Here is a 115,343-nt window from a genome sequence, read left to right on the forward strand (position 1 = left end):
AGCCCCAGCTCGCTTGCCAGTTTTGCAGCACGCTTCGCTTCTTGCGGGCCATGAATACGTCCCAGCCGTTTCAGCTTTTCTTCGCTAAAGCTCTGTACACCAATGGAAATGCGGTTCACGCCAGCACGCTGGTAATCAACAAAGCGATCGGCTTCTACCGTACCGGGGTTCGCTTCCATGGTAATTTCTGCATCCGCTGCCAGCGGCAAACGCGCACGCACGCCGTCCAGCAGCGTTTGCATCGCCGGGCCGGAAAGCAGGCTCGGCGTACCACCGCCAATAAAGATTGTCTTTACTTCACGGTTCTGTGCGTAAGCGACATCGTTGTCCAGATCGTTAAGCAGATGCTGAACATAATCGTCGTGCGGCACTTGCCCTTTCAACGCGTGAGAGTTGAAATCGCAGTACGGGCATTTCTGCACGCACCACGGGATGTGAATGTAGAGACTCAGCGGCGGTAATTTAACCATTACGTAAAGCGTCCAGCAGCAGTTTCAACGCCTGACCACGATGGGAAATGGCGCTTTTCTCTTCGCGAGTCAGTTCGGCAGCGGTTTTGCCTTCGGAAGGCACGAAGAAAATCGGATCATAACCAAAGCCACCAGTACCGGAAGGTTCACGGGTAATCACACCCGGCCAGCTGCCGTGGCACACCAGCGGAGTGGGATCTTCCGCGTGACGCAGATACACCAGCACACAGTGGAAGCGAGCCTGACGTTGGTCGTCCGGTACGTCTTTCAGTGTTTCCAGCAGTTTTTGCAGATTCTTTTGATCGGTCGCGTCTTCACCGGAATAACGCGCGGAGTAAATCCCTGGCGCGCCACCCAGCGCATCTACCGCCAGACCGGAGTCGTCGGCAATCGCCGGTAAACCGGTCGCTTTTGCCGCGTGGCGCGCTTTCAGAATCGCGTTTTCGATAAAGGTCAGGCCGGTTTCTTCGGCGGAATCAACGCCAAGCTCCGTTTGAGCCACGATATCAAGACCGAAGTCGCTAAGCAGCGACGCCAGCTCACGCACTTTACCGGCATTGCCGGTTGCGAGGACAACTTTTTGCATAGGATACCTAATTAATTAACGCCGCGATTTCTGGCGGGATTTGTTGCGGATTAATGATTTTAATTTGTTTGTGGCGGCCAAGTTCGCCTTTTTCAATCACCACCTGGCTTTTGGCTACCCGGAATTGCTTACCGAGAAATTTCACCAGATGGCTGTTGGCCTGGCCGTCAACCGGCGGCGCGGTAATGGCGACTTTTACCTCGTCGCCATGTAAACCGACAATAGAATCACGGCTGGCTTTTGGCTGAATATAAAGCCGCAAAACCAGACCGTCATCGTTAACTGTTACGGCACTCATAACGCCATCCACAGCCCCGGCAGCAGCATGTTTCCTGTCGCCTGTAATACTTCTGCGACACCCATATTGATGACATACAGCAGCAGAACGAGGATCATCGGCGAGAAATCAATCCCACCCATTGCCGGCAGCAGGCGGCGAATTGGACGCAGCAGCGGATCGGCAAGCTGAATCAGCACGTATTCAATCGGGCTACGACCCTGGCTTACCCAGCTCATAATCGCCATCACCAGCAGGACCCAGAAAATCAGCAGGCCGATGGTTTTCAGCAGAATCAGTAAACCAGCAATCCAGATGATTGGCAGGAAGGTCACCACTTTAAACAGCACAATGGCTTTGATGAAACTGAGAATATAGGCAACCAGCAGCGAGGCGCTGTCAATGGGTCCCATTGCCGGAATAACGCGGCGCAGTGGCCCGATAATTGGCTGTGTCACTTTCACCACAAACTGTGAGAAAGGGTTATAAAAATCACAATGAGCCCACTGCATCCAGATGCGTAATAACAGCACCATGGTATACAGCTCAATGACCGTTGAAAGCAGGAAAGTCAACGTATTCATGGCGTTCCTTTAATTCCTTATTTTTTAGAGTAATCACGCGCACCAAAGATGGCTGTGCCGATGCGAACCATTGTGCTACCTGCCGCAATGGCGGCTTCCATATCGTCCGACATCCCCAGAGAGAGCGTATCGACATGCGGGTAGCGCGTTTTCAGTCCGGCAAATGCTACAGCCATTTGGCGTGCAACTTCAAACTGCCTTACATATTCTGACTCAGGCGCAGGGATTGCCATCAGCCCGCGCAGGCGTAGACGCGGTAGTTCAGCGACCGCAGCCGCCAGTTCGTCCAGTTCTGCCAGTTGAATCCCGGACTTACTGTTTTCATCACTAATATTAATTTGAATCAGTACGTTAAGAGGGGGGAGTTCTGCCGGTCGCTGGTCGTTCAGGCGGGTAGCGATACGCAAACGGTCGATGGTATGACACCAGTCGAAATGCTCTGCCACCAGGCGGCTTTTGTTGGACTGTAGCGGACCAATAAAATGCCATTCTAATCCTGTTACGCCCAGTTCCTGAAAGTGGCGAATTTTATCTACCCCTTCCTGAACGTAGTTTTCACCAAATTGACGCTGCCCGGCGTCGATGGCTTCTGCGATGGCGCTCGCAGGTTTTGTTTTACTGACTGCAAGCAGCGTAATTTCTTCTGGAGAACGGCCGCAACGCGTTGCAGCCGCTGAGATTTTGTCCCGGACCTGTGCCAGGTTATGCGCAATATCGTTCATTTTCCGAGGATCTTAGTATGAATATGGAAGAAATTGTGGCCCTTAGTGTAAAGCATAACGTCTCGGATCTACACCTGTGCAGCGCCTGGCCCGCACGATGGCGCATTCGCGGCAGAATGGAAGCTGCACCGTTTGACGCGCCGGACGTGGAAGATCTACTGCGGGAGTGGCTGGATGACGAGCAGAGGGCGATATTGCTTGAAAATGGTCAGCTTGATTTTGCCGTATCGCTGGCGGAAAACCAGCGGTTGCGCGGCAGTGCGTTCGCGCAACGGCAAGGTATTTCTCTGGCATTACGGTTGTTACCTTCGCACTGCCCGCAGCTCGAACAGCTTGGTGCGCCACCGGTATTGCCGGAATTACTCAAGAGCGAGAATGGCCTGATTCTGGTGACGGGAGCGACGGGGAGTGGCAAATCTACCACGCTGGCGGCGATGGTTGGCTATCTCAATCAACATGTCGATGCGCATATTCTGACGCTGGAAGATCCTGTTGAATATCTCTATGCCAGCCAGCGATGTTTGATCCAGCAGCGAGAAATCGGTTTGCACTGTATGACGTTCGCATCGGGATTGCGTGCCGCATTGCGGGAAGATCCCGATGTGATATTGCTCGGAGAGCTGCGTGACAGCGAGACAATACGTCTGGCGCTGACGGCGGCAGAAACCGGGCATCTGGTGCTGGCGACTTTACATACGCGCGGTGCGGCGCAGGCCGTTGAGCGGCTGGTGGATTCATTTCCGGCGCAGGAAAAAGATCCCGTGCGTAATCAACTGGCGGGGAGTTTACGGGCGGTGTTGTCACAAAAGCTGGAAGTGGATAAGCAGGAGGGGCGCGTGGCGCTGTTTGAATTATTGATTAACACGCCAGCGGTGGGGAATTTGATTCGCGAAGGGAAAACCCACCAGTTACCACACGTTATTCAAACCGGGCAACAAGTGGGGATGTTAACTTTTCAGCAGAGTTATCAGCAGCGGGTGGGGGAAGGGCGTTTGTGAGGCGAAATTGGTTGATTAGCTTCGTAAATATGCCTGATTCGCTACGCTTATCAGGCATACAAACGCAGCATCCGGCAATGAACGTCTGATGCGACGCTAACGCGTCTTATCAGACCTACAGCCGTTGCCACATGTAGGCTGGATAAGGCGTTTACGCCGCATCCGGCAAGATGACGGTAATGACAATTCGCCAGGCTTATAAATCGCCTTAATAACCCTGCTCGAAATAACTTTCGAGAATGATAACCGCAGAGGCAGAGTCGACTTTACCTTTGTTGAGTGCCCGGTAACCACCTTGTTCAAAAAGCCCGGAACGCGCTTCTACGGTGCTAAGACGCTCGTCATGTAGCTTTACTTCAATACCGAAACGACCATGAATACGGTTGGCGAATTTACGCGCCCTGGCGGTTAATGGCTGTTCGGTGCCGTCCATATTCAGCGGCAAACCGACGATGATTTCGTCCGGCTGCCATTCTTTCAGTAAACGTTCGATGATGTTCCAGTCCGGCGTACCGTCCTGAGCTTTAATTGCAGGCAAAGGGCGAGCGGTGCCGGTAATACGTTGACCTACCGCCACACCAATGCTTTTAGTGCCGAAATCAAAGGCGAGTAAGGTTCCGCTCATCAGGCGTGCCCCGCCACACCAGGCATAGTGAGAATATCAACACCAATCAGTCTTGCCGCATCGCGCCAGCGGTCGGCAATCGGCGTTTTGAACAGAATATTCAGATCTGCCGGGGCGGTTAGCCAGGCGTTGTCGAGAATCTCTTGTTCCAGCTGGCCTTTATCCCAGGAGGCGTAACCCAACGCCACCAATACGTCAGACGGTTGTTTATCGGTGCCGAGCGTTTCAAGTACATCGCGGGAGGTGGTCATCACCGTGTTGTCTGAAATGCGAATACTGGAAGCAAAATTTGATGGTGGAGTATGCAAAATAAACCCGCGATCTTCAGCTAGCGGGCCACCGAGCATAACCGGTTTGTCCAGACGGATTGATTCATCACGCGGCTCCGGCGTGATCTTCAGCTTTTCCAGAATCCCTTCAATTTTGAGATTTTCCAGTGGCTTATTAATGATAATCCCCATTGCGCCATTGGTATTATGTTCGCAAATGTAGACCACGGAACGACGGAAAATCGGATCCTGGAGAGCAGGCATGGCAATAAGAAAGTGATGCTGTAAATTCATTGTCAGAGGTTCTGTTTCCTGGTTCAAAAAAGCAACAGCGCCCAGTATGCGTGGAAAGAAGGGCGCTGTCACTCAGAGTCTCAACGAGATCCCTCTCGTTAAACTGGGTTATTGCTGCTGTAAACGTGCTTCTATGGCATCCATTAACATTCCGGTGATCGAGACCGGAAACTCTGCTTCAATCTCACGAATACAGGTTGGACTGGTGACGTTAATTTCAGTCAGACGGTCGCCGATAATATCCAGGCCAACAAAAATCAGCCCTTTTTCTTTCAGCGTCGGCCCAACCTGGCGGGCGATTTTCCAGTCACTTTCAGTTAGCGGACGAGGTTCGCCACGACCACCGGCAGCCAGATTGCCACGGGTTTCGCCACCCTGCGGAATACGTGCCAGACAGTACGGCACCGGCTCGCCATCGACGACCAGCACGCGCTTGTCGCCATCTTTAATGGCAGGCAGATAATTCTGCGCCATGCAGTAGCGCGTGCCGTGTTCAGTCAGGGTTTCGGCTATTACGCCGAGGTTCGGATCGCCTTCTTTCACCCGGAAAATAGACGCACCGCCCATACCGTCCAGCGGCTTAAGGATGATGTCGGTGTGTTTTTCCCAGAACGCTTTTAACTGTGCTTTATTGCGCGTGACCAGCGTTTCTGGTGTTAAGTCAGAGAACCAGGCGGTAAACAGTTTTTCGTTACAGTCGCGCAGGCTCTGCGGCTTGTTAACGATCAGCGTACCTTTCTCTTCGGCACGTTCCAGAATGTAAGTGGCGTAGATAAACTCGGTATCAAACGGCGGATCTTTACGCATCAGGATCACGTCGAGATCGGCCAGTGGCAGATCTTGCTCCCCCGTAAACTCGTACCATTTATCGTAGTTTTGTTCAACGCTCAGAGTACGCGTATGAGCACGGGCTTCACCGTTAATCAAATAGAGATCGGCCATCTCCATATAGTGAAGTTCGTAACCACGACGTTGTGCTTCCAGCAACATAGCGAAGCTGGAATCTTTCTTGATGTTGATGTTTGCGATGGGGTCCATCACGATGCCGAGCTTGATCATTATTCTTCTCCGTTAGCCCAAATCGCCAAATCGTACTTGTAGCGCGGTAATGGCGGTGAGCGCAGTTGTCTCTGTACGCAAAACGCGAGGTCCCAACAGGATATCAGTAAATTGATAGCGGGCAGTCATGGCAATTTCATCTGCCGATAAACCGCCTTCCGGGCCAATCAGCAGGCGGACGCGTTCAACCGGTAACGGCAACGTATTGATGCTGTTACTGGCGCGCGGGTGAAGATTCAGTTTCAGCCCTTCATCCTGCTCTGCACACCAGGCTTCCAGATCCATCGCTGGACGGATTTCCGGCACCCGGTTACGACCACACTGCTCACAGGCAGCAATTGCAATCTTCTGCCACTGCTGGAGCTTCTTGTTCAGACGTTCGCTATCCAGTTTAACGCCGCAGCGTTCAGAAAAAAGTGGCGTAATGAGGCTTACTCCAAGTTCGATCGATTTCTGGATAGTAAATTCCATTTTTTCACCGCGCGACATCACCTGACCGAGATGAATATGCAACGGGGATTCACGATCGTCGAGCTGACCTTCCAGCACTTTTACTTCGACACTTTTTTTGCTGGCGCTGGTAATTTCTGCGTCAAAGACCTGGTTGCTGCCGTCAAACAACTGCAACGCCTGTCCAGGTCCCATACGCAGTACACGTCCGATATGGTTGGCGGCATCTTCGCAAAGCGCGATGTGAGAGTTGCTGATAAGTGGTTCTGGATGATAAATGCGGGGGATACGCATGGTTAAAAATCCGCGTCGTCTCCCCACGCGGTTGTCCGCGTGGGGTAGGGGTTAACAAAAAGAATCCCGCTAGTGTAGGTTAGCTCTTTCGCGCCTGGCAAGCGCGTTGCACATACGGGTTATGATTGCCTTGCATCTTCGCAATACGTTCGTCGCGCTCGCACTCCCAGTCGGTCACCGGATACATCTTGTTCCAGGCGTTAAAAAGCTGCGTTTGTTGGCGTGAGAGTGTCAGGTTGTACTGGTCACGCATGTAGAAATAAGTTCGTGCAATGATGCCTCGCGTATGAGCGGGTGGTTCAGCCACTTTTTCTTTGAAATCCACCTTCATGGCACACTGCCCGTACTGCCCTTCGCCGCCGTTCCACTGACTATACATAAAATTGCCGCGATCGCCGTTCACTTCGCCTATTGCGGGCTGAAGGTTATGCATATCGCTTTCCATTTTGCGATAAACCGGATCTTTGGCGCAGTTTTTACGTCCACCGTCTTGCCAGCACTGACGCTGGTGACCGAACTGCCAGGCAGGAACCACATGTTCCCACTCTACGCGGCTGGCGCGGTTTTCATTTTTGCGCACCTGGTATCCGCACGACTCCAGATCCACGATGCCTTTTTTACCCTGCCAGTTGATTTTACATCCGCAGTAAAATGTTCCCGGCACATCAGCGTAGACTTTTACCGCTGCTGTTTTCGCCTGGGAAAAACTATTGATGCTTTCGGCCAATGCAGGGCCGGAAAATGCTGCGCTCAGTACCACCGCAGCCACAGACAAATTACGGTACATCACTTACTCCGTGTTAAAACGAGCGAGCAACGTAGCGAAAGTTGTTTTGGTATGCAATCAGCCAGATCAGTAAAATTCCTGATAGTTCTACTGGTTATTGGGCAACCAGTTGTTCACCGCAGTGAACGCAGCGATAGACGGCCTCTCCACGCACCACGCGGTTATGGCGGCGCACGGTAAGCTGATGCTCCTGGCATTTACAGCGGTAAGGGAAGGTGTTGCGGCGCACGGATTGTAGCTCAAACTGATGCGTGCGGCGGGCGGGAACGCCCAGCACGCTTTCCATCATCCACTTCCATTCTTTGCCGTGCGGCGCCACGCGACCGAAGTGTTTCCAGACCAACAGATGCGCCAGTTCGTGCGGCACCACTTCTTCTATAAAAGCCTCGCTGTTTTCCATCAGCAGCACCGGATTGAGGCGAATTTCATAGCTGTCCAGCCATGCTGTTCCGGCGGATGTACCACGCTGGGTGTACGAAATTTTTGGCTCCGGGTAATTACGCCCCAGCTTCAGGTTGGCCTGGGCGAGTTTTTCCCGCAGGCGACGCATAACGGCCTGTTGGATGGCGATAGGGAGACGGGAAGTTTTCATAGCGGCTGAGGATAAAGCGAAGAAAAGATGACTGCAAGAGGCGGCTTCCTCCGCGACGGGAGGAAGCCTGAGGAGATTAATCGTGAGCGCCGATTTCGCGCAGTTTACGACCTTTCATCAGATTACGTTCAATATGTTCCAGCGAAACGTGTTTGGTTTCCGGCACCAGCCACAGCGTCAGCAGGATAAACAGCACGTTCAGAGCCGCATACACCCAGAAGGTGTTGGCGTTGCCCAGCGTGTTGAGCATGGTCAGGAACGTTGCGCCGACGATCATGTTGGCAATCCAGTTGGTGGCGGTGGAGCAGGTGATGCCAAAATCGCGGCCTTTCAGCGGCTGAATTTCGGAGCACAGTACCCAAATCAGCGGACCGGCGCTCATCGCAAAACCGACAATAAACATCAGCAACATGGCGATAGCGAAATACTGCGCCGACGGTGAGTGAATACCGATATGCATCATTGTACCCAGCACGCCCATGCCCGCAGCCATGACGAGGAAACCCAGCGTCAGCGTTGGTTTACGTCCCCAGCGGTCAACAAGGCCGATAGCGATAAAGGTGGCGAGTACGTTGGTCAGGCCGACAATCACTGTCCCCCACATTTGCTCTGTGGTGTTGGTATAACCCGCCAGTTCGAAGATTTTCGGCGCGTAATACATGATGACGTTCATCCCGGTGAATTGCTGCATTACCTGCAACAGTACGCCAAGGAACACCGCGCGGCGGAAGTTGCTGTTCTCTTTAAACAGCGCCCAGCCACTCTGTTTAACCTGCAAACTTTCACGGATTTCATCCAGTTCGCGTTTCGCTTCCGCGCTGGTGTCACGCAGGCGTAGCAGCACGCGTTCGGCATCAACAAAACGGCGTTTGGCGGCAAACCAACGTGGGCTGTCTGGCAGGAAGAAGACACCAATCAGCAGCAAAATTGCCGGGATGATAATCACACCCAGCATCCAGCGCCATGCGCCGGTGTAGCTGAAGGCGGTATCAGAAAGATAAGCACCGAGGATGCCGATGGTAATCATCAGCTGATACATCGAAATCATACTGCCGCGAATTTTTTCCGGTGCAATTTCAGAGAGGTAAAGCGGCGCGGTATAAGAGGCAACACCCACCGCCAGCCCCAGCAGAACGCGGGAAAGAATCAGCACTTCAACGTTCGGCGCAGCCGCAGAAAACAGCGAACCGGCAACAAACAGGATTGCGCCGATCATCAGGCTCTTTTTGCGCCCGAGTTTAAAAGAGAGCCAGCCACTGCCTACCGCACCGACTGCCGCACCAAACATCATGGAGCTTACGACCCATTCTTGCGTGTGCGAGGTTATCTGGAATTCATCTGCAATAAACGGCAATGCGCCAGCAATTACACCGATATCCAGGCCAAAGAGTAATCCCGCCAGAGCGGCAAGGAAGCAGACAAAAAACGTCATTGCCTTGTTTGACCGCCCCTGTTTTTTAGCGTCAGGCATGATGCCCTCCAATATGTTATTTTTTATTGTGAATTAAGATAGGTGAGAACGACGTAAAAAGATGTGAGGCAAATCACATCAGTGTAATCGCTTACACTAACATTTATAGTAATTATAATTTAAGTGCATGAAAATAATTGAGTTATATCATCATAGATTAAACGCAGTTATCTGCAATTAAGACTTTACTGAAAAGAAATGTAACAGCTGTGAAAACTGAATAATATAGTGAAAATAGTATAAATATTTTGTTGGTGTGGTGGGTGTAATCGGTTTCAGTAGTGGTGATAATTTGCGGGTAAACGTGTTCAGCAACGGAATGTTGCTATCGTGTAGGCGGCTTTTTGCCGGATGCGGCGTGAACGGCTTATCCAGTCTACATGTAGCGATGGTTGCAGGCCTGATAAGCGTAGCGCATCAGGCATTTCTCTAGAAAAGAAAAGGCCAGCGCGAGGCTGGCCTTTGAAAACTGGTGTTGAAATATTATTTCAGACCGGCAGCATCGCGCAGCAGTTGCGCTTTGTCGGTTTTTTCCCATGGGAAATGTTCGCGACCAAAGTGACCGTATGCCGCAGTCTCTTTGTAGATCGGGTGCAGCAGATCCAGCATCTGAATCAGACCGTATGGACGCAGGTCGAAGAACTCGCGTACCAGCAGGGTCAGCTGTTCAGAAGGTACTTTCTCAGTACCGAAAGTTTCGACCATGATGGAGGTCGGTTCTGCCACGCCGATCGCGTAGGAAACCTGAATTTCACAACGGTCGGCCAGACCTGCAGCAACGATGTTTTTCGCTACATAACGTGCCGCGTAGGCTGCGGAGCGGTCCACTTTTGATGGATCTTTACCAGAGAACGCACCGCCACCGTGGCGAGCCATGCCGCCGTAGGTATCAACGATGATTTTACGACCAGTCAGACCGCAGTCACCCATCGGGCCGCCGATAACAAAACGTCCGGTCGGGTTGATGAAGAATTTGGTTGCGGAAGTCAGCCATTCAGCGGGCAGAATCGGCTTGATGATCTCTTCCATCACCGCTTCTTGCAGGGATTTCTGGTCGATCTCTTCAGAATGCTGGGTGGAAAGCACTACAGCATCGATGCCGACGATTTTGCCGTCGTCATACTGGAAAGTCACCTGGCTTTTCGCGTCCGGGCGCAGCCACGGCAGAGTGCCGTTTTTACGCACTTCAGCCTGACGCTGTACCAAACGGTGTGCATAGGTGATTGGTGCTGGCATCAGCACGTCGGTTTCATTGGTTGCGTAACCAAACATCAGACCCTGGTCACCCGCGCCCTGTTCCAGCGGATCGGCACGGTCAACGCCCTGGTTGATGTCAGGAGATTGTTTGCCGATGGCGCTCAGAACCGCACAGGAGTTAGCGTCAAAGCCCATGTCGGAATGCACATAGCCAATTTCACGAACGGTGTTACGGGTGATCTCTTCGATGTCTACCCAGGCGCTGGTGGTGATTTCACCGCCAACTAAGACCATGCCGGTTTTTACGTAGGTTTCGCAAGCAACGCGTGCTTTCGGATCCTGTTCGAGGATCGCATCTAAAACAGCATCAGAGATTTGGTCAGCAATTTTGTCAGGATGCCCTTCAGAGACGGACTCGGACGTAAAAAGGTGTTTTGCCATATTTAATATCACCAAAAGAGAATTTAGTTAGCTCAAACTGTTGTGTGGCTTTTCTGTGGTAGCGGATCCTACCACGACTCTGCAGATTAAAAACACTGGCAGTCTGAGTGTTAATCAGTATGGATGGATTAACATCTGGACGGCTATTTTAGGTCACTTCTTCACCCAATTTCCACTTTTTTTTGAATCGTGTCTCATTCTGCTAAAAACGTAGCTGGAAATTTTTCCTGACAATGCTGGCATTCTGCGCATTTATCTTTTGCAATTTTCTGCCATTGTGGGGTATAAAACGCGGCGCGCGGCTTAAATAAAAAGCACACGACGTTTCTTTCGTGTTGCCACTTCCAGCCGGGTTGAAATCAGTGTTTTAGCTTGTTGGTTCGTCTTCGCAGGCGGCCGTGGAGGTGATACGAAATAATGAATCGTTGTCTGCTGCTTAATCTGTCGCACCGTTCTGGTGTAGATTCGTTCCCCGCATTCTGCATCTCTGCATTGCATACCTGCCGATGTTATACCCATCTCGGCGCTTCTCAGGATTCAAGAGCTGGCAACAGTTACTGAAGACTGAACAAGGGCGCTCTTGTAAAAAAACAAGAGTTTTCTCGTGGTTTCGCCGAACTGTCACACTTACGTTCGGTTATGTGTTTAATAATGTTATGAAAAAGAAACCGGTTGCGCAGTCGGAGCGTCAGCATACGCTGCTGGAAAATCCGTGTGCTTATGGGTTGTTATCGCAGTTTCAGGCTGCGATAGTGGTTAACTGTTTTACACTTAATAAAATAATTTGAGGTTCGCTATGTCTGACGACATGTCTATGAGTTTGCCTTCGTCAGCGGGCGAACACGGTGTACTACGCTCCATGCAGGAGGTTGCAATGAGCTCCCAGGAAGCCAGCAAGATGCTGCGTACTTACAATATTGCCTGGTGGGGCAATAACTACTATGACGTTAACGAGCTGGGTCACATCAGCGTGTGCCCGGACCCGGACGTCCCGGAAGCTCGCGTCGATCTCGCGCAGTTGGTGAAAACCCGCGAAGCGCAAGGGCAGCGCCTGCCAGCACTGTTCTGCTTCCCGCAGATCCTCCAGCACCGTTTGCGTTCCATTAACGCCGCGTTTAAACGTGCGCGGGAATCCTACGGTTATAACGGTGACTACTTCCTCGTTTATCCGATTAAAGTTAACCAGCATCGTCGCGTGATTGAATCCCTGATTCATTCAGGTGAGCCGTTGGGACTGGAAGCAGGTTCAAAAGCCGAGTTGATGGCGGTGCTGGCTCATGCAGGCATGACCCGTAGCGTTATCGTCTGTAACGGTTATAAAGACCGCGAATATATCCGCCTGGCGCTGATTGGCGAGAAAATGGGCCATAAGGTCTATCTGGTTATTGAGAAAATGTCAGAAATCGCCATTGTGCTGGATGAAGCTGAACGCCTGAACGTTGTTCCGCGTCTGGGTGTGCGCGCGCGTCTGGCCTCACAAGGTTCTGGCAAATGGCAGTCTTCCGGCGGGGAAAAATCGAAGTTCGGTCTGGCGGCAACCCAGGTACTGCAACTGGTTGAAACGCTGCGTGAAGCCGGACGTCTCGACAGCCTGCAACTGCTGCACTTCCACCTCGGTTCGCAGATGGCGAATATTCGCGATATCGCGACAGGCGTTCGTGAATCCGCGCGTTTCTATGTGGAACTGCACAAGCTGGGCGTCAATATTCAGTGCTTCGACGTCGGCGGCGGCCTGGGCGTGGATTATGAAGGCACCCGTTCGCAGTCCGATTGTTCGGTGAACTATGGCCTCAATGAATACGCCAACAATATCATTTGGGCGATTGGCGATGCTTGTGAAGAAAACGGCCTGCCGCATCCGACGGTGATCACCGAATCGGGTCGTGCGGTGACTGCGCATCACACCGTGCTGGTGTCTAATATCATCGGCGTGGAACGTAATGAATACACGGTGCCGACCGCGCCCGCAGAAGATGCGCCGCGCGCACTGCAAAGCATGTGGGAAACCTGGCAGGAAATGCACGAACCGGGGACTCGCCGTTCTCTGCGTGAGTGGCTGCATGACAGCCAGATGGATCTACACGATATTCATATCGGCTACTCTTCCGGCACCTTTAGCCTGCAAGAACGCGCATGGGCTGAGCAGCTTTATTTGAGCATGTGCCATGAAGTGCAGAAGCAACTGGATCCGCAAAACCGTGCTCATCGTCCGATTATCGATGAATTGCAGGAACGTATGGCGGACAAAATGTACGTCAACTTCTCGCTGTTCCAGTCAATGCCGGACGCATGGGGGATCGACCAGTTGTTCCCGGTTCTGCCGCTGGAAGGGCTGGATCAAGTGCCGGAACGTCGCGCTGTGCTGCTGGATATCACCTGTGACTCTGACGGTGCTATCGACCACTATATTGATGGTGACGGTATTGCCACGACAATGCCAATGCCGGAGTACGATCCAGAGAATCCGCCGATGCTCGGTTTCTTTATGGTCGGTGCCTATCAGGAGATCCTCGGCAACATGCACAACCTGTTCGGTGATACCGAAGCGGTTGATGTGTTCGTCTTCCCTGACGGCAGCGTAGAAGTGGAGCTGTCTGATGAAGGCGATACCGTTGCGGACATGTTGCAATATGTACAGCTCGATCCGAAAACGCTGTTAACCCAGTTCCGTGATCAAGTGAAGAAAACCGATCTGGATGCTGAGCTGCAACAACAGTTCCTGGAAGAGTTCGAGGCAGGGTTGTACGGATATACCTATCTTGAAGATGAATAATTAAGATTATTCCGCTGGCGGGTCGATTTATTTACGTAAATCGGCCCGCTTTCTTTTTATATATTCTTAAAAATAATTTGGCTGCTTTTATTATTAAATAATCCCCCTACAATCGCTGTATTAATTAAATAGAGGGAACGGTAATGAAAAAATGGAAAGTACGTAGCGCGTTGGTGGCATTAGTCGTGTTGTTGGCTGGTTGCTCAAGTAATGCGCAGTATAATAGCAGTGCATCGGGCAATGTCGGCACCGCCTGGGGTGGAGATGTGCACTCAACGGTTCAGGGCGTATCTGCTGAACGCGCCTGGCGCGATCCGGCAGAGATGATCGTTATTAATTATTCGACAAATATTCCTTCCGGCTACGACCGTGTTTATAGTTTTCGTATTAACGAACTGGAATATGCTATTCGTGATGCTAATTTTAATTCTCTACCTATTACGCGAGTTTATGATTCATCAAATAATGAACCGCGATATATTGTTCATGCCAGAGTGGGGATGAATTATCAATTATATGTCCGTAACTACAGCCGGAACACCAATTACGAGATCGTTGCTACGGTTGATGGCCTGGATGTTCTGAATGGTAAACAAGGTTCGTTGAATAACAATGGCTATATTGTGAACGCTGGTGATTCGTTAGCGATTAAAGGATTCCGCAAAGATAAACATACCGAAGCGGCTTTTCAGTTCGCCAATGTTGCAGATTCCTACGCCGCCAATTCGGCGCAAGGCGATGTGCGTAATACCGGGGTGATCGGCTTTGCCGCCTTTGAATTGCAAGGCCCGGCGAAAAACGCGCTGCCGCCGTGCTCTGGACAAGCCTTTCCGGCAGACAACAATGGCTATGCGCCGCCACCGTGTCGTAAATAGCAACCTCGCTTGATGCCTCGCCCATTTAAGGCGATAATTAGCGCAAACTTGTGTTTCGCAAATCCAACCCTTCCTCGTCGGGCCTAACGACGCGGAAGGGTTTTTTTATATCGACTTTGTAATAGGAGTCCATCCATGAGCACCTTAGGGCATCAATACGATAACTCACTGGTTTCCAACGCCTTTGGTTTTTTACGCCTGCCGATGAACTTCCAGCCGTATGACAGCGATGCTGACTGGGTGATTACCGGCGTACCGTTCGATATGGCCACTTCTGGTCGTGCGGGTGGTCGTCACGGTCCGGCGGCTATCCGTCAGGTATCAACTAACCTGGCCTGGGAACACAACCGTTTCCCGTGGAATTTCGACATGCGCGAGCGCCTGAACGTCGTGGACTGCGGCGATCTGGTATATGCCTTCGGCGATGCTCGTGAGATGAGCGAGAAATTGCAGGCGCACGCCGAGAAACTGCTGGCTGCCGGTAAGCGTATGCTCTCCTTCGGTGGTGACCACTTTGTTACGCTGCCGCTGCTGCGCGCCCATGCAAAGCATTTCGGCAAAATGGCGCTGGTGCACTTTGACGCCCACACCGATACCTATGCGAACGGTTGTGAATTTGACCACGGCACGATGTTCTATACCGCGCCAAAAGAAGGTCTGATTGACCCGAATCATTCCGTGCAGATTGGTATTCGTACCGAGTTTGATAAAGACAACGGCTTTACCGTGCTGGACGCCTGCCAGGTGAACGATCGCAGCGTGGATGATGTTATCGCCCAGGTGAAACAGATTGTGGGTGATATGCCGGTTTATCTGACTTTTGATATCGACTGTCTTGATCCGGCATTCGCGCCAGGAACCGGTACGCCAGTGATTGGCGGCCTGACCTCCGATCGCGCCATTAAACTGGTACGCGGCCTGAAAGATCTCAACATTGTTGGGATGGACGTTGTGGAAGTGGCTCCGGCATACGATCAGTCGGAAATCACCGCTCTGGCAGCAGCGACGCTGGCGCTGGAGATGCTGTATATTCAGGCGGCGAAAAAGGGCGAGTAAGCGCCGGATAAGATGCGCACGGTGTAACAAATGTGCCATTAATGTCGGATGCGGCGTAAACGCCTTATCCGACCTACGTTCGGCACCCGTAGGCCGGATAAGATGCGTCAGCATCGCATCCGGCAATGCGCGCGGGGTGACAAATGTGCCATTCGTGTCAGATGCGGCGTGAACGCCTTATCTGACCTACGTTCGGTACTACCGGACCTTACTTAATCCCATCCGCGCTCATACGATCGCGAATATGCTGGGCGCGTTCGGCGGATGCCGGATGGTCGTCAAACATTGAGCTTTGGCGACCTTCTTCCAGTTTCGCCAGTTTTTCAAAGCTGGTGGCGAGACCTGCCGGGCTGATGCCGCGTTGGCGCAACAAATCGTAGGAATAATCATCCGCTTCCGCTTCCTGGCGTTGAGAGAATTGCGAATTGACTAGCTTTTCGCCCAGGTCACCAAGTTGTGATTGCGATAAACTGCCGACAATCCCGCCCGCAGAGGCCGCAGCTACTCGCACGGCGTTTGTACCAAGTGCCACCTGCATCCCTTTCTTCACATGGCCTAACGCCACGTGCCCCATTTCGTGACCGATCACCGCTTCAACTTCGTTATCCGTCATCATATCCATTAACCCGCTATAGACGCGGATACAGCCGTTGGCCATTGCAAAGGCGTTTACATCTTTCGCCATATACACTTTGTAATTCACCGGCTGACCGTTGATATTGTTGCCTAGCGCGTTGGCTATGGTGGTCAGACGCTTAGCATATTCACTATTGGCTGGCGCAATCGTCGCCTTGCTGTCCATCTCCTGACATGCCTGATCGCTCAGGGCTTTCACCTGGGCGTCACTCAAACTGTAAGCCTGAAAAGCTTCCGCTCCTGATGAGAGCAGTCCACTGGAGTCCATATTCTGGCAACCGGTCAGTACCGTTGCCACGCTCATTGCTACCAATAAGGCGCGAATTTTCATGTTTTCTCTTCCGCACAAGGTCAGGATTATTCTAAAAATGCGCCGTTTGCAGGTGAATCGACGCTCAGTCTCAGTATAAGGAAAAGCGCAGCGGACGGGCGAGCAGATTGCGCAACATGCGAGCATGATCCAGAGATTTCTGAAGCGGCAAAAGGATGTTCCATGTACATGACGCGCGGCTTGCGGTAAATTGTTGGCAAATTTTCCGGCGTAGCCCAAAACGCGCTGTCGTCAAGTCGTTAAGGGCGTGCCCTTCATCATCCGATCTGGAGTCAAAATGTCCTCACGTAAAGAGCTTGCCAATGCTATTCGTGCGCTGAGCATGGACGCAGTACAGAAAGCCAAATCCGGTCACCCGGGCGCCCCGATGGGTATGGCTGACATTGCCGAAGTCCTGTGGCGTGATTTCCTGAAACACAACCCGCAGAATCCGTCCTGGGCTGACCGTGACCGCTTTGTGCTGTCCAACGGCCACGGCTCCATGCTGATTTACAGCCTGCTGCACCTCACTGGTTACGATCTGCCGATGGAAGAACTGAAAAACTTCCGTCAGCTGCACTCCAAAACTCCGGGCCACCCGGAAGTGGGCTACACCGCAGGTGTAGAAACCACCACTGGTCCGCTGGGGCAGGGTATTGCGAACGCAGTCGGTATGGCGATTGCAGAAAAAACGCTGGCGGCGCAGTTTAACCGTCCGGGTCACGACATTGTCGACCACTACACCTACGCCTTCATGGGCGATGGCTGCATGATGGAAGGCATTTCCCACGAAGTTTGCTCTCTGGCGGGCACGCTGAAGCTGGGCAAACTGATTGCGTTCTACGATGACAACGGGATTTCTATCGATGGTCACGTTGAAGGTTGGTTCACCGACGATACCGCAATGCGTTTCGAAGCCTACGGCTGGCACGTTATTCGTGATATCGACGGTCATGACGCGGCATCTATCAAACGCGCAGTAGAAGAAGCGCGTGCAGTGACTGACAAACCGTCCCTGCTGATGTGCAAAACTATCATCGGTTTCGGTTCGCCGAACAAAGCCGGTACGCACGACTCCCACGGTGCGCCGCTGGGTGACGCTGAAATTGCCCTGACCCGCGAGCAACTGGGCTGGAAATATGCACCGTTCGAAATCCCGTCTGAAATCTATGCTCAGTGGGATGCGAAAGAAGCAGGCCAGGCGAAAGAATCCGCATGGAACGAGAAATTCGCTGCTTATGCGAAAGCTTATCCGCAGGAAGCCGCTGAATTTACCCGTCGTATGAAAGGCGAAATGCCGTCTGACTTCGACGCGAAAGCGAAAGAGTTTATCGCGAAGTTGCAGGCTAATCCGGCGAAAATCGCCAGCCGTAAAGCGTCTCAGAATGCCATCGAAGCGTTCGGTCCGCTGTTGCCGGAATTCCTCGGCGGCTCCGCTGACCTGGCTCCGTCTAACCTGACCCTGTGGTCTGGTTCTAAAGCAATCAACGAAGATGCTGCCGGTAACTACATCCACTACGGTGTTCGCGAGTTCGGTATGACCGCGATTGCTAACGGTATCTCCCTGCATGGCGGCTTCCTGCCGTACACCTCCACCTTCCTGATGTTCGTAGAATACGCACGTAATGCGGTACGTATGGCTGCGCTGATGAAACAGCGTCAGGTGATGGTTTACACCCACGACTCCATCGGTCTGGGCGAAGATGGCCCAACTCACCAGCCGGTTGAGCAGGTTGCTTCTCTGCGCGTGACCCCGAACATGTCTACATGGCGTCCGTGTGACCAGGTTGAATCCGCTGTAGCGTGGAAATACGGCGTTGAGCGTCAGGACGGCCCGACCGCCCTGATCCTCTCCCGTCAGAACCTGGCGCAGCAGGAACGTACTGAAGAGCAGCTGGCAAACATCGCGCGCGGTGGTTATGTGCTGAAAGACTGTGCCGGTCAGCCGGAACTGATCTTTATTGCTACTGGTTCTGAAGTTGAGCTGGCTGTTGCCGCTTACGAAAAACTGACTGCCGAAGGCGTGAAAGCGCGCGTGGTTTCCATGCCGTCTACCGACGCATTCGACAAGCAGGACGCTGCTTACCGTGAGTCTGTACTGCCGAAAGCGGTTACTGCACGCGTTGCAGTAGAAGCGGGTATTGCTGACTACTGGTACAAGTATGTTGGTCTGAACGGTGCTATCGTCGGCATGACCACCTTCGGTGAATCTGCACCGGCAGAGCAACTGTTTGAAGAGTTCGGCTTCACCGTTGAAAACGTGGTAGCGAAAGCAAAAGAACTGCTGTAATCGGTAAGATGCTTTGTGAGAAGGGTCGCGAAAGCAGCCCTTCATATTGTTGGCAAAGTGCGTGTTGTTCATACCGGATGCGGCGTGAACGCCTTATTCGGCCTACAAAATCATGCAAATTCAATAAATTGCAGGGACTGTGTAGGCCTGATAAGCGTAGCGCATCAGGCAGTTTAGCCTTTGCCATCAGTCTCAAGAGCCGCAAACGCGGCTCTTTTTACTTGGTCGAGATAAACGGAACGGTACTGCCGGGGTTCATGGTATCGGGTAATTTGCCATCCCAACGCTCAGCAGTGGTAAGGGCACAAGACCGGGATTGTCCCGCAGAGCTTCACCCCGCAGGCGAATAGTTTCGGCTTCAGCCGCACTTCTTACGCAATAGTCTCCGCTTTCATTCGATCTTCAATCGACTTCTCATAAGCGTCAGAAATTGAGCAAAGCAAGGAATATGCCCCCCTGATGTGAGAATAACAGTCAACCTCGAACAATTAAGAATCTATAAAGAAGGGGCTGTAAGATTTAATTTTATCTGTTTTCGGACTTTCAAGCTATAAATGGTGAACATGATCACAAACACAACAATCATAAATTTGTCTTATTTGCAATCCAACTCACAAACAGAAAGTTGACTTTATAATTGTTAATCGCAACTTATTGTTATTTATGGTTTGTTTACTTTTCCTCTTCTGGTGGTTCGCCTTTTTAGCCCAATTGCTTTCAATTTTTTGCGCGCGTATTTTATTTTCACCGACAGTCGGTACTCTAAAAATAGGGATAATTTATGCGGCTTATTGATTATTTTCCAGAATCATCAATCTCAGTGATACATGCAGCTAAAGACTGGCAGGAGGCTATTGATTTTTCGATGGCATCATTATTAACAAAAAATTATATCAACGAGAATTACATTCAGGCTATTAAAGATTCCACCATTAACAACGGATCTTATTATATTCTCGCAGCAGGCGTAGCAATGCCTCATGCGCGACCAGAATGTGGGGCGCTCAAAACCGGAATGTCTTTGACGTTACTTAAACAAGGTGTTTATTTCCCTGGGAATGACGAACCGATTAAATTACTCATCGGGCTTTCTGCTGCCGATGCCGATTCGCACATTGGCGCTATTCAGGCGTTAAGTGAATTACTGTGCGAAGAAGAAATACTTGAACAACTCTTAACAGCATCATCAGAAAAACAATTAGCGGACATTATCAGCCGCGAATAATAACTCTCTCCTCTACAGGATAATATTATGGAAAACAAGTCTGCTCGTGCAAAGGTTCAGGCTTTTGGGGGCTTTTTGACCGCTATGGTCATTCCCAATATCGGTGCTTTTATTGCCTGGGGTTTTATTACTGCATTATTTATTCCTACCGGCTGGCTGCCTAACGAACATTTCGCCAAAATTGTCGGCCCAATGATTACCTATTTATTACCGGTGATGATTGGTTCTACCGGTGGTCACCTGGTCGGCGGTAAACGCGGTGCGGTGATGGGGGGAATAGGGACGATTGGCGTAATTGTGGGTGCTGAAATCCCCATGTTCCTGGGTTCGATGATTATGGGACCGCTTGGCGGCCTGATGATTAAATATATCGATAAGGCACTGGAAAAACGCATCCCCGCTGGTTTTGAGATGGTTATCAATAACTTCTCATTAGGTATCGCCGGGATGGCTCTCTGCCTGCTAGGTTTTGAAGTTATCGGTCCAGCGGTGTTAATTGCCAATACTTTCGTCAAAGAGTGTATTGAGGCGCTGGTTCATGCGGGATATCTGCCTCTGCTGTCTGTTATCAATGAACCCGCGAAAGTGCTTTTCCTCAATAACGCGATAGATCAGGGCGTCTATTACCCGTTGGGGATGCAACAGGCTTCGGTTAACGGCAAATCCATCTTCTTTATGGTGGCGTCGAATCCGGGGCCAGGGTTGGGGTTGCTGCTGGCGTTTACCTTGTTTGGTAAAGGGATGAGTAAACGTTCTGCGCCCGGGGCGATGATTATTCACTTTCTTGGCGGCATCCACGAACTGTATTTCCCGTATGTGTTGATGAAGCCGCTGACCATTATCGCCATGATTGCGGGCGGTATGTCTGGCACCTGGATGTTTAATTTGCTGGACGGTGGTCTGGTGGCAGGCCCAAGTCCGGGGTCTATCTTTGCCTACCTGGCACTGACGCCGAAAGGTTCGTTCCTGGCGACAATCGCCGGTGTTACACTCGGTACTCTGGTGTCCTTTGCCATCACTTCCCTGATACTGAAGATGGAAAAAACGGTGGAAACGGAGAGCGAAGATGAGTTTGCTCAGTCAGCCAATGCGGTTAAAGCGATGAAACAAGAAGGTGCATTCTCGTTAAGCCGGGTTAAGCGTATTGCCTTTGTTTGCGATGCGGGGATGGGCTCCAGCGCGATGGGCGCAACCACCTTCCGTAAGCGCCTGGAAAAAGCGGGGCTGGCAATAGAAGTAAAACATTACGCGATAGAAAACGTGCCTGCGGATGCCGATATTGTGGTCACACACGCCAGTCTGGAAGGGCGCGTGAAACGTGTGACGGACAAACCACTGATATTGATTAATAACTACATTGGTGATCCAAAACTCGACACCTTATTTAATCAATTAACCGCCGAACATAAACACTGATTACAGAGATAAAAAATGAAAACCAAAGTTGCTGCTATTTATGGCAAGCGGGATGTCCGTCTGCGCGAATTTGAACTGCCAGAAATTACCGATAATGAACTGTTAGTGAGTGTAATTTCTGACAGCGTCTGTTTATCGACCTGGAAAGCGGCGTTACTCGGTAGTGAACATAAACGCGTACCCGACGATTTAGAAAATCATCCGGTCATTACCGGGCATGAATGTGCCGGGGTTATTGTCGAAGTGGGTAAAAATCTCACTGGCAAATATAAAAAAGGCCAGCGTTTTGTATTGCAACCGGCAATGGGATTACCCAGTGGATATTCAGCCGGATACAGCTACGAATATTTCGGCGGTAATGCCACCTATATGATTATTCCCGAAATCGCCATTAACCTGGGCTGTGTATTACCTTATCACGGTTCTTATTTTGCAGCGGCGTCGCTCGCGGAGCCGATGTGTTGCATAATTGGCGCTTATCATGCCAATTATCACACCACGCAATATGTTTATGAGCACCGCATGGGCGTCAAACCTGGCGGCAATATTGCGCTGCTGGCCTGTGCTGGCCCGATGGGAATTGGCGCTATCGATTACGCCATTAACGGCGGCATACAACCGTCGCGGGTAGTGGTGGTCGATATCGACGAAAAACGCCTGGCACAGGTGCAGAAGTTGCTGCCGGTAGAACTGGCGGCCAGTAAAGGCATTGAGCTGGTGTATGTGAATACCAAAGGGATGAGCGATCCAGTCCAGACGCTGCGGACGCTGACAGGAGATGCCGGGTTCGATGACGTGTTTGTCTATGCGGCGGTGTCTTCGGTCGTTGAGATGGCTGATGAGTTGCTGGCAGAAGACGGCTGCCTGAACTTCTTTGCCGGCCCGACGGATAAAAACTTCAAAGTGCCGTTTAACTTCTACAACGTCCATTACAACAGCACGCACGTCGTCGGTACATCCGGCGGTTCAACGGACGACATGAAAGAGGCGATAGCCCTTAGCGCCACAGGACAGTTACAGCCGTCGTTTATGGTGACCCATATTGGTGGCCTGGATGCGGTGCCAGAAACCGTGCTCAATCTGCCGGATATCCCTGGCGGTAAAAAACTCATTTATAACGGCGTGACCATGCCGCTCACTGCCATTGCCGATTTTGCCGAAAAAGGCAAAACCGATCCGCTGTTTAAAGAGCTGGCGCGGTTGGTTGAGGAAACGCACGGCATCTGGAATGAACAGGCCGAGAAATATCTGCTGGCACAATTTGGCGTTGATATTGGGGAGACCACGCAATGATGTCCCTGGCGTGGCCATTATTTCGCGTTACGGAACAGGCAGCGTTGGCTGCCTGGCCGCAAACCGGATGTGGCGATAAAAACAAAATCGACGGCCTGGCGGTCACCGCGATGCGCCAGGCGTTGAACGACGTCGCTTTTCGTGGGCGAGTGGTTATCGGCGAGGGAGAAATTGACCATGCGCCGATGCTGTGGATTGGCGAAGAGGTGGGCAAAGGCGATGGGCCAGAAGTCGATATCGCGGTTGACCCGATTGAAGGCACGCGGATGGTGGCGATGGGGCAGAGCAATGCGCTGGCGGTCATGGCCTTCGCCCCACGAGACAGCTTGCTTCACGCGCCCGATATGTATATGAAAAAACTGGTCGTTAATCGACTGGCTACCGGGGCAATCGATCTGTCTTTGCCCCTTACTGAAAACTTGCGCAACGTGGCGAAAGCGTTAGGTAAACCACTGGATCGGTTACGTATGGTTACGCTGGATAAACCGCGTCTGAGTGCCGCGATTGAGGAAGCGACGCAGCTTGGCGTGAAGGTTTTTGCCCTGCCGGATGGCGATGTCGCCGCCAGTGTACTGACCTGCTGGCAGGATAATCCTTACGACGTGATGTACACCATCGGCGGCGCGCCGGAAGGCGTTATCTCTGCCTGTGCTGTTAAAGCATTAGGCGGGGATATGCAGGCGGAATTAATCGATTTTTGCCAGGCCAAAGGTGACTACACCGAAAATCGGCAAATTGCAGAGCAGGAGCGCAAGCGGTGTAAGGAAATGGGAGTTGACGTTAACCGTGTGTACTCACTCGACGAACTGGTGAGGGGAAAAGACATCCTCTTTAGTGCCACGGGCGTCACGGGTGGAGAGCTGGTGAACGGTATACAACAGACGGCGAATGGAGTGCGGACGCAGACATTACTGATCGGCGGCGCGGACCAAACGTGTAATATAATTGATTCCCTGCATTGATGGTGATCTATCGGAAGACGAATGGCGACGCTGACAGAAGATGATGTGCTTGAGCAACTGGACGCACAGGACAATTTATATTCATTTATGAAAACTGCGCATTCTATTTTGCTCCAGGGGATACGCCAGTTTCTGCCGTCGCTATTTGTCGATAACGATGAAGAGATCGTCGAATATGCAGTGAAACCGTTACTCGCCCAAAGCGGCCCGCTTGACGATATTGATGTTGCGCTGCGTTTGATTTATGCGCTGGGGAAAATGGATAAATGGCTGTACGCCGATATCACGCATTTTTCCCAGTTCTGGCATTACCTGAACGAACAGGATGCCCCCCCAGGATTTGCCGATGACATAACCTGGGATTTTATCAGCAACGTCAATAGTATAACCCGCAATGCGACGCTCTATGATGCGTTAAAGGCGATGAAGTTCGCCGATTTCGCCGTCTGGTCAGAGGTGCGTTTTAGCGGGATGGTCAAAACGGCGCTGACGCTGGCAGTAACGACCACCTTAAAGGAATTAACGCCGTGAAAATTGAATTAACGGTGAATGGGCTGAAGGTACAGGCGCAGTACCATGATGATGAGATAAAAAATGTACATAAACCGTTGCTGCGCATGTTGGCGGCCTTACAGACGGTAAATCCACAGCGGCGTGCGGTGGTATTTCTTTGCGCTCCGCCGGGGACGGGTAAATCTACCCTAACCACCTTCTGGGAATATCTCGCGCAACAAGACCCGGAACTACCCGCTATTCAGACGCTCCCGATGGATGGTTTTCACCATTACAACATCTGGCTGGATGAGCATCAGCTTCGCTCTTATAAAGGCGCACCGCAGACGTTCGACGTGGCGAAACTGGCGGAAAATCTGCGCCGGGCAGTGGAAGGGGATTGTACGTGGCCGCAGTACGATCGACAAAAGCATGATCCCATAGAAGATGCATTACACGTTACTGCACCGATCATTATCGTAGAAGGAAATTGGCTGTTATTGGATGACGAGAAATGGCGCATGCTTGCGCAATTTTGTGATTTCTCGATCTTTATCAACGCGCCCGCAGCTGCGTTACGGGAACGGCTGGTGGGGCGCAAGCTGGCGGGAGGGTTATCGCTGGCAGACGCTGAAGCCTTTTATGAACGTACCGACGGCCCAAATGTTCGCCGGGTGCTTGAACAGAGTCTGCCCGCAAATTTGACCTTAATGATGACGGCTAGCGGCGAATATCGTCTGGCAGATTGACCTCTTTCACAGTGCCGTCTTCCAGACGGATAACACGGGAAAAATGACGCCGGGTAAATGCGGCGTCATGACTGATTGCCACGACACTCGCGCCTTGTTGGCGGCATTTTTCCAGCCAGCACTCAAACACGCCCAGCCAGTTTTCGTCAAAATCCCGACTGGGTTCATCCAGCAACAACAGTGACGGGGCGAGAGCTTCCAGACTGGCGACGGCGACCATCCGTCGCTGTGCGCTATGCAGGTCTAACGGATGCGCGCTGGCAACGTCTGCTAACTGACAACATTGCAGGGCGTATTCGGTGCGTTTTGCGATGTCTGCGGGTGAGAATTTTTGTAATTTCAGACCAAAGGCGACCTCTTCGGCGACGGTGCTATGAAACAACTGGTTTTCCGCTTCCTGAAACAGTACGCCAATTTTTGCCGCGCGCTGGCGGTTCTTAAGCGTATGTAATGCCTGTTGTTGCAATATTACTGTACCGGAAGATGGGGGAAGAAGACCCGCCATGATGCGTAACAGTGTCGATTTTCCCGCGCCGTTGTCGCCGGTCAGCGCCAGCCATTCACCTTGTTTAAGTTGCAGCGAAATGTCGCAAAGACAATCTGTTGCCGCGCCAGGCCAGCGATAAGTCACCTGATTTAACGTTAACATAATGGCTGGAGTACTCCGTCATGTAACCGCCAGGAATGCTGGCAATAGTTCAGAAAAGGTGTGGGATGACGTTCAAACAGAATAACCAGCGAACCGCATTCCATCGCCCAGTGCTGCAAACGCTGCAACAGAATTTCGCTGGCTTGTGATGTCAGGCGGCTAAAGGCTTCATCAAGAATTAATAGTTTTGGTTGCATAGCGATGGCACAGGCGATAACCACGCGTTGGGTTTCTCCACCGGAGAGTGTTGCCGGATGGCGATGACGCAACGGCTGGCACTCGGTCAGGGTCAGGGCAGCGTCAATGCGCGCCATAACCTTTGCTTCATCAAGACACAGATTTTCTGGCCCAAAGGCAACCTCTTCTTCCACGCTAAAGGTACAGCCGGAAAGCTGCAAATAGGGAGATTGCTGGACGAGTTGAATGGTAGCGGCTTGTTCGCTTAGCGAGAGTTGCCCAATGGGCGTATTGAGGAGCATTCCCGTGCCAGCGATGTCACCCGGCAGGAAGTCCGGATACCAACCCGCCATCAGTTGCGCCAGCGTGCTTTTGCCGCTGCCGTTGTCTCCAAAGATGGCGACCATCCCCGGGTTGTCATAGTGAAAGTCATAACAGAATGGAGAGTGCGTTGAGTGCGTCGGGCAATAGCGAAACTGTTCTAACGTAACCATAGCCACACTCCGGGTTCTGCCAGCATCAGCAATATCATGGTGTAACGAGCCACTTTTTGTAATTTACTGTCAGGTGGTGCCCATAGCGTAGTGCGCCGGTTATGTAAGCGAAATGCCCGCATATCCAGCGCCGCACCACGGATCGCCAGATCGTTAAGCGCATTATGGGTTAATGGTATGATTAACGCCGGCATCGCACATAAGCGTTGATACCAGCTTTCATCCAGCGGCACGCCACGCGCACGCTGTGCTTCATGAATAATCGCTAATTGCCGTTTTAACTGCTCAACGACCAGCAGCGGTCCGGCAAACAGATAAGCGACGCCCGGCGGCAGGCGAGAAGCAAACAAAGCGCGGATAAATCGTTGCACGGGGACGTACTGCATCCACAACTGCGAAGTGGAAACAATCGCCAGAATGCGCAGCCAGAGCGTAATAGCAAATGCCCAACGTTCTGGATTGCGCGGTGTTCCGCTTATCCATTCTGTCAGCCAGCCACCGTGCACCAGCCACAGGCCGCCCCCCAGCGAAAACATCAGCCAGGCGACATATTTTGCTCGCCGCCGCGTGGCCTTTAACGCAATAAGGCAGAGAAAGGTCGCCGCGCTATAGACTGGCAAAATGGTCTGCGCGGGCAGGATTAGCGTGGTGCAGGCTGCCAGCGCCCACAGCGTTAATGAGGTAAACGGATGCATTTAGCGCACGGCAGCCATTGCCGGAAAATGACGTGTGGTGCGAATCGGCAGCTGGCGCAGTAAAAGCCAGACAATCACCGCTGTAAGAATTTTATCGACCAGGTTTGCGCCTATCACCGTAATCGCCACCGACTCCACCAGGTTTTGCCCCATAGAGTGCATCCAGGCAACGAACAAATCAGCTCCGCTACCGGTGACACCGCCGAACAGCGCAGTACGTAACGGTACAGCAACGACTGTGACCGCAAGCGTAATAATCACGCCGCTGACAACGACTTTCGGCAGGGTGCGAAACCAACCCGCTCGCGCCAGCCAACCGGCGACCAGGCCGATGACCATCGCGACGGGCGCAAATGCGGCGGCGATCGGGTCGGTCAGCAATCCCCAGAGTAAATTGGTCAGTAAGCCGGTCAGCATCCCGATCACCGGACCAAGCAGTACCGCGCTAATAAGCGTGCCGATGGAGTCGAGAAATATAGGTAATTTGACCATGCTGGCCAGTTGCCCGCCGATCATATTGATAGCGATAGAGATAACGATCAGCACCAGGGCCTGGCTGGAAAAGCTGCGACGCGCCATAAGAAAACCTCTCTGAAAATAGTTATTTAATGGGGGAAATATGCAACTCATCGTAACCAGAAAGCGCGCAAGGCTGGCGGCTAAACGCCAGTTCCTCAAGGCAGCCGATCACCAGTTCAAGCGTGGTGCGCACGGTACAGCCGGGCATCATATGACCGCCAAGCATCGCGCCGTGTGGATCGGAAACGCAGAGATGAAGATGCTCACCACTCTGTTCCAGCGTGCCGTTCAATGCGATGACTTCAAACTTATCGCTTAGAAGGGTGGTGTTTTCTTGCCCGGCATAGCGCAAAGCGACATCAGTCAGACTGCCGGTACAACCTGCAATCCACGCGGCGTGGAGTTGTTGTTGTTGCGCGAAGACGCGCAATTGGGAGAGAACTTCCTGCCCGGGGAGCAGGCGCAGCGCGTAAAAGCGTGCGGAGGAAGAATATGGGTAGGGCAATGTCATCATTGGAGTACTCCGAAACTCGGACGCATTGCGGATAATATCGACGCTGCATCAGTCATATTCTGATATAAGTCAGGGTTTGTGACGGCACAACGAAAAGATTTTGCTACGCTTATTCGTGATTCTGCAAAGTGGAATAAATTCCACAGGGGCGGGGCTGAAAACGTGACGTAAGTCAGATAATTGTCTTCTTTGACTGGACAATCATTCCTTTTATTCCACGTTTCGCTTATCCTAGCTGAAGCGTTTCAGTCGATTAAATGTTCGACAATTAACCAATCAGTCGCAGTTTGCGACAGGTAAGGTTTTCCCGAACGATTTGCTGGATTACTCTGTCAGGCAAATTTGCTCAGGGAAAACCTTGCAGGAGATCTATGACCGTACGCGTAGCGATAAATGGCTTCGGTCGCATCGGGCGTAATGTGGTTCGTGCTTTGTATGAATCCGGACGTCGGGCGGAAATTACCGTGGTGGCAATCAACGAACTGGCGGATGCTGCGGGCATGGCGCATTTGTTGAAATATGACACCAGCCATGGCCGTTTTGCATGGGAAGTACGACAGGAACGCGATCAACTTTTTGTTGGTGATGACGCCATCCGCGTATTGCATGAACGTTCACTGCAATCGCTCCCCTGGCGTGAACTTGGCGTTGATGTAGTCCTCGACTGCACCGGCGTATATGGCTCCCGCGAGCATGGCGAAGCGCACATTGCCGCCGGGGCTAAAAAAGTGCTCTTTTCACATCCTGGCAGTAACGATCTCGACGCGACCGTTGTTTACGGCGTCAATCAGGATCAACTTCGTGCGGAACACCGCATCGTTTCTAACGCTTCCTGTACCACGAATTGCATAATTCCCGTCATCAAATTGTTAGATGATGCGTACGGTATTGAGTCCGGCACTGTGACCACAATTCACTCCGCCATGCACGATCAACAGGTTATTGATGCATACCATCCTGACCTGCGTCGCACCCGGGCAGCCAGCCAGTCGATCATTCCGGTCGATACCAAACTGGCCGCCGGTATCACACGATTTTTTCCGCAATTTAACGATCGCTTTGAAGCGATTGCGGTACGTGTGCCAACCATAAATGTGACGGCAATCGATTTAAGCGTGACGGTGAAGAAACCTGTAAAAGCCAATGAAGTCAACCTGTTGCTGCAAAAAGCAGCACAAGGTGCATTTCATGGTATAGTTGACTATACGGAATTGCCGTTGGTCTCTGTAGATTTTAACCACGATCCGCACAGTGCCATTGTCGATGGTACTCAAACCCGGGTCAGTGGCGCACACCTGATCAAAACGTTGGTCTGGTGCGATAACGAATGGGGCTTTGCTAACCGAATGCTCGACACGACGTTAGCTATGGCTACTGTTGCTTTCAGGTAAGACGCAAGCAGCGTCTGCAAAACTTTTAGAATCAACGAGAGGATTCACCATGTCTGTAATTAAGATGACCGATCTGGATCTTGCTGGGAAACGTGTATTTATCCGTGCGGATCTGAACGTACCAGTAAAAGACGGGAAAGTAACCAGCGACGCACGTATCCGTGCTTCTCTGCCGACCATCGAACTGGCTCTGAAACAAGGCGCTAAAGTGATGGTAACTTCCCACCTGGGTCGTCCTACCGAAGGCGAGTACAACGAAGAATTCTCTCTGCTGCCGGTTGTTAACTACCTGAAAGACAAACTGTCTAACCCGGTTCGTCTGGTTAAAGATTACCTCGACGGCGTTGATGTTGCTGAAGGTGAACTGGTTGTTCTGGAAAACGTTCGCTTCAACAAAGGCGAGAAGAAAGACGACGAAACCCTGTCCAAAAAATACGCTGCACTGTGCGACGTATTCGTAATGGACGCATTCGGTACTGCTCACCGCGCGCAAGCTTCTACTCACGGTATCGGTAAATTCGCTGACGTTGCGTGCGCAGGTCCGCTGCTGGCGGCTGAACTGGACGCGCTGGGTAAAGCACTGAAAGAACCAGCTCGCCCGATGGTGGCTATCGTTGGTGGTTCTAAAGTATCTACCAAACTGACCGTTCTGGACTCCCTGTCTAAAATCGCTGACCAGCTGATTGTTGGTGGTGGTATCGCTAACACCTTTATCGCGGCACAAGGCCACGATGTGGGTAAATCCCTGTACGAAGCTGACCTTGTTGACGAAGCTAAACGTCTGCTGACCACCTGCAACATTCCGGTTCCGTCTGATGTTCGCGTAGCAACCGAGTTCTCTGAAACTGCTCCGGCTACTCTGAAATCTGTTAACGATGTGAAAGCTGACGAGCAGATCCTGGATATCGGTGATGCTTCCGCTCAGGAACTGGCTGAAATCCTGAAGAATGCGAAAACCATTCTGTGGAACGGTCCGGTTGGCGTGTTCGAATTCCCGAACTTCCGCAAAGGCACTGAAATCGTGGCTAACGCTATCGCAGACAGCGAAGCGTTCTCCATTGCTGGTGGCGGCGACACTCTGGCAGCAATCGACCTGTTCGGCATCGCTGACAAAATCTCCTACATCTCCACTGGCGGCGGCGCATTCCTCGAATTCGTGGAAGGTAAAGTACTGCCTGCAGTAGCGATGCTCGAAGAGCGCGCTAAGAAGTAAAAAATCACAGGGCAGGGAAACCTGCCCTTGTTTCAGCGCGCTTTTAGAGCACGCATTTTTTCATACTCTAAATAATTCGAGTTGCAGGAAGGCGACAAGAGAGTGAATCCCCAGGAGCTTACATAAGTAAGTGACTGGGGTGAGCGAACGCAGACGCAGCACATGCAACTTGAAGTATGACGAGTATAAGGCCCGACGATACAGGACAAGAGACATGTCTAAGATTTTTGATTTCGTAAAACCTGGCGTAATCACTGGTGATGACGTACAGAAAGTTTTCCAGGTAGCAAAAGAAAACAACTTCGCACTGCCAGCAGTAAACTGCGTCGGTACTGACTCCATCAACGCCGTACTGGAAACCGCTGCTAAAGTTAAAGCGCCGGTTATCGTTCAGTTCTCCAACGGTGGTGCTTCCTTTATCGCTGGTAAAGGCGTGAAATCTGACGTTCCGCAGGGTGCTGCTATCCTGGGCGCGATCTCTGGTGCGCATCACGTTCACCAGATGGCTGAACATTATGGTGTTCCGGTTATCCTGCACACCGACCACTGCGCGAAGAAACTGCTGCCGTGGATCGACGGTCTGCTGGACGCGGGTGAAAAACACTTCGCAGCTACCGGCAAGCCGCTGTTCTCTTCTCACATGATCGACCTGTCTGAAGAATCTCTGCAAGAGAACATCGAAATCTGCTCTAAATACCTGGAGCGCATGTCCAAAATCGGCATGACTCTGGAAATCGAACTGGGTTGCACCGGTGGTGAAGAAGATGGCGTGGACAACAGCCACATGGACGCTTCTGCACTGTACACCCAGCCAGAAGACGTTGATTACGCATACACCGAGCTGAGCAAAATCAGCCCGCGTTTCACCATCGCAGCGTCCTTCGGTAACGTACACGGCGTTTACAAGCCGGGTAACGTGGTTCTGACTCCGACCATCCTGCGTGATTCTCAGGAATATGTTTCTAAGAAACACAACCTGCCGCACAACAGCCTGAACTTCGTATTCCACGGCGGTTCCGGTTCTACTGCTCAGGAAATCAAAGACTCCGTAAGCTACGGCGTAGTGAAAATGAACATCGATACCGATACCCAATGGGCAACCTGGGAAGGTGTTCTGAACTACTACAAAGAAAACGAAGCTTACCTGCAGGGTCAGCTGGGCAACCCGAAAGGCGAAGATCAGCCGAACAAGAAATACTACGATCCGCGCGTATGGCTGCGTGCCGGTCAGACTTCGATGATCGCTCGTCTGGAAAAAGCATTCAAGGAACTGAACGCGATCGACGTTCTGTAAGATATTCCTTTCTGCTTATCTCAAGACCCGCTCTGCGGGTCTTTTTTTTCGCCAAAAGCAAGGTGATGGACAGGAGAAATCTGTGATCTATTTGGCAAAATTATGCTTTATTGTTTACCCTTGTCAGACTGCCCGTCATAAGGCAGCGGAGTGTATTTCTCCATTTTGAGTCAGTTAAAAAGGAATATTGAATGGAAGATTTGAATGTTGTCGATAGCATACACGGTGCAGGTTCGTGGTTGGTGAACAACCAGGCGCTGTTGCTGAGTTATGCTGTAAACATCGTGGCGGCTCTCGCGATCATCATCATTGGTTTGATTATCGCGCGGATGATCTCCAACGCGGTGAATCGCCTGATGATCTCCCGTAACATAGATGCCACCGTTGCTGATTTTATCTCTGCATTAGCCCGATATGCGATTATTGCTTTTACGCTGATCGCAGCGTTAGGTCGTGTGGGGGTACAAACTGCATCGGTTATCGCCGTGCTGGGTGCCGCAGGTTTAGCTGTAGGTTTGGCGTTGCAGGGTTCTCTGTCTAACCTGGCCGCTGGTGTGTTGCTGGTACTGTTCCGTCCGTTCCGTGCCGGTGAATATGTCGACCTCGGCGGTGTTGCCGGTACAGTGCAGAGCGTGCAGATTTTCTCTACGACTATGCGCACTGCAGACGGTAAAATTATCGTTATTCCGAACGGTAAAATTATTGCCGGTAATATTATTAACTTCTCTCGCGAGCCTGCGCGCCGTAACGAATTTATCATTGGTGTGGCGTATGATTCCGATATCGATCAGGTGAAGCAGATCCTGACCGATATTATCCAGTCTGACGATCGCATTTTAAAAGATCGCGAAATGACCGTGCGTCTGAACGAGCTTGGCGCATCCTCGATTAATTTCGTGGTCCGCGTCTGGAGTAACAGCGGCGATCTGCAAAACGTTTACTGGGATGTGCTGGAGCGTATTAAACGCGAGTTTGATGCCGCTGGTATCAGCTTCCCGTATCCGCAAATGGATGTGAATTTTAAGCGGGTGAAAGAGGACAAAGCTGCATAATCAACGCTGAGGCCAGATAATTTATCTGGCCTCTCTCTTATTAGTTATTCTGATTGCCAATTAATAATATCAATTTCCACTAATAACATTCCCGCGCTATATTCTCTGCATCAGATACTTAATTCGGAATATCCAACGTGTTTTCTTATTACTTTCAAGGTCTTGCACTTGGGGCGGCTATGATCCTGCCGCTCGGTCCACAAAATGCTTTTGTGATGAATCAGGGTATTCGCCGCCAGTACCACATTATGATTGCCTTACTTTGTGCAATCAGCGATTTGGTTCTGATTTGCGCCGGGATTTTTGGCGGTAGCGCGTTACTGATGCAGTCACCGTGGTTGCTGGCGCTGGTCACCTGGGGCGGCGTTGCCTTCTTGCTGTGGTATGGTTTTGGCGCTTTTAAAACGGCGATGAGCAGTAATATTGAGCTGGTTAGTGCTGAAGTCATGAAACAGGGACGCTGGAAAATTATTGCCACCATGCTGGCAGTGACCTGGCTGAATCCCCATGTTTATCTGGATACCTTTGTGGTATTGGGGAGCCTCGGCGGGCAGCTCGATGTTGAACCAAAACGCTGGTTTGCGCTTGGGACGATTAGCGCCTCTTTCTTGTGGTTCTTTGGTCTGGCTCTTCTCGCAGCCTGGTTGGCACCGCGTCTGCGTACCGCCAAAGCGCAGCGTATTATTAATATTATTGTTGGTGGCGTAATGTGGTTTATCGCCCTACAGCTGGCGAGAGATGGTATTGCCCATGCACAAGCCTTGTTCAGTTAGGCGCTATCTGATGGAAAATAAAAACAGAGACGCTAAGCTTGCCTACAGAGGTTTTGAATTTTGGGCAAGTAAATAAACACGGAGAGACTAACGTGAAGTTCAAAGTTATCGCCCTGGCGGCATTGATGGGTTTCAGCGGGATGGCAGTACAGGCCAATGAACTACCGGATGGTCCGCACATTGTCACTTCAGGAACGGCAAGCGTAGATGCGGTGCCAGACATTGCCACTCTTGCTATTGAAGTTAATGTGGCCGCGAAGGATGCTGCTACCGCCAAAAAACAAGCGGATGAGCGCGTGGCGCAATATATCTCTTTCCTTGAACTCAATCAGATCGCGAAAAAAGATATCAGTTCTGCGAATTTACGTACCCAGCCAGATTACGATTACCAGGATGGCAAAAGTATTCTGAAAGGCTACCGGGCAGTGAGAACGGTAGAGGTAACAGTTCGTCAGTTAGACAAGCTGAATTCTTTGCTGGATGGCGCGCTGAAGGCTGGTCTTAATGAAATTCGTTCTGTTTCGCTGGGAGTAGCGCAACCGGATGCCTATAAAGATAAAGCGCGTAAGGCCGCGATTGATAACGCGATTCATCAGGCGCAGGAGCTGGCGAATGGCTTTAATCGCAAACTGGGACCGGTGTATAGCGTGCGCTACCATGTTTCCAACTATCAGCCCAGCCCGATGGTTCGGATGATGAAAGCTGATGCCGCGCCGGTTTCTACTCAGGAAACTTACGAGCAGGCCGCTATTCAGTTTGATGACCAGGTGGATGTGGTCTTCCAGTTAGAACCCGTTGATCAGCAACCGGCAAAAACACCTACCGCACAATAATACATTTAGCCCGACTCATTTGTCGGGCTAATGTCTTCACCTTATATCGTCTCCTTTTTCTGTAATTTTCTGTAAAACCATGATGCAATTACCTATCTTTGCTCGCGATATCATCAAAGATTGAATAACTGAAACGGTTAAGCGGACAGTGATGTTTGGGGAGAGGGTATGGATATTTTTATTTCAAAAAAGATGCGCAATTTTATTTTATTAGCGCAAACCAATAATATTGCCAGGGCAGCAGAAAAAATACATATGACGGCTTCACCGTTTGGCAAAAGTATTGCCGCGCTGGAGGAACAAATTGGTTATACGCTGTTTACCCGTAAAGATAACAACATTAGTCTCAATAAAGCCGGACAGGAACTTTATCAAAAACTATTTCCGGTTTACCAACGACTTTCTGCTATTGATAATGAAATTCATAATTCCGGGCGTCATTCTCATGAAATTGTCATTGGCATCGATAATACTTATCCGACGATTATTTTTGATCAGCTAATCAGTCTTGGTGATAAATATGAAGGGGTGACTGCCCAGCCGGTTGAGTTTAGCGAAAATGGGGTTATCGATAATCTCTTCTACCGCCAGTTTGATTTTATTATCTCTCCGCAGCATGTATCCGCCCGTGTTAAGGGGCTGGAAAATCTAACTATCAGCGAACTGTCGCCGCTGCGACTGGGGTTTCTTGTTTCCCGCCGTTTTGAAGAACGTCAGGAGCAGGAGTTATTACAGGAGTTACCGTGGTTACAGATGCGCTTTCAGAACCGCGCTAACTATGAAGCGATGATTGATGCGAACATGCGCCCTTGTGGGATCAATCCAACAATCATTTATCGCCCCTACAGTTTTATGGCCAAAATCAGCGCCGTTGAGCGCGGACATTTTCTGACAGTCATTCCACATTTTGCCTGGCGACTGGTGAATCCGGCAACGCTGAAATATTTCGATGCGCCGCATACGCCAATGTATATGCAGGAATACCTCTATTCACTGAAAAATCATCGCTATACCGCCACGATACTACAGCAAATTGCTGAAGATCGTGATGGTACGAGCAATTAACCCAGCATTGAACCCGTTTCGATCAAGTTACGATGCAGATCGAAAACGTGGCTAAGATCGTGGTGAATATGCCCTCCTGGGGCATTTTCCAGATAGCGATGCAAATAGTCACGGTACATGGGATGGGCGCAGTTATCGATGATAGCGCGTGCGCGTTGAAGTGGAGAGAGGCCGCGCAGGTCGGCGATCCCTTGTTCAGTGATGATCACTTTCACGCTGTGCTCGCTGTGATCAACATGACTACACATCGGCACGATGGTTGATATTTTTCCTTCTTTGGCGATCGACGGCGCCATAAAGATTGACAGATAAGCATTGCGTTCAAAATCACCGCTGCCGCCGATACCGTTCATTAAATTAACTCCGGCAACATGCGTTGAGTTGGCGTGCCCGTAAATATCAAACTCCAGGCCGACGTTCAGAGCGATAACACCAAGGCGGCGGATAATTTCCGGGTTATTGGAAATCTCCTGCGGACGTAACACAATCCGACAGGAGAAATAGTCCATATTGTCATAAATCTTGCGCAGTGAATCGGCGGAGATAGTCAGACTGGAGGCGCTGGCTCCGGTGATTTTTCCGGTTTCCAGAAGATGAACTACTGATTCCTGTAGCACTTCCGAATACATCATAAACGGTGGAATATCCGGGTTATCCCCGAGACGCGCCATTACCGCATTATTGATGTTGCCTACCCCACTTTGCAGTGGCAGAAATTCCGGCGGAATGCGCCCCTGTGCCATTTCACGTAATAAGAAGGTAACCACATTGTCGGCGATCTGTTGGCACATGGGATTTTGCTTATCCAGCAGCTTACCTGCATCAGGTAAGTTGGTTTCCACGACCGCAACAATCTTTTTCGGATCAATTTGCACATAACGAGTACCGACGCGATCCATCGCATGGAAGATCGAAACGCTATTGCGTCGCGGTGGTGCGCCAGGAATCACAATATCCGCCAGTTCCGCAACGCGCGGATCATGATAGTGATTGAGTTCAATGATTACTTTCTTGGCCCGCAGTAACCAGGTCGGAGCGTTACCGATCCCACTGGTTAACCAGACACGTCCATCCGGCTCGATGGCTGAGGCTTCAATTACCGCAACATCAATGTCGCCGAAGAAGCCGTAGTTAACCATTTGCGCGACTTCGCTCAAGTGTAGATCAACAAAACTGACTGCCCCCTGATTGATCTTTTGGCGTAACCCAGATGATGTTTGATACGGAGCGCGCCATGAAACGGCGTTAGCTTCAGAGAGCACGTCATCGGCGGCGGCGCTAATTGACGCGCCGGTTAGCAGGCGAATCTGGTACGGTTTTTTCGCCTCATGTTGTTCGTTGGCACGATGAGCAATAGCGACAGGTAGAGCTTTAGGTGAACCCGCAGGGGTAAAGCCGCTGAATGCTACCATATCATTGTGCTGGATAATTTCCGCCGCTTCATCGGCGGTCATCCTTGCCCAGATCATATTCATCTTTTACTCCTTCATTCGCTGAGCATTAATGACCGACGAAATTAGGTTTACGTTTTTCCAGGAAAGCATTCATACCTTCCTGATAATCCTCGCTGTCATAAACCGCTCGGCGCATCCCCTGAATACGTTCAAATTCGTCTGAATTCATCGTGTGCGCCTCGCCCAGTACGCGCAGTTCTTCCTTGATTACCGCGATCGCCAGCGGTGCTTTTTCGGAAATGTGGTGCGCCATTTGCAGGGTGAAATCTTCCAGCTCGCTGATGTCAACAACGTGGTTGAGAATGCCAACAGCCAGCGCGCGTTGGGCGGTGACTGGCGAAGCGGTAAAAATCAGTTCTTTGACGATGTGGAAGCCCGCGTCGCGGGTCAGGTTGTGGATGCCCACCAGGTTATACGGTACGCCAAGGTTAACTGGGGTCATTGAGAAGGTCGACGTGCTGGCAGCGATGATCAGATCGGAACTCATGATCATTTCAAAAGCACCTCCCCAGACGCTACCTTCGACCATCGAAATGATCGGTTTGGGGCATTTTTGGATCATACGGGTAATTTGCCGTAGCGGATCATCGTAAGAGAGAGGATCGCGACCGCCTGATGGCAGTTCATGGATGTCGTGGCCTGCGGAGAAGACTTTGGAACCACTCGGAGCACGCAGAATGATACAACGAATTTCCGGTCGGTTGAGATCGCTTAGTGCCTGGATCAGGTCGTCAATAAAGACTTTACTCAATGCATTGAGTTTGCGGCCATAGTTAAACTCAATGACCGCAACTTTGTTGATGATAATGACATTAACATACTGATAAGACATAAAAATTCCTTTATTCAAAATATTGAGTCTGGATAAATTCACTGAGCTGCCGCAAGCCAGTGCGCGGCGAGAGAGTATTGTTTTTGACTGCTAATAGCGTCTGGCGGTAATAACGATCGAAATCTTCATTCGCGAACAGGTGGTGCAGCACTTCTTCTTCGGTTTGTTTACGCAGCCATTCCACCGATTGTTGTTGCCGCATTTGTTGCAAACGACCGCTGGCGGTAAGTGCGGTTTTGAAATCGATAATTGCGCGCCAAATCTCATCGATACCGCATTTTTCCAGCGCGCTACAGGTGAGAACCTGCGGCTGCCATTCGTCATATTTGCGACGCAGAATATGCAGAGCGCCCTCGTACATGTGGCGGGCAATGGCGACATTCGCGTGGTTATCGCCATCGTCTTTGTTAATGACAATCAGATCTGCCATCTCCATCAGTCCCTTTTTAATGCCCTGGAGATCATCACCACCACCGGCGATTTGTAGTGAGATAAAACAGTCCACCATGCGGGCGACTTCGGTTTCCGACTGCCCGACGCCGACGGTTTCAACGATCACCACGTCATAACCTGCCGCCTCGCATAACAGCATTAACTCCCGCGCCCGCTGGCTGGCGCCGCCCAGATGACCGGATGACGGAACCGGGCGAATAAATGCCGCATCGGCACGCGCCAGTTCGGTCATCCGAGTCTTATCGCCAAGAATGCTGCCACCGGTAACTGGGCTGCTGGGATCGACGGCAATCACCGCGACTTTCAGCCCCTGGCGAATCAGCAACATACCGAAGGCTTCAAGAAAGGTACTTTTCCCCGCGCCAGGTGTACCGGTAACGCCCAGGCGCAGTGCATTACCACAAAACGGCATGATGGCGTCGAGCAACTGAGTGCTTAGTTCCAGATGACGTGGATGACGGCTTTCTACCAGCGTCATCGCCTGGGCGAGCGTGGCACGCTCACCCTGACGTAAGCGCCGAATGTTGTCTGCCAGCGTGGCTTCGTTAATCATGACGCTGGCTAATCCGATTCAGTACATCACGTACGCTGTCGAGCATGGGCGTACCCGGACCATAAATCGCCGCCACGCCGCGTTCTTGCAGGAAGGCATAATCCTGCGGTGGAATAACGCCGCCAGCGACTACGCAGATATCTTCGCGTCCCCATTTTTTGAGGGCTTCTACCAGTTCCGGGATCAGCGTTTTATGCCCGGCAGCGAGTGAGGATGCGCCCACTACGTGAACATCATTTTCTACTGCCAGGCGGGCGATCTCTTCTGGTGTCGAGAACATCGGACTTAAATCAACGTCAAATCCAAGATCGGAATAGGCGCTGGCAATGACTTTGGCCCCGCGATCGTGTCCATCCTGCCCCATTTTGGCGATCAGAATGCGCGGGCGACGGCCGTTATCCGCGAGGAACTGTTCCGTTTGCGCAACAATCGCATCAAATTCGCAAGCTGATTTTTCCGACTGATGATAGCTTTGCGCAATCACGCCGGTAACACACTGGCTCGGCACCAGATAACGGTCAAAAGCGGCTTCCAGCGCATCGGAGATTTCACCCAATGTCGCGCGAACGCGTGCCGCATTAATAGCAGCAGCCAGCAGGTTTCCGTTTTGCAGTGCCGCATTAGTCAGAGCATTCAGTGCGGCGGTTACGGCAGCATCATCGCGGGTGGCGCGAATGCGCTCCAGTGAAGCAATCTGCTCGTTACGTACCATCACGTTGTCTATCTCAAGGACATCGGTTTCGTCTTCGTGATCCAGCTTGTACTTGTTAACGCCAACAATCACGCGTTTGCCCTGATCGATCAGTGACTGCTCACGCGCAGACGCTTCTTCGATCATGCGTTTTGGCAAACCCGCTTCGATCGCTTTCGCCATACCCCCGGCTTCGTCGATCTGAGCGATGATGGATCGAGCCTGTTTGACGATCTGATCGGTCAACGACTCAACGTAATAAGAGCCGGCCAGCGGATCGACGGTGCGGCAGATTTCTGACTCTTCCTGAATGATTATCTGAGTATTACGGGCTATACGTGCCGAGAAGTCGGTTGGCAGTCCAAGTGCCTCATCAAAAGCGTTGGTATGCAGTGATTGTGTCCCGCCAAGTGTGGCGCCCAACGCTTCAATGGTGGTGCGGATAACGTTGTTATAGGGATCTTGCTCGGTGAGACTCCAGCCTGAGGTCTGACAGTGGGTGCGCAGTGCCAGTGATTTCGGATCTTTGGCTCCAAATCCACTTACCGCCTCACTCCAGAGATAACGTGCGGCGCGCAGCATGGCGACGTTCATGAAAAGATCCATACCGATGCCAAAGAAGAACGACAGGCGCGGGGCAAAGTCGTCAATTTTCAGGCCAGCAGAAAGTGCAGCTTTGATGTACTCAATTCCATCAGCGAGAGTAAACGCCACCTGCTGCACGCAGTTGGCTCCCGCTTCGCCCATGTGGTAACCGCTAATACTGATGGTATTAAAGCGCGGCATATTGCCGGAACACCAGGCGATGATGTCAGCGATAATACGCATCGACGGTTTTGGCGGATAAATGTAAGTATTGCGGCAGAGGTACTCTTTCAGAATGTCGTTCTGGATGGTGCCTGTGAGTTTATCGGGTGTAACGCCTTGCTCTTCAGCGGCCACAATATAAAACGCCAGTACTGGCAGGACTGCCCCGTTCATAGTCATCGAAACCGACATTTGATCCAGCGGGATCTGGTCGAATAGCACCTTCATATCTTCAACGGTGTCGATAGCGACGCCTGCTTTACCGACGTCGCCTGAAACGCGCGGATTGTCAGAGTCGTAACCACGGTGGGTGGCGAGGTCAAAAGCAACGGAAAGACCCTTTTGCCCGGCAGCGAGGTTACGGCGATAAAAGGCGTTAGATTCTTTTGCCGTGGAGAAACCGGCATACTGACGAATAGTCCACGGTTGAGCGGTATACATGGTGGCACGTGGACCACGAACGTAGGGCGGCAAGCCTGGAAGGGTGCCGGTTACTTCCAGATTGTCGAGATCGGCTTCGGTATACAGCGGCTTGATGGCTATCCCTTCCGCCGTTTGCCGTACCAGTGAGTCGACGTTTTTCTCCCGACGGCTCAATTCCTTGTTGGCAAGTTGTTGCCATTCCTGCACGTTAGACATTATTTGCTCCATAAAACGCAATCAAATTGGTGGGATGCGCTTACGGTGAGCTTTTTACACGGGGTTGTCGCCAGCAAAAAAAATGCATTGGGACGTCGTTTTTTGCCGCGTGAGATTTGTCTGTTTCGTGACGTTGTTCAAAGAAGATAAAAAGAAAAAAGGAAAATGCCTGATATGTGCTATCAGGCATTAAGTGATTGATTAATCCTGACGAAGTACTTTGTGACCATAGTCTAGTAAAGCATCAGTGACTTTACGCATCATGCGGCTTTCTGGGGCAAAGCGGTGCCAGTAGAGCATTCGCCGTTGAAACAGCCCTGGCGTAAGGTCGATCAGCTCGCCGCTCGCCAGTTCTTTCTCAATTTGCAGGTGTGGGATCATACAGCAGGTTGTTCCCTGGCGAGCGAGTTGAACGAAGGCTTCAGACGAGTTAACGATATGGCACGGTACGCTACCTGGCGGCAGATCGAAGTTTTGCTGCAAAAATGCCTGGTGCATATCGTCAAGATGGTCAAACGCCACCACCGGTGCCTTGAGCAGCGCGGAGCGGCTTACTCCGTTAGGGAAGTATTTCTCAGCAAATGGTCTGGAGCTGACGAACAGATAGTCAAGCGCGCCAAGTTTATCGACAAGACAACTGGGCAGCGCCTGATGTTGAATACTCACCGCGCCAACTACTTCACCGCGACGCAGGCGTTCCTGGGTGCGGGTTTCATCTTCCACCTGCAAGTTCAGACGAATAGGCGAATCAGCCAGCACCGGAGCCAGCGCCGGTAGCAGCCAGGTTGCCAGACTGTCAGCGTTGACCGCCAGTGAAAGCAGCAGCGGGGTTGAACCGGTTTGTTCATCCCCCAGCCACTCTTCTTCCAGCAATTCCACCTGGCGAAGCAGTGCCAGCAGTTTTTGCCCTTGTTCTGTAGGTCGCGGCGGGACAGTACGCACTAATAACGGCTGCCCGAACATATTTTCCAGCTGCTTAATGCGCTGTGAGACGGCTGATTGCGTAATGCACAATTTCTGTGCCGCGCGCTCAAATCCTCGTTCACGTATTACCGCATCCAGTGCCTGTAATGTTCTGTAGTCCGGGCGTTTCATTGCTTTAACCTGCTCCTCAAATTTTCTTATGCCGAACTATGACATAATTTTGCTTTGGGTACAGAGCATTTAACGTATACAAAAGCAGCCATAATGGAAATTTTGACTGACAACACCGTGTTTTTTAGTCTTTGTAGAGCGTAAAGGCAACGTTCTGTGGGCGAGATGCTAACAATAGATGTTATTTTTATTATTAATATTATCAATTGGTTGTATTGAAGTGCTTCACCTTTATCGGCGTAGTTTCAGATATGCTGACTGGGGGATAGAAGGGTAATCCTGATGCCTCCTGATACCCAGATTTGCCGGGGTGAAAGAGGATGCCCGCCATTGCCTGTTATTTCATGGATGAGTTATCCGCACGACTTGCTGACGGGGTCTGAATCGCTTTTTTTGTATATAATGCGTCTGAAATTTCATACCACAGGCGAAACGATCATGACGCAGGATGAATTGAAAAAAGCAGTAGGATGGGCGGCACTTCAGTATGTTCAGCCCGGAACCATTGTTGGTGTTGGTACAGGTTCCACCGCCGCACACTTTATTGATGCACTCGGCACGATGAAAGGTCAGATTGAAGGGGCAGTTTCCAGCTCGGATGCATCCACTGAAAAACTAAAAAGCCTTGGCATTCATGTGTTTGACCTCAATGAAGTTGACAGCCTCGGCATCTACGTTGACGGTGCAGATGAAATCAACGGCCATATGCAGATGATCAAAGGCGGCGGCGCGGCGCTGACGCGTGAAAAAATCATTGCCTCGGTTGCAGAGAAATTTATCTGCATCGCGGACGCCTCCAAGCAGGTCGATATTCTGGGTAAATTCCCGTTGCCGGTGGAAGTGATTCCGATGGCGCGTAGTGCAGTGGCTCGTCAACTGGTGAAACTTGGTGGTCGTCCGGAATATCGTCAGGGCGTGGTGACTGATAACGGCAACGTGATCCTCGACGTCCACGGTATGGAAATCCTTGATCCGGTGGCGATGGAAAATGCGATTAACGCGATTCCGGGTGTGGTTACTGTTGGTCTGTTTGCCAACCGTGGCGCGGACGTCGCGCTGATTGGCACGCCTGACGGCGTTAAAACCATTGTGAAATGATCTGACGGGGGAGTTCGTCCCCCGTTAAAAATTTTTTGCATTGTTAAATTTGGTGACATCTATCACGTTTTTAACTCACTTTTGCCTAACACGCTAAAGAACGTCTCATCTTCAGCATTTTCTTCTGTTAATCAACCTCTCGTGATATTTCCTCAACATCGCGACGCAAACGTTCATATTGCCGCATTATTATTTTTTGATATGTTGAAAGGCGGATGCAAATCCACACACAACATTTCAAAGACAGGATTGGGTAAATGGCAAAGGTATCGCTGGAGAAAGACAAGATTAAGTTTCTGCTGGTAGAAGGCGTGCACCAAAAGGCGCTGGAAAGTCTTCGCGCGGCAGGTTACACCAACATCGAATTTCATAAAGGCGCGCTGGATGATGAACAATTAAAAGAATCCATCCGCGATGCCCACTTCATCGGCCTGCGATCCCGAACCCATCTGACCGAAGAAGTGATCAATGCCGCAGAAAAGCTGGTCGCTATTGGCTGTTTTTGCATAGGCACAAACCAGGTTGATTTAAATGCTGCGGCAAAACGCGGGATTCCGGTATTTAACGCACCGTTTTCGAATACGCGTTCTGTCGCTGAGCTGGTGATTGGTGAACTTCTGCTGCTATTGCGCGGAGTGCCGGAAGCCAACGCCAAAGCGCACCGTGGCGTGTGGAACAAACTGGCGGCGGGGTCTTTTGAAGCGCGCGGCAAAAAGCTGGGTATCATTGGTTATGGTCATATCGGTACGCAGCTTGGCATTCTGGCGGAGTCGCTGGGGATGTATGTTTACTTCTATGATATTGAAAACAAACTGCCGCTGGGTAACGCGACGCAGGTGCAACATCTTTCCGACTTGCTGAATATGAGCGACGTGGTGAGCCTGCATGTGCCTGAAAACCCGTCTACCAAAAACATGATGGGCGCGAAAGAGATCTCACTGATGAAGCCCGGCTCGCTGCTGATTAACGCTTCGCGCGGTACTGTGGTCGATATTCCGGCGCTGTGTGACGCACTGGCGAGCAAACATCTGGCTGGCGCGGCAATCGATGTATTCCCAACAGAACCAGCGACCAACAGCGATCCGTTTACTTCTCCGCTGTGCGAATTCGACAACGTCCTGCTGACGCCGCACATTGGCGGTTCGACTCAGGAAGCGCAGGAGAATATCGGCCTGGAAGTTGCGGGTAAATTGATCAAGTACTCTGACAATGGCTCCACGCTCTCTGCGGTGAACTTCCCGGAAGTCTCGCTGCCGCTGCACGGTGGCCGCCGTCTGATGCACATCCACGAAAACCGTCCGGGCGTGCTGACTGCGCTGAACAAAATTTTTGCCGAGCAGGGCGTTAACATCGCCGCGCAGTATCTGCAAACGTCTGCTCAGATGGGCTACGTAGTTATTGATATTGAAGCAGATGAAGACGTTGCTGAAAAAGCATTACAGGCAATGAAAGCGATTCCGGGCACCATTCGCGCCCGTCTGCTGTACTGATTTCCCTTCTCTGACAAACAACGGGCAGGTCGCTGACTTGCCCGTTTTTTTATCCCTTTTCCCGCGCTTATCACTGCATTTGCAGTGTGCTGCAATCGCCTTTGCGAGTCTGCTCGAAGAAATAAATCAAAGCCAGATCAATGCGTTGCCTTTATTCGAAGAGGATTTACGATGGCGGGACAGCACAGGGCTGTAACGGTAAAGCCCTCACCGAAGCGAGGGCTTGAAGGAGAAGGGTTATGATGCGACTTGTCATCATACTGATTGTACTGTTACTGATAAGTTTCGGAGCTTATTAACAGTCAGTCTCAGGGGAGGAGCAATCCTCCCTTACCCTTACTCACTAAATTAGGTCAAAGAATCAACGATGTCAATCAGGGCGATGCAGGTGTATCGCCCTCACCACTCCCAGACTTTCGACGGTGTAACCACTGCAGGCAATGGGATATCCCACTCTTCAACCGGCAGTTTTTCTACTAACTGGCAATCATGCGCATAACCTACCGGCTGCATTTTGTAGTGCTGCCAGTTTTGCAATGTCCGATCATAAAAACCGCCGCCCATTCCCAGGCGTTGACCGTACTCATCAAAGGCTACCAGCGGCGTGACCAGCACATCTAACCGGGAAAGGGGAAGCACATCGCGCACGTCCAGTTTCGGCTCGTGGATCTTCAATCTGTTCATCACCAATTCGCTTTGCGGATGGTAATTCAGGAACAGTAAGTTACCAGCACTAAAAGGGTGTAAAACTGGAAGATACACGCGCTTACCGGCACGCCAGAGTTGTTCTATGAGCGGTTGGGTGTCGAGCTCGCCATCAAAAGAGAGGAATACAGCGACCGTATGCGCCATCACCACCGGGGGATAAGTCATCATCCGGGTAGCGGCTTGTTGACCCATTTCTTGCTGTTGTTCCGGCGTTAACGCACGACGACGTTGCCGAATCATTTTGCGGATTTCTTGTCGGGATAATGTCAGTGGGAGTTCTGGTAGTTGCGTCATGGCTGGTGCCAGGTAAGAAGGGAATCTCCGAGATGCCGCCGCAGGCTGTAACCCTTGAACCCTTGGTTCAAGGTGAATGTGTCGTCGCAGTTTTAAGGCTTCTCGGACGAACCGAGCATGCTCACCAACCACGGAGCGCCACATTCTTGTGGTATGAAATATCGGCTCAGGGGACTGGCCCGCTTGCGAACATCTCAGAGAAATTTTGTCTTCACGGTTACTCTACCACAGTAAACCGAAAAGTGTCATTCAAAGTTTTGGTTCGTTTTTTCGGTGATGCGACCTTGTTCAAGTAACGCTTGTTCTATGGTCTGTTGCAGCATCCGAATACGCTGTTCCATACTTGCCGCGTAGTCACGAGTCTTCGCTTTTTCTTGCGCTAACTCATAGCTGATATTCAATGCAGCAATGAAGACCAACTGTTCAGTATTTGTGACTCTAGTGCGTTCTTTCAGATCTTGCAACCGCTGATTCAGATCGTCTGCGGCCTGATTCAACGCATCCCTTTGGTCAGGCGGGCAGTTCACACGCAGTGAACGGCCAAAAATTTGGATATCGACGGGTTGTGCAGACATGCCACCTTCCTGCTGATTGACTGCGCTTCCTTCGTCTTCAGACTCATGGTCTGCGAAGGGGCGAACTATAGCTACCCTGATGAGAAGAGACAAGCCCTTTTCTGGTTCACCAGGGTCCAAAGTGGTAGCATATCATGAATCTTCCTCCCTTTGATGACGAATGCTTATGTCTATACAGAACGAAATGCCTGGTTACAACGAAATGAACCAGTATCTGAACCAACAAGGGACGGGTCTGACCCCTGCTGAGATGCACGGTTTAATCAGCGGGATGATTTGCGGTGGCAATGACGACAGTTCATGGTTGCCGCTGCTTCACGACCTGACGAACGAAGGCATGGCTTTCGGTCATGAGCTGGCACAGGCATTGCGCAAAATGCACTCAGCCACCAGCGATGCCCTGCAGGATGACGGCTTCCTTTTTCAGCTTTATCTGCCTGATGGCGATGATGTCAGCGTTTTCGATCGCGCTGATGCGCTGGCAGGCTGGGTAAATCACTTCCTGCTTGGTCTTGGCGTGACTCAGCCGAAGCTGGATAAAGTGACTGGCGAAACCGGTGAAGCCATCGACGATCTGCGTAACATCGCGCAACTGGGATATGACGAAGACGAAGATCAGGAAGAGCTGGAAATGTCGCTTGAAGAGATCATCGAGTACGTCCGTGTTGCCGCGCTGTTATGCCACGACACCTTTACTCATCCGCAACCGACCGCGCCAGAAGTACAAAAACCAACTCTACACTAAAAACAAAAAACGTAAGGAGAGTGTTATGAGTGATATATCCCCGCAAGAATTTCAGCGTCGCCGTCAGGCTCTGGTGGAGCAAATGCAACCCGGCAGCGCCGCGCTGATTTTTGCCGCCCCGGAAGTGACCCGTAGCGCCGACAGCGAATATCCGTATCGTCAAAACAGTGACTTCTGGTACTTCACCGGCTTTAACGAACCGGAAGCGGTGCTGGTGCTGATTAAAAGCGATGACACTCATAACCACAGCGTTCTGTTTAACCGTGTGCGCGATCTGACGGCGGAGATCTGGTTTGGTCGTCGCTTAGGTCAGGATGCCGCGCCAGAGAAACTGGGCGTTGACCGTGCACTGGCGTTCAGCGAAATCAATCAGCAACTTTATCAACTGCTTAATGGCCTGGATGTGATTTATCACGCTCAGGGCGAATATACCTATGCTGATGAAATCGTGAACAGCGCGCTGGAAAAACTGCGTAAAGGCTCACGGCAAAATCTCACCGCTCCGGCAACGATGATCGACTGGCGTCCTGTTGTTCATGAAATGCGCCTGTTCAAATCGCCAGAAGAGATTGCCGTACTTCACCGCGCGGGGGAAATCACCGCACTGGCGCACACCCGGGCGATGGAAAAATGCCGTCCGGGAATGTTCGAGTACCATCTGGAAGGCGAAATTCACCACGAATTTAACCGCCACGGCGCGCGCTATCCTTCCTATAACACCATTGTCGGCAGCGGTGAAAACGGCTGCATTCTGCACTACACCGAAAACGAGTGTGAACTGCGCGACGGCGACCTGGTGTTGATTGACGCGGGCTGTGAATATAAAGGTTACGCTGGCGATATTACCCGTACCTTCCCGGTCAACGGCAAATTCACTCAGGCTCAGCGTGAAATCTACGACATTGTGCTGGAGTCTCTCGAAACCAGCCTGCGTCTGTATCGTCCGGGAACTTCCATTCAGGAAGTCACCGGGGAAGTGGTGCGTATCATGATTAGCGGCCTGGTAAAACTGGGCATCCTGAAAGGTGATGTTGATGAACTGATCGCTCAGAACGCCCATCGTCCTTTCTTTATGCATGGCCTTAGCCACTGGTTAGGACTGGATGTCCATGATGTGGGCATTTATGGCCAGGAGCGCTCGCGCATTCTTGAACCGGGTATGGTACTGACCGTAGAGCCAGGTCTGTATATCGCGCCGGATGCGGATGTGCCAGAACAATATCGCGGTATCGGCATTCGTATTGAAGACGACATTGTGATTACCGAAACTGGCAACGAAAACCTCACCGCCAGCGTGGTGAAAAAGCCGGAAGAAATCGAAGCGTTGATGGCAGCTGCGAGAAAGCAATGAGCGTAATCATCGTCGGTGGCGGCATGGCGGGCGCGACGCTGGCGCTGGCTATTTCCCGGTTAAGTCACGGGGCGCTGCCGGTACATTTGATTGAAGCGACTGCGCCAGAGTCACATGCCCATCCGGGCTTTGATGGCCGGGCTATTGCGCTGGCGGCGGGCACCTGCCAGCAACTGGCACGTATCGGCGTCTGGCAATCTTTGGCTGATTGCGCAACCGCCATCACTACCGTGCATGTCAGCGATCGCGGTCATGCCGGATTCGTCACCCTCGCCGCAGAAGATTATCAACTGGCGGCGCTGGGGCAGGTTGTCGAGTTGCACAATGTCGGACAACGACTGTTTGCGCTGTTGCGCAAAGCGCCTGGCGTAACGCTGCACTGTCCGGATCGCGTGGCTAACGTTGCTCGTACTCAGAGTAACGTTGAGGTGAAACTGGAGAGTGGTGAGACGCTGACGGGGCGCGTGCTGGTAGCCGCTGACGGCACCCATTCAGCGTTAGCCACCGCGTGCGGCGTTGACTGGCAGCAGGAGCCTTACGAGCAACTGGCGGTGATTGCCAACGTTGCGACCTCCGTTGCGCACGAAGGACGCGCTTTTGAACGCTTCACGAAACATGGCCCGTTGGCGATGTTGCCGATGTCTGACGGACGCTGTTCGCTGGTCTGGTGTCATCCACTGGAACGGCGCGAAGAGGTACTGGCGTGGAGTGATGATGAGTTCTGCCGTGAACTCCAGTCTGCGTTTGGCTGGCGACTGGGGCAAATTACCCACGCCGGAAAACGCAGTGCTTATCCGCTGGCGTTAACCCGCGCCGCCAAACCTATTACCCATCGCACCGTGCTGGTGGGCAATGCAGCGCAAACCCTGCACCCGATTGCCGGGCAAGGATTTAACCTCGGTATGCGTGATGTGATGAGCCTTGCTGAAACTCTGACTCAGGCGCAGGAACGCGGAGAGGATATCGGTGATTACGGCATTTTGTGCCGTTACCATCAGCGTCGGCAGAGCGATCGCGAAGCGACTATTGGTGTAACAGACAGCCTTGTTCATATTTTTGCCAACCGCTGGGCGCCGCTGGTTGTTGGGCGCAACATCGGGCTGATGGCAATGGAATTATTCACTCCGGCACGTGATGTGCTGGCGCAGCGCACCCTTGGTTGGGTGGCGCGTTGAAGGCGGTTTTAAGGAATAAACAATGCAAAGTGTTGATGTAGCCATTGTTGGCGGCGGCATGGTGGGGCTGGCGGTTGCCTGCGGCTTACAGGGCAGCGGCTTACGCGTCGCCGTACTGGAGCAGCGCGTACCTGAACCTCTGGCGGCGGATGCACCACCACAATTGCGCGTTTCGGCTATCAATGCCGCTAGCGAAAAATTACTTACCCGTCTTGGCGTCTGGCAGGACATTATGTCCCGTAGAGCCAGTTGCTATCACGGCATGGAAGTGTGGGACAAAGACAGCTTTGGTCACATCTCGTTTGACGATCAGAGCATGGGCTATAGCCATCTTGGGCATATTGTTGAAAACTCAGTTATTCACTATGCGCTGTGGAACAAAGCGCAGCAGTCGTCAGATATCACCCTGCTAGCCCCCGCAGAATTACAGCAGGTCGCCTGGGGAGAGAACGAAACCTTCCTGACACTGAAAGACGGCAGTATGTTAACGGCGCGTCTGGTGATTGGCGCAGACGGGGCAAACTCCTGGTTGCGCAACAAAGCCGATATTCCGCTGACTTTCTGGGATTATCAGCATCACGCGCTGGTGGCGACCATTCGCACTGAAGAACCGCATGACGCAGTAGCGCGGCAGGTTTTCCATGGCGAAGGCATTCTGGCCTTTTTACCGCTTAGCGATCCGCATCTTTGTTCGATTGTCTGGTCACTGTCGCCAGAGGAAGCGCAGCGGATGCAGCAGGCAGGCGAAGACGAATTTAATCGCGCGTTAAATATCGCTTTTGATAATCGCCTGGGCTTATGCAAGGTTGAGAGCGAGCGTCAGGTGTTTCCGCTGACGGGGCGTTATGCGCGCCAGTTTGCCGCGCACCGTCTGGCGCTGGTGGGCGACGCTGCGCATACCATTCATCCGCTGGCGGGGCAGGGCGTTAATCTCGGCTTTATGGATGCTGCAGAGCTGATTGCTGAACTGAAACGGTTGCATCGTCAGGGCAAAGACATCGGACAGTATATTTACCTGCGTCGCTATGAGCGTAGCCGCAAGCACAGTGCGGCGCTGATGCTGGCTGGTATGCAGGGCTTTCGCGATCTGTTTTCCGGGGGCAATCCGGCGAAAAAACTGCTGCGTGATATTGGCCTGAAACTGGCCGATACGCTTCCTGGCGTTAAACCACAACTGATCCGTCAGGCTATGGGATTAAATGATTTGCCTGAATGGCTGCGTTAAAAATTTCTCCTCAACTGTTTATTTGATACCCATCACACTTTCTTCTCCCGGTTTTTTCGCCGGGAGATTTTGCTCATTTGAAATAAACTAATTTCACCATCAATTTCGCATTATATTTTCTAATGTTACGATTTTTTTATTGAGTGATTTTTGGCATATTTTCAGTTCTTAATATTGGTTTATCCAAATCGCATTCCTGAAAGCATCATATTTGTATAAAAATAAAATAAATTTTTGGTTTTTTATTCTGTTGAGATTTTTGTGTTTTTTAACCATAAGCTAATGTGATGATCAATTTTACCTTATGGTTAACCGTCTGTTTCGGTGGTAAGTTCAGGGAAAAGAGAACGATTGCGTTGGGGACCGGGAGTGGCTCCGATGCTGGGTTTCGTGGTGATATTTTCGCCATGAAAAGTTGTCAGCCCCGCTTATTCAATGAGGACAAGATGGCACAACAGACTCCTTTGTACGAACAACACACGCTTTGCGGCGCTCGCATGGTAGATTTCCACGGCTGGATGATGCCGCTGCATTACGGTTCGCAAATCGACGAACATCATGCGGTACGTACCGATGCCGGAATGTTTGATGTGTCACATATGACCATCGTCGATCTTCGCGGCTGCCGCACCCGGGAGTTTCTGCGTTATCTGCTGGCGAACGATGTGGCGAAGCTCACCAAAAGCGGCAAAGCCCTTTACTCGGGGATGTTGAATGCCTCTGGCGGTGTGATAGATGATCTCATCGTCTACTACTTTACTGAAGATTTCTTCCGCCTCGTTGTTAACTCCGCCACCCGCGAAAAAGACCTCTCCTGGATTACCCAACACGCTGAACCTTTCGGCATCGACATTACCGTTCGTGATGACCTTTCCATGATTGCCGTGCAAGGGCCGAATGCGCAGGCAAAAGCTGCCACACTGTTTAATGACGCCCAGCGTCAGGCGGTGGAAGGGATGAAACCGTTCTTTGGCGTGCAGGCGGGCGATCTGTTTATTGCCACCACCGGTTACACCGGTGAAGCGGGTTATGAAATTGCGCTGCCCAATGAAAAAGCGGCCGATTTCTGGCGCGCGCTAGTGGAAGCGGGTGTTAAACCCTGTGGCCTGGGCGCGCGTGACACACTGCGTCTGGAAGCGGGTATGAATCTTTATGGTCAGGAGATGGACGAAACTATTTCTCCTTTAGCCGCCAATATGGGCTGGACTATCGCCTGGGAACCGGCAGATCGTGACTTCATCGGTCGTGAAGCTCTGGAAGTGCAGCGTGAGCATGGCACAGAAAAACTGGTTGGTCTGGTGATGACCGAAAAAGGCGTGCTGCGTAATGAACTGCCGGTACGTTTTACTGACGCGCAGGGCAACCAGCATGAAGGCATTATCACCAGCGGTACTTTCTCCCCGACGCTGGGTTACAGCATTGCGCTGGCGCGCGTGCCGGAAGGTATTGGTGAAACAGCGATTGTGCAAATTCGCAACCGTGAAATGCCGGTTAAAGTGACGAAACCTGTTTTTGTGCGTAACGGCAAAGCCGTCGCGTGATTTACTTTTTTGGAGATTGATTGATGAGCAACGTACCAGCAGAACTGAAATACAGCAAAGAACACGAATGGCTGCGTAAAGAAGCCGACGGCACTTACACCGTTGGCATCACCGAACACGCTCAGGAGCTGTTAGGCGATATGGTGTTTGTTGACCTGCCGGAAGTGGGCGCAACGGTTAGCGCGGGCGATGACTGCGCGGTTGCCGAATCAGTAAAAGCGGCGTCAGACATTTATGCGCCAGTAAGCGGTGAAATCGTGGCGGTAAACGACGCACTGAGCGATTCCCCGGAACTGGTGAACAGCGAACCGTATGCAGGCGGTTGGATCTTTAAAATCAAAGCCAGCGATGAAAGCGAACTGGATTCACTGCTGGATGCGACCGCATACGAAGCATTGTTAGAAGACGAGTAACGGCTTTATTCCTCTTCTACGGGAGAGGATCAGGGTGAGGAAATTTACGCCTCACCCTCACTCTCTTCGCAAGGAGAGAGGTTCACAATTCACTGCACGTTTCAGGAACCATCGCTCATGACACAGACGTTAAGCCAGCTTGAAAACAGCGGCGCTTTTATTGAACGCCATATCGGACCGGACGCCGCGCAACAGCAAGAAATGCTGAATGCCGTTGGTGCACAATCGTTAAACGCGCTGACCGGCCAGATTGTGCCGAAAGATATTCAGCTTGCGACTCCGCCGCAGGTTGGCGCACCGGCGACCGAATACGCCGCACTGGCAGAACTCAAGGCTATTGCCAGTCGCAATAAACGCTTCACGTCTTACATCGGCATGGGTTACACCGCCGTGCAGTTACCGCCGGTTATCCTGCGTAACATGCTGGAAAATCCGGGCTGGTATACCGCGTATACCCCGTATCAACCTGAAGTTTCTCAGGGGCGCCTTGAAGCACTACTCAACTTCCAGCAGGTAACGCTGGATCTGACCGGGCTGGATATGGCTTCGGCGTCTCTGCTGGACGAAGCTACTGCTGCCGCCGAAGCAATGGCGATGGCTAAACGCGTCAGCAAACTGAAAAATGCCAATCGCTTCTTCGTTGCTTCTGACGTTCATCCGCAAACGCTGGATGTGGTTCGCACCCGTGCCGAAACATTTGGTTTTGAAGTCATTGTCGATGACGCGCAAAAAGTGCTCGATCATCAGGAAGTCTTCGGCGTGCTGTTACAGCAGGTCGGTACTACTGGTGAAATTCACGACTACACTGCGCTTATCAGCGAACTGAAATCACGCAAAATTGTGGTCAGCGTTGCCGCCGATATTATGGCGCTGGTGCTGTTAACTGCGCCGGGTAAACAGGGCGCGGATATTGTTTTTGGTTCGGCGCAACGCTTCGGCGTGCCGATGGGCTACGGTGGCCCACACGCAGCATTCTTTGCGGCGAAAGATGAATACAAACGCTCAATGCCGGGGCGCATTATCGGCGTATCGAAAGATGCGGCTGGTAATACTGCGCTACGCATGGCAATGCAGACTCGTGAACAACATATTCGTCGCGAGAAAGCGAACTCGAACATTTGTACTTCCCAGGTTCTGCTGGCAAACATCGCCAGTCTGTATGCCGTTTATCACGGTCCGGTTGGTCTGAAACGTATCGCTAACCGTATTCATCGTCTGACCGATATTCTGGCTGCGGGGCTGCAACAAAAAGGTCTGAAGCTGCGCCATGCGCACTATTTCGACACCCTTTGTGTGGAAGTGGCAGACAAAGCGGGTGTACTGACGCGTGCCGAAGCGGCTGAAATCAACCTGCGTAGCGATATCCTGAACGCGGTTGGGATCACCCTTGATGAAACCACCACGCGTGAAAACGTGATGCAGCTTTTCAGCGTGCTGCTGGGCGATAACCACGGACTGGACATCGACACGCTGGACAAAGACGTGGCTCACGACAGCCGCTCTATTCAGCCTGCGATGCTGCGCGACGACGAAATCCTCACCCATCCGGTGTTTAATCGCTATCACAGCGAAACCGAAATGATGCGCTATATGCACTCGCTGGAGCGTAAAGATCTGGCGCTGAATCAGGCGATGATCCCGCTGGGTTCCTGCACCATGAAACTGAACGCCGCCGCCGAGATGATCCCAATCACCTGGCCGGAATTTGCCGAACTGCACCCGTTCTGCCCGCCAGAACAGGCCGAAGGTTATCAGCAGATGATCGCACAACTGGCTGAGTGGCTGGTGAAACTGACCGGCTACGACGCCGTCTGTATGCAGCCGAACTCCGGTGCTCAGGGCGAATACGCGGGGCTGCTGGCGATTCGTCATTATCACGAAAGCCGCAACGAAGGGTATCGCGATATCTGCCTGATCCCGGCATCTGCGCACGGAACTAACCCCGCTTCTGCACATATGGCAGGAATGCAGGTGGTGGTTGTGGCGTGTGATAAAAACGGCAACATCGATCTGACTGATCTGCGCGCGAAAGCGGAACAGGCGGGCGATAACCTCTCCTGTATCATGGTGACCTATCCTTCCACCCACGGCGTGTACGAAGAAACGATCCGTGAAGTGTGTGAAGTTGTACACCAGTTCGGCGGTCAGGTTTACCTTGATGGCGCGAACATGAACGCCCAGGTTGGCATCACCTCGCCGGGGTTTATTGGCGCGGACGTTTCGCACCTCAACCTGCATAAAACTTTCTGCATTCCGCACGGCGGTGGCGGCCCAGGTATGGGACCGATCGGCGTGAAAGCGCATCTGGCGCCGTTTGTACCGGGTCATAGCGTGGTGCAAATCGAAGGCATGTTAACCCGTCAGGGCGCGGTTTCTGCGGCACCGTTCGGTAGCGCATCCATTCTGCCAATCAGCTGGATGTACATCCGCATGATGGGCGCAGAAGGGCTGAAAAAAGCAAGCCAGGTGGCAATTCTTAACGCCAACTATATTGCCAGCCGCCTGCAGGATGCTTTCCCGGTGCTGTATACCGGTCGCGACGGTCGCGTGGCGCACGAATGTATTCTCGATATTCGTCCGCTGAAAGAAGAAACCGGCATCAGCGAACTGGATATTGCCAAGCGCCTGATCGACTACGGTTTCCACGCGCCGACGATGTCGTTCCCGGTGGCGGGGACGCTGATGGTTGAACCGACCGAATCTGAAAGCAAAGTGGAACTGGATCGCTTTATCGACGCGATGCTGGCTATCCGCGCAGAAATTGACCAGGTGAAAGCCGGTGTCTGGCCGCTGGAAGATAACCCGCTGGTGAACGCGCCGCACATTCAGAGCGAACTGGTTGCCGAGTGGACGCATCCGTACAGCCGCGAAGTTGCGGTATTCCCGGCAGGCGTGGCAGACAAATACTGGCCGACGGTGAAACGTCTGGATGATGTTTACGGAGACCGTAACCTGTTCTGCTCCTGCGTACCGATTAGCGAATACCAGTAATTCACTGATTCGACTATCTTCTAAAGGCGCTTCGGTGCCTTTGAGGCTGATGACAAACTCAACATTGTCTGATGCACTTCGTTTATCAGGCCTACATGGTCTCTGCAATCTATTGAATTTGCACGATCTTGTAGGCTGGATAAGGCGTTCACGCCGCATCCGGCATAAAAACGCACTTTGTCATCAATTTGAAAGGCGCTTCGGCGCCTTTATTTTTGGGGAAAACAAATGGCTATAGCACTTGTGACCGGTGGTAGTCGCGGCATTGGGCGGGCAACTGCGCTGCTGCTGGCAAAAGAAGGGTATACGGTGGCGGTTAATTATCAGCAAAACCTCCACGCGGCGCAGGAAGTGGTGAACTTAATAACGCAAGCCGGTGGCAAGGCATTTGTGCTCCAGGCGGATATCAGCGACGAAAATCAGGTCATCGCAATGTTTACAGCAATCGATCAGCGTGATGAACCGTTAGCCGCGCTGGTCAATAACGCAGGAATTTTGTTTACCCAATGCACAGTGGAAAATCTCACTGCAGAGCGAATCAACCGAGTACTTTCCACCAACGTGACGGGGTATTTTCTCTGCTGCCGCGAAGCAGTAAAGCGCATGGCGCTAAAAAACGGCGGTAATGGCGGCGCTATCGTCAATGTATCTTCAGTGGCCTCACGGCTGGGATCGCCGGGGGAATACGTTGATTATGCGGCATCGAAAGGAGCGATTGATACGTTAACCACCGGATTATCGCTGGAAGTCGCCGCGCAGGGAATTCGCGTTAACGGCGTGCGGCCTGGGTTTATTTATACCGAAATGCACGCCAGCGGTGGCGAACCTGGACGCGTCGATCGCGTTAAGTCGAACATCCCCATGCAGCGCGGCGGACAGGCGGAAGAGGTCGCGCAGGCCATTGTCTGGCTGTTAAGCGATAAAGCCTCTTATGTCACGGGAAGTTTTATCGATTTGGCTGGTGGGAAATAAAGCAGGAGAGTTGTCTGACCGGATGCAACGCAACAAGCATTGCATCCGGTACTTCATCTACTTAAAGTTTCTCGCCGTTGCTGGCAATCACTTCTTTGTACCAGTTAAAGCTCTTCTTACGTGAACGCGACATATCACCAGTACCGTCGTCATGTTTATTCACATAGATAAAACCGTAGCGTTTGCTGTACTGCCCGGTGGTGAACGATACACAGTCGATGCAGCCCCACGGCGTGTAGCCCATCAGATCCACACCATCGTAAGTCACCGCTTTTTTCATCTCGTCAATATGGGCGCGCAGGTAGTCAATGCGGTAGTCGTCGTTGATGCTGCCATCTTCTTCCACTTTGTCGTAAGCGCCAAAACCGTTTTCGACAATAAACAGCGGCTTCTGGTAACGCTCATACAATTCGCAAAGCGCGTAACGCAGACCTACCGGATCAATCTGCCAGCCCCAGTCAGACGCTTTAACATACGGGTTCGGTACGCTGCCTTCGAAACCAGAAATTGCATCGCCGGTGCCGCCTTCGGCCTTCACCGCGTTGGTCATGTAATAGCTGAAGCCAAGATAATCGCAGGTGCCTTCGCGCAGCACATCCAGATCGCCGTCTTCCATTTTGATGTTAAATCCGCGACGTTCCCACTCGTTCAATACATAAGAAGGGTAATAGCCGCGTAGCTGGACATCGGTAAAGACGTAACGTTCGCGCATCGACTCCTGGGCAAACATTACATCGTCCGGGTTACAGGAGTAAGGATAGAGCGGCACCATCGCCAGCATACAGCCGACTTTCATCTCCGGGTTAATGCGACGCGCAGCTTTCACTGCCAGGGCGCTGGCGACAAACTGGTGATGCAGCACCTGATACATCGTCTCTTCCGGGTTTTCATGTTCGGTATACACCACGCCGGAGCAGCAGTAACCGAACAGCGGCGCACGCCAGTTACGCTGGTTGTTAATTTCGTTGAAGGTCATCCAGTATTTGACTTTGTGCTTATAGCGTTCAAATACCACTTCCGCGAAACGGACAAAGAAATCAACCACTTTACGGTTGGTCCAGCTACCGTATTGCTGCACCAGATGCAGCGGCATTTCAAAGTGGGATAGGGTGATCACCGGTTCGATATTGTATTTCAGCAGTTCATCGAACATATCGTCGTAAAACTTCAGCCCTTCTTCGTTTGGCTGAGCTTCATCGCCTTTGGGGAAAATGCGCGTCCAGGCGATGGAAGTACGAAAACATTTGAAGCCCATTTCTGCGAAGAGCTTGATGTCTTCCTTGTAGTGACCGTAAAAATCTACCGCTTCATGGTTCGGATAGTATTTACCCGGCAAGACTTCTTTGGTGATTTCGCGCGGCACGCCGTGTGCGCCACCGGTCAGTACGTCACAAATACTCGGCCCTTTGCCGCCTTTGTTCCAGCCGCCTTCGACCTGATGAGCGGCAACTGCGCCGCCCCATAAGAAATCTTTCGGTAAGGTGAGTTTTTTCACTATCATAGGCTCCAGATGAGTCAATTCTTACAGGAAATAGTACCATGCAGCCAAACGACATCACTTTTTTTCAACGATTCCAGGATGACATTCTGGCTGGGCGTAAAACCATCACAATCCGTGACGAGTCTGAATCGCACTTTAAAGCTGGCGATGTGCTTCGTGTCGGGCGCTTTGAAGATGACGGCTATTTTTGCACCATTGAAGTCACTGCAACCTCAACGGTGACGCTGGATACTCTCACAGAAAAACACGCACAACAGGAAAATATGACCCTGGCTGAATTGAAAAAGGTCATTGCCGACATCTATCCCGATCAGACACAGTTTTATGTGATTGAATTTAAATGTCTTTAAATTGAACTCACGCCTGTTAGTTGAAATTTTTCATTTAATTTCATGATTTTTCGGAGATTAATCTCAAATCAGAATTTATTTTAGCTAACAGGTGTTCACTGGAACTATTCTCAGTTACGCTGGAGAGGTATACACGTGCGTGTACGTTTCTCCGGAGTAAGTTATGGTTCAGAAGCCTCTCATTAAGCAGGGATATTCGCTGGCAGAGGAAATTGCCAACAGCGTCAGTCACGGTATTGGACTGGTGTTTGGTATCGTCGGGTTGGTATTGCTACTGGTTCAGGCGGTGGATCTCAATGCCAGCGCCACGGCGATAACCAGTTACAGCCTCTATGGCGGCAGTATGATCCTGCTGTTCCTCGCTTCGACGCTTTATCATGCCATTCCTCATCAACGGGCAAAAATGTGGCTGAAGAAATTTGACCACTGCGCCATTTATCTGTTGATTGCCGGAACCTACACGCCGTTTTTGCTGGTGGGGCTGGATTCTCCGTTAGCGCGCGGGCTGATGATTGTTATCTGGAGCCTGGCATTGCTGGGGATTCTGTTCAAACTGACCATCGCGCACCGATTTAAAATCTTATCTCTGGTGACCTATCTGGCGATGGGCTGGCTGTCGCTGGTGGTGATTTATGAAATGGCAGTTAAGCTCGCGGCGGGCAGCGTTACCTTACTGGCGGTCGGTGGCGTGGTTTACTCGCTTGGCGTGGTTTTCTACGTCTGCAAACGCATTCCCTACAACCACGCCATCTGGCACGGCTTTGTGCTCGGCGGTAGCGTGTGCCATTTTCTGGCGATCTATTTGTATATTGGGCAGGCGTAATTGGTATGCCTTTGTAGGAATGAAAAGACACACCAGCGTCGCATCAGGCATCAGAGCGCAACTGCCGGATGCGGCGTGAACGCCTTATCCGGCCTACGGGCTACGTCCCTGTTGTGATAAAGGCACCAATTCCCAGGCCTGATAAGGCGCGTCAGCGTCGCATCAGGCAATAGATGCCCGAAGCGATACAGAAATTTACTCTTCCAGCGAATACGGCAGCGGCTCGATATGCAATGTATTCGCATCGTCACGAACGCGGAAAACGCTGTCCGGTTCCATGTCGTTATTCATGACGACCTGCACTACGACCTGCCCATCTTCCAGTTTGACCGCCGCCAGCACGGTTCCGGTACGACGCCAGTTTTCGCCCATTTTCAGCTCTAAGTCTTCACCTGCTTCCGGCAGCCGGCTGGCGCTACCTGCCAGCAACCAGAGCGCGCGTTTGTTGGCACCACGGAATTTTGCTCGCGCTACCATCTCTTGCCCGGTATAGCAGCCTTTCTTAAAGCTGATGCCGCCCAGCGCCTGGAGGTTGGTCGCTTGGGGGATAAACTGCCCGCTGTTAGGCGCATCAATCACCGGGAAACCCGCTTCAATGTTTAATGCCAGCCACTGTTGGCTATTATTCAGTTCCGCTTCGCCGCGAAGCTTGTCGGTCAGCACACTGGCGGTAGTTTCATCGGTCACGATCAGAAAACGTTCTGCTGGGTGTTCAAACCAAAGCAGTGTCGTCACACCTTCTCTGACCGCCTGTTTTTCCTTCGAAGGCAGTTCGCTAAAGAGATTTGCCAGCGCGGCGCGAGCCTGAAAACCGGCAACACCGAGAAGCACACGCTCGTCGTCTGGCGCGATGGTCACTTTAGAAAATACCGCATATTTTTTCAGTTCAGTCAGTTGCGATTCACGCACGCTGCGCCGTTCAATCCACGCAAAGCCATCGCCATCGCGAAACAGACGCAAATTGCTCCACATTTTACCTTTAGCATCGCAATGTGCGGCGAGCAGGTGCTGATCTTCTGTCATCTGGCTGACATCTGCTGTCACCTGACCTTGTATATATTTTTCGCTGTCCGTGCCAGTAATGGTGGCAAGCGCCCAGTCATCAAGCGTCATCAGTGTCAACGGTAAACGGGCAGAAGCCGTAGGCTGACGGGGAGGAAAAGGTGTAAAAGCCATAATGGAGTCCTGTTTTACAAACGGCGTAATTAATGACTAATGGTAAAAGAGCTATGGGGCATTGCAAGTGCTTTCACTACGCGATCTGTGCCTTCAGCCAGGCTTTGCGAGGTGACTTCCAAAAAAATGAAGCCTTTGAATTGTTGTGGATTAATTTCGCGATCGTGATTGTGTTTACCGATATTCCCGCAAAAGAAGTCGAAAAACACGTTACAATAGCCAGGTACTGGATTTTCGTGAGACAGGAAGAAGATGGACATTAACAACAAAGCCCGCATTCATTGGGCATGCCGCCGTGGTATGCGCGAACTTGATATTTCGATCATGCCGTTTTTCGAACATGAGTACGACAGCTTAAGCGATGACGAAAAACACATCTTTATTCGTCTGCTGGAATGTGACGATCCCGATCTGTTCAACTGGCTGATGAATCACGGTAAACCGGCCGATGCAGAACTGGAAATGATGGTCCGACTCATCCAGACACGGAACCGGGAACGTGGTCCTGTGGCAATCTGAACTGCGCGTCTCCTGGCGCGCGCAGTGGCTTTCCTTGCTGATTCATGGGCTGGTTGCCGCTGTTATTTTGCTCATGCCCTGGCCGCTTAGTTACACCCCGTTATGGCTGGTGTTGCTTTCGCTGGTGGTGTTTGATTGCGTCCGCAGCCAGCGACGCATTAATGCTCGCCAGGGGGAAATTCGCCTGTTGATGGACGGGCGTTTGCGTTGGCAAGGGCAGGAGTGGAGCATCGTCAAAGCGCCGTGGATGATTAAGAGCGGCATGATGCTGCGTTTACGTTCTGACAGCGGTAAACGGCAACATTTATGGCTGGCAGCCGACAGCATGGATGAAGCCGAATGGCGGGATTTGCGGCGGATTTTGTTACAGCAGGAGACGCAAAGATAATGGCGACGGCAAAGCGAGTGCGCTATGCCGTCAGTAATCTCAGGCGTAATGCTCTGCCATTTCGTTGAGGATTTGCTCACACCAGCTCTGAATACGCTCGTCGCTAAGGTCATACTGGTTAGTTTCGTCCAGCGCCAGACCCACGAACAGTTGTCCGTCAGCAATCACCGGTTTCGGGCTGGTAAACTCATATCCTTCCGTTGGCCAGTAGCCGACGAACTTCACGCCTTTGGTCGAGAGTTTGTCATGCAGCATACCGAGTGCATCGAGGAACCACTCACCATATCCCAGTTGATCGCCTAATCCATATAGCGCAACAATTTTACCTTTGAGATTCAGGTCGTCGAGCTGATCCCAGACGGCTTCCCAGTCTTCCTGGATTTCGCCAAAATCCCAGGTTGGGATACCCAGAATGAGCACATCGTACTGCTCCATTAATTTCGGAGAGTCGTCCTTGAGGTTATGTAAGGTCACCAGTTCTGGGCCGATAATATCGCGGATTTTTTCTGCCGCCATTTCGGTGTAACAGGTGCTGGAACCGTAAAAAAGACCCATATTCATAACGTAAGCTTCTCGATTCTGCTGTGGCTTTTGCGGCTAGTGTATCAGAATCGCTTTAGTCACGGCACAATAAGGCATAATGGATCAAACGAGTAACGATAAGGGGCGCAAGTGAAACAGGATCTGGCATGCATCGAGCAGTTTCTTGATGCCCTGTGGCTGGAGAAAAATCTGGCAGAAAATACGTTGAACGCATATCGTCGCGATCTGTCAATGATGGTGGAGTGGTTGCATCATCGTGGATTGACGCTGGCAACGGCGCAAAGCGGCGACTTACAGGCATTACTGGCAGAACGGCTGGAAGGCGGGTATAAAGCCACCAGTTCCGCTCGTTTGCTGAGTGCGGTGCGCCGATTGTTCCAGTATCTTTATCGCGAAAAGTTCCGTGAAGACGATCCCAGTGCGCATCTTGCTTCGCCGAAATTACCCCAGCGTCTACCGAAAGATTTAAGTGAAGCGCAAGTCGAAAGGTTATTGCAGGCACCGTTGGTTGATCAGCCTCTGGAGCTACGCGACAAAGCGATGCTCGAAGTGCTGTATGCTACCGGATTGCGTGTCTCTGAACTTGTAGGGTTGACGATGAGCGATATCAGCTTGCGTCAGGGCGTGGTGCGGGTAATCGGTAAAGGCAATAAAGAACGCCTGGTGCCGTTAGGTGAAGAGGCAGTCTACTGGCTGGAAACCTATCTGGAACACGGGCGACCGTGGTTGCTAAACGGTGTGTCGATTGATGTACTGTTTCCCAGCCAGCGTGCGCAGCAGATGACGAGACAAACTTTCTGGCATCGCATTAAACATTATGCCGTGCTGGCGGGTATCGACAGCGAAAAGCTGTCACCGCATGTGTTGCGTCACGCTTTTGCCACTCATTTATTAAATCATGGTGCGGATTTACGCGTGGTACAGATGCTACTGGGCCACAGCGATCTTTCCACCACGCAAATTTATACGCATGTCGCTACTGAGCGTCTGCGGCAACTTCATCAACAGCATCACCCTCGGGCGTGATAGCTGAAAAGAACAGGATGACTTATGAAGAAAGGTTTTATGTTGTTTACTTTGTTGACGGCGTTTTCTGGCTTTGCTCAGGCTGATGACACGGCAATTCAACAAACGCTAGCCAAAATGGGCATTAAAAGCAGCGATATTCAGCCAGCACCCGTGGCAGGCATGAAGACAGTTCTGACTAACAGCGGTGTGTTGTACATCACCGATGATGGTAAACACATCATTCAGGGGCCAATGTATGACGTTAGCGGCGCGGCACCGATCAACGTCACCAACCAGATGCTGTTAAAGCAACTGAATGCGCTGGAAAAAGAGATGATTATCTACAAAGCGCCGCAAGAAAAGCACGTCATCACCGTGTTTACCGACATTACCTGCGGTTACTGCCACAAAATGCATGAGCAGATGGCTGACTACAACGCGCTGGGGATCACCGTGCGTTATCTCGCGTTCCCGCGCCAGGGGCTGGAGAGCCAGGCTGAACAACAAATGAAAGCCATCTGGTGTGCAAAAGATAAAAACAAAGCGTTTGATGATGTGATGGCAGGTAAAGCTGCCACTCCGGCAAGTTGCGATATTGATATTGCCGACCATTACGCACTTGGCGTACAGCTTGGCGTTAGCGGTACTCCGGCAGTTGTGCTGAGCAATGGCACACTTGTTCCGGGTTACCAGCCGCCGAAAGCGATGAAAGAATTCCTCGACGAACATCAAAAAATGACCAGCGGTAAATAATTCGCGTGAAACAACAGATACAACTTCGTCGTCGTGAAGTCGACGAAACGGCAGACTTGCCCGCTGACTTGCCCCCCTTGCTGCGGCGTTTATACGCCAGTCGGGGCGTGCGCAGCGCGCAGGAACTGGAGCGCAGCGTTAAAGGTATGCTGCCCTGGCAGCAACTGAGCGGTGTCGAAAAGGCCGTTGAGATCCTTTACAACGCTTTTCGCGAAGGAACGCGGATTATTGTGGTCGGGGATTTCGATGCCGACGGTGCCACCAGCACAGCTCTTAGCGTGCTGGCGATGCGTTCTCTCGGCTGTGACAACATCGACTACCTTGTACCGAACCGTTTCGAAGACGGTTACGGCTTAAGTCCTGAAGTGGTCGATCAAGCTCATGCGCGTGGTGCGCAGTTGATTGTAACGGTTGATAACGGCATTTCTTCTCACGCAGGAGTTGAACATGCTCGCTCGTTGGGCATTCCGGTTATTGTTACCGATCATCATTTGCCTGGCGAAACTTTACCTGCGGCGGAAGCCATTATTAATCCTAATCTGCGTGACTGCGAGTTCCCGTCGAAATCGCTGGCAGGCGTTGGCGTAGCGTTTTATCTGATGCTGGCGTTACGCACCTTTTTGCGCGATCGGGGGTGGTTCGATGAGCGTGGTATCGCAATACCGAATCTGGCGGAATTGCTGGATCTGGTGGCGCTGGGTACGGTGGCGGACGTAGTGCCGCTGGACGCCAATAATCGCATTCTGACCTGGCAGGGGATGAGTCGCATTCGTGCCGGGAAATGCCGCCCGGGGATTAAAGCCCTGCTGGAAGTGGCAAACCGCGATGCACAAAAACTCGCTGCCAGCGATTTAGGTTTTGCGCTGGGGCCGCGTCTCAATGCCGCCGGACGACTGGATGATATGTCCGTTGGCGTGGCACTGTTACTTTGCGACAACATCGGCGAAGCGCGCGTTCTGGCTAATGAGCTTGATGCACTAAACCAGACGCGAAAAGAGATTGAACAGGGAATGCAGGTCGAAGCACTGACCTTGTGCGAGCAACTGGAGCGTAGCCGCGATACGCTGCCTGGCGGGCTGGCAATGTATCACCCTGAATGGCATCAGGGCGTCGTTGGTATTCTGGCTTCGCGCATCAAAGAGCGTTTTCATCGTCCGGTTATCGCCTTTGCGCCTGCGGGCGACGGTACGCTGAAAGGTTCTGGTCGCTCCATCCAGGGATTGCATATGCGTGATGCGCTGGAGCGGTTAGACACGCTCTACCCTGGCATGATGCTCAAGTTTGGCGGTCATGCGATGGCGGCAGGATTGTCGCTGGAAGAGGACAAATTCGAACTCTTTCAGCAACGCTTTGGCGAACTGGTTACCGAGTGGCTGGATCCGGCATTATTACAGGGTGAAGTAGTTTCCGACGGCCCGTTAAGTGCAGCGGAGATGACCATGGAAGTTGCGCAACTGCTGCGTGATGCCGGTCCGTGGGGGCAGATGTTCCCGGAACCGCTGTTTGACGGTCATTTTCGCCTGCTGCAACAGCGGTTGGTGGGAGAGCGCCATCTGAAGGTTATGGTTGAACCGGTCGGCGGCGGCCCGCTGCTGGATGGTATTGCTTTTAATGTCGATACCGCCCTCTGGCCGGATAACGGCGTTCGTGAAGTACAACTGGCCTACAAGCTGGATATCAACGAGTTTCGCGGCAACCGCAGTCTACAGATTATCATCGATAATATCTGGCCACTTTAGCATCGTCCTCTCTATAAAAAAGAGTGTGGATTGGGTACAATCCCGCTCTTATCACCGCATTTTGACTAGCTCAATAAAAGAAATCAGACCATGTTTGAAATTAATCCGGTAAATAATCGCATTCAGGACCTCACGGAACGCTCCGACGTTCTTAGGGGGTATCTTTGACTACGACGCCAAGAAAGAGCGTCTGGAAGAAGTAAACGCCGAGCTGGAACAGCCGGATGTCTGGAACGAACCCGAACGCGCACAGGCGCTGGGTAAAGAGCGTTCCTCCCTCGAGGCTGTTGTCGATACCCTCGACCAAATGAAACAAGGGCTGGAAGATGTTTCCGGTCTGCTGGAACTGGCTGTAGAAGCTGACGACGAAGAAACCTTTAACGAAGCCGTTGCTGAACTCGACGCCCTGGAAGAAAAACTGGCGCAGCTTGAGTTCCGCCGCATGTTCTCCGGCGAATATGACAGCGCCGACTGCTACCTTGATATCCAGGCTGGTTCCGGCGGTACGGAAGCGCAGGACTGGGCAAGTATGCTTGAGCGTATGTATCTGCGCTGGGCAGAATCGCGCGGTTTCAAAACTGAAATTATCGAAGAGTCGGAAGGTGAAATAGCGGGTATCAAATCCGTAACTATCAAGATCTCCGGCGATTACGCTTATGGTTGGCTGCGCACAGAAACCGGTGTTCACCGTCTGGTGCGTAAAAGCCCGTTTGACTCCGGCGGTCGTCGCCACACGTCGTTTAGTTCCGCGTTTGTTTACCCAGAAGTGGATGACGATATTGATATCGAAATCAACCCAGCGGATCTGCGCATTGATGTCTATCGCGCGTCCGGTGCGGGCGGTCAGCACGTTAACCGTACCGAATCTGCGGTGCGTATTACTCACATCCCGACCGGGATTGTGACCCAGTGCCAGAACGACCGTTCCCAGCACAAGAACAAAGACCAGGCCATGAAGCAGATGAAAGCAAAACTTTATGAGCTGGAGATGCAGAAGAAGAATGCTGAGAAACAGGCGATGGAAGACAATAAATCTGACATCGGCTGGGGCAGCCAGATTCGTTCTTATGTCCTTGATGACTCCCGCATTAAAGATCTGCGCACCGGGGTTGAAACCCGCAACACGCAGGCAGTGCTGGATGGCAGCCTGGATCAATTTATCGAAGCAAGTTTGAAAGCTGGGTTATAAGGAACCAACATGTCTGAACAACACGTACAAGGCACTGACGCGGTAACCGATCTTAACAATGAACTGAAAACTCGTCGCGAAAAGCTGGCGAACCTGCGCGAGCAGGGGATTGCCTTTCCGAATGATTTTCGTCGCGACCATACTTCTGACCAACTGCATACAGACTTCGACGGTAAAGAGAACGAAGAGCTGGAAGAGTTGAACATCGAAGTTGCTGTAGCTGGTCGCATGATGACTCGCCGAATTATGGGTAAAGCCTCTTTCGTTACCCTGCAGGACGTCGGTGGTCGCATTCAGCTGTATGTAGCTCGTGATGATCTGCCGGAAGGCGTTTATAACGATCAATTTAAGAAATGGGATCTTGGCGATATTATCGGCGCAAAAGGTAAGCTGTTTAAAACCAAAACCGGCGAGCTGTCTATTCACTGCACCGAGCTGCGTCTGCTGACCAAAGCACTGCGCCCGCTGCCAGACAAATTCCACGGCTTGCAAGATCAGGAAGCGCGTTATCGTCAGCGTTATCTGGATCTCATCTCTAACGATGATTCCCGCAACACCTTTAAAGTGCGTTCACAGATCCTCTCTGGCATTCGCCAGTTCATGGTGAATCGCGGCTTTATGGAAGTTGAAACCCCGATGATGCAGGTGATCCCGGGCGGTGCGGCAGCACGTCCGTTTATTACCCATCACAACGCGCTGGATCTCGACATGTACCTGCGTATTGCGCCGGAACTGTACCTCAAGCGTCTGGTGGTTGGCGGTTTTGAACGCGTGTTCGAAATCAACCGTAACTTCCGTAACGAAGGTATCTCCGTGCGCCATAACCCAGAGTTCACCATGATGGAACTCTATATGGCTTACGCGGATTACAAAGATCTGATCGAACTGACCGAATCGCTGTTCCGCACTCTGGCTCAGGATATTCTCGGTAAGACTGAAGTAACCTACGGTGATGTGGTACTGGACTTCGGTAAGCCGTTCGAAAAACTGACCATGCGTGAAGCGATTAAGAAATATCGCCCGGAAACCGACATGGCAGACCTGGATAACTTTGACTCTGCGAAAGCGATTGCTGAATCTCTCGGCATTCACGTTGAGAAGAGCTGGGGGCTGGGTCGTATTGTGACCGAGATCTTTGACGAAGTGGCAGAAGCGAATCTGATTCAGCCGACCTTCATTACTGAATACCCGGCTGAAGTTTCTCCGCTGGCGCGTCGTAACGACGTCAACCCGGAAATCACCGATCGCTTTGAATTCTTTATTGGCGGTCGTGAGATTGGTAACGGCTTTAGCGAACTGAACGATGCAGAAGATCAGGCGCAGCGTTTCCTGGATCAGGTTGCGGCGAAAGACGCAGGCGACGATGAAGCAATGTTCTACGATGAAGATTACGTTACTGCACTGGAACATGGTCTGCCGCCGACAGCAGGTCTGGGAATTGGTATCGACCGTATGGTTATGCTTTTCACCAACAGCCATACTATCCGCGACGTTATTCTGTTCCCGGCGATGCGTCCGGTAAAATAAGTATTACGCGTAAGCACATAACCCCGACAACCGTCGGGGTTTTTTATTTAAGCTGTGTAAATGCAGACAATTGTTTTCTGGCTTCGCTATTGGCTGCCTGCATCACCATCCACGGGCTGAATGCCCACGGCGTGGCATCAATACCGCGTAATACATCTGCTAAATCACACCATTGATAATCCATCACTTCATCATTGTTGGGCTGTAACTCGCTGATCACGCGTGCGGCAAATACCGGGCACACTTCATTTTCGACAATGCCACTCGGATCGGTGACGCGGTAGTGAAAGTCAGGATAGACCGGTTCTGGTGATGTTATTTCCACACCCAGTTCAAAGCGGCAACGGCGGATCACCGCGTCTTCGTTGCTTTCTCCCAATTGTGGATGCCCACAAACCGAGTTTGTCCACACACCCGGCCATGCTTTTTTGCTCAGTGCGCGGCGGGTAACTAATAATTGCCCTTTGGCATTAAACAGCCAACTGGAGAACGCGAGATGTAAGGGGGTATTTGCCGTGTGTGCAGCATATTTTTCCAGTGTACCCGAAGGGACTCCCTGTGCATTCAGTAAAATGACGTGTTCCGTTTGCATAATTTCTCACATGTAATTCTAATCACTCGTCATTATAGATAACAGAAGTGTTAAATGATTAACCAAGTGAGCGTTTATCGACAACCGCCCGTTTTGAGCGGATGTCGACAGGTAAAACCATTTAAAAAAGCAGCATCATATATTGGAAGCGACTTTCAATGGCCATTGCAACACAGTCAGAAATGACAGGAATAGAGAGAGTAAAAAGCAACAACAGACTGAATATAGCGCGCATTAAAAGATTCATATTATTCTCCATGCTCATTTTTCTTCAGCTTGCGCATCAGAAGCCACATACGTACTGTCCTGACTTTTAGATCTTTATCAGAGACGGATTCCTTTACCAGGTCAGCATGATGCTGATAGCCATTAAAGAAGACGTTCAGCACAACGGCGCTAAGGGTTGCGAGCATAATGCCGCTATGCAGCAACGGTTGCAGTACGGCCGGTAATTTAGAAAAAAAATCGTGAGAAAGCGTCGGAGTCATGCCAACGCCGAGACTGATTGCCACAATATAGAGGTTGTAACGGTTGGTGGTGTAGTTACAGCGCGACAGAATCCGAATCCCTGTAGCCAGCACCATGCCGAACATCACCAGCCCCGCGCCGCCCAGCACAAATTGCGGAATGGAAGCCACCAGCACCGCCATTTTGGGCACCATGCCGAACAGAATTAAAATAATCCCCGAAGAAATACACACCCAGCGGCTATGAACGCGCGTCACGCTGACCAGACCGACGTTTTGTGAAAAAGATGTATGCGGAAAACTGTTAAACGTTCCGCCGATCATGGTTCCTACGCCATCCACGCGCAGCCCGCGAATAATGTCGTGCGAAGAGAGCTTACGACCGACTATTTCACCCAGTGCCAGGAACATCCCCATCGACTCAATAAATACGATGATGAGTACTGCGGTCATGGTCAAAATAGAAACGGGGTCGAAAATCGGCATACCAAACGACATCGGCGTAACAATCGCAAACCACGAAGCATCATGCAGCCCGGATAAATTGACTTCATTCATCATCCACGAAAGTAAAAAGCCAAATACAATCCCCAGTAATACGGCGACATTGGACATAAATCCTTTTGCATAGCGAGTAATAAGCAAGATGAAAATTAAGACTGCGAAGGAGATTCCTAAATAAACGGGATTACCATATTGCGGATTTCCTTTACCTCCCGCAGCCCAATCAATGCCCACCTGAATAATACTCAGCCCGATAGAGGTAATAACCACACCGGTAACCAGCGGTGGGAACAAAGGCATTAAGCGACCAATAAGCGGCGCTAATAATGTGGTGATAAATCCTGCTGCGATGGTTGCGCCAAAAATCCCCAGCAGCCCGATATCCGGGTTCATCCCGATAGCTATCATTGGCGTTACAGCAGCAAAGGTCACCGACATAATAACGGGCAGGCGAATCCCCATAAAACGACCGATGCCAATGCATTGCAAAAGTGTGACGATACCGCAGCAAAAGAGGTCGGAGCTAATAAGCATCGCGATCGCCTCTTTGGTAAGGCCGAGTCTGTCACCAATCATCAGTGGAACAGCGACTGCACCTGCATACATCACAAGTACGTGTTGCAGACCGAGTATGATCAACTTTCCTGGTGATAATATGCGGTCAACCTCATCGGTGGGGCGGTCTTGCCCTGAAGATGAGGGAAGTTGGGAATCTATGGCGCTCATCAGTCATTCTCCTTTCGCTCGCCAGAGTTAAAAGCAACCGTTTACGTTAATAAAACTGTTTAATTACATGCTCGTGGGATGCCAGTTTTAACGAGGAAGGGAAGTTAGAGACAGGAATTGCGGAGGCAATCACATAATCGTGGTTAAACCGAGAAAATGAGAAAAGAATCAGATAATGGAATTATCTTTAATTTTCTCATATTGATATGTCTTTAATCATTCTGGCATATCGCACTCTCGCATTTAATGTTTTTGAGTTGGATTACTCTGTTTTCAGCAACGATGTTTAATTAATGAAAGCGGCACAGATTGAGGGGTAATAATTTGACCTCAGTCGCAAAATATCATTAAAGCGGACACGTTTTATAATATATGCCCGTTTATTGCATTGCGACATTTGAGAAGACATAACTCATCAAATGAAAGGGATGCAAATGAATAAGTTTATCGCTGCTGAAGCTGCGGAATGTATAGGCTGTCATGCCTGTGAAATTGCCTGTGCGGCGGCACACAACCAAGAAAACTGGCCGCAGAGCCACAGTGACTTTAAACCCCGTATTCACGTTGTTGGGAAAGGCCTGCACGCGAATCCGGTGGCCTGTCATCATTGCAATAATGCCCCCTGCGTTACGGTTTGCCCGGTAAATGCTCTGACTTTCCAGCCCGATAGCGTACAACTGGACGAGCAAAAGTGTATTGGTTGTAAAAGATGCGCAATCGCTTGCCCCTTTGGCGTAATCGAGATGGTCGGTTCTATTGCGCAGAAATGCGACCTTTGTAACCAGCGCAGTTCCGGCGTTCAAGCCTGTATTGAGGTCTGCCCAACGCAGGCATTACGCCTGATGGATGATAAAGGGTTACAGCAGATAAAGATGACCCGCCAGCGCAAAACGGCAGAAGGAAAGGTGTCATCAGATGCTCAGTCATCTCGCCGTGCAGCGTTGCTCCCCGTTAACCCGCGTAAAGGTGCAGATAAAATTTCAGCGAGTGAGCGGAAAACCCACTTTGGCGAAATCTATTGTGGACTGGATCCGCAACAAGCGACTTATGAGAGTGACCGCTGTGTTTATTGTGCCGAAAAAGCCAACTGCAACTGGCATTGCCCGCTGCATAACGCCATTCCGGATTACATCCATCTGGTACAGGAAGGGAAGATTATTGAAGCGGCAGAACTCTGCCACCAGACCAGCTCCTTACCAGAAATCTGCGGCAGGGTATGTCCGCAGGACCGGCTTTGTGAAGGTGCATGTACTTTGAAAGATCACTCTGGCGCAGTCTCTATCGGTAATCTGGAACGCTACATCACCGATACCGCGCTGGCGATGGGCTGGCGTCCCGATGTCAGCCTGGTCGTTCCGCGTATGGAAAGAGTGGCGGTGATTGGCGCAGGGCCAGCAGGGCTGGGGTGTGCCGATATTCTGGCGCGCGCTGGCGTTCATGTTGATGTCTTTGATCGCCATCCAGAAATTGGCGGCATGTTGACCTTTGGTATTCCTCCTTTCAAGCTCGATAAAGCGGTGTTAAGCCAGCGGCGGGAGATATTCACCGCGATGGGGATCGACTTTCATCTCAACTGTGAAATTGGCCGTGATATCTCTTTCAACGAATTAACGGCGGAATATGATGCCGTTTTCCTCGGCGTGGGGACTTACGGGATGATGCGAGCGGATCTGCCGCATGAAGATGCGCCCGGTGTCATTCAGGCGCTACCGTTTCTGACCGCGCATACTCGCCAGTTGATGGGGCTGCCAGAGTCTGCAGAGTATCCGCTGACGGATGTAGAAGGTAAGCGAGTTGTCGTATTGGGGGGCGGCGATACAACAATGGATTGCCTGCGCACATCCATTCGCCTGAATGCCACCAGCGTGACCTGTGCTTATCGGCGTGATGAAGTCAGTATGCCCGGCTCGCGAAAAGAGGTGGTTAATGCGCGAGAGGAAGGCGTTGAGTTTCAGTTCAATGTTCAGCCGCAATATATCGCTCTTGATGATGACGGGCGCTTAAAAGCGGTGGGTTTGATTCGTACCGCAATGGGTGAGCCGGGACCTGATGGTCGCCGTCGTCCACGTCCGGTGGCGGGATCTGAGTTTGAACTGCCCGCCGATGTGCTGATTATGGCCTTTGGGTTCCAGGCACATGCCATGCCGTGGTTGCAGGGCAGTGGCGTTAAGCTCGATAAATGGGGGCTGATTCAAACCGGCGACGTCGGGTATTTACCCACCCAGACGCATCTGAGAAAAGTCTTTGCTGGTGGTGATGCTGTTCATGGCGCGGATCTGGTCGTCACTGCAATGGCCGCAGGAAGACAGGCAGCACACGATATGTTAGCCATGTTTAATACGAAGGCATCGCGATGAAATCGTTAATTATCGTTAATTCAACTGACTGCATTGGTTGTCGTACTTGCGAAGTGGCTTGCGTGGTCGCCCATCCGTTAGAACAGGAGTTGAATGCGAGTTTCTTTCTCCCACGTTTAAAAGTGCAGCGTCTGAACAACATTAGTGCGCCGGTGATGTGCCATCAATGCGAAAACGCCCCTTGTGTTGGCGCTTGCCCTGTGGGGGCTCTGACGATAGGCGAGCAGGTGGTGCAGGCCAATTCTGCCCGTTGTATTGGCTGTCAGAGTTGCGTCAGTGCGTGCCCGTTTGGGATGATCACTGTTCAGTCGTTGCCCGGTCATACTCGTCAACTCATCGTGAAATGTGATCTTTGCGAACAGCGGCAAGAGGGACCTGCGTGCGTTGAGTCCTGCCCAACGCAGGCGTTGCAGTTGATGACTGAGAGAGAACTCAGGCAAGTCCGCCAGCAGCGTCTTGCTGCCAGCGGTGAGTATCCTCTCTGAAAGAAATCTCCGCGCTGAAAGGCGCGGGGAGTCTATTAGATTGCCCAACCACCTGCGTAAAACGCGACCAGTGCGGCGGTAATGATAACCGTACCAATATTCAGCTTTTGCCATTCGCGTGCAAAGACGCGGCCTACGACCAGTGTCACAAAGCCCAGCATAATACCGGTGACGATATTACAGGTCAGAACGATGAAAACCGCACATACCAGGCCTGCCATCGCATCAATAAAGTCATTGAAATCGAGCTTCGAGACGTTACTTAACATCAGCAAACCCACGTACATCAGTGCAGGGGCAGTGGCATAACCAGGGATCAGAAACGACAGCGGAGATAAGAACAGAATCAGCAGGAATAACGCGCCAACTACCGTTGCGGTTAAACCGGTTTTGCCCCCGGCGGCAGTTCCGGCTGCTGATTCGATATATACCGCCGCAGGTGCTGCACCCACTAAACCGGAGAATATTGAACTAACCGAGTCACTGGTCAGGGCTTTACCGCCGTTGATGATCTGGTTGTCTTTATCCAGCAGATTCGCCTGTCCGGCTACTGCACGGATGGTGCCGGTGGCGTCGAACACTGCGGTCATCACTAATGCCAGTACACTCGGAAGTACAGTTGGTTGAAGTGCGCCCATAATATCCAGGCTGAAAATCAGAGACTTACCATCTTCGCCAGTCAGACTTGGCATTGCTACCAGACCATGATATTTGACTGCCGGATCAAAGATTAAGCCGATGATCGAGATGGCGATAATCACCAGCAAGATCCCACCAGGTACGCGGCACTTCTCCAGGCCGAAAATCACCGCTAATCCCAGCAAGCTCATCAGCACCGGGAAAGAGGTAAACGCACCAAGCGCGACGGGTAAGCCTTCAATCGGGTTTTTGATAACCATACCAACGCCGTTAGCGGCAATCAGTAGCAGGAACAGACCAATACCGATACCTGTACCGTGCGCAATACCCATTGGTAAATTGCGTAAGATCCAGGTTCGCACGCCAGTTACGGAGATAGCGGTAAATATCAGACCCATCAGAAAAACCGCCCCTAGTGCTACCGGAACGCTAATTTGTTGCCCGAGTACCAGGCTGAATGCGGTAAATGCTGTCAAGGAAATGGCGCAACCAATCGCCATTGGCAGGTTAGCCCATAACCCCATCAGCAGAGAGCCGAAGCCAGCGACCAGACAGGTGGCAACGAAGACCGCTGCGGGAGGAAAACCTGCTTTACCCAGCATTCCCGGCACTACGATAACGGAGTAAACCATAGCGAGGAATGTGGTCAGACCCGCCAGTACCTCCTGGCGAACGCTGCTGCCACGAGCGGTAATTTTAAAATAATTATCCAGCGCGCCCTGTGGCTTTGGTGCGTCCGGTGTTTGTAGGATGTCTCCAGACATAATGATGTCCTCACGAGGTTTATTATTAGTTACGTTCGTACACCAGACGACCATCAACGTAGGTGCGATAGATAGAACGGTCATCGCCCAACGTCATCATCACGAACAATTTGTCGACTAAAGAAACAGAGTTGTCATAGCGCAATTGCTGCAGTGGCGTGGCGGTAGGCTCCATCACCACGAAATCAGCCTCTTTGCCTGGTATAAAATTGCCGATCAGATCGTCAAGTCCCAGAGATTTCGCGCCACCGAGCGTGGCAAGGTAAAACGCTTCATATGCTGAGAGACGATAGCCCTGTAACTGCAACACTTTGTAGGCTTCGTTCAGTGTTTGCAGCATGTTGAAGGTGGTTCCGGCACCAATGTCAGTCCCCATGCCGACTTTGACTTTCTTATTCCATGCTTTTTTCAAGTTGAATAAGCCGCTACCGAGATAAAGGTTGGAGGTTGGACAAAACGCGATGCTGGATTTAGTTTCGCTGAGACGATCCCACTCTTTTTCTTCCAGATGGACGCAGTGAGCAAAGACGCAGTTTTTACCGGTCAGGCCATACTGGTGATAAACATCCAGATAACCATCATGTTCAGGATAAAGTTCTTTCACCCAGGCAATTTCATCTTTGTTTTCACACAGATGGGTATGTATCCACGTATCAGGAAACTCTTCTTTCAGGCGTTGCGCCATTGCCATCTGTTCGGGAGATGAAGTCGGTGCGAAGCGCGGTGTAATGGCGTACAACAGACGTCCATTTTTGTGCCAGCGTTCGATCAGTTCTTTGCTTTGGTGATAACTGCTTTCTGCGGTATCAAGCAGATAATCCGGCGCATTGCGATCCATCATCACCTTGCCGGCAATCATACGCATATTGATATGACTGGCGGCTTCAAACAGCGCATCAACGGATTGCGGATGAACAGTCCCAAACACCAGCGCCGTAGTTGTGCCGTTGCGCAATAACTGCTTGATGAAAAACGCCGACATTTCGCGGGCGTATTCTAAATCCTCATAACGACGCTCTGTGGGGAATGTGTGTTTATTCAACCATTCCAGCAACTGCTCACCGTAGGCACCGACCATTTCACTTTGCGGATAATGGATATGTGTATCGACAAAGCCCGGAACTATCAGTTTGCCTCGATAATCACGGACGCGAATAGTGTCAGGAATTTGATGCTTTCCGTCTTCCCATTTGCCAAACCATTCCACTTTCCCTTGTTTAATGAGTAGTAAACCATCCTCAATAAAACGCAGTGCAGAGGCGATTTCTTCCGGGTTATCGACTGTACGGGTGACATCAATAAAACTGCCTCGTACTGCTTTTAACGTGTGTTCTCCTGACATCATTGACTCCTTTACTTTTAATCCATCTCTTCCGCTGAGGTAATACCAGGCAGAACGTTTTCCTGTCGGTAGCCACCAGGGAGAATAATATTTAATAAAATCGCAGTTAACCCGCCTGCACAAATAGGGTTTTCAACTAATACATAAATAGAGGCAGGCAATATTTTAAAAATTTCGGGATCGTAGGAAACACCAAGACCTAAACCTAATGAGGTGGCGACGATAAGTGTTTCACGGCGTTTTAAGCCATTGGTGATAATGATGCGGATACCGGCAATGGCAATCATGGAAAACATTAACGTCATTGCACCCCCCAGAACTGCCGAGGGGATAGTGGTGAAGAAGCCGCCGATCATCGGAAATAACCCGAGGATAACCAACATAACCGCGATGGTTCGCCCGATATAACGTGAGGCGACGCCGGTCATCTGAATAACACCGTTATTTTGCGCAAAGGTGGTTAATGGTAATGAACCGACTGCGGAGGCGATAACAGAGACCAGACCATCTGCCAGCACGCCACCTTTCAGCCGTGACTGATATTCGTCTCCCTGAATAGGACGGCGGGAAACCATTGCCGTGGCGGTGATATCGCCTACTGCCTCCAGCACGCTAAGTAGATAAATCGTGCCGACCACCAGGAACTGATGGAAGCTGAAACTAAACCCGTATTTGAACGGATGTGGGATAGTGATTAACGGCAGGTTGCGCATACTGCTGAAATCCACCATGCCAAGGCATAACGACGCGATATAGCCGACGCAAAGCCCAATGGCGATCCCGCCCATGCGTAGCAACGGACTGCGACAGCAGTTAAAGCCGATCACCACAATCAAAACCAATAAACCAACGCCGAGATGTTCGTAATTGCCGAACGTACCGCTGCTTTTGGCTGCAAATCCACCGCCAAAATCGATAATGCCGACTTTAATCAGGCTCAAGCCGATCATCAGCACCACAATGCCGCTGACGGTGGGGGTGATAACCCGACGTAGATAAGGCAGGATAAAAGAAGAACCGACAACCAGAAATGCGCCGACGAAGGAAACGCCAAGCAGCGACGACATGATTAATTCTTCGTGGAAGCCGTCGCTTTTCATGCTGCTGCCCAGCGCAATCATGACGGTAACAAATGAAAAATTGACTGACTGAATGGAGAGTAAACCGGAACCTACGATGCCATAACGGTTTACCTGTAACCATGTTCCAATGCCGGAGGCGATCATTGCCATTGAAACCAGATAGGCGGTCGTTTCTGCGGAAAGTTGTAAGGCCGCACCCACAATTAATGCGGGAGTCACCATCGGAACGAAAATTGCCAACAGATGGGTAATTGCGCCAACAATAGCCTGATGAAAGGGAGGGCGATCCTCCAGTTCAAATATAAGGTCGGAACCTGCATGGTTTATATCAGACATCCCTTCACTCCTTTTAAAGTAAATTTGATCATCTGAATCAGTAAAATAAATACCCACGAATTTGGGGCGCAGGACGCCTTGAGAACGGCTTATCTCATTTTCGCAGTTACTATTTAGTCATCGTTCAAACAGAGAAACAGGCCGCCGAAGCGGTAACAGATTGTTGATAAATCGCGCTTTGTTCATGCCGGATGCGGCGTGAACGCCTTATCCGCCTACCAAATCATGCTAACTCAATATATTGCAGTCGACATGTAGGCCTGATAAGCGCAGCGCATCAGGCAATTTCGCATTTGTCAGCAATCCAGGCCGCCGAAGCGGCCATTTATTACTTATATTTTTTCCAGCGCGGTGAGTATTTTCTCCGGAGTGAAATGCCATTCGCGTAACCAGATGCCGCAGGCATCGTGAATTGCAGTAGCAATTGCTGGTGCTGCGCCATTTACGCCAATTTCCGAGATGGACTTCGCCCCGAACGGGCCGACTTTATCGTCGCTCGGCACCAGTACGGCACGGAAATCACGTGGGATGTCGCCAATTTTCGGTGCGCCGTAACTGCGTAAATCGCGGGTTAACGGGTGACCTTCGGCGTCATAAATGATTTCTTCGCTCATACTGTGCCCGATAGCACGCAGGGTGGCGCCGTAGATTTGTCCCAACGCTAACTCCGGATTGACCGGCGTACCGCAATCCAGCAGGGCGTAGAATTTGTCCAGGCGGATTTCACCGGTACGCGTGTTGACGGCAACTTCAGCAAAGTTTGCACCATACGGGAAGGCGAAATCAGGCGTGATATAACTGGCTGTTCCCACCAGCGAACCAAAGCCAGTACCGGTTTCGCCTTTATGGGCAATATCCCCGAAACTCACTTCGCCTTTCTTACCGCGCACGACGCCCGGCGTTGCCAGTTGAACATCTTCCAGTGGCTCACCCAACATTTGTGCACCGTGGAACAGGATTTTCTCCCGCAGATTTTCCGCAGCCATACGCGCCGCGTTGCCTGAGAAACAAGTACCGGACGAGGCATACGCGCCTTTATCAAACAGCGCATGGTCGGTGTCACCGGAGATAACATGCACGTCCTGCGGCGGGCAGTGCAGCACTTCTGCCGCCAGTTTGGTCACCACAGTATCCAGGCCGGTTCCGATATCCGCACCACCGGAGTGAACGATAAAGGTGCCATCAGATTCCAGTTTGATCATGCAGTTAGCCTGATCGATATCCGGGATACCCGATTTCTGCATGATAATGGCAACGCCACGACCGATGCGCCAGTCACCATTTTGCGGTTTCGGTGAAGACCATTGGATCATCTCGCGACCCTGACGCAGGATCTCTTCCAGCGCGCAGCTGGCAGCGGAAGGAACGGAGGTCGGCGCTTTACCTTCACCGATTGCACCGAGAATTTTCAGCTCTTGCCCTTCGTGTACCCGGTTACGTTCGATAATTTCCAGTTGGTCGATCTGTAACTGTTCAGCCAGTTCCGCTAATGCCATGGTGATCGCGAAGTTACCTTTCGGTGCGCCATAACCCTGATAAGCACCATTTGGACAAATGTTGCTGTAGTAGGTGGTGACCTGGAAATCGACGTTATCGCACGGATATAACGGCAGCGACAGCGCCGGTCCGTTACACGGTACGGTGAGTGAATGGTTGCCGTAAGGACCTGTGTTGGCGCGGAAATCCATCTTCACTGCCGTCAGGCGACCATCTTTTTTCGCCCCCAGTTTGACGGTGACTTTCGCGACGTGACGAGAAGTGTTGGCAATAAACTCTTCTTCACGGGTGTAGCGGAACAGCACCGGACGCCCGGTCACGCAGGTTGCCCAGGCGCACACTTCTTCCAGCAGGATGTCCTGTTTGGAACCAAAACCGCCGCCTACGCGTTCTTTAATGACATGAACTTTATGTTGTTTCATACCTACAAGGCGCGCAACCTGGCGGCGTAAGTGCCACGGTACTTGAGTGGAGGCGTGAATAACCAGCCGATCGCCATCCATGCGGGTAAAGCAGATATGTGTTTCAGTCGGGCATTGCTGCGCCTGAGTTGAGTTATAGGTTCGCTCAATGATCACATCGGCATCGGCGAAGCCTTTATCCATATCGCCAATATGACCATGAATACTGGCGGCGATATTTTTGCGTGGGCGAGAACCGATAGGGAAGTTAATGATCATATGCTCGCCGCGCTGGGCTGCATGACTGTTGTCATCTTCCAGAGTATCTGGCGCACCAGCGACATACACCACCGGTTCATCGTGCACGACAGGTGCATCTTCCGCCATTGCTTCGTCGATCGACATTACCGGTTTAAGCACTTCATATTCAACGTCGATGAGCTTCAGTGCTTCGAGCGCAATTTCTTCACTTTCAGCAACGACCGCAGCAACACGATCGCCGACATGACGCATTTTCTTGCCGAACATGCGGCGGTCAAGTGGTGACGGTTCCGGCGCGCTCTGACCACCAGGTGTGTAGTAGATGTCCGGGCAATTCAGGTGAGTAATAACGTGAACAACGCCCGGTAAAGCCTCGGCTTTGCTGACATCCAGATGGGTAATTAGTGCGTGAGCGTGTGGGCTACGTAACATTTTAATGACGCAGGCGTCAGCCGTTACGCGGTCTTCAACATAGCAGGGTTTCGCCTGCACCATTTTCGCGGCATCAGTTTTAGGATAATGCTTGCCAATGACTTCAAGGTCATCACGGAAAGTCGGAGCGATATCAATGGTGGCCTGCGGATTATTTTTACGTGCAACCGCCAGTTCAATGACCTGATAGTATTGTTGCCAGCCTGCATCGCGGCTGAACAGACCAGAAAGCGCGTCGTCGATCTCTTCGCGGGTAGGTGCGGCGATGCGATCAAGAAGATCGGTAATAATCAGAGCCGCAGCTGGATCGTTATAACCGGACTGCACCACGCCGACATCAACCATTGCTTGTTGAACCAGACTTAACTCGTTCCATTTGCCCAGCGATTCTGTGGTACGAATGTCTGCTTTTTCTAACTGTGCGGCAATAAGCAGGGATGCGTTGACGATATTACCGTTAAAGATAATTGCGTCAGAACCGGCAAAACCGAAACCATCATCACTGTTGCGTACAGAGTGCATTCCCATGTTAAACAACAGCTTTTGCACGTTTTCGCCAGGATTAACGGTTAGCGCCTGGGGCGCGCCATTTAAAGTAAAGTGGATAATCATACGGCTTCCTCCCCAGCCTGTTGGCAGTCGGCATACAGGTCGGCTACCAGAACTCCCGTGATATAGCGTTTATAGGCCACGCTGCCCCGCAAATCTTCCTGCGGGAAAATGGCGTTGGCGACGGCCTGTTCCAGTGCATTACCTTCCAGATTTTGTTTTTCGACATCGTGCAGACGCAGTGCTTTACTGGCGACGCCATCCAGCGCAATTCGCATACCGTCGTGGTCGGTTAATGCAACAGCCGCAGTCACCACCGTTAACCCAGCCTGGGAACGGCTAATTTTGCGAGTCGCGCAGGTGCGATACGGATCTTTAATGATGATTTCTGTCAGCAGACGATCACATGGGCAGGACAGGTAGTCCTCAATTGACAGCGTTTCGCCGTTGCCAAAAACCAGTTCAGCATCCAGTGCCAGCAAGACGGGAAGCAACACCGACTCTTCCTGCCGGGCGGCGATTTCGCCACCAATGGTGGACTGATTACGAACATGGCGAGAGTAGACAAAGCCGAGGGCTTCACGCAAAGCTGCAGGAATAAATCGCGCATCACGCAGTGGCTGCAAGCGAGACATTGCGCCAATACGCAATGCGCCGTTATCCCAGTCAACCCAGTCCAGTTCCAGATCCTGTAAGGAAATGGCAATCTTTTTATCGGTACGGGTTGGTGTGGCGTTGAGTTTGCTGCCCCCGGCAAACCAGACGGCTTCATCCTGGAAGCGGCGCTTCAGTTCCAGCGCCTGTTCGACAGAGTCGGGTCTGAAAAATTGTTCAATCATCTTCTTTCCTTATTTAGCCCTCCTCCTTGAAGGAAGAGGGTATCTGTCATTTATGCCAGCGCATCCATCCGGCGCCACATACCGGCGGCGGCTTTTCTGGCTTGCGCATAAATGGAATCGCAATCGAAGTTAAACTGACGGTCTTCATAGACCATCACACCGTTGACCATCACGCTGTGAACGCTGCCTGAACCCATGCCGAAAGCGATATGACCGGCGATATTGTCCGCCAGCAACGGCGTTGGCGAGGTGTAATCGCAAATGGTTAAATCGGCTTTATAACCTGCTTCCAGCAGGCCGAATTTCGCACCAAAGTTGCGACTCATTAGTTCGTTGCCGTTAGTCAGGGCTTTGGCAAAACTGTCAGGCCACAGCGAACCACCAGCGTCACGATGTTTAAAAAAGGCGAATTTCATCTCTTCAAACATGTCTGAACCGATACCGTCGGTTCCCAGTGCCAGATTGCGGATATCGCTAAGATGATGGTTGTAACCAACATGGTTATTCATGTTGGAGCGGGCGTTATGTACCAGGAACGCGTCATGCTGATTAAGCAGGGCGATATCCTCTTTCGACAGATACAGGCCGTGGGCGACCAGCGTTTTGCTGCCGATAAGATCGAATTGCGCCAGTCGTGCCAGCAGATCTTTGCCGTACCAGTGGTGACTGTGAGAAACGTCGTAAAGGTCTTCAGCAGCGTGAATGTGTAAACCACGCCCGGTGGCTTTTACGGCTTCGCGCAGCATTTCCAGACCGGCATCCGGCACGGTAAACGGCGCGTGAGCACCAATATGCGCTTCCACCAGATATGGCTCGGTAGCTACTTTCTTTGCGTCGTCAATCTGACGGGCGAAACGGATGTTTTCTTCTACACCTTCCTGTAACTCTGTGATGCCGTTGTTACGGTCAGTGGTTTCAAAACAGGTCATCGCACGCAGGCCAACTTTTAAAAATGCGTTGCGCAGCGTCGAGAGCGACCCGCCGATATAAGCCGGGGACGCATGGTGATCGATAACCGACGTGCATCCGCTCTTGATTGCTTCGAGTGAACAAATCAGCCCGCTGTAATAGAGCGACTCTTCATCAAGGGCACGATCGAGCCGCCACCAAAGATTTTTCAGCGTTGAGATGAAATCCGGGCAGGGAGCGATGTTCGCCATAATTCCGCGCGAAAGTCCCGAGTAAAAATGGTTGTGTGAGCAGACAATCCCAGGCATCACAATCCGGCCATGCATCTCTTTGTAGCTGGCGTCAGGATAACGCTGCGTCAGAGCATCGCCGATCGCGACAATCACATCATTTTCGATGGCGATATCGACGCCTTCCTGCACTTTTGCCGGGTGTAACTGTACTGCGGTGACATTCTTCAGAATCAACATGATTACACCTCCACGCGGCTCAGCAGATAATGATGATGCTGGTGGACATGGCTAATGATGCGGCACATATCGTTCAGCTCTGGCGGTACGTTGTCGAACTGACCTTCGCTATTGATATTCAGCACCCAGCTTTGGTTATTCAGACGTACACGTACCCGGCAATCTTCCACCAGGAAGCCTGGGTTGCTGCTGTTATCAAAGTCTTGCGACAGACTAAAGACGGTGATTTTGTCTTTGTACGGTTTACCGTTCCACGGGCAGAACTGAGCGCAGTTGCCGCATTCGTTACAGTAAGCGTCGAGGTGCAGCGTCTGGAAACGGTTCTGGAAGCCAGGGACGGCAATTGAGACGTTGGCGCGGTTCGGGCAGACATCCACACACTTGCTGCAAACGTAGTTACATTCAAGGCAGCGAGCGGCTTCCTGGGCGACAAACGCGTCACGATCGTCACTGTTCACCAGGGTGACAGAGATATCGCCTTTACGTTGGTAGATTTCCGCCGGGTTGACGTTGTTCCAGTATTTATCGCTCTGGTGGGAGCGGATATTTTCTCGACTAAGGATGGCATCGGTGGCTCGTCGAGCCGTTCCGACAGCCGCGACAATAGAGGACGGACCGCGCTGTACGTCACCAATCATAAAGACGTCAGTCAGACGAGTTTCGCCGTTATGGTCGACATCAGGCCAGCCGTTTTTGTCCAGCGGCACGCCCATTGCGTTCAGGGCTTCGGTATCCTGCTGTTCGCCAATGGCGGTGATCAGGCTGTCTACGTGTAGCGTTACTGTTTCGTTGGTTTCAACCGGACGGCGACGGCCTTTCTCATCGGGTTCGCCAAGCGACATGACGCGCAACGTTAAGGTGCCATCCGCATCGAAACGTTCTGGGTTATTGAGGAAACGGAACTCTACGCCATCGTGTCGTGCTTCTTCATACTCTTCGCGCCATGCTGGCATCTCTTGTAGTGAACGACGGTAAACGACAGTCGCTTTTTCAACGCCCGGAACGCGTAACGCCGCACGGGCGCAGTCCATTGCGGTGTTACCCGCACCGACAATCACCACATGTTTACCCAAGTTGAGCACTGCGCCTTTGTTGTACTCGCGCAGGAAGGGGAGCGATTTCCAGACATTCTGGTTGTTGCCCGCCAGCTTCACACCGCTGTTTTTATCGGTGCCGGTGGCAATCAGAACATAGTGGAAGCCCTGATTTTTTAACTGTTCGACGGTCAGATCCGGTGAACAGCCATACTCAAATTTCACGCCGTGGTCGGCAACAAAATCGATATCGTGCTGAATCAACTCAGCAGGAATACGGAACTGTGGAATGATATTTTTCACCACGCCGCCGGCGTTAGCTTCGCGTTCAAATAGCGTCACCGGATGACCCGCTCTGGCAAGGAAGTAGCCTGCTGCCAGACCCGCCGGACCTGCGCCAATGACGGCAACCGGATGGCGAGAACCGGAACCCGCTGGTTTGTGCCAGCGTTGCTTATATTCATCCCAGCCTTTTTCCAGGGCGACTTTTTTCAGTTCGCGGATATTCAGCGCACTATCGTAATCCAGGCGGGTACAGTTGTACTGGCACTGGTGATCGCAAATGTGACCAGTAATGGCGGGCAGGGCATTACGTTGGTAGATGAGTTCCAGCGCGTCGGCATAGCGATGTTCGCCAAGCAGACGAATGTATTCCGGAATATCCTGTTTGATGGCGCAGGCAGTGACACAGGGGGCAACGTAGCAGTCGGTCAGCGGCAGGTCTTCTGCCACTTCTATACGCTCTTCTGGCTTCCAGTGTTTCTGGGTGTACTCCATGGTCAGCGCATCTGCGGCCAGCTTGCTCAGTCGTTCCACGTCAACGTGGTCAAGTCCCCAGGCGTCGGAGCCTTCCAGCTCGCGCATACAGGCACTTAAACGCAAATAGCCGCCGGGTTTCAGTAAGTCGGTTGCCATGGTGATAGGGCGAATGCCAGTATCGAAAATATCGCGGATAGTCAGCTGGCTGGCACCACCGGAATAAGAAATTGGCAGTTTGCCGTCAAAGGCACGGGACAGAACTGCCGCGACATTGATAGAGAGCGGGAACAGTGCACGGCCGGACATATACATCTCTTCACCAGGCAGTGCGCCTTTGTTATTGATGGTGCCGAGAGTGTTAGTCAGTTTGACGCCAAAGCCGAGAGATTTTTCTTTTGCCAGCGCCATCAGGCGTTCCAGCATTTCCAGCGCCTGCGTTAGCTTGAGGTCGTGATCAAATGACTCTTCTTTTAAGCCGATGTAATCGAACCCACATCCATCAAGAATCTCACGAACACGCGCGTACCCCAGTAAGGTCGGGTTGAGTTTCACAAAGGTGTTCAGCTCTTTTTCTTCCAGCATGTAGCGGCAAATGGCTTCGATTTCATGCGGAGGGCAGCCGTGCATGGTGGAGAGGGTAACGCCTTGTACCATGCTGGTGGGGATACGGGCTGCTAAGGCCTGCAAGCTTTCACGTTTTTCCTGCAATCCGTGGCGGGCTAAAAATGCGTCATCGTGGAGGAGTTTATTCAGCGTATCGCGGTATTGAGCGAATTTCGGATGGTCAGATGCGTCCATCATATTGTCGATGAACTGCTGCATCGGCGGCTGCTTAATGCCTTCGAGGTTGTAACCGACGCTCATATTAAAGATAAACGATTTACCAGAATCAGAAGGCTGGAACATGGCTTCGAGAAGATGCAGGGCAAACCAGGCTTTGAGGTATTCATCCCAGGCTTTAAGCAGGGTAAATTCGGTTGACCATTCGGTGTTAAAGCATTCGTCTTCGGCATCGATACAGGGCTTTTCCAGCTCCAGGCGGTCAAGAATTTGGACGGTTTTTAGTTCGATAAAGCGTCCGCCAGTCAGCCAGGAAGTGACGATATTTTGCGCGAGTTGCGTGTGCGGACCAGCGGCAGGGCCGACGGGGGTGGCACAGGTTTCACCGAAGACGCTAACAGTTTTACCTTTTACGGGTGAGTAAAACTGTTGCTCAGGAATACCAAAGATTGAGCGTTGTTGTTGGTATTCATCAAATATGTGCGTCAAAAGTTCCTCAAACGGAATGGGACGCATAATATCCCCCATAACCCTCTCCTTAGCTTATACAGATATCATTGAGTGACCGGTATTGATAAATCCGGTGGTTTAAGGAGACAGAGCAACAATCGCACCACTATTGCCAGGTTGGCTCGGAAATATAAAAAAATGTGAGGCGCCTCGAAACTTAATGGTTTTTTGTGAATGATCTCACAGGTGCTAAATGAGAATTAAAATCACTACTGAGAGTTATTATTGCCAGGGGTTTTATCATTTTTTCTCATTTCTCAAAATCAGTGGCTCCTTATCATTATGATAAAAGGATACTGAGCGGAATGAATATTTGAACGCAATCGTTTAACCTGATTTTCTAAAATTCAGTATGCCACTTTTGCGCATTAATAAAGTCCTCGGGGGTATCAATATCTAAAATTATTTCTTCATCTTCTATTTCGACGGAATAATGTTCACCCATTTGCAATGCCTGACGCATATTGGTCACGTTGGGACGTTGGATAGCCTGCATCAGACTCGATTTTGAGATTAAAATGGGATGGCCAGGGATACCATTGTGGAGTGGGAGAATTGCACCGTTGTTGCGTAACCTCCAGATTTTATTAAATATATTGGCATTAAGACTTGGCATGTCACCATGAGTAATAAAGCAATGTTCAGTTTGCACTTCGGGAGCCGCAGCCTTCACCGAGGTCAGTAAGCCCTGCTCATAATCTGGATTATAAATAAGAGTAATATTGCCAGTGTTCTCGTAGCGATGGTGCAGTTCATTAGCGCGAAAACCCGTAACTAAAATAATTCGACTACAAAACTGCAACGCGTTTTTGATACTTGCATCAAGAATTGTTTCCTGTTGCCAGGGTAACATCATTTTCCATTGTCCCATTCTTGATGATAATCCAGCAGCGGTAATTATACAGTCGATAGATGACATAGTGATTCCATTATTTATATCGGTTAATAACGCCTGAAAATTGCGTTACTTCCTGGTTAATGAATTTGAGGGCTAATTTATCCCAGAGAGGTCTATGAAGACTCGTGAAAAGTATAATTGACCCATCAGCATTATTCATTGATTTAGGCGTGCAGAACGCTCCGGCAGTCATTTCTGTTGTTGGTGCAGGGGGGAAAACCAGTCTGCTTTTTTGGCTGGCAGAGTTACTTCAGTCTAGTGGCAGGCGCGTGTTAATCACGACGACGACACATATGTTTATACCAACGTCTCACTGGCCCGTGGTTTTCTGTCGCGATCCCGCCATGCTTCCTCATGCGTCTCTCACATCCCCCATTGCATTTTGTTTTCACCGCTTCAAAGCGAAACAGGGAAAAGCGCAGGGATTTACGCCAGATACCATTGATGTACTGGCGCAACGACCAGAATGTGACGTAATTCTCATTGAGGCAGATGGCTCGCGTGGAATGCCGTTAAAAGCGCCAGATGAGCACGAACCTTGCATACCTAAAAGCAGTTGCTGCGTGATTGCTGTGATGGGAGGGCATATTTTGGGCACTAAAGTTGGTGCTGAAAATGTCCATCGCTGGTCGCAGTTCGCTGAGATTACAGGGTTAACACCTGATGCAACCTTGCAGCTGAGCGATCTCGTTGCGCTGGTTCGCCATCCGCAGGGGGCGTTTAAAAACGTACCGCAAGGCTGTCGGCGAATCTGGTTCATTAACCGTTTTTCTCAATGTGAGAATGCGATTGCGCAAAACGAGCTACTCAAACCGCTGCAACAACACGACGTAGAGGCAATCTGGCTGGGCGATATACAAGAAGATCCTGCAATCGCGCGCAGATTTGTGAATTAGCAGCTCGGACATTCCGGGTTACTGAAAGGATATCCATTGAGGTTGGTATGAATATTTTCACAGAGGCTGCAAAACTTGAAGAGCAAAATTGTCCGTTTGCGATGGCGCAAATTGTTGATAGCCGAGGCTCGACTCCCCGCCATTCTGCACAAATGTTAGTGCGCGCCGATGGTTCTATCGTCGGTACAATTGGTGGTGGAATGGTTGAGCGGAAGGTGATTGAAGAGTCGCTTCAGGCATTGCAGGAACGTAAGCCGCGATTATTCCATGGACGTATGGCTCGTAACGGTGTGGATGCTGTCGGGTCAGATTGTGGAGGTGCAATGTCCGTGTTTATCAGCGTCCATGGTATGCGTCCTCGTCTGGTGTTGATTGGTGCGGGGCATGTCAACCGGGCGATAGCCCAGAGTGCGGCGCTATTAGGGTTTGATATCGCCGTTGCCGATATTTATCGCGAAAGCCTCAATCCTGAACTTTTCCCGCCGTCAACTACGCTTCTCCATGCCGATTCGTTTGGCGCGGCAGTAGAAGCAATGGAGATTCGTCCTGATAATTTTGTCCTGATTGCCACGAATAATCAGGATCGTGAAGCCCTCGATAAACTCATTGAACAGCCCATTGCATGGCTGGGTTTGCTGGCAAGTCGCCGCAAGGTGCAGCTTTTCCTGCGTCAATTGCGTGAGAAAGGCGTGGCTGAAGAACATATTGCCCGTTTACACGCGCCGGTTGGTTACAACATTGGTGCGGAAACGCCGCAGGAGATCGCCATCAGCGTGCTGGCAGAAATATTACAGGTGAAAAATAACGCGCCGGGTGGGCTGATGATGAAACCTACGCATCCTTCCGGACACCAACTGGTGGTAATTCGCGGCGCGGGAGATATCGCCAGTGGTGTGGCGTTACGCTTGTATCATGCGGGGTTCAAAGTGATCATGCTGGAAGTGGAAAAGCCAACGGTGATTCGTTGTACCGTGGCGTTTGCCCAGGCCGTGTTCGACGGCGAAATGACGGTCGAAGGCGTCACAGCCCGCCTGGCAACCAGCTCTGCGGAAGCGATGAAACTTACCGAACGTGGATTCATCCCGGTGATGGTAGATCCTGCCTGTTCACTGCTTGATGAACTGAAACCGCTTTGCGTTGTGGACGCTATTCTTGCGAAACAGAATTTGGGTACGCGTGCAGATATGGCACCGGTGACGATCGCGCTTGGGCCGGGGTTTACCGCAGGGAAAGATTGCCATGCGGTAATTGAAACGAATCGCGGGCACTGGCTCGGTCAGGTGATTTACTCCGGTTGTGCACAGGAGAATACCGGTGTTCCCGGTAATATCATGGGGCACACCACCCGACGTGTGATCCGTGCTCCGGCGGCAGGCATTATGCGATCCAATGTGAAATTAGGCGATCTGGTGAAAGAGGGCGATGTGATTGCCTGGATTGGTGAGCATGAAATTAAAGCGCCGTTGACGGGGATGGTGCGTGGCTTGTTGAACGACGGACTGGCGGTGGTCGGTGGTTTTAAAATCGGTGATATCGATCCTCGTGGCGAAACGGCCGATTTCACCAGTGTTTCAGATAAAGCCAGGGCGATTGGCGGCGGTGTCCTTGAGGCGTTAATGATGTTGATGCATCAGGGTGTTAAAGCGACAGAAGAAGTGCTGGAAGTGGCTTAAATGAAAACGGCCGGATGGTATTACCCGCCCGGCCTGAGACTGATGACAAAGTCCAAAAAGAGTTCGGACAGTCCCCTCGCCCCTTCGGAGAGAGGGGGAAAACCGTGCCAACATTGGCGATTGAGCCAGTTTGTCAGCAATATCTGGTCGGATGGCGTCGCCATCCGACCTTTAAATTACTGACAAATCACCGTTCCGGTTTTGCCTTCAATCCCTTCTTTCGCTTTGCTCAATACGGTAATCAGTGCTTCACGACCAGCGCGAGAGCGAGCAAACGAGGCGGCAGCTTCTACTTTCGGCAGCATAGAACCTTTCGCAAAATGACCTTCTTCGATAAAGCGTTCTGCATCGGCCAATGACAGGCGGTCGAGCCACTGCTCATTCTCTTTACCGAAGTTAATGGCCACTTTTTCTACCGCAGTCAGAATGATCAGCATATCGGCATCGATCATTTCTGCCAGACGGGCGCTGGCCCAGTCTTTATCGATAACCGCGCTGGCACCGCGCAGATGGTTACCCTCACGAATCACAGGGATACCGCCACCGCCAACGGTGATCACAACCTGACCTGCATCTACCAGAGCTTTAACCGTTTCTTTTTCAATAATATCAACAGGCTTTGGTGAGGCTACTACACGACGATAGCCACGCCCCGCGTCTTCTTTCAGGGTGTAACCCTGTTTTGTCAGTTGCTCGGCTTCCTGCTCGGTAAAGAACGACCCGATCGGTTTGGTCGGATTGAGGAATGCCGGATCGTTAGCGTCGACTTCGACCTGAGTAACCAGCGTTGCTACAGGTTTATTAATACCACGAGAAAGCAGCTCTTCCCTTAAGGCGTTTTGTAGATCGTATCCAATGTATCCCTGGCTTAAGGCGACACAGACAGACATTGGCAGCATTGGCGAGTGTGCTTCCGTTTTTGCGGCAGCTTCGAATGCCTGGTTAATCATGCCTACCTGCGGCCCATTACCATGAGTGACGATAACTTCATGTCCTTGGGCAATTAAATCAACAATTGCCTGAGACGTAATTTTTACCGCTTTCATTTGTCCGGCCAGATCGTCGCCCAGCGCATTCCCGCCGAGGGCGAGAACAATTTTCTTACTCATTTTTCCTCACTCATCATTCTTAATTGTGTATAGATCCCTGGTAGTGGTTAGAGCACGGGAGGGACAAACGGTTTGCGTCGCAGGAAACGACCGCGTCCGGCTTTGCCTGTGAAGGCTCCGTCGCAGAAAATCGTTTCACCACGGGATAGCGTTTTGACAATTGCGCCCTGACAGGTAATGCCCTCCCAGGGCGAATAGTCGGCGTTGTCGTGGAGATGGCGATGTTGAATTTGTTGGCTCTGACGTGGGTCGATAATCACCACGTCGCCATCGGAACTGGGCGCTAATAATCCTTTTTGCGGCCACAGGCCAAACAGCCTGGCGGGCATCGCGCTGGTTAACTCAACAAAACGTTCCGGTGTGATACGTCCGGTCATTACGCCGCTGGAGAACAGCAATTGCATACGATTTTCCACACCGGGCAAGCCATTTGGGCAGCGACTGAAATCGCCTTTAGAAATTTGCTGGCGTTGAGCCATCGAGAAGGTGCAATGATCGGTCGCCACCACATCAATCGCACCATCGCTGATGCCACACCACAGTTTGTCCTGCTCGCGTACGTTACGCAGCGGTGGGCTAAGAATGAACTTCATGCCATCTTCTGTATCGTAACTGCGTTCGTCCAACAGGAGATATTGTGGGCAGGTTTCAACCCAGACTGGCTGGTGATTCGCACGGGCAAGACGCAGATAATCCAGACCTAAGCCGTTAGACAGATGCACGATATAGAGCGGGGCGTTACCGGCAATTTGTGCCAGGTTAATCATGCGGGCGATGGCTTCCGCTTCGCATTCCAGAGGTCGACTCAAGGCGTGATAGCGTGGCGCGGTTAACCCGGCGGCAATAAACTCCGCCCGCTTGCTGGCGATAGCTGCGTCATTTTCCGGGTGCACAGTGGTCAGGGCGCCAGACTCATGCAAGCGGCGTAATGCTTGCAACACTTCATCATCGTTGAGTTTATATTGATAGGTTAAATAGAGTTTAAAACTGCTCAGCCCTTCCTCGACCATCATCGGGATTTCGTCGAGGATGGCGTGATTAATGTGCTGAATCACACCGTGAAAGCTGTAGTCGATGACCGCTTTATGGGCGGCATAGCCACGATAAACTTCCAGTTGATGGCGTAACCGGCAGCCATTTGGGCCAAATCCCATATGGTCAATAATGGTTGTTGTACCGCCACACGCGGCTGCACGAGTACCGGTAAAAAAATCATCACAACTGCGCGCAATGCCGACATCAATATTAAAATGCGTATGGACGTCCACGCCGCCAGGGAAAACGTAACAGCCAGTGGCATCAATTTCTTCATAAGGGAGCTGCGGCGAAATATTGGTGCCCAACTGGCGAACAATCCCGCTTTCAATCAACAAATCCTGCTTTGCTTGTCCATCTGCGTTCACGACAGTGCCGTTTTTGATCAATACGCGCATAGCAAACTCCAAAAACCCTCCGGCGAACCGGAGGGGAATAAGTTAAGAATAATTATTCGGTTGCCAGCCAGCTTAACGGGATTGCAGCGTACATAGCGGCACAGGTCACCAGGTGTGATTTCCAGGTTTTTTCGTTTGGCGCGTGCGCTTCAGGTTCTTTACCTGGGCCAAAGCCGATCACCGGAATGCCGTGACGACCCATAATGGATACGCCGTTAGTTGAGAAGGTCCACTTATCAACGACCGGCGCTTTGCCAAACAGACCTTCGTAGGCATTCACCAGGGCTTTAACAGTGAAGTGATCTTCTTCCACTTTCCAGGTCGGGAAGTAGCATTCGGTTGGGTAGACCAGGCCAGTCCAGGACGGACGGTCATAGTTGTACATAGAAACGACAGCATTCGCTTTTTGAACTGCTGGCAGGGCGCGGATTTCGTCCAGCGCGCCTTCCCAGGTTTCACCCCAGGTCAGACGACGGTCAATAGAAACTGCGCAGCTGTCTGCTACAGCGCAACGGCTTGGGGAGGTAAAGAAAATTTCAGAAACGGTCAGCGTACCTTTGCCGAGGAATTCGTCATAACCCAGACGTTGGGACAGTTCTTGTAATTCGCCAAGAATCGGTCCCATTTTGAAAATGGCGTTATCACCGCGTTCTGGCGCAGAACCGTGACAGCTAACGCCCTGAACATCAATACGAATTTCCATACGACCGCGCTGACCACGGTATACCTGGCAATCAGTCGGTTCAGTACTGACCACAAATTCCGGGCGAATGCCAGATTGTTCAATAATGTACTGCCAGCACAGACCGTCGCAGTCTTCTTCCTGCACCGTACCGGTAACCAGCAGGGTATATTCATCTTCCAGACCGAGGTCTTTTATGATTTTACCGGCATATACCATAGACGCCATGCCGCCTTCCTGGTCGGAAGTACCGCGACCACCGATCAGCTCATCAGTTTCCATACCTTCGTACGGGTCGAATTCCCAGTTTTTGATGTTGCCAATGCCGACGGTGTCGATGTGAGCATCCATCGCAACCAGACGCGGGCCGTGGCCGATATAACCGAGAACGTTGCCCATCGGGTCGATTTCAACTTTATCGAAACCAACTTTTTCCATCTCTTCTTTAATACGATGCACTACGCGTTTTTCGTCACAGCTTTCACTGGGAATCGCAACCATGTCGCGCAGGAAGCGAGTCATGTCTGCCTGGTAATCCTTTGCTTTTTCAAGAATCAGTTTGAATGGAATATTCTTAGCCATTATTTTTCTCCAGTTTTTTACTCCCCGTTTTGCGGGGAGCTGTTCCAATAGTGTGATTAAGGTGCTACAGAGTGTTTGCCTTCCCAGACAACTTCGCGGTAGTGCTTCACGTCGGTGTCGCCTTCAGTGCTGATAACCAGCACCACGGCATCTTTGTTCAGCGCCAGTTTTTCCATCAGGCTTTGTCGTTGCGGGTGATAATGAACCGCCGCGAGAACGCCCAAACCGACAGCGCCAGATTCACCGGAGATGATTCGAGGATCGTTGCCATACGGATTACCCAGCACGCGCATACCTAATGCGGCAACGCTGTCCTGGCAGGAGATGAATTGAGTGGCGCAGTTACGTAGGATTTCCCAGCCCAGCGGGTTAGGTTCGCCGCAGGCCAGGCCCGCCATGATCGTCGCCATATCGCCGCCAACGTTGACGATGTCGCCTTTGACGCCAGAGCGATAAATACAGTCAGCTTTGTCCGGTTCAACAATAATGCTGTGCAGATTTTGCGGGCTGTAGACATCGACCAGATAACCCAACACACCACCAGCCATCGCGCCGACGCCGGCTTGCAGCAGAACGTGCGTTGGGGTTACGCCCATTTCACGCATTTGCTCGACGGCTTCATCTGCCAGCGTGGCATAGCCCTGCATGATCCAGGTTGGGATTTTGGTGTAGCCTTCCCAGGCGGTATCCTGCACTACCTCCCAGCCGTGCTGCTGTGCGTGTTGCATGGTCAGGCGAACGGTGTCGTCATAGTTCATGTCTGTGACGATGCACTCGGCACCGAGGTTCAGAATGGCGTCAACGCGTTCCTGAGCGGAGCCTTTCGGCATGTAAATCACCGCATTCTGCCCAAGTTGCTGCGCTGCCCATGCGACACCGCGACCGTGGTTGCCGTCGGTGGTGGTCGCAAAGGTCATTTTTTCGCCGATAGCATTTTTCAGGTGTTCAAATGACAGCGTTTCGATATCAAGATGATATTTTTCGCACAGTAACTGAGCGATGGCATACGCACCGCCGAGCATCTTGAAGGCGTTCAGACCGAATCGTTTTGATTCGTCCTTAACGAGAATTTTCTTCACACCAAAAAGGTTTGCGAGATCGTCCAGCGCACAAAGCGGTGTTGGGCGATAGCCAGCAATCTTCTGATGGAACTGGCGCGCCAGTTTTGCCTGGCTTTGCGAAAAGAGCGGTGATGTTTCGCCGTTGAAAAATTTGTTATCGGCGATATCAATCTTCAATGAGAAAACGGACATATCCTATCCTTTTGGCCTCTGTAAATAGAGAGCCGATCTGTCGATCGGCCCGAGGGGTTATTTCACGCGTTCTTGCGCTTCTTTCAGCAGTTGTTCGAGCAGTGCACCCGGTTTGGCGTATTTACGGGACAGGATCATCGCGGCGATGATATAAGGCTTCCAGCTGGCTTCTTTGTAGGTCGCGATACGGTATTTTTCGAATACACCTTCAGTGACTTCACCTTCTTTACAGGATACGCCGCTGATATCGGCCGGCAGGCAGTGCATATACAGGGCTTCGCCATCACGGGTCAGCTCCATCATCTCTTCAGTACAATGCCAGTCTTTGTGTTGCGCGTTCTGCGCCAGGCACTGTTTTTCCAGAGCTTTAAGGCCTTCGTGATCGTTAGCGCGTAGCAGTTCAGTACGCTCTTCCATCACTTTATAAGGTGCCCATGACTTCGGATAAACGATGTCTGCATCTTTAAACGCTTCTTCCATGCTGGTGACCTGACGGAAGCTGCCGCCGGATGCTTTAGCATTGTTTTTCGCCACTTCAACGACATCCGGGATCAGGTCGTAACCTTCCGGATGAGCCAGGGTGACATCCATACCGAAGCGGGTCATCAGACCGATGATGCCTTGCGGTACAGAGAGCGGTTTGCCATAGCTTGGTGAATAGGCCCAGGTCATGGCGATTTTTTTACCTTTCAGGTTTTCCAGCGAACCAAAGTGTTCACGCAACCATGCCAGGTCAGCCATCGACTGCGTTGGGTGGTCGATATCGCATTGCAGGTTCACTAAAGCCGGACGCTGCGGCAGCACGCCCTGTTTGTAACCGTCATCAAGTGCAGCGCCAACTTCACGCATATAGGCGTTACCTGCACCCAGATACATATCGTCACGAATACCGATAGCGTCGGCGCAGAAAGAGATCATATTAGCGGTTTCGCGAACGGTTTCGCCGTGAGCTATTTGTGATTTACCTTCATCAAGGTCTTGCTGTGCCAGACCGAGCAGGTTAAGCGCGGAAGCATAAGAGAAGCGGGTACGAGTAGAGTTGTCGCGGAATACGGAAATACCTAATCCACTATTAAAGACTTTGGTCGAGATGTTTTCAGCACGCAGTGCTTTTAACGCTGCGGCAACGTCCAGTACTTGTTTCAGTTCATCTGGCGTCTGTTCCCACGTTAACAAAAAATCTTTCTCGTGAAGGTGAGAGGTCAGCGAATTGATATCCTTAATCAGCTCATTAACAGTTTTCATCATAAAGTCCCGATAGTGGAATGACAGGCAAAGTGGTTTATTTCACTGTGACTTGCCAAAGTGATTGGTGTTTTCACAGCTATACCTGGGACTAACAATAAGTGTGCCAGAATTATCCACGCGGCTGCGAAAGAGTAATTTGACGGATAATATGTGGGGCTGATCACAAATTAACATTGCACTATAGAGCATAAAAATATACGGAAACGATTGGCTTTTTTTCTGCCGTTATTTATTTGCTGCTAAGTATCATAAATAAGATATAAGGGAGAGGAGAATTGTCGTCAGTTTGATAAATGCAGTCCTGTAATTCTCATATTGATATAGAAGTGTGATATCACTTCCATAATTTCATTAGAAAGTGATAAAAATCCTATGTTTTTAGCAAAGCTATATTTGTCTGAGTTAATATCGTCATGACCTGTGAACCATCAACGTCTTCAATGATCGACTTTTAAGTGATTCTGGAAGGTAAAGCTATGGAGCTTGTTACTACGCAGTCAGTATTGATGCAAATTCAACCAACAATTCAGCGTTTTGCCAGAATGCTAGCCAGCGTTTTGCAGCTTGAGGTTGAGATCGTTGATGAAAACTTGTGTCGCGTCGCTGGAACTGGCGCATATGGGAAATTTCTTGGTCGCCAGCTAAGTGGTAATTCACGCTTGCTCCGCTATGTCCTGGAAACCAAAACCGAAAAGGTTGTGACACAGTCTCGCTTCGATCCCCTTTGTGAAGGTTGTGACAGTAAAGAAAATTGTCGTGAAAAGGCATTCCTGGGCACGCCCGTTATTCTGCAGGATCGTTGTGTCGGAGTGATAAGTTTGATTGCTGTTACTCATGAGCAACAAGAACATATCAGTGATAATTTACGCGAATTTTCAGATTACGTTCGCCATATATCTACTATTTTTGTCTCGAAACTTCTGGAAGATCAGGGGCCAGGAGATAATATAAGTAAAATATTCGCTACCATGATCGATAATATGGATCAGGGAGTGTTAGTTATTGATGAAGACAATCGTATTCAGTTTGTTAACCAGACTGCATTAAAAACTCTTGGTGTTGCTCAAAATAATATGGTTGGGAAACCTATTCGTTTCAGACCATTAACATTTGAGAGTAATTTTACTCATGGACATATGCAACATATCGTTTCGTGGGATGATAAAAGTGAATTAATCATTGGTCAGTTGCATAACATCCAGGGGCGACAGTTATTTTTGATGGCGTTTCACCAGTCACATACCAGTTTTTCTGTGGCGAACGTTTCTGATGAACCGCATATTGAACAATTAGTGGGTGAATGCCGGGTTATGCGGCAATTAAAACGACTCATTAGCCGTATCGCGCCCAGCCCATCCAGCGTAATGGTGGTCGGGGAAAGTGGCACCGGTAAAGAAGTTGTCGCTCGTGCAATCCATAAGTTGAGTGGAAGACGGAATAAACCCTTTATTGCTATCAACTGTGCCGCGATCCCGGAGCAGCTTCTGGAAAGTGAGCTGTTCGGTTATGTCAAAGGCGCTTTTACGGGGGCTTCTGCCAACGGAAAAACAGGGCTGATTCAGGCGGCGAATACGGGCACGCTGTTTCTCGATGAAATTGGCGATATGCCATTAATGTTGCAGGCAAAATTGTTACGAGCTATTGAGGCGCGTGAAATTCTGCCGATTGGTGCCAGCAGCCCAATACAGGTCGACATTCGCATCATTTCTGCAACTAACCAGAATTTGGCTCAGTTTATTGCTGAAGGTAAGTTTCGTGAGGATCTCTTCTATCGCCTGAATGTTATTCCGATAACGTTGCCGCCTTTGCGTGAACGTCAGGAAGATATTGAACTGCTGGTGCATTACTTTTTACATCTGCATACCCGTCGTCTGGGGTCGGTTTATCCTGGCATTGCTCCTGATGTTGTTGAGTTGCTGCGTAAGCATTATTGGCCTGGAAACCTGCGAGAGCTAAGCAATTTGATGGAATATCTGGTCAACGTTGTTCCTTCAGGTGAAGTCATTGACAGCACACTCCTGCCGCCCAATCTGGTAAATAACGGCGTGACAGAGCAAAGTGAGAGCCCAGAAGCCAGCGAAGCACATTTGGCACTTGATGATGCTGGTGGTACGGCGCTGGAGGAGATGGAAAAACAGATGATCCGCGAGGCGCTTTCACGTCATAACAGCAAGAAGCAAGTCGCTGATGAACTGGGCATCGGCATTGCTACGCTCTATCGTAAGATTAAAAAATATGAATTGTTAAGCGCGTAACCGCCGTAAATCCGGCCTGCATTCAGGCCGGATTTCGTTTTACTTCGTTTCCTCGCAGTCCAGCACTGTATTCACAATCATCTGATAACCGGTGCAGCGACAAAGATTTCCCGCCAGGCCGCGACGAATTTCCGTAATAGTTAATGGTTTCTCGCGTGGTTTTGCCAGCATTGCCGTGGTGGCCATAATCAACCCAGGCGTACAAAAGCCACACTGTACCGCGCCTGATTTCGCATAAGCCTGTTGTACATGAGAAAGTTTGCCGCCTTTTGCTTCGCCTTCCAGCGTGCGTATCTCTTTTCCTTCAGCCCAGGAGGCAAGGTATAAGCAGCTATCTATCGCGGTGCCATCAACCAGCACAGTACACGCGCCGCATTCTCCAACGCAGCATCCTTGTTTGACGCTAAGTAATCCTTGCTCACGGAGCAGTTCTGAAAGCGGCATACCCGGCGCGGCGCGGAGCTGAAAAGGCATTCCGTTAATGACGCATTCAATGGTAATTGTTTCGCTGTGGTTCATTGCAGTTTTCCCCCTGCCGCAGCGACGGCTTCGCTAATGACTTTTTTGGTCATCGTCTGGATAAGATGCAGACGAAACTCTTTACTCGCACGCCATGAGGAACGCGGGGCGACGTCTTGCAGGACAGACTCGCTGATGGCTTCCAGCGTTTGCAGGTTCAGTGGCGCGTTTTGTGCAGCCTGTTCAGCATGTTGGCAGCGAATCGGCGTTGGAGCGGCAACACCAAATGCCAGGCGTAATTCACTGAAACTTCCATTATCCAGCCGACAATGTGCGGCGCAGCCAATCGTTGAAATATCCATCGCGTCGCGCATGGCATATTTAAAATGCGCGCTACCAGCATGTTCTTTCGGTTGCGGCGGAAAATGAAAGGCGACAAGGATTTCGTCATGCTCAAGAGATACTTTGCCCGGCCCGGTGTGAAAGCCATTTATCGGGACAAAACGAACTCCTCGCGGTGAGTGGATCTCCAGCTTCGCGTCATAAATCAGCGTTGGCGTGGCGGAATCTGCGCTGGTGGCACCGTTGCAAATATTTCCACCGTAGGTAGCGACATTACGGATCTGTGGCCCGGCAATTGACGAAGCCGCAGCACATAACGCCGGAAGATGACGCTGGGTTAACGGATCTTCAATGAGCTGAGTAAATGTCGTCGCGGAGCCGATTCGCAGCGCGCCGTCTTCCTCCAGCGTAATCCCCCGAAGCTCCGCCAGATTGTGGATATCAACAATATGGCGATAACGGTCATTGTGATGGTGGAGCTGAATCAGTACGTCAGTGCCACCGGCGAGCAGTTTTGCCTGCGGATTGTGGGTCAGCAGGTTGATGGCATCGGCAATGGTGGTCGCGCGATGGTAAGAAGCAAAATCAAACATGATGTTATCCTCAAATCAATCCTGCCAGATGGAACTCTTCGTATAACCGTTTTGGCGTCAGCGGCAGTGTATTGATTGCAACACCGGTAGCCATCTTCACCGCGTTACGAATAGCTGCGGCAACAGGAATGATCGGAGGCTCACCCAGTGACTTATGTCCGTATGCGGATTGCGGTTCATTGATTTCGACGAACGCGCTTTCCAGTTGTGGCAGATCTGGCATGGTCGGCATTTTGTAATCCAGCAGATTTGGGTTACGTACCACACCGCTTTTCGCGTCGATGATCATCTCTTCAAATAGCGCCCAGCCAATGCCCATTCCCATCCCGCCGTGTACCTGGCCTTCTGCCAGCAGCGGATTGAGAATATGCCCCGAATCATGAACATTGAGGATGCGGTTGATAGTGACTTTGCACAGCGCGATATCGACCGTCAGATCAACAAAGGTACAGCCAAACGCTGGTGGGTTCGTGGTGGTTTTGATGGAGCTTTCTGCAGAAAGCTGTCCGCCACGCTCGGGATGATAAAACGCATCCATTGCCAGATCTTTTAATGACAACAATGGCTCTTCCGGTCTTTCAACCAGCACGATATGGCCTTTTATCAAGGTTAGATTCATCGCTGACTGATGTAGCATGACTGCGGCGTGAGCGATGATTTTCTCTTTCAACAGCAACGCCGCACTGCGCAACGCTGGCGCGGCAACATAGCTCTGCCGTGACGCAAACGCACCGGGGTCGAAGGGTGTAACGTCGGTGTCTTGTGTCGAAATTACGCGGACATCGCTGACCGGGACACCCACGGTTTCCGCCACCATTTGCGAGAACACGGTGTCGGCACCCTGACCGATTTCCGTCGCACCGCTTTGCACGTTGATGGTTCCATCCTGATTCATCAACAGGCGTGCGCCAGCGATTTCTACACCAACAGGCCAGGTGTTAGAGGTGTAGCTAAAACAGGCAACGCCAACGCCTCGCCGTAAATTGCCTTGCTGGTTCTGGCACTCTGCACGGCGTTTTTCCCATTCAAAGATTTCTCGTCCTTTTTCCAGACACTCTGGTAATCCGGCGCTGTAAATACGCTTGCCCGTGAGTGGATTTGCATCGCCTTCACGAGCGGCATTACGTAAACGAATTTCTACTGGGTCTAGTTCCAGCGCAGTAGCGGCGTCATCCAGCATTGATTCGACAGCAAAAACGACTTGCGGTGCACCATAACCGCGCATCGCGCCAGCCGAGGGCAGATTGGTATAGCAGGTCTTTGAACTGTAAGCGTAAGCACAACGAGGATAAAGGTAAGCGACTTTATTACCGCCTGCGGAAGCGATGGAGTGACCGTGAGAGGCGTAAGCGCCGGTGTTGGACAGAACATCCAGACTATAACCTTTCAACGTACCATCACGGTTCACGCCCATTTGCCCATCAATGGTAAAGGCGTGGCGGGTTCGGGTTGCGAGAAAACACTCTTCACGGCTAAGGGAAACTTTCACCGGAATACCACCGAGCTTGCTGGTCAGGAATGCCGCCATTGGCTCTTCCAGCACATCCTGTTTATTACCAAAACCGCCACCGACAAACGGTTTGATGACTCGCACACATGACCAGGGAATATCCAGCGCCTGACCGACAACGCGGCGAACAATGTGCGGGATCTGCGTACTGGAGACGATGGTAATTCGCGAGTCATCCTCCATCCATGCCAGAGAGGTCACACTTTCCATATGGCAATGCTGAATGACCGGTGTCTGATAATGCCCCTCGATCTGGTAATCTGCCGCATCGATTGTTTGCTGGACATTGCCTGTCGACATCATGCTTTGTTTAAGTAAATTGCCGCCGTTATGGATTGGTGCTGCGTCTTCTGCCAGTGCCGCTTCTGGCGTGGTGATAACGGGTAATTCTTGCCACTCGATGCTGACTAGTTGCGCCGCTTTTTCTGCCGTGAGCTCATCGCGGGCTACGACGATGGCAACAGCATCACCATGATGACGAACATGGCGGGTTAACAGTGCGCGATCGGCGGTATCGCGTTTATTTTCGTCAAGAGTCCATGCATGTCCTGCCGTCGCGAATGGGATATCCGGTACATCTTCCCAGGTAAAAATCGCCAGTACGCCCGGCAGGCTTCTGGCTTTTTCATCGTTAATATTTACGGCATAACCATGTGCGATAGGGCTACGTACATATTTTGCGTAACACATGCCTGCCATAACATAATCATCTGTATATCGTGCCCGCCCGGTAACCTTAGCAATGGCATCTACGCGCATACATGATTCACCTGTAGCGGTTGCTTCCCGCGCTTCCATAGAAATCCCCTTGATTTGAACATTTGGTTCTTATGGCAATGATTTAGTCTTTGCAGGCAAGAATTACGCCAGAAACGACTATAAACATGGTGGGAGGAGGGAAGTGTGATGTTGTTAATAAAACGCCAGGGATGATGCGTTTTTATCAGCAAAGCAAGAGAGGGCAGTGTATCAATATGAGTGTGATAAAAATCATTGTGATAAATGAATATTAGGCGACACTCAGGGGGCTCTCTTTTTCGTTATGACGATGTGTAAATGGGGGATCGCTATCCTAATGGATTCATTCACAATTCTTGATTTGTACATCCATTTTCCGAGCAATGGATTGGGTATCTGACAGGTGGCTGCTATGATATAGCGTCTTGTTTTTTGAGCGAGGAAAGATTTTGAGCGCAGGACGCCCGAATAAAAAAACGCTGGGTATCGTGATGCTGTTATCGGCAGGGCTGCTTCTGGCGGGCTGTTCTGGTAGCAAATCATCAGACACAGGAACGTATTCCGGCTCCGTTTACACCGTGAAACGGGGGGATACGCTTTATCGTATTTCACGCACCACGGGAACAAGCGTAAAAGAACTTGCCCGACTCAACGGCATTTCTCCACCCTATACCATCGAAGTTGGTCAAAAGTTGAAGCTTGGTGGGGCAAAAAGTAACCGCAGCTCGAGAAAAAATACAGCCAAATCAACGACGAAAACAGCGTCAGTCACTCCACCGCCAGTGGTTCCGAAATCTTCATGGCCACCCGTCGGACAACGCTGCTGGATATGGCCAGCGAGTGGAAAAGTTATCATGCCTTACTCAATGGCGGATGGCGGCAATAAAGGGATTGATATTGCTGCAGCGCGCGGGACACCAATATATGCAGCTGGCGCCGGCAAGGTTGTGTATGTCGGTAACCAATTACGTGGCTACGGTAATCTCATCATGATTAAACACAGTGAAGATTACATCACTGCCTACGCTCATAACGACACGATGCTGGTAAACAATGGGCAAAATGTTAAGGCTGGGCAAAAGATAGCGACGATGGGCAGTACGGATGCTGAATCCGTGCGGTTACATTTCCAGATTCGTTACCGTGCTACGGCGATTGATCCTTTGCGCTACTTGCCGCCACAGGGCAGCAAACCAAAGTGCTGATGGTGAATTAATCAGCAGTCAGTAGCAAGGCACTTGCTAAGAAGAGCGTAAGGTTTATAATGCCTTACGCATCTCAAAGCGGGCGTAGTTCAATGGTAGAACGAGAGCTTCCCAAGTTCTATACGAGGGTTCGATTCCCTTCGCCCGCTCCAGTTTTTATATCCTCATTTATTTTTCTTTTTTATCGAAACGTTCCATTCTTTTAATGTACTCACATCAGGTATGGCTGAATCAAATAACAACAATCAAAAATAAGTAGAACTTGAGTGCTCCTCGACATCGGCAGTCATAAACGAGTTTGCATTCGTTATACCAGTCGAGGATTATCACGACTCAAGCTACTGCATATTGACTGTTAAAATCGATACTATTGTTAGTTTTTGTCAATTGCTTTAACTTTTGGATGTTATTAATAATAACCAAATGACATTCGTTCTCTGTTCCTTGATAAACGTGTGTACATTTTTTATTCTGCGTTGCAGAAATATATGCATTAATGCATTTTTTTATTACTACAGCTTTATGTATATTAGGCTCAAGTAACAGTGCTTGGTCTATACAAGCAATTGCATCATCAATTCTATCGTTATATATATTTACCAGTGATCGATAATAGTATAAGGCGGCGATATCTAATATTTGTGTCTGCGCATGTTCAAAAAAAATACGTGATGTCGTTGCTTGTCCGGAAAGGCCGGTTATCAATCCCATGATCCCTAAAATCTTTCCATCACAAATAGTTTTATCTGACACCTTATCTATAAATGCTAATGCTTTTTGAGTTGCATCTTTATGCTCGTTCATACCATGAAGAGCCAGGGATATATAGCATTCAGCCAACAGGCAATGACACTCATTTATTAGAGACGGAATATTGTATTTTTTTTTCAGGTGTTCAAATATTGTTATTGCTTTGACAATACTTTCAGGTGTGAACTCATTCAGTGCGTTTTTTCCGTTAGACATTTCTTTTGATAAAATATTGTCATTAAAAGAATCGCGTTGACTGATCATTTCCTGCGCGGCTTTAGGTTTCTTCATAGCCAGATTCAAGTTACTGATTATAAATTGTGATACTTTTTGTATATCATCCGCTTGCAGATGTGTGCTGGCAACAAGATAAAAGCTTTTTGCATCGATCACCTCTACATATAAGCTATTTGATGCTCCATGTTGGCTAATTCTTCCAGTTATAAAATAATCTGGTTTGAATCTGGCCAGAAAAGCTGTTTGAGATTTATTATCTATACAATACTGGGTTGCCGCCAGTGGGTATATGTAAAGGTCATCATCTTTTTGGTTTGAAATAAGTTGTACAAGATCCTGATTTAGTTTTAATGGATCATGATGACTGTGGGATGTTATAAATGGAAATAAAGCAACAGCACTACCTGCTTTATTATTTTGGTTCCCTTTTATCTTGAAAACTTGCCCACTGAATCGATACCCTTTTCTGTATATGGTTTCTATACAGCGAGTATAGCCGATGCGTTCAAAAATACATCTTAATGAATATATACACCGTGTAAGGGATTCGTCACTTACAATTACATTTTTCCACACGGACTCGATGATCATATCTTTTGATACAACGTTGCCAGATGATTCAAGCAATACAAATAATACGCCAAGCTCTTTCGGAGGTATGTAAGACTGCTCATTCCCTTTTGTAAGAATACCATCTTCTGTAAGTATTATTCCATCAGAAAAATGATATGAAAACTTAATTTCTAAATCCATTAGCTAACCCCTGTGAAATTTATGGTTATTTGCGTCCTGAATGAGTAATAAATATAACTAATATTCATATATGTTTTATTAAACTGTATATGATGTTGTATATATAAAATTCCATGACTGTTTGAATTAATTTATCCAGGATTGTTTCGAATGTAACCTGAAATATCCTTAATTAATGCTTTTTAATCATGTTTATACATAACTTGTTGAAAGGCAACAATAAACTTACACGTCTTTCATTCCTTAACTGAGTGCTAATTTTGATTTAAGATAAGAGAAAATACCCAAGTGATAGCTATGTATCGAGTTCGAACCTTGTTTGTGAACGTTATAGTAACAATAGCTTTCTCTGCAGTTTATTATGTATAAAATATATATTTGTTGCTTTTTACACAATCATGTATATCGCATTCTACAATGGAGTATTCTCGCTGAGGATATTTCTTCAAATTAATACCGGCAATGTATTAATTTGAAGAGTGAGCATTATAATGAGAGAAGGGGGATGCATTGCTAATATTTTTAGAGAGTGGAAGGTTGCTGTATAGATGGCATAGTTATAAAATTATAGAAATATTACATGTATTATTTTTATTTCAATCGTATCAGGGGTTATCTTGCACAGTACATGATGGCTCTGTTACTAATGTTAAAAAGAAAACCGCGATTACCTTGTGTTTGTATATTATAGCTTATCATTTTTCCTGAAAAGACATAGAAGTCAGGAAGAAGTAGTGCCAGTTTATCATCCTCAACTTGATCAATAATATCGAATTTATTTATTTTATTGGAGGTGAGATGCAAGGTGTTATAATTTTCAGTCCATGTGTATTCAATATCACGTCGAATTGCTTTATAAGCCTTTTTATTTTGTTTCCATGTGCCGCTCAGTGCAACTATACCTGTCTTTTTGTTTTGATTATACATAAAGTCAAGGGTGAGATTGGCTTGTCCCTGGTCATTAAAAATAACCCAGTTAGCTGTACATTTTTCATTGTATGCGATTTTCTCTTTAGAATAATTATAGGTAATAAAAAACACAAATCCACTAATAAAACATAAAATAAGTATCAGGCTTTTTTTATAACGAGTCACGATTAACCCCACGATAAGACAAAGTTAAACAGCCTGTAACTTCGTTATTTCTATAGCTTTTTTTGCAGGCCATAACAATCAAACCCGGAAACGACCTGGCAAGGGGAAAATATAACCATGGATATTTTTTGCAGTCAATTCCTGTCTCTAATATATGGTTTTTATATTTATCGAAATCTTTCAGACCATCGATGCTATCTTCTGTAACATTAAAATGACAACCATTTATTTCTGCAACAGTCCGGTAATCTCTAAAGAATGGTTTGGGTTGGTTATTATTCCATAGTAAAAATGCGGTAAGCAAACCCACACCAAATGCACTTAACATTGGTAAATAAAATTTAGAGCGCGAGAGTCTGTTCCTGACATGATTATCTGGAGCAGCATTTATCTCTTTAACCTCATCTGTAACGTTCAAATTGAGGGGAGAGTTATGCTTTTGAACATCTATTGAAGAGGGTGGGGTATGATTTTCTATGTTGATATCGTTATTGAGCTTGAACCCTTTTCTCGGCACGGTTGCAATAAGCGAATGAGTCGTATCGCCAACCGCGCGAAACCCACGCCTGATAATCGATATGTTTTGGTATAACGTGTTGACCGGTACACGCATACCTTCTTCTTCCCAGACTCTGGAGAAAAAGTCCTGCTGGGCGACCACATCTGGAAAAGCTTCGAGTAGCAACGATAAACACCTGCTTGCGGGCGTTGTCAGAACAACGTTCAACTCGGCGTCATGTACCGAAATTAATTTCTTGTGTTCCGGCCAGAACTCAATATTATTGTTAATAATCCAGTACATAGGTCAATAAAACACAGCATTAAGAAAATTGAAATGAGATAGTTTGGTAAGTATATTAGTATTTACCTAATAAATATATATTAATTTTATATTCACTACGACAATTATAATTGCAATATATTAATGCAACTTAAAACACCATGTGTATTAACATATTTAACGCTTATAACGTCTACTTCCCGGGCTTTTTCGCTCATGAATTTTTGAAATGGCACACAAAATTCACATAATTAAACTAAAAATTAACAAGCGGAATTGGAAGCTCATCTTATAAAACACGGGCATCATTATAAATGCCCGTATATACAATTATTATTGTCGATAGTTACGTTTCAATGCTGAACTGAGTTCGAACGTATAAATAATTCGTTTATTTTACCACCCATCCTTTTTTCAATTCTTTGCTTGTAGGCGTAGATGCTGCGGATATCCATGTCGAGAGTGTCTGCAATTTGATATGGATTATAGCCAGATACCATATGCCCCATTATGGTGAACTCCATTTGAGTCAATGTATTGCCTCTGGTAAATGACAGGTAACGACCAATAAACAGCTGCCTGATCTTCTCGTTAGCAACATCCAGTCCATCATCATTATATATAATAGCTGATATTGCGGGATTGTGTTTTCTCCAGTAATTAGCAAGAGATTGCATATTCCTGTCGCTTATCAACACAATTCCCATTTCCGTACTTGCAAGATACTCAATCCAGTCTTTATCCAGAAAAAGACGTAAAAAACTTACTGAAAAATCTACAAAAATATATCCACTTAATCGAGCATTGTGATTTTTACTTAATATGCCTTCAACCACACCACGATTAAAATACGAACTATCTTCGGGCCACATACAAAAACAGGCGTTTGCACAATACTGCAAGCGCGGTGACTTTTCTGGCATTATTTGGCAATGCATTGAGCAACTATTGCATGTAAGACTTTTATATCTACTACAAAGTCTCATGTTAATAACCTCCCTATTCATAGATAATCGCATAATTTCATTGGTTATTGATGATGTCAATACGCTCTGATTTAATAAGCTTTTAATGGGGATTTGCGTTTAATCTGTATTTGATATTATTCTCAATAAGATATTTAAGAATACATCATTAAGTTTTAAATATGGCTGGATTTCACTCGGTTAACCATGTTGGGCTTATTGCAAATCAGATAAGTGCCTAACGCATTAGGAATATCTATACTGCAAATTGTTTTCGAATAACCAGACGATATCGTGTAAATCTAAGTGATGCATCTTAAATAGTCTTATTTAAGATGTTCAGATTTTTACTGAGGATAACAGCTTGATATTGTTTGTTTATGCTATAGATGGTCAGGAGGGTGATTAATGGTGGAGAGGCATTGTAAGAACTGGAATGGTTCAAAATAAGGACTATTTTGAACCATTCACATCAGCGATTAACTAAAGAACATTACCGATACGCACAGGATACCCACGATCAACGTAATTAGATTTCCGATGGAACGCCAGGGTTTAAGGGCAGGAATGAGATACGTAGACAGTGTTGGCATGATAAAAAGAATCATGGCAATGAGCGGACCACTGATCGCGTAAATCATCGAAATTGCGTTAGGGTTGATGCAGCAGACAATGAAAGTAATCAGCGATACCAACATAATTGACAGCGCGCGGTTAAATGCTCGGCTTTTTTTAACTCCCGCCTGCTGTAACGTGGTTTTGACTAATTCCGTCGCACCTTCAATAACGCCAAAGTAGGTGCCTAAAAATGATTTAGACATGGCAACTACCGCGACAATAATCCCGGAAATTGACAACCACGCAGGGGCATTTGGCAGCATAGATAGTGCCGATAAAATGGTGACGCCTTCCTCTTTTGCCGCCTCAATATATGAAGGTGGAATTGATAACAGGCAGCTAAAGACGAAGAACAGCACGCTCACGCAGATGATGAGATAAGCGACCTTCATAATTTTTTTGCATTTATCCATAGCGTGTTCGCCGTATTTTTCTCGTCTGTCGATAGCAAACGTAGAAATAATCGGAGTATGGCTAAAGGCGAAAACCATCACGGGAATCGATATCCATATCTGGTGAAGGGTATTCTGATTGAACTCTACCTGGGTTGTTAATAAAGAAGGCTGCCAGCTACCGACCAGGTAGATGGAAAGAAATAAGAAGTAGGCAATCAGCGGGAAAACCAAAAATCCCATTACCCGAATTGTGGCGTGACGCCCCATCAGAAAAATAAGATTCAGGATTAACACAACGCCAAGACTCACCAGCATACGGATGCGTAGATCAATGACCATATGCTTCGCCAGCTGTTCAGTGAGTGAGTTGGTGATTGCCACTGCGTATATCAACACCACGACAAAAAAGGCAATGAAGTACAGAGTGGTAATCAGATTACCGATCTTTTTGCCATAGTAGTGAGTTACCGCGCCAGTGATCCCTTCGCCTGCCGATGTTTTTGAAGAAAGGATGAACTGGCATAAGGCTTTATGTGGCCAATATGTTAAAGGCCAGGCGACCAGTGCAGTAATAAACAGAACCACCGCTCCTGCTGAACCTAATTGAATAGGAAGGAAGAGCGTGCCTGCGCCAACGGCTGTGCCGTAGAGTGCGAAGCTCCAGAGAGTTTCTTCTTTTGACCAAATTTTAGACATTATTTGAACGTATCATCTACAAATTAAACAAAATGGAGGGCAATTTACCATAAACCAGGCCAGTCATGGGAGATTAACGCTATATCAACCTCTGGATTGGTGTGTTAGTAGATGCAAACCTTGCGTGCCAGTCAGATATCATCCTCCCTTCTTACGGTAAATTTCCTTTGTGATAAAAATCACTTTTTTTAAACATTTTGGATAATTGAAATTAACAATCATTTACTATTGCGCTGTTAATTGGTGCGAGGTTGTGATGAAAGATGTTGTGATTGTCGGTGCGTTACGAACACCTATCGGCTGCTTTCGTGGAGCGTTGGCTGGTCATTCTGCGGTGGAACTAGGCAGCCTGGTCGTGAAAGCATTATTAGAGCGCACCGGCGTTGCTGCACATGCGGTGGATGAAGTGATTCTTGGACAGGTTCTTACTGCCGGGGCAGGGCAGAATCCAGCACGGCAATCGGCCATTAAAGGTGGTCTTCCCAACAGCGTTTCGGCAATTACCATTAATGATGTTTGTGGTTCCGGGCTAAAAGCTCTGCATCTTGCTACTCAGGCGATTCAGTGTGGTGAGGCTGATATTGTTATTGCCGGTGGTCAGGAAAATATGAGTCGTGCGCCACATGTTTTGACTGATAGCCGCACCGGAGCACAGCTTGGCGATAGCCAATTGGTTGATAGCCTGGTGCATGATGGATTGTGGGATGCATTCAATGATTACCATATTGGTGTCACTGCCGAAAATCTGGCGCGCGAATATGGTATCAGTCGTCAATTACAAGATGCCTACGCACTTAGCTCACAACAGAAAGCGCGGGCGGCCATTGATGCCGGACGATTCAAAGATGAGATCGTCCCGGTCAGAACGCAAAGCAATGGGCAGTTACTGATTGTTGATACCGATGAGCAGCCGCGTACCGATGCCAGTGCCGAAGGGCTGGCTAGTTTAAATCCGTCCTTTGATAGTCACGGTTCTGTTACCGCAGGAAATGCCTCATCCATCAATGATGGCGCGGCTGCGGTAATGATGATGAGCGAAGCCAAAGCACATGCGTTGAATTTACCCGTACTGGCACGTATTCGCGCCTTTGCCAGCGTTGGTGTTGATCCTGCGCTGATGGGCATTGCTCCTGTGTATGCGACTCGCCGTTGCCTGGAGCGTGTAGGCTGGCAGTTGGCTGATGTCGATCTTATTGAGGCTAATGAAGCATTTGCCGCGCAGGCGCTTTCTGTTGGCAAGATGCTTGAATGGGATGAACGCCGGGTCAATGTCAATGGCGGCGCGATTGCATTGGGTCATCCGATTGGCGCCTCTGGCTGTCGCATTTTGGTTTCTTTGGTTCATGAAATGGTGAAACGCAACGCTCGTAAAGGATTGGCTACACTCTGTATTGGTGGTGGTCAGGGCGTGGCATTAACTATTGAGCGTGACGATTAGATCTGTATTTCTTCCTTATCCGTTAAACCTCTACCGCCATCAAGCTGCTTTATAATGATGGCTGGCACGTCTATGCATGTCCCATATAGAACCTGACTTTTTCCTTTCCCCTGCTTATTCGTGATCGATACTACACTTTTTACAATCGTCATCTTAAAAATGAAACAATGTTTTATTTTTAATTGAAAAGAGCACATCACGGGCTTATCATCCTTCAATAGAAAAACGAAACGATGTTTCATAATCGTTCTGGTTTCACACTTCAATGATTATCGGAGGTTGATGTGGACGTAAGACAAAGCATCCATAGCGCGCACGCGAAAACACTGGATACCCAAGGGCTGCGCAATGAATTTTTGGTTGAAAAGGTATTCGTCGCGGATGAGTACACCATGGTTTACAGCCACATTGACCGTATTATTGTTGGCGGCATTATGCCGGTAACTAAAACGGTTTCCGTTGGCGGGGAGGTTGGTAAGCAACTGGGCGTAAGCTACTTCCTTGAACGTCGCGAGCTAGGGGTTATCAATATTGGCGGAACCGGTACGATTACCGTCGATGGTCAATGCTACGAAATCGGTCACCGCGACGCCCTCTATGTTGGTAAAGGTGCAAAAGAAGTTGTTTTTGCCAGCATTGATAGTGCCACTCCGGCGAAGTTTTATTACAACTGCGCACCTGCTCACACGACGTATCCCACGAAAAAAGTCACGCCATCTGAAGTGTCTCCGGTTACGCTGGGCGATAATCTCACCAGTAACCGCCGCACGATTAACAAATACTTTGTGCCGGATGTGCTGGAAACCTGCCAGTTGAGTATGGGGCTGACAGAACTGGCACCGGGAAACCTGTGGAATACCATGCCGTGCCACACCCACGAGCGCCGGATGGAAGTTTACTTCTATTTCAACATGGACGATGACGCCTGCGTTTTCCACATGATGGGGCAGCCGCAAGAAACGCGTCACATTGTGATGCATAACGAACAGGCGGTGATTTCCCCAAGCTGGTCTATCCATTCAGGTGTAGGAACCAGGGCTTATACCTTTATCTGGGGCATGGTCGGTGAAAACCAGGTCTTTGATGATATGGACCACGTTGCCATTAAAGATCTGCGCTAGTCGCGGATATAAATTAATAAGGTATTATCATGATTTTAAATGCATTTTCTCTTGAAGGTAAAGTTGCAGTTGTCACCGGTTGTGACACTGGGCTGGGGCAGGGAATGGCGTTGGGTCTGGCGCAAGCGGGCTGTGACATTGTGGGTATCAACATTGTTGAGCCAACTGAGACCATTGAACAGGTCACTGCGCTGGGGCGCCGTTTTTTAAGTCTGACCGCCGATCTGCGTAAGATTGATGGTATTCCAGCACTGCTGGATCGTGCGGTGGCTGAATTTGGTCATATTGATATCCTGGTGAATAACGCCGGATTAATTCGCCGCGAAGATGCTCTCGATTTCAGCGAAAAAGACTGGGACGATGTGATGAATCTGAATATCAAAAGCGTGTTCTTCATGTCCCAGGCGGCGGCGAAGCACTTTATCGCGCAGGGTAATGGCGGCAAGATTATTAATATCGCGTCAATGCTTTCATTCCAGGGCGGGATCCGTGTGCCCTCATATACCGCATCAAAAAGCGGCGTGATGGGTGTGACGCGCCTGATGGCGAACGAATGGGCAAAACACAACATCAACGTTAATGCGATTGCTCCGGGTTATATGGCGACCAACAATACTCAGCAACTGCGGGCTGATGAACAGCGTAGTGCGGAAATTTTGGAGCGCATTCCTGCGGGGCGTTGGGGGTTGCCGAGCGATCTGATGGGGCCGGTGGTGTTTCTGGCATCCTGTGCTTCTGACTATGTTAATGGCTACACCATTGCCGTGGATGGCGGCTGGTTAGCACGTTAATTCATCTTGCTTACATTTATGACCCTGTCACATTGGCAGGGTTTTTTATTTCTGATAATCAACATAATCCATATCATGGCTATTAAATAATCCATATTAATTATCAATTGATGAGTTTTGTTAGTTTTAACTGCTTTAAAATTAGTTGCTTAATTATAATGTCATTAATTTTACTTAATTTTAAAAGTGTAATGTCCATCACATAACTGCATGTGGCAGCAATTTAATCCATATTTATGCTATTTCCGACCTGACACCTGAGTTAATTGTTCACGTATTTTTTCACTATGTCTTACTCTGTGCTGGCAGGAAAAAATGGTTACTATCAATACGGAATCTGCTTTAACGCCGCGCCCTCTGCGTGATACGCGGCGTATGAATATGTTTGTTTCGGTAGCTGCTGCGGTCGCGGGATTGTTATTCGGTCTTGATATCGGGGTTATCGCAGGTGCATTACCATTTATCACCGATCACTTTGTGCTGACCAGTCGTTTGCAGGAATGGGTGGTCAGTAGCATGATGCTTGGCGCAGCAATCGGTGCGCTGTTTAACGGCTGGCTGTCGTTCCGTTTGGGACGTAAATACAGCCTGATGGCTGGTGCTGTACTGTTCGTATTGGGCTCAATAGGATCAGCGTTTGCCACCAGTGTCGAAATGTTAATCGCGGCCCGTGTGGTTCTGGGGATTGCGGTGGGGATTGCCTCTTACACTGCGCCACTGTATCTCTCTGAAATGGCGAGTGAAAACGTGCGTGGCAAGATGATCAGTATGTACCAGTTAATGGTCACGCTTGGCATCGTTCTGGCGTTTTTATCCGACACGGCATTCAGCTATAGCGGTAACTGGCGTGCGATGTTAGGTGTTCTTGCCTTACCGGCAGTTCTGTTGATTATTCTGGTGGTATTTCTGCCGAATAGCCCGCGCTGGCTGGCGGAAAAGGGGCGTCATATTGAGGCGGAAGAAGTGCTGCGTATGCTGCGCGATACGTCGGAAAAAGCGCGAGAAGAACTCAATGAAATTCGTGAAAGCCTGAAATTAAAACAGGGCGGTTGGGCGCTGTTTAAGATCAACCGTAATGTCCGTCGAGCAGTGTTCCTCGGTATGTTGTTGCAGGCGATGCAGCAGTTTACTGGTATGAACATCATCATGTACTACGCGCCGCGCATCTTCAAAATGGCGGGCTTTACGACCACAGAGCAACAGATGATTGCGACTCTGGTGGTGGGGCTGACATTTATGTTCGCCACCTTTATTGCTGTCTTTACGGTAGATAAAGCGGGGCGTAAACCGGCACTGAAAATTGGTTTTAGCGTGATGGCGCTGGGCACGTTGGTATTGGGCTATTGCCTGATGCAGTTTGATAACGGTACGGCTTCCAGTGGTTTGTCCTGGCTCTCTGTTGGCATGACGATGATGTGTATTGCCGGTTATGCGATGAGCGCCGCGCCAGTGGTGTGGATCCTGTGCTCCGAAATTCAGCCGCTGAAATGCCGCGATTTTGGTATTACCTGTTCGACCACTACGAACTGGGTGTCGAACATGATTATCGGCGCGACCTTCCTGACTCTGCTCGATAGCATCGGCGCGGCAGGTACGTTCTGGCTCTACACTGCGCTGAACATTGCGTTTGTTGGCATCACCTTCTGGCTTATTCCGGAAACCAAGAATGTCACGCTGGAACATATCGAACGTAGACTGATGGCTGGTGAGAAATTGAGAAATATCGGTGTCTGATTTCACAGGCCGGATGTGCTGTACATCCGGCCTTTTTTTCGCTAATAGAGATCTGGCACCAGGCCGTTGAGGCGTTTGTTTCGTTCCTTAATCAGCTCTGTTGCGGTAACTCACATCAGGAGAGAGGAATGAAAACAATTGGTTTGCTGGGAGGAATGAGCTGGGAATCCACCATTCCTTACTATCGCCTGATAAATGAAGGCATTAAACAGCGACTTGGCGGGCTTCACTCTGCGCAAGTGCTGCTACATAGCGTCGATTTTCATGAAATAGAAGAGTGCCAACGTCGCGGTGAGTGGGACAAAACAGGAGAGATTCTTGCCAGTGCGGCGCTTGGATTACAGCGGGCAGGAGCAGAAGGCATTGTGTTATGTACCAATACGATGCACAAAGTAGCAGATGTTATCGAGTCTCGTTGCTCACTGCCTTTCTTACATATTGCGGATGCCACCGGGCGTGCCATCACCCGTGTTGGAATGACGCGCGTGGCGCTGCTGGGAACGCGCTACACCATGGAACAGGATTTTTATCGTGGACGGCTGGCAGAGCAATTTTCTATCGATTGTCTGGTGCCTGAAGCGGATGAGCGGGCGAAAATTAATCAGATTATTTTTGAAGAGCTGTGTCTGGGGCAATTTACCGAAACGTCACGCGCTTATTATGCGCAAGTCATTACTCGTCTCGCAGAACAGGGGGCGCAGGGCGTCATTTTTGGCTGTACTGAAATTGGTTTACTGGTGCCAGAAGAGCGCAGTGTCCTGCCCGTGTTCGATACCACCGCTCTTCATGCCGAGGATGCCGTCGCTTTTATGCTGTCGTAATTCGCTACAAAATAGCGTTAAGTGAGGCAACCAGATTCGGTAAACCTGCCTGTAAGT

General features: G+C 50.3%; 106 protein-coding genes, 1 tRNA gene, 1 other RNA gene and 4 pseudogenes (2 of these 112 cut by a window edge). 55 read left to right on the forward strand and 57 right to left on the reverse strand.

What is annotated here, in order from left to right; genetic code table 11:
• The 5 genes in view from hemW to yggS are tightly spaced (at most 17 nt apart) and all read right to left on the reverse strand, a layout consistent with a single transcriptional unit that may run on beyond the window.
• On the reverse strand, nucleotides 1–470 hold the 5' end (the start) of the coding sequence (hemW, locus tag A7Z06_RS12745; protein WP_105279451.1) for a radical SAM family heme chaperone HemW. The gene continues 667 nt to the left of window position 1, outside the view; only the first 470 of its 1,137 coding nucleotides appear in the window; the start codon lies at nucleotides 468–470; its stop codon lies off the left edge, out of view.
• Nucleotides 463–1,056, reverse strand: coding sequence for an XTP/dITP diphosphatase (locus A7Z06_RS12750; RefSeq protein ID WP_001174758.1), 594 nt, complete (start codon nucleotides 1,054–1,056; stop codon nucleotides 463–465). The genes hemW and A7Z06_RS12750 overlap by 8 nt, the downstream gene beginning before the upstream one ends.
• A 7-nt stretch (nucleotides 1,057–1,063) precedes the next feature.
• The gene (yggU, locus tag A7Z06_RS12755) at nucleotides 1,064–1,354 is read right to left on the reverse strand and encodes a DUF167 family protein YggU (RefSeq protein WP_001277222.1); all 291 of its coding nucleotides are present in this window, start codon (nucleotides 1,352–1,354) and stop codon (nucleotides 1,064–1,066) included.
• Nucleotides 1,351–1,917: an osmotic shock tolerance protein YggT gene (yggT, locus tag A7Z06_RS12760; RefSeq protein ID WP_001094831.1), complete on the reverse strand. Its 567-nt coding sequence runs from the start codon at nucleotides 1,915–1,917 to the stop codon at nucleotides 1,351–1,353. Before yggT ends, yggU begins: the two co-directional genes overlap by 4 nt.
• Before the next feature lie 17 nt (nucleotides 1,918–1,934).
• Nucleotides 1,935–2,639 (reverse strand): pyridoxal phosphate homeostasis protein, encoded by a 705-nt coding sequence (gene yggS / locus A7Z06_RS12765; protein ID WP_010347747.1) that lies wholly within the window; start codon nucleotides 2,637–2,639, stop codon nucleotides 1,935–1,937.
• A gap of 17 nt (nucleotides 2,640–2,656) precedes the next feature.
• On the opposite strand from yggS, the gene A7Z06_RS12770 reads away from it, so the two are divergent.
• Nucleotides 2,657–3,637 carry a PilT/PilU family type 4a pilus ATPase gene (locus tag A7Z06_RS12770; protein ID WP_010347746.1) on the forward strand — a complete coding sequence of 327 codons (981 nt, stop codon included), beginning with the start codon at nucleotides 2,657–2,659 and terminating at the stop codon, nucleotides 3,635–3,637.
• Nucleotides 3,638–3,845: 208 nt separating this feature from the next.
• Here the strand turns inward: A7Z06_RS12770 and ruvX are convergent, their stop codons facing one another.
• From ruvX to metK, 8 genes are all read right to left on the reverse strand, one after another.
• Nucleotides 3,846–4,262 carry a Holliday junction resolvase RuvX gene (ruvX, locus tag A7Z06_RS12775; protein ID WP_000017102.1) on the reverse strand — a complete coding sequence of 139 codons (417 nt, stop codon included), beginning with the start codon at nucleotides 4,260–4,262 and terminating at the stop codon, nucleotides 3,846–3,848.
• Nucleotides 4,262–4,825 (reverse strand): YqgE/AlgH family protein, encoded by a 564-nt coding sequence (locus A7Z06_RS12780; protein WP_010347742.1) that lies wholly within the window; start codon nucleotides 4,823–4,825, stop codon nucleotides 4,262–4,264. The genes ruvX and A7Z06_RS12780 overlap by 1 nt, the downstream gene beginning before the upstream one ends.
• Before the next feature lie 108 nt (nucleotides 4,826–4,933).
• Nucleotides 4,934–5,884 carry a glutathione synthase gene (gene gshB, locus A7Z06_RS12785; RefSeq protein WP_000593254.1) on the reverse strand — a complete coding sequence of 317 codons (951 nt, stop codon included), beginning with the start codon at nucleotides 5,882–5,884 and terminating at the stop codon, nucleotides 4,934–4,936.
• A gap of 12 nt (nucleotides 5,885–5,896) precedes the next feature.
• A complete protein-coding gene (gene rsmE, locus A7Z06_RS12790; RefSeq protein ID WP_010350368.1) occupies nucleotides 5,897–6,628 on the reverse strand; it encodes a 16S rRNA (uracil(1498)-N(3))-methyltransferase in 732 nt (243 codons plus the stop codon).
• A gap of 79 nt (nucleotides 6,629–6,707) precedes the next feature.
• A complete protein-coding gene (gene endA, locus A7Z06_RS12795; RefSeq protein WP_000286196.1) occupies nucleotides 6,708–7,415 on the reverse strand; it encodes a deoxyribonuclease I in 708 nt (235 codons plus the stop codon).
• A 94-nt stretch (nucleotides 7,416–7,509) separates the two neighbouring features.
• Nucleotides 7,510–8,007: a SprT family zinc-dependent metalloprotease gene (locus tag A7Z06_RS12800; RefSeq protein WP_000858393.1), complete on the reverse strand. Its 498-nt coding sequence runs from the start codon at nucleotides 8,005–8,007 to the stop codon at nucleotides 7,510–7,512.
• 76 nt (nucleotides 8,008–8,083) lie between these two features.
• Nucleotides 8,084–9,478 carry a galactose/proton symporter gene (gene galP / locus A7Z06_RS12805; protein ID WP_001112301.1) on the reverse strand — a complete coding sequence of 465 codons (1,395 nt, stop codon included), beginning with the start codon at nucleotides 9,476–9,478 and terminating at the stop codon, nucleotides 8,084–8,086.
• Nucleotides 9,479–9,961: 483 nt separating this feature from the next.
• A complete protein-coding gene (gene metK / locus A7Z06_RS12810; protein ID WP_001062128.1) occupies nucleotides 9,962–11,116 on the reverse strand; it encodes a methionine adenosyltransferase in 1,155 nt (384 codons plus the stop codon).
• A gap of 55 nt (nucleotides 11,117–11,171) precedes the next feature.
• On the opposite strand from metK, the pseudogene A7Z06_RS22255 reads away from it, so the two are divergent.
• The 6 genes and pseudogenes from A7Z06_RS22255 to speB all read left to right on the forward strand — a co-directional run bounded on the left by A7Z06_RS22255 (nucleotide 11,172) and on the right by speB (nucleotide 15,820).
• A pseudogene (locus A7Z06_RS22255) lies at nucleotides 11,172–11,423 on the forward strand (hypothetical protein).
• A 110-nt stretch (nucleotides 11,424–11,533) separates the two neighbouring features.
• Nucleotides 11,534–11,677 (forward strand): hypothetical protein, encoded by a 144-nt coding sequence (locus A7Z06_RS22260; RefSeq protein ID WP_272941840.1) that lies wholly within the window; start codon nucleotides 11,534–11,536, stop codon nucleotides 11,675–11,677.
• A 95-nt stretch (nucleotides 11,678–11,772) separates the two neighbouring features.
• Complete coding sequence (gene yqgB, locus A7Z06_RS12825; protein WP_001338822.1) at nucleotides 11,773–11,904, forward strand: acid stress response protein YqgB; 132 nt, start codon at nucleotides 11,773–11,775, stop codon at nucleotides 11,902–11,904.
• 8 nt (nucleotides 11,905–11,912) lie between these two features.
• Nucleotides 11,913–13,889, forward strand: a complete 1,977-nt coding sequence (speA, locus tag A7Z06_RS12830) for a biosynthetic arginine decarboxylase (protein ID WP_010347927.1) — start codon at nucleotides 11,913–11,915, stop codon at nucleotides 13,887–13,889.
• Nucleotides 13,890–14,032: 143 nt separating this feature from the next.
• Entirely contained in the window at nucleotides 14,033–14,764 is a 732-nt protein-coding gene (locus tag A7Z06_RS12835; protein ID WP_000758923.1) for a hypothetical protein, read from the forward strand.
• 135 nt (nucleotides 14,765–14,899) lie between these two features.
• On the forward strand, nucleotides 14,900–15,820 hold the full coding sequence (gene speB / locus A7Z06_RS12840; RefSeq protein ID WP_000105566.1) for an agmatinase: 921 nt from the start codon (nucleotides 14,900–14,902) through the stop codon (nucleotides 15,818–15,820).
• Nucleotides 15,821–16,028: 208 nt separating this feature from the next.
• On the opposite strand, the gene loiP is transcribed toward speB, so the two are convergent.
• The gene (loiP, locus tag A7Z06_RS12845) at nucleotides 16,029–16,787 is read right to left on the reverse strand and encodes a metalloprotease LoiP (protein WP_010347931.1); all 759 of its coding nucleotides are present in this window, start codon (nucleotides 16,785–16,787) and stop codon (nucleotides 16,029–16,031) included.
• Between the two features lie 277 nt (nucleotides 16,788–17,064).
• On the opposite strand from loiP, the gene tkt reads away from it, so the two are divergent.
• A complete protein-coding gene (gene tkt / locus A7Z06_RS12850) occupies nucleotides 17,065–19,056 on the forward strand; it encodes a transketolase (protein WP_000098618.1) in 1,992 nt (663 codons plus the stop codon).
• A 217-nt stretch (nucleotides 19,057–19,273) separates the two neighbouring features.
• On the opposite strand, the pseudogene A7Z06_RS21875 reads toward tkt, so the two are convergent.
• Nucleotides 19,274–19,431: pseudogene (locus tag A7Z06_RS21875) on the reverse strand (prohibitin family protein); the annotation flags it as partial.
• Nucleotides 19,432–19,837: 406 nt separating this feature from the next.
• On the opposite strand from A7Z06_RS21875, the gene cmtB reads away from it, so the two are divergent.
• Genes cmtB through A7Z06_RS12885 form a run of 6 tightly spaced genes read left to right on the forward strand, consistent with a single transcriptional unit; the run spans nucleotide 19,838 to nucleotide 25,193 of the window.
• Nucleotides 19,838–20,281, forward strand: a complete 444-nt coding sequence (gene cmtB, locus A7Z06_RS12860) for a PTS mannitol transporter subunit IIA (RefSeq protein WP_001236693.1) — start codon at nucleotides 19,838–19,840, stop codon at nucleotides 20,279–20,281.
• Between the two features lie 27 nt (nucleotides 20,282–20,308).
• Nucleotides 20,309–21,697: a PTS mannitol transporter subunit IICB gene (cmtA, locus tag A7Z06_RS12865; protein WP_085461149.1), complete on the forward strand. Its 1,389-nt coding sequence runs from the start codon at nucleotides 20,309–20,311 to the stop codon at nucleotides 21,695–21,697.
• A 15-nt stretch (nucleotides 21,698–21,712) separates the two neighbouring features.
• The gene (locus A7Z06_RS12870) at nucleotides 21,713–22,990 is read left to right on the forward strand and encodes a zinc-binding dehydrogenase (RefSeq protein ID WP_000853235.1); all 1,278 of its coding nucleotides are present in this window, start codon (nucleotides 21,713–21,715) and stop codon (nucleotides 22,988–22,990) included.
• Nucleotides 22,987–23,952: a class II fructose-bisphosphatase gene (gene glpX / locus A7Z06_RS12875; protein WP_000987295.1), complete on the forward strand. Its 966-nt coding sequence runs from the start codon at nucleotides 22,987–22,989 to the stop codon at nucleotides 23,950–23,952. Before A7Z06_RS12870 ends, glpX begins: the two co-directional genes overlap by 4 nt.
• Nucleotides 23,953–23,973: 21 nt before the next feature.
• Entirely contained in the window at nucleotides 23,974–24,483 is a 510-nt protein-coding gene (gene fumE, locus A7Z06_RS12880) for a fumarase E (RefSeq protein WP_000224161.1), read from the forward strand.
• Nucleotides 24,480–25,193: a nucleoside/nucleotide kinase family protein gene (locus A7Z06_RS12885; RefSeq protein WP_000687715.1), complete on the forward strand. Its 714-nt coding sequence runs from the start codon at nucleotides 24,480–24,482 to the stop codon at nucleotides 25,191–25,193. The genes fumE and A7Z06_RS12885 overlap by 4 nt, the downstream gene beginning before the upstream one ends.
• Here the strand turns inward: A7Z06_RS12885 and A7Z06_RS12890 are convergent.
• The 5 genes from A7Z06_RS12890 to A7Z06_RS12910 are packed head-to-tail and all read right to left on the reverse strand — an operon-like array spanning nucleotide 25,165 to nucleotide 28,241.
• Nucleotides 25,165–25,842, reverse strand: a complete 678-nt coding sequence (locus tag A7Z06_RS12890; RefSeq protein WP_000956938.1) for an ABC transporter ATP-binding protein — start codon at nucleotides 25,840–25,842, stop codon at nucleotides 25,165–25,167. The two genes, A7Z06_RS12885 and A7Z06_RS12890, sit on opposite strands and share 29 nt — an antisense overlap.
• Entirely contained in the window at nucleotides 25,836–26,513 is a 678-nt protein-coding gene (locus A7Z06_RS12895) for an ABC transporter ATP-binding protein (protein ID WP_000256984.1), read from the reverse strand. Before A7Z06_RS12895 ends, A7Z06_RS12890 begins: the two co-directional genes overlap by 7 nt.
• The gene (locus A7Z06_RS12900) at nucleotides 26,501–27,208 is read right to left on the reverse strand and encodes an energy-coupling factor transporter transmembrane component T (protein WP_000553236.1); all 708 of its coding nucleotides are present in this window, start codon (nucleotides 27,206–27,208) and stop codon (nucleotides 26,501–26,503) included. Before A7Z06_RS12900 ends, A7Z06_RS12895 begins: the two co-directional genes overlap by 13 nt.
• The gene (locus A7Z06_RS12905) at nucleotides 27,209–27,787 is read right to left on the reverse strand and encodes an ECF transporter S component (RefSeq protein ID WP_000124052.1); all 579 of its coding nucleotides are present in this window, start codon (nucleotides 27,785–27,787) and stop codon (nucleotides 27,209–27,211) included.
• Between the two features lie 22 nt (nucleotides 27,788–27,809).
• A complete protein-coding gene (locus A7Z06_RS12910; protein ID WP_000988717.1) occupies nucleotides 27,810–28,241 on the reverse strand; it encodes a PPC domain-containing DNA-binding protein in 432 nt (143 codons plus the stop codon).
• Between the two features lie 371 nt (nucleotides 28,242–28,612).
• On the opposite strand from A7Z06_RS12910, the gene epd reads away from it, so the two are divergent.
• The 7 genes from epd (at nucleotide 28,613) to srsR (ending at nucleotide 35,862) form a co-directional block, all read left to right on the forward strand.
• Nucleotides 28,613–29,632, forward strand: a complete 1,020-nt coding sequence (gene epd, locus A7Z06_RS12920; protein ID WP_000218480.1) for an erythrose-4-phosphate dehydrogenase — start codon at nucleotides 28,613–28,615, stop codon at nucleotides 29,630–29,632.
• 49 nt (nucleotides 29,633–29,681) lie between these two features.
• Nucleotides 29,682–30,845 carry a phosphoglycerate kinase gene (gene pgk / locus A7Z06_RS12925; protein WP_000111269.1) on the forward strand — a complete coding sequence of 388 codons (1,164 nt, stop codon included), beginning with the start codon at nucleotides 29,682–29,684 and terminating at the stop codon, nucleotides 30,843–30,845.
• A gap of 214 nt (nucleotides 30,846–31,059) precedes the next feature.
• A complete protein-coding gene (gene fbaA / locus A7Z06_RS12930) occupies nucleotides 31,060–32,139 on the forward strand; it encodes a class II fructose-bisphosphate aldolase (protein WP_000034374.1) in 1,080 nt (359 codons plus the stop codon).
• A gap of 191 nt (nucleotides 32,140–32,330) precedes the next feature.
• Nucleotides 32,331–33,191 (forward strand): small-conductance mechanosensitive channel MscS, encoded by an 861-nt coding sequence (mscS, locus tag A7Z06_RS12935; RefSeq protein ID WP_000389806.1) that lies wholly within the window; start codon nucleotides 32,331–32,333, stop codon nucleotides 33,189–33,191.
• Nucleotides 33,192–33,328: 137 nt separating this feature from the next.
• Nucleotides 33,329–33,964 (forward strand): arginine exporter ArgO, encoded by a 636-nt coding sequence (gene argO, locus A7Z06_RS12940; protein ID WP_000493354.1) that lies wholly within the window; start codon nucleotides 33,329–33,331, stop codon nucleotides 33,962–33,964.
• A 92-nt stretch (nucleotides 33,965–34,056) separates the two neighbouring features.
• Nucleotides 34,057–34,797 carry an oxidative stress defense protein gene (locus A7Z06_RS12945; protein WP_000669825.1) on the forward strand — a complete coding sequence of 247 codons (741 nt, stop codon included), beginning with the start codon at nucleotides 34,057–34,059 and terminating at the stop codon, nucleotides 34,795–34,797.
• Between the two features lie 168 nt (nucleotides 34,798–34,965).
• Nucleotides 34,966–35,862, forward strand: a complete 897-nt coding sequence (gene srsR, locus A7Z06_RS12950; RefSeq protein ID WP_000350788.1) for a LysR family transcriptional regulator SrsR — start codon at nucleotides 34,966–34,968, stop codon at nucleotides 35,860–35,862.
• Here srsR and scpC read toward each other — a convergent pair.
• The 5 genes from scpC to argP form a co-directional block, all read right to left on the reverse strand.
• Nucleotides 35,859–37,337, reverse strand: coding sequence for a propionyl-CoA:succinate CoA transferase (gene scpC / locus A7Z06_RS12955; RefSeq protein ID WP_001056014.1), 1,479 nt, complete (start codon nucleotides 37,335–37,337; stop codon nucleotides 35,859–35,861). The two genes, srsR and scpC, sit on opposite strands and share 4 nt — an antisense overlap.
• A 25-nt stretch (nucleotides 37,338–37,362) precedes the next feature.
• Nucleotides 37,363–38,148, reverse strand: coding sequence for a methylmalonyl-CoA decarboxylase (scpB, locus tag A7Z06_RS12960; RefSeq protein WP_000122066.1), 786 nt, complete (start codon nucleotides 38,146–38,148; stop codon nucleotides 37,363–37,365).
• Nucleotides 38,149–38,158: 10 nt separating this feature from the next.
• On the reverse strand, nucleotides 38,159–39,154 hold the full coding sequence (gene meaB / locus A7Z06_RS12965) for a methylmalonyl Co-A mutase-associated GTPase MeaB (protein ID WP_000606488.1): 996 nt from the start codon (nucleotides 39,152–39,154) through the stop codon (nucleotides 38,159–38,161).
• Nucleotides 39,147–41,291, reverse strand: a complete 2,145-nt coding sequence (scpA, locus tag A7Z06_RS12970; protein WP_000073216.1) for a methylmalonyl-CoA mutase — start codon at nucleotides 41,289–41,291, stop codon at nucleotides 39,147–39,149. Before scpA ends, meaB begins: the two co-directional genes overlap by 8 nt.
• 201 nt (nucleotides 41,292–41,492) lie before the next feature.
• On the reverse strand, nucleotides 41,493–42,386 hold the full coding sequence (argP, locus tag A7Z06_RS12975; RefSeq protein WP_000828352.1) for a DNA-binding transcriptional regulator ArgP: 894 nt from the start codon (nucleotides 42,384–42,386) through the stop codon (nucleotides 41,493–41,495).
• Between the two features lie 438 nt (nucleotides 42,387–42,824).
• On the opposite strand from argP, the gene rpiA reads away from it, so the two are divergent.
• From rpiA to ibsC, 3 genes are all read left to right on the forward strand, one after another.
• Nucleotides 42,825–43,484, forward strand: coding sequence for a ribose-5-phosphate isomerase RpiA (gene rpiA / locus A7Z06_RS12980; RefSeq protein ID WP_024191163.1), 660 nt, complete (start codon nucleotides 42,825–42,827; stop codon nucleotides 43,482–43,484).
• Nucleotides 43,485–43,741: 257 nt separating this feature from the next.
• Entirely contained in the window at nucleotides 43,742–44,974 is a 1,233-nt protein-coding gene (gene serA, locus A7Z06_RS12985; RefSeq protein ID WP_001151617.1) for a phosphoglycerate dehydrogenase, read from the forward strand.
• A 239-nt stretch (nucleotides 44,975–45,213) separates the two neighbouring features.
• Nucleotides 45,214–45,273 (forward strand): type I toxin-antitoxin system toxin IbsC, encoded by a 60-nt coding sequence (ibsC, locus tag A7Z06_RS12990; RefSeq protein WP_071524576.1) that lies wholly within the window; start codon nucleotides 45,214–45,216, stop codon nucleotides 45,271–45,273.
• Nucleotides 45,274–45,373: 100 nt separating this feature from the next.
• Here the strand turns inward: ibsC and A7Z06_RS12995 are convergent, their stop codons facing one another.
• The 3 genes from A7Z06_RS12995 to zapA all read right to left on the reverse strand — a co-directional run bounded on the left by A7Z06_RS12995 (nucleotide 45,374) and on the right by zapA (nucleotide 46,551).
• A complete protein-coding gene (locus tag A7Z06_RS12995) occupies nucleotides 45,374–45,976 on the reverse strand; it encodes a 5-formyltetrahydrofolate cyclo-ligase (RefSeq protein ID WP_000192749.1) in 603 nt (200 codons plus the stop codon).
• A gap of 20 nt (nucleotides 45,977–45,996) precedes the next feature.
• Nucleotides 45,997–46,180: non-coding RNA, 6S RNA (gene ssrS / locus A7Z06_RS13000), on the reverse strand.
• Between the two features lie 41 nt (nucleotides 46,181–46,221).
• Entirely contained in the window at nucleotides 46,222–46,551 is a 330-nt protein-coding gene (zapA, locus tag A7Z06_RS13005; RefSeq protein WP_001276008.1) for a cell division protein ZapA, read from the reverse strand.
• 166 nt (nucleotides 46,552–46,717) lie between these two features.
• Between zapA and ygfB the strand changes: the two genes are divergently transcribed.
• From ygfB to ubiI, 4 genes are read left to right on the forward strand one after another with little or no spacing between them, the layout of a single operon-like run.
• Complete coding sequence (gene ygfB, locus A7Z06_RS13015; protein ID WP_001295378.1) at nucleotides 46,718–47,296, forward strand: UPF0149 family protein YgfB; 579 nt, start codon at nucleotides 46,718–46,720, stop codon at nucleotides 47,294–47,296.
• Between the two features lie 25 nt (nucleotides 47,297–47,321).
• A complete protein-coding gene (gene pepP, locus A7Z06_RS13020; RefSeq protein WP_001280371.1) occupies nucleotides 47,322–48,647 on the forward strand; it encodes a Xaa-Pro aminopeptidase in 1,326 nt (441 codons plus the stop codon).
• Nucleotides 48,644–49,822: a 2-octaprenyl-6-methoxyphenyl hydroxylase gene (gene ubiH, locus A7Z06_RS13025; protein WP_000111210.1), complete on the forward strand. Its 1,179-nt coding sequence runs from the start codon at nucleotides 48,644–48,646 to the stop codon at nucleotides 49,820–49,822. Before pepP ends, ubiH begins: the two co-directional genes overlap by 4 nt.
• A gap of 22 nt (nucleotides 49,823–49,844) precedes the next feature.
• Nucleotides 49,845–51,047 carry an FAD-dependent 2-octaprenylphenol hydroxylase gene (ubiI, locus tag A7Z06_RS13030; protein WP_001192205.1) on the forward strand — a complete coding sequence of 401 codons (1,203 nt, stop codon included), beginning with the start codon at nucleotides 49,845–49,847 and terminating at the stop codon, nucleotides 51,045–51,047.
• Between the two features lie 73 nt (nucleotides 51,048–51,120).
• Here the strand turns inward: ubiI and A7Z06_RS22455 are convergent.
• Nucleotides 51,121–51,180: pseudogene (locus tag A7Z06_RS22455) on the reverse strand (hypothetical protein); the annotation flags it as partial.
• Nucleotides 51,181–51,493: 313 nt separating this feature from the next.
• On the opposite strand from A7Z06_RS22455, the gene gcvT reads away from it, so the two are divergent.
• From gcvT to A7Z06_RS13050, 4 genes are all read left to right on the forward strand, one after another.
• The gene (gene gcvT / locus A7Z06_RS13035) at nucleotides 51,494–52,588 is read left to right on the forward strand and encodes a glycine cleavage system aminomethyltransferase GcvT (RefSeq protein ID WP_094184999.1); all 1,095 of its coding nucleotides are present in this window, start codon (nucleotides 51,494–51,496) and stop codon (nucleotides 52,586–52,588) included.
• A gap of 23 nt (nucleotides 52,589–52,611) precedes the next feature.
• Nucleotides 52,612–53,001, forward strand: a complete 390-nt coding sequence (gene gcvH, locus A7Z06_RS13040) for a glycine cleavage system protein GcvH (RefSeq protein WP_002461349.1) — start codon at nucleotides 52,612–52,614, stop codon at nucleotides 52,999–53,001.
• 117 nt (nucleotides 53,002–53,118) lie between these two features.
• A complete protein-coding gene (gene gcvP, locus A7Z06_RS13045; RefSeq protein ID WP_000195080.1) occupies nucleotides 53,119–55,992 on the forward strand; it encodes an aminomethyl-transferring glycine dehydrogenase in 2,874 nt (957 codons plus the stop codon).
• Between the two features lie 228 nt (nucleotides 55,993–56,220).
• Complete coding sequence (locus tag A7Z06_RS13050) at nucleotides 56,221–56,964, forward strand: SDR family oxidoreductase (RefSeq protein WP_000951954.1); 744 nt, start codon at nucleotides 56,221–56,223, stop codon at nucleotides 56,962–56,964.
• A gap of 61 nt (nucleotides 56,965–57,025) precedes the next feature.
• Here the strand turns inward: A7Z06_RS13050 and bglA are convergent, their stop codons facing one another.
• Entirely contained in the window at nucleotides 57,026–58,459 is a 1,434-nt protein-coding gene (bglA, locus tag A7Z06_RS13055; protein ID WP_024165226.1) for a 6-phospho-beta-glucosidase BglA, read from the reverse strand.
• Nucleotides 58,460–58,503: 44 nt separating this feature from the next.
• Here bglA and yqfB point away from each other — a divergent pair, with 44 nt between their 5' ends.
• Entirely contained in the window at nucleotides 58,504–58,815 is a 312-nt protein-coding gene (gene yqfB, locus A7Z06_RS13060) for a N(4)-acetylcytidine aminohydrolase (RefSeq protein WP_001182940.1), read from the forward strand.
• A gap of 163 nt (nucleotides 58,816–58,978) precedes the next feature.
• Nucleotides 58,979–59,638 (forward strand): PAQR family membrane homeostasis protein TrhA, encoded by a 660-nt coding sequence (gene trhA / locus A7Z06_RS13065; RefSeq protein ID WP_000250277.1) that lies wholly within the window; start codon nucleotides 58,979–58,981, stop codon nucleotides 59,636–59,638.
• A gap of 195 nt (nucleotides 59,639–59,833) precedes the next feature.
• Here the strand turns inward: trhA and ygfZ are convergent, their stop codons facing one another.
• Nucleotides 59,834–60,814, reverse strand: a complete 981-nt coding sequence (gene ygfZ / locus A7Z06_RS13070) for a tRNA-modifying protein YgfZ (protein ID WP_000886101.1) — start codon at nucleotides 60,812–60,814, stop codon at nucleotides 59,834–59,836.
• Nucleotides 60,815–60,846: 32 nt separating this feature from the next.
• On the opposite strand from ygfZ, the gene A7Z06_RS21675 reads away from it, so the two are divergent.
• Genes A7Z06_RS21675 through A7Z06_RS13085 form a run of 3 tightly spaced genes read left to right on the forward strand, consistent with a single transcriptional unit; the run spans nucleotide 60,847 to nucleotide 61,721 of the window.
• Nucleotides 60,847–61,077, forward strand: coding sequence for a hypothetical protein (locus A7Z06_RS21675; protein ID WP_000181265.1), 231 nt, complete (start codon nucleotides 60,847–60,849; stop codon nucleotides 61,075–61,077).
• A complete protein-coding gene (sdhE, locus tag A7Z06_RS13080) occupies nucleotides 61,067–61,333 on the forward strand; it encodes an FAD assembly factor SdhE (RefSeq protein ID WP_000354042.1) in 267 nt (88 codons plus the stop codon). The genes A7Z06_RS21675 and sdhE overlap by 11 nt, the downstream gene beginning before the upstream one ends.
• A complete protein-coding gene (locus A7Z06_RS13085; RefSeq protein ID WP_000244788.1) occupies nucleotides 61,314–61,721 on the forward strand; it encodes a protein YgfX in 408 nt (135 codons plus the stop codon). The genes sdhE and A7Z06_RS13085 overlap by 20 nt, the downstream gene beginning before the upstream one ends.
• A gap of 39 nt (nucleotides 61,722–61,760) precedes the next feature.
• Here A7Z06_RS13085 and fldB read toward each other — a convergent pair whose 3' ends face one another.
• Entirely contained in the window at nucleotides 61,761–62,282 is a 522-nt protein-coding gene (gene fldB / locus A7Z06_RS13090; RefSeq protein WP_001055878.1) for a flavodoxin FldB, read from the reverse strand.
• Nucleotides 62,283–62,393: 111 nt separating this feature from the next.
• On the opposite strand from fldB, the gene xerD reads away from it, so the two are divergent.
• The 5 genes from xerD (at nucleotide 62,394) to lysS (ending at nucleotide 68,480) form a co-directional block, all read left to right on the forward strand.
• Nucleotides 62,394–63,290 carry a site-specific tyrosine recombinase XerD gene (gene xerD / locus A7Z06_RS13095; RefSeq protein WP_000806626.1) on the forward strand — a complete coding sequence of 299 codons (897 nt, stop codon included), beginning with the start codon at nucleotides 62,394–62,396 and terminating at the stop codon, nucleotides 63,288–63,290.
• A gap of 24 nt (nucleotides 63,291–63,314) precedes the next feature.
• Nucleotides 63,315–64,025, forward strand: a complete 711-nt coding sequence (gene dsbC / locus A7Z06_RS13100; protein ID WP_000715233.1) for a bifunctional protein-disulfide isomerase/oxidoreductase DsbC — start codon at nucleotides 63,315–63,317, stop codon at nucleotides 64,023–64,025.
• Between the two features lie 5 nt (nucleotides 64,026–64,030).
• Nucleotides 64,031–65,764 (forward strand): single-stranded-DNA-specific exonuclease RecJ, encoded by a 1,734-nt coding sequence (gene recJ, locus A7Z06_RS13105; RefSeq protein ID WP_000813172.1) that lies wholly within the window; start codon nucleotides 64,031–64,033, stop codon nucleotides 65,762–65,764.
• Between the two features lie 90 nt (nucleotides 65,765–65,854).
• A protein-coding gene (prfB, locus tag A7Z06_RS13110) for a peptide chain release factor 2 (protein ID WP_105279452.1) occupies nucleotides 65,855–66,953 on the forward strand; the annotation gives its coding sequence in 2 pieces (ribosomal slippage) (nucleotides 65,855–65,929 and nucleotides 65,931–66,953; 1,098 coding nt in all).
• A gap of 9 nt (nucleotides 66,954–66,962) precedes the next feature.
• Nucleotides 66,963–68,480 carry a lysine--tRNA ligase gene (gene lysS / locus A7Z06_RS13115; RefSeq protein WP_000003093.1) on the forward strand — a complete coding sequence of 506 codons (1,518 nt, stop codon included), beginning with the start codon at nucleotides 66,963–66,965 and terminating at the stop codon, nucleotides 68,478–68,480.
• A 43-nt stretch (nucleotides 68,481–68,523) separates the two neighbouring features.
• Here lysS and idi read toward each other — a convergent pair whose 3' ends face one another.
• The gene (idi, locus tag A7Z06_RS13120) at nucleotides 68,524–69,072 is read right to left on the reverse strand and encodes an isopentenyl-diphosphate Delta-isomerase (RefSeq protein WP_001192779.1); all 549 of its coding nucleotides are present in this window, start codon (nucleotides 69,070–69,072) and stop codon (nucleotides 68,524–68,526) included.
• A gap of 54 nt (nucleotides 69,073–69,126) precedes the next feature.
• Here idi and A7Z06_RS21680 point away from each other — a divergent pair.
• Nucleotides 69,127–69,189 (forward strand): annotated as a pseudogene (locus A7Z06_RS21680) (hypothetical protein); the annotation flags it as partial.
• A gap of 4 nt (nucleotides 69,190–69,193) precedes the next feature.
• Here A7Z06_RS21680 and yqfG read toward each other — a convergent pair.
• Together yqfG and uacT are read right to left on the reverse strand one after the other, a co-directional pair.
• Entirely contained in the window at nucleotides 69,194–69,319 is a 126-nt protein-coding gene (gene yqfG / locus A7Z06_RS13125; protein WP_094185000.1) for a protein YqfG, read from the reverse strand.
• Between the two features lies 1 nt (nucleotide 69,320).
• A complete protein-coding gene (gene uacT / locus A7Z06_RS13130) occupies nucleotides 69,321–70,769 on the reverse strand; it encodes a urate/proton symporter UacT (RefSeq protein WP_010347966.1) in 1,449 nt (482 codons plus the stop codon).
• Between the two features lie 434 nt (nucleotides 70,770–71,203).
• Between uacT and ygfT the strand changes: the two genes are divergently transcribed.
• Nucleotides 71,204–73,126, forward strand: a complete 1,923-nt coding sequence (ygfT, locus tag A7Z06_RS13140) for a formate-dependent uric acid utilization protein YgfT (protein WP_010347967.1) — start codon at nucleotides 71,204–71,206, stop codon at nucleotides 73,124–73,126.
• Nucleotides 73,123–73,611 carry a 4Fe-4S dicluster domain-containing protein gene (locus A7Z06_RS13145; protein WP_000838440.1) on the forward strand — a complete coding sequence of 163 codons (489 nt, stop codon included), beginning with the start codon at nucleotides 73,123–73,125 and terminating at the stop codon, nucleotides 73,609–73,611. The genes ygfT and A7Z06_RS13145 overlap by 4 nt, the downstream gene beginning before the upstream one ends.
• Nucleotides 73,612–73,646: 35 nt before the next feature.
• Here the strand turns inward: A7Z06_RS13145 and ghxQ are convergent, their stop codons facing one another.
• The 8 genes from ghxQ to mocA form a co-directional block, all read right to left on the reverse strand.
• Nucleotides 73,647–75,014, reverse strand: coding sequence for a guanine/hypoxanthine transporter GhxQ (gene ghxQ, locus A7Z06_RS13150; RefSeq protein ID WP_000012141.1), 1,368 nt, complete (start codon nucleotides 75,012–75,014; stop codon nucleotides 73,647–73,649).
• Nucleotides 75,015–75,039: 25 nt separating this feature from the next.
• Nucleotides 75,040–76,356, reverse strand: coding sequence for a guanine deaminase (gene guaD, locus A7Z06_RS13155; protein WP_010347969.1), 1,317 nt, complete (start codon nucleotides 76,354–76,356; stop codon nucleotides 75,040–75,042).
• Between the two features lie 17 nt (nucleotides 76,357–76,373).
• Entirely contained in the window at nucleotides 76,374–77,774 is a 1,401-nt protein-coding gene (gene xanQ, locus A7Z06_RS13160; protein WP_001280173.1) for a xanthine/proton symporter XanQ, read from the reverse strand.
• 332 nt (nucleotides 77,775–78,106) lie between these two features.
• On the reverse strand, nucleotides 78,107–80,977 hold the full coding sequence (locus A7Z06_RS13165; protein ID WP_105279453.1) for a molybdopterin-dependent oxidoreductase Mo/Fe-S-binding subunit: 2,871 nt from the start codon (nucleotides 80,975–80,977) through the stop codon (nucleotides 78,107–78,109).
• The gene (gene ygfM / locus A7Z06_RS13170; protein ID WP_000572432.1) at nucleotides 80,974–81,753 is read right to left on the reverse strand and encodes a molybdopterin-dependent oxidoreductase FAD-binding subunit; all 780 of its coding nucleotides are present in this window, start codon (nucleotides 81,751–81,753) and stop codon (nucleotides 80,974–80,976) included. The genes A7Z06_RS13165 and ygfM overlap by 4 nt, the downstream gene beginning before the upstream one ends.
• A gap of 50 nt (nucleotides 81,754–81,803) precedes the next feature.
• Entirely contained in the window at nucleotides 81,804–83,132 is a 1,329-nt protein-coding gene (gene ssnA, locus A7Z06_RS13175; RefSeq protein ID WP_000906295.1) for a putative aminohydrolase SsnA, read from the reverse strand.
• Between the two features lie 2 nt (nucleotides 83,133–83,134).
• The gene (gene ygfK / locus A7Z06_RS13180; RefSeq protein ID WP_105279454.1) at nucleotides 83,135–86,233 is read right to left on the reverse strand and encodes a putative selenate reductase subunit YgfK; all 3,099 of its coding nucleotides are present in this window, start codon (nucleotides 86,231–86,233) and stop codon (nucleotides 83,135–83,137) included.
• Between the two features lie 322 nt (nucleotides 86,234–86,555).
• The gene (gene mocA / locus A7Z06_RS13185; protein ID WP_000094817.1) at nucleotides 86,556–87,134 is read right to left on the reverse strand and encodes a molybdenum cofactor cytidylyltransferase; all 579 of its coding nucleotides are present in this window, start codon (nucleotides 87,132–87,134) and stop codon (nucleotides 86,556–86,558) included.
• Nucleotides 87,135–87,238: 104 nt separating this feature from the next.
• Here mocA and yqeC point away from each other — a divergent pair, with 104 nt between their 5' ends.
• The gene (yqeC, locus tag A7Z06_RS13190; RefSeq protein ID WP_000835701.1) at nucleotides 87,239–88,009 is read left to right on the forward strand and encodes a selenium cofactor biosynthesis protein YqeC; all 771 of its coding nucleotides are present in this window, start codon (nucleotides 87,239–87,241) and stop codon (nucleotides 88,007–88,009) included.
• 47 nt (nucleotides 88,010–88,056) lie between these two features.
• Nucleotides 88,057–89,682: a selenium-dependent molybdenum cofactor biosynthesis protein YqeB gene (gene yqeB / locus A7Z06_RS13195; RefSeq protein WP_001020404.1), complete on the forward strand. Its 1,626-nt coding sequence runs from the start codon at nucleotides 88,057–88,059 to the stop codon at nucleotides 89,680–89,682.
• A gap of 176 nt (nucleotides 89,683–89,858) precedes the next feature.
• Here the strand turns inward: yqeB and arcC are convergent, their stop codons facing one another.
• Genes arcC through ygeW form a run of 5 tightly spaced genes read right to left on the reverse strand, consistent with a single transcriptional unit; the run spans nucleotide 89,859 to nucleotide 95,986 of the window.
• Nucleotides 89,859–90,791, reverse strand: a complete 933-nt coding sequence (gene arcC, locus A7Z06_RS13205) for a carbamate kinase (RefSeq protein ID WP_000037990.1) — start codon at nucleotides 90,789–90,791, stop codon at nucleotides 89,859–89,861.
• Between the two features lie 47 nt (nucleotides 90,792–90,838).
• Nucleotides 90,839–92,224: a D-phenylhydantoinase gene (gene hyuA / locus A7Z06_RS13210; RefSeq protein WP_024165227.1), complete on the reverse strand. Its 1,386-nt coding sequence runs from the start codon at nucleotides 92,222–92,224 to the stop codon at nucleotides 90,839–90,841.
• Nucleotides 92,225–92,276: 52 nt separating this feature from the next.
• Entirely contained in the window at nucleotides 92,277–93,488 is a 1,212-nt protein-coding gene (locus tag A7Z06_RS13215; protein WP_001107129.1) for a YgeY family selenium metabolism-linked hydrolase, read from the reverse strand.
• Nucleotides 93,489–93,544: 56 nt separating this feature from the next.
• Nucleotides 93,545–94,741, reverse strand: coding sequence for a diaminopropionate ammonia-lyase (gene dpaL / locus A7Z06_RS13220; protein WP_000110494.1), 1,197 nt, complete (start codon nucleotides 94,739–94,741; stop codon nucleotides 93,545–93,547).
• 57 nt (nucleotides 94,742–94,798) lie between these two features.
• Nucleotides 94,799–95,986, reverse strand: a complete 1,188-nt coding sequence (gene ygeW, locus A7Z06_RS13225; RefSeq protein ID WP_000859787.1) for a knotted carbamoyltransferase YgeW — start codon at nucleotides 95,984–95,986, stop codon at nucleotides 94,799–94,801.
• Between the two features lie 479 nt (nucleotides 95,987–96,465).
• Here ygeW and A7Z06_RS13230 point away from each other — a divergent pair, with 479 nt between their 5' ends.
• Entirely contained in the window at nucleotides 96,466–98,244 is a 1,779-nt protein-coding gene (locus A7Z06_RS13230) for a sigma-54 interaction domain-containing protein (RefSeq protein ID WP_032226135.1), read from the forward strand.
• Nucleotides 98,245–98,283: 39 nt separating this feature from the next.
• Here A7Z06_RS13230 and xdhC read toward each other — a convergent pair whose 3' ends face one another.
• The 3 genes from xdhC to xdhA are packed head-to-tail and all read right to left on the reverse strand — an operon-like array spanning nucleotide 98,284 to nucleotide 101,946.
• Nucleotides 98,284–98,763, reverse strand: a complete 480-nt coding sequence (gene xdhC / locus A7Z06_RS13235) for a xanthine dehydrogenase iron sulfur-binding subunit XdhC (protein ID WP_001016616.1) — start codon at nucleotides 98,761–98,763, stop codon at nucleotides 98,284–98,286.
• On the reverse strand, nucleotides 98,760–99,638 hold the full coding sequence (gene xdhB / locus A7Z06_RS13240) for a xanthine dehydrogenase FAD-binding subunit XdhB (RefSeq protein WP_105279455.1): 879 nt from the start codon (nucleotides 99,636–99,638) through the stop codon (nucleotides 98,760–98,762). Before xdhB ends, xdhC begins: the two co-directional genes overlap by 4 nt.
• 10 nt (nucleotides 99,639–99,648) lie before the next feature.
• Complete coding sequence (gene xdhA, locus A7Z06_RS13245; protein ID WP_000388092.1) at nucleotides 99,649–101,946, reverse strand: xanthine dehydrogenase molybdenum-binding subunit XdhA; 2,298 nt, start codon at nucleotides 101,944–101,946, stop codon at nucleotides 99,649–99,651.
• Between the two features lie 389 nt (nucleotides 101,947–102,335).
• Between xdhA and actS the strand changes: the two genes are divergently transcribed.
• Together actS and A7Z06_RS13255 are read left to right on the forward strand one after the other, a co-directional pair.
• Nucleotides 102,336–103,091 (forward strand): amidase activator ActS, encoded by a 756-nt coding sequence (gene actS / locus A7Z06_RS13250; RefSeq protein WP_010347985.1) that lies wholly within the window; start codon nucleotides 102,336–102,338, stop codon nucleotides 103,089–103,091.
• Between the two features lie 78 nt (nucleotides 103,092–103,169).
• Nucleotides 103,170–103,243: transfer RNA gene (locus tag A7Z06_RS13255), tRNA-Gly, on the forward strand.
• Nucleotides 103,244–103,424: 181 nt separating this feature from the next.
• On the opposite strand, the gene A7Z06_RS13260 is transcribed toward A7Z06_RS13255, so the two are convergent.
• From A7Z06_RS13260 to A7Z06_RS13280, 5 genes are all read right to left on the reverse strand, one after another.
• On the reverse strand, nucleotides 103,425–104,831 hold the full coding sequence (locus A7Z06_RS13260) for a winged helix-turn-helix domain-containing protein (RefSeq protein ID WP_000362639.1): 1,407 nt from the start codon (nucleotides 104,829–104,831) through the stop codon (nucleotides 103,425–103,427).
• 612 nt (nucleotides 104,832–105,443) lie between these two features.
• Nucleotides 105,444–105,926: a hypothetical protein gene (locus tag A7Z06_RS13265; protein WP_000199215.1), complete on the reverse strand. Its 483-nt coding sequence runs from the start codon at nucleotides 105,924–105,926 to the stop codon at nucleotides 105,444–105,446.
• Entirely contained in the window at nucleotides 105,913–106,728 is an 816-nt protein-coding gene (locus tag A7Z06_RS13270; protein ID WP_010347994.1) for a winged helix-turn-helix domain-containing protein, read from the reverse strand. The genes A7Z06_RS13265 and A7Z06_RS13270 overlap by 14 nt, the downstream gene beginning before the upstream one ends.
• A 332-nt stretch (nucleotides 106,729–107,060) precedes the next feature.
• Nucleotides 107,061–107,693: a helix-turn-helix transcriptional regulator gene (locus tag A7Z06_RS13275; protein WP_010354900.1), complete on the reverse strand. Its 633-nt coding sequence runs from the start codon at nucleotides 107,691–107,693 to the stop codon at nucleotides 107,061–107,063.
• 458 nt (nucleotides 107,694–108,151) lie between these two features.
• Complete coding sequence (locus A7Z06_RS13280; protein ID WP_000036849.1) at nucleotides 108,152–109,381, reverse strand: amino acid permease; 1,230 nt, start codon at nucleotides 109,379–109,381, stop codon at nucleotides 108,152–108,154.
• A 256-nt stretch (nucleotides 109,382–109,637) separates the two neighbouring features.
• Between A7Z06_RS13280 and A7Z06_RS13285 the strand changes: the two genes are divergently transcribed.
• From A7Z06_RS13285 to A7Z06_RS13310, 5 genes are all read left to right on the forward strand, one after another.
• Entirely contained in the window at nucleotides 109,638–110,819 is a 1,182-nt protein-coding gene (locus tag A7Z06_RS13285) for an acetyl-CoA C-acetyltransferase (protein WP_000656049.1), read from the forward strand.
• A gap of 284 nt (nucleotides 110,820–111,103) precedes the next feature.
• A complete protein-coding gene (kduI, locus tag A7Z06_RS13295; protein WP_000383255.1) occupies nucleotides 111,104–111,940 on the forward strand; it encodes a 5-dehydro-4-deoxy-D-glucuronate isomerase in 837 nt (278 codons plus the stop codon).
• A 29-nt stretch (nucleotides 111,941–111,969) separates the two neighbouring features.
• Nucleotides 111,970–112,731: a 2-dehydro-3-deoxy-D-gluconate 5-dehydrogenase KduD gene (gene kduD, locus A7Z06_RS13300; protein WP_000602500.1), complete on the forward strand. Its 762-nt coding sequence runs from the start codon at nucleotides 111,970–111,972 to the stop codon at nucleotides 112,729–112,731.
• A gap of 315 nt (nucleotides 112,732–113,046) precedes the next feature.
• Nucleotides 113,047–114,465, forward strand: coding sequence for an arabinose-proton symporter AraE (araE, locus tag A7Z06_RS13305; protein ID WP_000256430.1), 1,419 nt, complete (start codon nucleotides 113,047–113,049; stop codon nucleotides 114,463–114,465).
• Between the two features lie 128 nt (nucleotides 114,466–114,593).
• On the forward strand, nucleotides 114,594–115,286 hold the full coding sequence (locus A7Z06_RS13310; protein ID WP_000848678.1) for an aspartate/glutamate racemase: 693 nt from the start codon (nucleotides 114,594–114,596) through the stop codon (nucleotides 115,284–115,286).
• Between the two features lie 4 nt (nucleotides 115,287–115,290).
• On the opposite strand, the gene lysR is transcribed toward A7Z06_RS13310, so the two are convergent.
• Nucleotides 115,291–115,343, reverse strand: the final stretch of a protein-coding gene (gene lysR, locus A7Z06_RS13315; RefSeq protein WP_000741845.1) for a DNA-binding transcriptional regulator LysR. The gene runs 865 nt beyond the window's last position; 53 of the gene's 918 nt are visible here — the last part of the coding sequence; its start codon lies beyond the right edge, outside the window; its stop codon occupies nucleotides 115,291–115,293.

Origin of the sequence: Escherichia sp. MOD1-EC6819 (genome assembly GCF_002965765.1) — a bacterium.
GTDB classification, from domain to species: Bacteria; Pseudomonadota; Gammaproteobacteria; order Enterobacterales; family Enterobacteriaceae; genus Escherichia; species Escherichia ruysiae.

Coding starts and splice junctions, on each gene's coding strand:
- ruvX (WP_000017102.1), bottom strand. CDS start 4,262: ATGAGCGGAACCTTACTCGCCTTTGATTTCGGCACTAAAAGCATTGGT.
- glpX (WP_000987295.1), top strand. CDS start 22,987: ATGATGTCCCTGGCGTGGCCATTATTTCGCGTTACGGAACAGGCAGCG.
- A7Z06_RS12800 (WP_000858393.1), bottom strand. CDS start 8,007: ATGAAAACTTCCCGTCTCCCTATCGCCATCCAACAGGCCGTTATGCGT.
- galP (WP_001112301.1), bottom strand. CDS start 9,478: ATGCCTGACGCTAAAAAACAGGGGCGGTCAAACAAGGCAATGACGTTT.
- arcC (WP_000037990.1), bottom strand. CDS start 90,791: ATGAGTAAGAAAATTGTTCTCGCCCTCGGCGGGAATGCGCTGGGCGAC.
- yggU (WP_001277222.1), bottom strand. CDS start 1,354: ATGAGTGCCGTAACAGTTAACGATGACGGTCTGGTTTTGCGGCTTTAT.
- xdhB (WP_105279455.1), bottom strand. CDS start 99,638: ATGTTTGATTTTGCTTCTTACCATCGCGCGACCACCATTGCCGATGCC.
- sdhE (WP_000354042.1), top strand. CDS start 61,067: ATGGACATTAACAACAAAGCCCGCATTCATTGGGCATGCCGCCGTGGT.
- ygfT (WP_010347967.1), top strand. CDS start 71,204: ATGAATAAGTTTATCGCTGCTGAAGCTGCGGAATGTATAGGCTGTCAT.
- serA (WP_001151617.1), top strand. CDS start 43,742: ATGGCAAAGGTATCGCTGGAGAAAGACAAGATTAAGTTTCTGCTGGTA.
- xdhA (WP_000388092.1), bottom strand. CDS start 101,946: ATGGAAGCGCGGGAAGCAACCGCTACAGGTGAATCATGTATGCGCGTA.
- A7Z06_RS13270 (WP_010347994.1), bottom strand. CDS start 106,728: ATGTACTGGATTATTAACAATAATATTGAGTTCTGGCCGGAACACAAG.
- A7Z06_RS12905 (WP_000124052.1), bottom strand. CDS start 27,787: ATGGCGCGTCGCAGCTTTTCCAGCCAGGCCCTGGTGCTGATCGTTATC.
- A7Z06_RS13310 (WP_000848678.1), top strand. CDS start 114,594: ATGAAAACAATTGGTTTGCTGGGAGGAATGAGCTGGGAATCCACCATT.
- A7Z06_RS12995 (WP_000192749.1), bottom strand. CDS start 45,976: ATGACGCAACTACCAGAACTCCCACTGACATTATCCCGACAAGAAATC.
- A7Z06_RS13285 (WP_000656049.1), top strand. CDS start 109,638: ATGAAAGATGTTGTGATTGTCGGTGCGTTACGAACACCTATCGGCTGC.
- A7Z06_RS13165 (WP_105279453.1), bottom strand. CDS start 80,977: ATGATTATCCACTTTACTTTAAATGGCGCGCCCCAGGCGCTAACCGTT.
- speA (WP_010347927.1), top strand. CDS start 11,913: ATGTCTGACGACATGTCTATGAGTTTGCCTTCGTCAGCGGGCGAACAC.
- gshB (WP_000593254.1), bottom strand. CDS start 5,884: ATGATCAAGCTCGGCATCGTGATGGACCCCATCGCAAACATCAACATC.
- yggT (WP_001094831.1), bottom strand. CDS start 1,917: ATGAATACGTTGACTTTCCTGCTTTCAACGGTCATTGAGCTGTATACC.
- xdhC (WP_001016616.1), bottom strand. CDS start 98,763: ATGAACCACAGCGAAACAATTACCATTGAATGCGTCATTAACGGAATG.
- ghxQ (WP_000012141.1), bottom strand. CDS start 75,014: ATGTCTGGAGACATCCTACAAACACCGGACGCACCAAAGCCACAGGGC.
- epd (WP_000218480.1), top strand. CDS start 28,613: ATGACCGTACGCGTAGCGATAAATGGCTTCGGTCGCATCGGGCGTAAT.
- ygfZ (WP_000886101.1), bottom strand. CDS start 60,814: ATGGCTTTTACACCTTTTCCTCCCCGTCAGCCTACGGCTTCTGCCCGT.
- yqfB (WP_001182940.1), top strand. CDS start 58,504: ATGCAGCCAAACGACATCACTTTTTTTCAACGATTCCAGGATGACATT.
- A7Z06_RS12835 (WP_000758923.1), top strand. CDS start 14,033: ATGAAAAAATGGAAAGTACGTAGCGCGTTGGTGGCATTAGTCGTGTTG.
- pgk (WP_000111269.1), top strand. CDS start 29,682: ATGTCTGTAATTAAGATGACCGATCTGGATCTTGCTGGGAAACGTGTA.
- A7Z06_RS12890 (WP_000956938.1), bottom strand. CDS start 25,842: ATGTTAACGTTAAATCAGGTGACTTATCGCTGGCCTGGCGCGGCAACA.
- ubiH (WP_000111210.1), top strand. CDS start 48,644: ATGAGCGTAATCATCGTCGGTGGCGGCATGGCGGGCGCGACGCTGGCG.
- speB (WP_000105566.1), top strand. CDS start 14,900: ATGAGCACCTTAGGGCATCAATACGATAACTCACTGGTTTCCAACGCC.
- ygeW (WP_000859787.1), bottom strand. CDS start 95,986: ATGAAAACTGTTAATGAGCTGATTAAGGATATCAATTCGCTGACCTCT.
- fbaA (WP_000034374.1), top strand. CDS start 31,060: ATGTCTAAGATTTTTGATTTCGTAAAACCTGGCGTAATCACTGGTGAT.
- yqeB (WP_001020404.1), top strand. CDS start 88,057: ATGAATATTTTCACAGAGGCTGCAAAACTTGAAGAGCAAAATTGTCCG.
- guaD (WP_010347969.1), bottom strand. CDS start 76,356: ATGTCAGGAGAACACACGTTAAAAGCAGTACGAGGCAGTTTTATTGAT.
- loiP (WP_010347931.1), bottom strand. CDS start 16,787: ATGAAAATTCGCGCCTTATTGGTAGCAATGAGCGTGGCAACGGTACTG.
- pepP (WP_001280371.1), top strand. CDS start 47,322: ATGAGTGATATATCCCCGCAAGAATTTCAGCGTCGCCGTCAGGCTCTG.
- yqfG (WP_094185000.1), bottom strand. CDS start 69,319: ATGAATCTTTTAATGCGCGCTATATTCAGTCTGTTGTTGCTTTTTACT.
- A7Z06_RS12870 (WP_000853235.1), top strand. CDS start 21,713: ATGAAAACCAAAGTTGCTGCTATTTATGGCAAGCGGGATGTCCGTCTG.
- ygfM (WP_000572432.1), bottom strand. CDS start 81,753: ATGATTGAACAATTTTTCAGACCCGACTCTGTCGAACAGGCGCTGGAA.
- A7Z06_RS13050 (WP_000951954.1), top strand. CDS start 56,221: ATGGCTATAGCACTTGTGACCGGTGGTAGTCGCGGCATTGGGCGGGCA.
- gcvP (WP_000195080.1), top strand. CDS start 53,119: ATGACACAGACGTTAAGCCAGCTTGAAAACAGCGGCGCTTTTATTGAA.
- A7Z06_RS12910 (WP_000988717.1), bottom strand. CDS start 28,241: ATGATGACATTGCCCTACCCATATTCTTCCTCCGCACGCTTTTACGCG.
- A7Z06_RS13230 (WP_032226135.1), top strand. CDS start 96,466: ATGGAGCTTGTTACTACGCAGTCAGTATTGATGCAAATTCAACCAACA.
- xanQ (WP_001280173.1), bottom strand. CDS start 77,774: ATGTCTGATATAAACCATGCAGGTTCCGACCTTATATTTGAACTGGAG.
- kduD (WP_000602500.1), top strand. CDS start 111,970: ATGATTTTAAATGCATTTTCTCTTGAAGGTAAAGTTGCAGTTGTCACC.
- cmtB (WP_001236693.1), top strand. CDS start 19,838: ATGCGGCTTATTGATTATTTTCCAGAATCATCAATCTCAGTGATACAT.
- A7Z06_RS12750 (WP_001174758.1), bottom strand. CDS start 1,056: ATGCAAAAAGTTGTCCTCGCAACCGGCAATGCCGGTAAAGTGCGTGAG.
- A7Z06_RS13215 (WP_001107129.1), bottom strand. CDS start 93,488: ATGGCTAAGAATATTCCATTCAAACTGATTCTTGAAAAAGCAAAGGAT.
- A7Z06_RS12895 (WP_000256984.1), bottom strand. CDS start 26,513: ATGGTTACGTTAGAACAGTTTCGCTATTGCCCGACGCACTCAACGCAC.
- scpA (WP_000073216.1), bottom strand. CDS start 41,291: ATGTCTAACGTGCAGGAATGGCAACAACTTGCCAACAAGGAATTGAGC.
- A7Z06_RS12900 (WP_000553236.1), bottom strand. CDS start 27,208: ATGCATCCGTTTACCTCATTAACGCTGTGGGCGCTGGCAGCCTGCACC.
- ssnA (WP_000906295.1), bottom strand. CDS start 83,132: ATGTTGATTCTGAAGAATGTCACCGCAGTACAGTTACACCCGGCAAAA.
- A7Z06_RS13260 (WP_000362639.1), bottom strand. CDS start 104,831: ATGGATTTAGAAATTAAGTTTTCATATCATTTTTCTGATGGAATAATA.
- gcvT (WP_094184999.1), top strand. CDS start 51,494: ATGGCACAACAGACTCCTTTGTACGAACAACACACGCTTTGCGGCGCT.
- A7Z06_RS12780 (WP_010347742.1), bottom strand. CDS start 4,825: ATGAATTTACAGCATCACTTTCTTATTGCCATGCCTGCTCTCCAGGAT.
- A7Z06_RS21675 (WP_000181265.1), top strand. CDS start 60,847: ATGACTAATGGTAAAAGAGCTATGGGGCATTGCAAGTGCTTTCACTAC.
- argP (WP_000828352.1), bottom strand. CDS start 42,386: ATGAAACGCCCGGACTACAGAACATTACAGGCACTGGATGCGGTAATA.
- gcvH (WP_002461349.1), top strand. CDS start 52,612: ATGAGCAACGTACCAGCAGAACTGAAATACAGCAAAGAACACGAATGG.
- scpB (WP_000122066.1), bottom strand. CDS start 38,148: ATGTCTTATCAGTATGTTAATGTCATTATCATCAACAAAGTTGCGGTC.
- A7Z06_RS13280 (WP_000036849.1), bottom strand. CDS start 109,381: ATGTCTAAAATTTGGTCAAAAGAAGAAACTCTCTGGAGCTTCGCACTC.
- dsbC (WP_000715233.1), top strand. CDS start 63,315: ATGAAGAAAGGTTTTATGTTGTTTACTTTGTTGACGGCGTTTTCTGGC.
- A7Z06_RS13275 (WP_010354900.1), bottom strand. CDS start 107,693: ATGAGACTTTGTAGTAGATATAAAAGTCTTACATGCAATAGTTGCTCA.
- uacT (WP_010347966.1), bottom strand. CDS start 70,769: ATGAGCGCCATAGATTCCCAACTTCCCTCATCTTCAGGGCAAGACCGC.
- cmtA (WP_085461149.1), top strand. CDS start 20,309: ATGGAAAACAAGTCTGCTCGTGCAAAGGTTCAGGCTTTTGGGGGCTTT.
- araE (WP_000256430.1), top strand. CDS start 113,047: ATGGTTACTATCAATACGGAATCTGCTTTAACGCCGCGCCCTCTGCGT.
- tkt (WP_000098618.1), top strand. CDS start 17,065: ATGTCCTCACGTAAAGAGCTTGCCAATGCTATTCGTGCGCTGAGCATG.
- ygfK (WP_105279454.1), bottom strand. CDS start 86,233: ATGGGGGATATTATGCGTCCCATTCCGTTTGAGGAACTTTTGACGCAC.
- rpiA (WP_024191163.1), top strand. CDS start 42,825: ATGACGCAGGATGAATTGAAAAAAGCAGTAGGATGGGCGGCACTTCAG.
- mocA (WP_000094817.1), bottom strand. CDS start 87,134: ATGTCATCTATCGACTGTATAATTACCGCTGCTGGATTATCATCAAGA.
- metK (WP_001062128.1), bottom strand. CDS start 11,116: ATGGCAAAACACCTTTTTACGTCCGAGTCCGTCTCTGAAGGGCATCCT.
- ygfB (WP_001295378.1), top strand. CDS start 46,718: ATGTCTATACAGAACGAAATGCCTGGTTACAACGAAATGAACCAGTAT.
- fldB (WP_001055878.1), bottom strand. CDS start 62,282: ATGAATATGGGTCTTTTTTACGGTTCCAGCACCTGTTACACCGAAATG.
- meaB (WP_000606488.1), bottom strand. CDS start 39,154: ATGATTAACGAAGCCACGCTGGCAGACAACATTCGGCGCTTACGTCAG.
- endA (WP_000286196.1), bottom strand. CDS start 7,415: ATGTACCGTAATTTGTCTGTGGCTGCGGTGGTACTGAGCGCAGCATTT.
- fumE (WP_000224161.1), top strand. CDS start 23,974: ATGGCGACGCTGACAGAAGATGATGTGCTTGAGCAACTGGACGCACAG.
- zapA (WP_001276008.1), bottom strand. CDS start 46,551: ATGTCTGCACAACCCGTCGATATCCAAATTTTTGGCCGTTCACTGCGT.
- trhA (WP_000250277.1), top strand. CDS start 58,979: ATGGTTCAGAAGCCTCTCATTAAGCAGGGATATTCGCTGGCAGAGGAA.
- hyuA (WP_024165227.1), bottom strand. CDS start 92,224: ATGCGCGTATTGATCAAAAACGGCACTGTCGTGAACGCAGATGGACAA.
- A7Z06_RS12770 (WP_010347746.1), top strand. CDS start 2,657: ATGAATATGGAAGAAATTGTGGCCCTTAGTGTAAAGCATAACGTCTCG.
- srsR (WP_000350788.1), top strand. CDS start 34,966: ATGGATATTTTTATTTCAAAAAAGATGCGCAATTTTATTTTATTAGCG.
- idi (WP_001192779.1), bottom strand. CDS start 69,072: ATGCAAACGGAACACGTCATTTTACTGAATGCACAGGGAGTCCCTTCG.
- yqgB (WP_001338822.1), top strand. CDS start 11,773: ATGAAAAAGAAACCGGTTGCGCAGTCGGAGCGTCAGCATACGCTGCTG.
- A7Z06_RS13145 (WP_000838440.1), top strand. CDS start 73,123: ATGAAATCGTTAATTATCGTTAATTCAACTGACTGCATTGGTTGTCGT.
- ubiI (WP_001192205.1), top strand. CDS start 49,845: ATGCAAAGTGTTGATGTAGCCATTGTTGGCGGCGGCATGGTGGGGCTG.
- A7Z06_RS22260 (WP_272941840.1), top strand. CDS start 11,534: ATGAATCGTTGTCTGCTGCTTAATCTGTCGCACCGTTCTGGTGTAGAT.
- yggS (WP_010347747.1), bottom strand. CDS start 2,639: ATGAACGATATTGCGCATAACCTGGCACAGGTCCGGGACAAAATCTCA.
- mscS (WP_000389806.1), top strand. CDS start 32,331: ATGGAAGATTTGAATGTTGTCGATAGCATACACGGTGCAGGTTCGTGG.
- rsmE (WP_010350368.1), bottom strand. CDS start 6,628: ATGCGTATCCCCCGCATTTATCATCCAGAACCACTTATCAGCAACTCT.
- scpC (WP_001056014.1), bottom strand. CDS start 37,337: ATGAATATGATCTGGGCAAGGATGACCGCCGATGAAGCGGCGGAAATT.
- dpaL (WP_000110494.1), bottom strand. CDS start 94,741: ATGTCCGTTTTCTCATTGAAGATTGATATCGCCGATAACAAATTTTTC.
- lysS (WP_000003093.1), top strand. CDS start 66,963: ATGTCTGAACAACACGTACAAGGCACTGACGCGGTAACCGATCTTAAC.